This window comes from Hymenobacter sp. YC55 (assembly GCF_029433095.1).
Lineage (GTDB): Bacteria > Bacteroidota > Bacteroidia > Cytophagales > Hymenobacteraceae > Hymenobacter.
The window spans coordinates 114,786-229,843 of the sequence record NZ_JARNTX010000001.1 but is presented as its reverse complement, the minus strand read 5'-3'; the positions used below and the strand labels follow the sequence as shown (position 1 = coordinate 229,843).

The window sequence follows — 115,058 nt, the reverse complement described above, 5'->3', positions numbered from 1 at the left end:
ATGCTGCTAGAACCATTTGAAGCCGGCGCTGGCCGCAACCTGATCAGCCGGCAGGCCGGGGAGTGGTTGTGCCGCTCAGCTATCGACTACGATACCGGGGAGCTCCGCTATGAGGGAGAAAAAGCACCTCAATACGCTGATGGCACCGGCGGCCCGGCCGCTCTCTATGATCAGCAAATCACCTGCAAAAACTGCCTGCAGCGGGCCATGCTGCTACATCACCATGGCTAAAGTCAGAACCGCCGCCCGTACCGATGGCAATCACCGGCTGATCAAAAGCACCGTGATGGCCATCGGTGCCAGTGTCCTAGACACGTTTCAGATTCCGAACTGCTTTGATATGCTAGTGGGCTACAGAGGCCGGGATTTCATTTTTGAGATCAAAGATCCGGCTCAGCCCAAATCCGGCCGCAAGCTCACCGCCGGAGAAACCGCCTTTAGAGACACATGGCGGGGCTCAGAGTATCACGTCATTGAAACACCTGAGCAGGCTATCAAAGTACTCACCACCCCTCCGAAAACTCCGAAAAACTTCCCCCTTTATGAAGTCACCACTACGCGCCCTCTCTCTGGTTCAGCCTTATGCAACACTGATTACCCTCGGCTACAAGTACAACGAAACCCGCTCATTCTCAACGAAACACCGGGGGCCGCTGCTGATTCATGCTAGCGCCGGCAGCCCGCGCTGGGCTCGGGAAGTGAGTGAGCAAGATCCGATTATCCGCGGCATTCTGGAAAAGCACGGCCTCACCTTCAAAACCTTGCCCCGAGGTGTGATCATCTGCAGCTGTGAGCTCCTAGAAGTGAGCCGGATCATCGTGGATAGCCCACTGCCGCAAGCAAACGAACTGCACCCGGCTCAGCTGAGCGACACTGAGAGAGCCTGTGGCAACTATGAGCCGGGCCGCTTTGCTTGGCACTTAGCTCATGTGCAGGTGCTGCCGGAGCCACTGCCGGCTAAAGGCTCATTAGGCCTTTGGAATCCGGCCAATCAGATACCCGGGCTATGAAGATGCTAAAGCGCCTGATTGCCTCGCTCAGAAACTGGTTAAAGCCGCGGCCTCGTAAATACCCGCCTTCATTGCTCAGCTATGATGAGCATGGGTGGGATGAGGTACCAGAGCAGCCGCGGCCGGATTTGCCTTACAATTTACCTCAGTTGCGAAATGGCCACCAAACGAAAAAGCCTGACTAAAAAAGAGGCCATGCAGTACGCCCGGATTTTCGGAGCCTCAGCCCTGCTCAACATTGAGCCATCCTGGTTTGAAGTGCTCACGCCCAAAGAGGCCGGCCTGATCAGTGATGCTTTCCGGCAGTTGGCAGAAGTCCTTAACCCGGGCAAAAAGTTGAACAGCGCCACCGAAATCATGCAGCACATTCTAAGCTTACGAGAGTGAGAACGAGAAAGCAAGCCACCGATTTGCTCCCGGTAATCGATAAGCCAGAATACAAAGCCGTGCTGCTGCAGCACGGCTTTATTCCGGACACGATGCGCCGGATTGCTCATGAGCGCTGGGAATGTGACAAAGGAGATTTCCGGCGCTATGAGTGCCACCTCTCGGCAGGTGCCGGTGATGTTCATATCCGGCTTTATCTGCTGCACCGCGGCCGGGTTCAGGATGATTGGAACCGTGACTCTCTAGCCAGCCTCACCCTCGAAAGCCCCGCGGAGTTTGAAACGCTACTCTATCAGGCTAGATGGATTAAAAAGCCCGCGGCCTGATCACCATACCACCCCACTCAAAAAACACTGACAACTATGCTACAAACATTCTGCCCTCTCTCTGCTCTGCTGCCTATGCTTATGAAGCAGCAGGAGCCTCAGCAGCGCCGTGATTATACGATGCTAGATTATCAGTATATGAAAGAGCATTATCATACCGATAGCTTAGCCAGCTGTGCCGCGGCCCTGGGTCGCACGGTTGGCAGCCTCAAATCCTTCCTGCAGGATCATCCGGAACTCAAGAAACGCCCGAGGGCATAAAAAAGGCCCCTCAGCGTGAGGGGCCTTTTTAAAAGTTTGGAAGGTTGAACAAGCAAAGCACTAGTTGGCCTTCGAATCTTAGTATTTCTCTGTTTGTTTGCTGTTATACAGCTTATTAATAGAACTTATGGCCGATAAACAAACAGAGCAGTCCTATGCAGAACACCAAGACACTAGTAAGCAAGTCGGGATAGCACTGGTTTCTAACAATTTTGACAATGCGCTGGACTATGCAGAGATAGGCTTAGATGCGTTTGTTAGCGACGAGGTTTTGAAGGAGATACCTATTGTTAAAACAGTAGTAGGCGTCGTTAAATCTGGATTGAAAGTGAAGGAAATATTCTTTGCTAAGAAAATCCTAACCTTTCTGAAAGAATTTCACTCAGGGAAATTGCCTAAGGATAAGCTAGGCAAGTTCCAGGAGGAATTCACCACTGACGAAAAATATCGTGCGAAAGTGATGGAACAAATTATGGTATTCAATGATACTTTCCTTCAAATTGAAAAGTCAAAAGTCTTCGCTAACCTTTTCGCTGCCCACTTGAATGAAGCCTACGGCTGGAATGATTTCGTCAATTTGAGCTTCTGCTTAAATCAGATGAATATGTTTGGCGTAGCATTATTTGATGACATGGCACAGTTTAGAGTTCCTTTCTACGGAGCATTAGATAACGATGCCAAGCACCTCCACCCCCTTCTTAGCAATTCCGGTACAATCACCATTTGGGGTAATCATCTTGATATCACAGCGTATGGGATGTACATGTACCATTATGGTATCAAAGGGAAAGTAAACGAAGATATTAGAGTGACTTATCCTACCATATTTAAATCGAAGGAGGAAATGGCGAAGGAACGCCCGCAGGCATAAAAAAAGGCCCCTCGAATTGAGGGGCCTTTTGTTAGCTAACAGTAAAGTCGCCAATACCGCCCTCAGCATCCGGATCTGCTTTCTTTAGAACAACGGTAGCAATGGCTTGATCTAGGTACAGTTTACCCTCCAAAAAGTAACACAGGTAAGCCCATTCACCATTATTAAATAATTCTCTAACAGTCATTTTGGGACCTCCTGATTTAAGAATCACAACATCTCCGGGTTCAAAAGTAGCCATAACATTGTCAGTGTTTAAGTGAGCCCGAAACTACTCACTTACCTGCACACTATCACCAGCACAAAGCGCCTCTGTTACTCCGGTAGCAGAGGCGCTTTGTGCTATAGGCCACTTCCCAGTTTAACTATCTTTCTATTGCTCAATATGATCTGTAAAAGCAGATTTGTACTACAATAGTGCAAAAATAACTCCGTCCAAATGATAGCCGGCATTATCCTACTGATTCAGCACCTGCAGCGCCGCCGCGCCTGATGTTCTGTGCTCTATTTCTATCCCCTTCACATTGCTATGAGCCGCACTGAGCGCACTAACAAAAAGCACGAACGGATCAGACTGCTCTTTACCAAGCGCTACACCAATCAGCCGCGGGTAAACGGCGCCCGCAAGTACACTAAAGAGTACATCATTGCCGGATTGGCTGATGAGTTCTACCTCTCCATGAGGCAAATCGAAAACATCATTTATTCTAAATCAGCAGCAGCCGTAGCCACCGGGCCGGCTGCTGCTACTCCCCTTGCCGCGTGAAAAAGTCACTCAACAATGAGATCAGAGCCAACCTGCAGGCCTTTGCTGATCGGATTACACCACTTGATGCAAAGCCCGGCGCCGTTCCTGGCAAAGCCCTCACCGCTGAGGAATTGCAGCAAAAGGGTATAACCACCGACAGCCACGGCAAGCCGCTCAAACCGGGTCAGCTATACCTGGCTAAAGATTTGCCGGCCGTGAACCACTTCCGCCGGCTCTGTAAGGCGTATGAATCCGGTGGCTGGGAAAAGGTTGAGCTGTACCTGCAGCCCTACAAAACGCCGGCGGCTATTGCGCGTGATATCGTAGCCAAAGCAGAGGCCACGCCGGCGCCGGTGGTGCAGCTGGCTAGTGAGGGAGTGCCGGGCTATGAGCAGGCTCTCACCGCTCATCTGAGCCGGAATGAGAGAGTAGTGAAAGCTATCGAAACTTATCCGGCCATTTTAGCAGCTGAGCCGGCGCCGGTGAGAGAGTTCACTCGGCTTACTGAGCGTTGGGAAAAGGAGGCTGATGAGGCAGAGGCCGCCCGGGTTTGTGGTGCAGAGTGCGGTGCTGTAGTTTGTCCCTGCAGCGGTGGGTGCCATGGATAACCTGCAGCATCTACTGAGCGGCCTAAATGAGTGGTTTTGGGTTTGGGCGGTGGTAGTGGTGTTCAGCCACCGCAAATCAAGCCTCCGGACTATTGCCGTACTCGGCATGATCTACTGCCTGCTAGTCAGCTGCACTCCCCGGGGCTACTCGTTTGCAGAGGCCAGATTGGTGCAGCGCCATCATGATCATCGGGTGGCAGTCAATAAGCGCCACAGCCGCCGCACACATAGCAAGGTGATGGCCAATGCCCGGCAGCAGCAAAAGCAACGGCTGAAAGAACAACAGCAGCGGCAGCAGCAGCTGAGCCGCTTAGATGCAGTATCACATCAGAAATAGTAAAAGGCTAGATGAAGCGCCCTAAACGCCGATACTTTAAGCGAGTAAGCCGCCCGGTTAAAGTTTGGATTCATATCGATATCCGGCCATTTATCAAAGCAATGGAGGCCATCAGGCAGGCCTGCCTGCAACTAGTTCAGGCCATGGCCACGCTTGCCCGCGGGCTCAATTTTCCGCCGGCGCCTGAGTTCACAATCTAACTATCTTCTAAGCCCCGCACAGGATCTGAGCGGGGCTTTTGCTTGTTACCTTTCGATGATTTTCTAGCAATTAAATACGCTATTCCATGTTAAATGCTCTCTACCGGCAACGCTTCACGCATGATCTGAATGGATTCATGCCGGCGGCCCGGGTTGAGTCCGTTCTTGCTGCTGTTGATTATTGTGAAGTGGCCACCGGGCTCCCCTATGAAGATATTGCCCGCCCTTACTACAAGATCCTGCTCACTGGCAAGGAGCTCAAAGGAGAGCAGCTGCTACTGCTACTCGATAGCGCCCGCCGGCTCTGCCTGACTTTCGCCGTTTTCGTTGATGAGCTCCTGCTGCCCTGGGTGCTCACCGAGCATCCGCCTCTAGTTGATCAGTTTACTCAGATGTTCGCAGCAGCATGAGCTACACCTTGTACGTTCCGCTCATCGTGGCCACGGTAGCCAGTGGCGCCACGGCCGCGCTGTATCACCATCGTTTCCGGTATTGGTGCCGCCGGGCTCAGAGCCTGGAAACTCAGCAAGGCCTGCACCTACAAACCATTTTCAGCCTGCAGGATCAGCTGCAGCAGATGCCGCGGTGCACCTACTGCCGAATCAAGCGAGTGCCCTGGGCATCTACCCTCATCTGTGACACCTGCAAAGCCGCCCGCCCTCATGAGCAGCACTAACTACGTCCCAACACCTGAAAAGCTCATCAGCCTGGGCTATCATCCTGATCCGGTGCACACGCTCACCGAATGGGAGCTACTTGGCTTTAGCCGGCAGTGGCCGGCACCGTTTCATCCGTACACTGCCACCCTAGTAGTGCAGGTTAGGAGTAGTGATGGCCAGATCTTTCTGCACCGCTACTCTGAGCAGTCAAAGGATCTATGGTGCTACAAAGTGCCGACTGAGTTATTTTTTGAGCAGCTGCTGAGTGCTATCGGGTGGCCTCAGGATGCTGCCGGTGTTACCTTTATTGAGGCCTGATGGACTTACAGAGACAATTTGAGGCCGCGCTTGCTGAAGTAGCCCGGCAGGATGAAATAAAGCTCACTGAGCTTATTTTTGCAGCCATCGGTGATGCGGTGGGTAGGGTAGTTGGTGAGAGTAATTGGCGTGATTTCTTGCCCCGTATCAGTGTCCGGCAGTATCCGGATGGTGTTTTCATCCTAGCTTTGGACGCCGAACCAGAAACCGAACACCGCCGCGGCACTTATGGCCGGGTGCTGATGGGTTTCGGTGAGGCCGAATTGAAGCCAACGCCGGCCGGGTGGAAAGTGGTGAGGGATCTTTACGATGCTCAGCAGGCACTAGCGTATGAGCTCCGGCAGCAGCAGCCGGTGCAGGTGTACAAATCGGATCTGAATGCAGAGCAGAATTGGGCCCGAGATCCGCTGATCAGAGAGCGCATGCTTTATGGCAGCCCGCGGGTGCAACGTGGTGATATGCCTACGGGCTATTTTGGCTAGCAGCTGGTTATTGTCAGTGTCCAGCTGAGCCGGTGAGGGTGTATGCCCGGCGCCGGCAGGCCTGTTCCAAAGCACCGGAATAGGGAAAAGCCTCAGCAGGATCTGCTGAGGCTTTTCAATGCTAGAAATATGAAGGAATAAGCAGCACTGAGCAGTACATAAACTGTCATACAGTGACACTTTATTGCTACGATAAACTAATTTGCACCATATTCTATTTGTTGCTCTGCAGAGCATCTTAAAATCCAATGCTTGACTATTTATCTGTAATTAATTCAGATTCCATGCTATTGAAAAGAACTAAAGAAGATATATGCTTGCTTTGCCTTGATAATAAAGCCACAAAATTAAACTCACATATCCTGCCTAAGTTCTTAACCAAAGGCGTATTAAGTGGCACAGGAAATAAACATGCTTTTTTAATTGGAGCAAATAAGCGCCAAAAAGTTCAAGACACACCGAAGCAAGACTATTTATTCTGCCCTAGTTGTGAGAAGAGATTTGAAATACTAGAAACATATATTTCAAATAAATTCTTTAACAGGTTCAGAAATACAGCATTTAAGGATGAGTTTGTGATTACAAAAGAAGGTTACTCATTTATGAATGAACCTGATGTAATGCATCCTAATTCTATTGATGAAAATTTATTTCATTTATTCTTCTATTCTATTATATGGAGAGCTTCAATATCTGATCACGATGTTTATTCATCTTTTAAAATTGATCCTGATCAAGAAGAAATTTTAAGATTATCACTTAATATATTTATGAAGAATGATTTAGCTGAGCTTAAAAAATATTGCAATCACTCTCAAAGTGAAATCCATAAATTCAACTACAGTGTTACTACTTGTTTCACTAAACCTATATCTGGTTACATTGGAGTTTACAACCTTGAAAATGGAAGATATTTATTATATGCTAACAGTATTGCCGTTGTATACGATTTTAAAGAAACCCATAATGTTCCTGGCTATAATAGGCCTGGCAAAAAAATAGAAATTTTAATGATTACAGAGTCAGCATGGCAAAACCACAGACTTAGTACTATAGTCAACACTCTAATACGTTGGCGGGACGTTGAGTAAATCTATCACAAAGCGACCCTCCGGCACGGTATCTAGATCCGTTGCCTCATCGGTGCCGCCATCGTAGCCGGCGGCATCATCTAGCCGGCACTTATAGCCCTGGCTATACACCCAAAGCCCGGGCTGAGTCTGTGCTTCCTTACGCGAGTAGGTACGAACCAGAGCCCCGAAACCATCACCGGCAAAGTGCTGCAGCGCCCGGTGCATGTCGCCTAGCAGTTGCAGTTTAGCCATAGCCGCGGCCCGCTGAGCAGAGTGCTGATAGCTATCCTGCACTACCTGTATGGCCAATGTGAAGCGGATCACCGCCTCACCACGCTGCACCCCTTGCCCAAGATCCTGCCAGTCTATCTCATCGAAACTGATCAGCACTACGCCGCTATCATATGGCAGCGGGTAATCCTCTGTAGGCTGTTCTAGCTGATCCTGATCTAAGTCAATCCAGAGGCCCGGCAGCTGCTCAGCGAGTCTATCAGCTAGCTGAGGGTAAACGATGGTGAAACTATTCGTGCTTTCTGTTGCGGTGCTCATGATAGAAATGATGTAGAATTACAGCAGCAAAAAATACTCTGTTGAGCACTCTGAGCGGCTTTTGCACAAAAAAAATGCACTATTGCATCACGCTTTTCAGCGTACTTCCCGGCTGCTCAAGTTCAAGTAGGGTTTCAAGTTTCGCGGCTACAGCGCAATAGCACTCAAACCATCCTTGCCAATTGGCCGCGGCCTCATCCTTATAGCTTGCTGTACTTTTGGTGAGGAAGAATGCCACCTTTTTCTCACACCTATCCGCGTGATAGTATGCCCACTGTAGCAGCTGGGCGGTGCTCATGTCAAGCGGTGCAGTTTGGTGGCTCATCGGTTTAGTAGTTTGGTGATATCGGCTGCCGTTTTTCGGAGCACTTTTTCTCTGAATGATTTACCAGCGGTGAGGAACGGCCGCGCCGGCAGATGCTGATTACCTTCCTGCAGCGGCTCAGCATAGGGCACATCTGTACCGATGGTGATAGATGAGGCCGTGCTGCTCACGATCCGCAGGCTCCGCCGGAGCCGGCCGCTCTGCACCAATATGGCCCGGCCTTTCGGCACCCGGTAGCGCCGATCACGTTGGCCATCGTTGCGAGTGCGGCCGTGCTCTGGCTTGTTGGTCTTGCGGGGTGCCCATGGCACAAAAGCGCCGGAGTCGTTTTCGTGGCCCTGTTTGCGGAAATTATCGGAGGCCTCAACAAGCGCCATCTTGCCGATCATTTTAGGCAGCCCGCGGAGCATCTTGGTGGCCTCCTTTTGGAAGACCTTAAAATCGTTTCGTGTGGCCATGGCTAAAAAGTTAGCTGCAGCTGCTGCTCTATTTTGGTGGCCACCTTTTTCGGCACCTGGAAATAGGGGTGCTCATCGGCAAACAGTTTGCCGGTGGTGCCTACGTTGTGGCTGAACAATGCCGGCACCTCTGGCATATCCTGCAGCTGCTCAGCGGAGCTCAGCTGATGCTCATCATCAACTACCTCAACCGCATCACAACGGCAGTTCCAATCATTGGGCGGATAGTGACTTTGCCACCATGGATGTGAGGCCGGCAAGGTGATGTTATCCCACTTCCGATGTTCCGGCCGCACTAGATCATCACCTACCGTCCGATACTGCAGCACCGCGCCCTCATCGAATGATGCCCACTTTGAGGCCATCTGAGCGCCGGCCACGGCATGCTCATACTCTGTTTTGAGGTGGTGCACATTGTAGAGCTGATTCAGCTGTAGGGCATCGGCTTTAAAGTCGGCAAACGGCCGGATCTCACCGGCCTCACCATAGAGCTTGCGCGTGAGCTCCTGACAAACCCGGTAAGTTTTAAAGCCACTGAACCGCTGCACATTTTTGTACAGAAAGGCTTTGAGCTTCGGATCAGGTGCTTTCCACGCAATCTCAATAGCTGCCCCTAGCTGCTCACTGATGTACTCATAGAGCGGCAAATCCACTAGCAAGGCCTCCGGATCACCGGCGCCGGCATAGATCACGCTGATGAGCCGATCTATCAGATCCTGCAGCTTTTTCTCATCGGCAGCAGAGGCCTGCACCGCGGCCGTGCTGTGGCTACCGTTGCAGCAGCTGCCGCCATAGAGCGCCGATACATCAGCCGCCGGGCTCACCGGCAGGCCGCCGGCCGGTGAGCCCTTAGACTTTCCCGGCAGGCCGGCATCCGGTGCACCTGGGCCGCCTGAGCCATCACCATCCGGCTCCGGCTCATCGGGTGCCCCGGGCTTAGGCAGGTTGATGCTTAGGTTTGCCAGCTGCAGCGCCGCCTCCAACGGTACGCCGGCCGCGGTGGCTGCCTGCAGCACACTCAGCTGAGCCTTTAGCTTACGCTGAGCTATGGCCTCGCTTTCATCCTCTGGCTTCAAGTTCAGCTGAGCCCGGGCCTCATTCCGATTCACTACGCCGGCCTCAATATGATAGCCTAGAATCGGCTTCACCTCGGCAGCCACCGCGCCGCCGGCGGCCGTAGTACCTGGAGCATTTTCGGAGGCTTCCGGCTCCAATTCTACGCCAAATGTGGCCTCTAGCCACTTGCGGCTCACTTTATAGCCGGAGTCCGTCATGATACCTTTGGTGATATCAAACAGATCCTTTTTGCTGATTTGCTCGGCATCATCCCACACGAATGAGCAGCCCTGCAGCCGGTAGCCATGCCGGATCATCAACGGCAGCAGCTGCTCATTGATGACGTTGAGCAGCATTTCCGAATCCGCCCGGGTGTAGTTGGCTGCTACTCGCTCATGCACCTCTCCCTGAGAGCGGCTGCTGCCGCTATCGGTGGTCATGGTTTGCCCTAGAATCAGCTTGCTGAGCTCGGAGTTTGCCCGCTCAATGAACGTGTCATACAGCCGCTCGTTTGCGGTGGCCGCGCTGATAAACTCTATTTTCACATCATCCGGGAACACGCCGTAGGAAGCCTGACCCATATCCCGTATGATTTCCTCAATCCGTTCTAGTTCCTCGCCTTCCGCCTCGGTAGTCACGGCCCGGTAGGGCATGCCAAAAATCTCGGTGAAGTCAGCCCACGCCGAAACAACGTTTTTCTTATAGAGCGCCATCGGTGCCGCTTTGTTGAGCAGTCCGAGATCCGTAGGATCACCGACCTCAATCAGCCACGGCGTAAAGGCCGGATCTGTGCGGAAGTCGGTGCCGGTGATCATGCCGGGCATCGTGCGCACTATTCCGAGTTCAGGGCTCACGTACTGCCGCGGTACCAGGTCCACATTTCTAAATTCACCATCAACCGGCAGCGGGAACTCAATCAGGCTGTGGCCATAGTAGTTTTTCTCTAAAACGAAGGTGCAGAACTTCCGAAACCACGGCTTTTTAAGCAGCTTGGTGAGGTCCGGCTGCTCTACTCCGGCCGCGTTTTCTAGCTTAAACGGCCGGCTCAGCACATTGATGAGCCGGGTTTCCATCACGGAGCTCAGGTGCAGATCTAGAATCAGATCCGAGTAGATGTTGAGCAGTTCCGTGCGGTTGGGGAAATAGACGTTTTCAGCCTGATCTAAGGCAGAGCGCCACTTTCCAACGTCCTGCCGGAGCCGGTGCACCTGCACCGGATACATCCGGTTTCGGATGCTTTCTTTGCCGGCATTCTTGCCGAAACGCTTGAACGGATTGAGCTCGGCTAGTTTCTGAGGGAAATTGAAGGCCATCTTAGTAGGTATTGCGCATTTTAGGAGAGAGGGAGCCACCGCGGGGCCGGATGCTTTCTTTGTTAGGGGTGCCATCTTTGGCCACGTCCGGCAGCGCTGGCAGGCCGGCGCTGATCTTGCCCTGCCGTACTAGGTTGAGCCATGCTATAGCGGCATCATACCGATCCTGCCGTATCTGAGGCACGGCCCGCGGATTCTGCCGGCAGTGCATCAGGTACAGGGCACAATCAATCAGGTAGGTTTTGAGCAGCGCCCGCCGCGGATCTTTCAGCACCCACGCCGGCGCCGGCGCTGGTGTAGTCTGCTGCTCATCATCGTCGACAAGCGGCCCGGCCACCACCGCGGCACCTGGCAGCACCGGCGCCTCCCCGTTGCTCTGCCGGGTGGCCACGTACACGAACTGCAGGCCGGCGGCACTGGCACCATGGTGCACCACCGCGCCGGGCTCATACTGCTGCAGGGTGTTCCACGGCTGCAGATACGGAAAGCAGGCCGCTAAATCATAGCGGCCTCTCAGGTAGCCCTCAATTTCCTCCTGAGCACTGAGCTCTGCCTCTGTCCGGATGCTATCGGTGGCATCTATCACCGTGCTGAGCAGATCCTGTTTGATCTGCACACCATAATCCTGTTTAAGTAGAAACGGCATGCTAAAAACGGTTTTTAGGTGAGCGGGCCGGCCGCGCGCGGGGGGCTGCTTTCGGCGCCGGCGTATGGGGGTTTTCGCCGGCAGCCTCCTTGTTCTTGCCGGAGCCCGGCCGGCGCTTACGGTTCTTGAATTGCTTGTACTGGGTGGCAAATGCTTTGCAGTAGAAGTAATCATTTGCATCACTCGTATGGCCATAAGGCTCATAGCTGATGCCGGTGTTAGGATCTTTCACCCGGCGCTTTTCCTTGGTACCATCAGCGCCCTTTTTCACTTTCTGATAATCCTGCAGGGTATTCCGGCAGCTTTTATCATAGAGGAAAGTGAGGCCGAGAACCTTGCCGCCATGCACCTCACTGATCCAGTTGCAGCGCATGCTCACCGATGGAGCCGACGTGCCTACGCGCTTGGTAACGTGTGGCATCACGTCCAACTCATTGAGCACAATGGTAAAATCATTGTGCCCTTTCTCGGATCGGGTATCTTCCTTCTTGCCGCTCGGATCACCATACACAAACACCTCCGCCTCATGATCACCGAACTTTTCCAAGAAGATCCGGCAGGTGGCCTTTGTGGTGTTATCGGGTGATACCGGGCAAAATTCTGCCAGCTGCACCGCCTCAAAGCCCTCATCAGTCTGATAGATCTGATGCACATTCAGCGTCATGTAGGGCGCCGTATTGAAGTCTAGTGTAATGTGCAGCGGCAGTTCCGGATCATACCGATCCGCGTAGGCGCCGGAGTGCGTTTCGGTGCTGAATTGGCTGTACATCTCACCACCCGTTTTTTCAACGGCGTTCCAATCTCCCTCTAGCAAACGGGCTCTATCGTAGTCTGAGAGCCCTTCAAGGTTCTTTTTGTACTGCTTTACAAAATCTAGATCAGGGTTATCCGTAACGAGCGCTTTGATCACTTTCTGATCTGCTTTCAGCTGCACCGGGTTATCCTCATCATCATAGAAATAAGCATTTCTAATCCAGTGATAGCCCGGGTTACAGGTGATGAGCAGCTTAGGAATCAGCCCAAACTCCGGCAGCTTCCATCTGATCCGGCTCTTAGCAATCTGAGCGGCCTTTTGGGGCAAACCGTCTCCGGCTTCCTCAATCCATATATCAGTGTACTCGGAGCTACCTAAGCGCTGATAATCCGGATCTGCCGGCATCCATCCTAAGGCCTTGAACACTTCCCGGCTGCCGTTGGCAAATTGGATATAGTGATCCGTGCCATGGTATGCGTAATCCTTGCCGGCCTCCATACCCCAACGGCTCAGCACCTCAAAGTAGGTGATGAGAGTCGACTCCTTTAGATCGTTGAAAATGGTGCGCGCAGTCATGCCGCGGCTGCCTGGGTAGCGGAGCCGACGGTAAATCTTCCAACTAGCACCCAACCAACTCTTACCACCACCGGCCGCGCCACCATACACTAGTTCCTCAGTGGTGTTATCCTCTAAGGCCTGCCACGCTAAATGCTGTTTCCAAGATGGCACAAACCGGAGCTTTTTAGCGCCGGCAGGAATGGCCGCGGGGGGGGCTGCAGCTTGCTTTTTGGCCTTCTTACTCATTGCTAGGGGCCGCCGGCGCTACATACTCGAAATGGAACCCGCCGCCGCCTTTGATTTCGCCGGAATGCTTGGTTTCGCTCTTATCACTCATACCCTCAATGGCTTTTAGCCAGAGGTTAGCGGCAGCCATATCCGGCTGTACATGCATGGTGATATCATGCCGCTCCACTTCGGAGGGCTCCCCTTTACCGCCGGACACTACTAGCAGCTTTTCAGATGGGTAGGTATAGCCGCGGGCCTTTTTGTAGATGGCCATCACTACATCATGCGTCAGCTGCTGATAGATGTTGCTGCTACCGTCGCCTAGCTTGATGTGCTTTTTGTGGGCTTTTACCGTCTTATCTGAGAGGCCGGTGGCCTCACAAATTTCCTGCACCGTAGGGCTCCGGTGCTCATTCTTGATGTAATCCAGCATCACCCGCCGGATTTCGGCCCGGTTGCGGCTGGCATCTTCCCGACCGGCATACTTGCCCCGTTTGCCTTGCTTGGTTTCAATGCCTAGATAATCTAGGATGCCTTGAAACTTGGCGGCACTCTCGGCTATTTCTTCCTCCCTGGTAGGCTTGCGGCCGAAAAGCAAGGCCTTTTCCTCATCACTTAGCGGCTGTTCAGCGGCAGGCTCCGGAGCATCCTCAGCTGAGGCCTCCGATCCAGTGAAGTAGGACTCCGCCGGCGCCGCTGCCGGCACTGGCTTTTTGCGGCCTCTTTTCTGAGGCTGATCATCATCTTGGGGAGGTGTGGCCATAATGCAAAAACTGCCTCCACTGCAGCCGGAAATGCATTTCGGAGGCCTAGCAGGGGTATAAGCGGGGCGTATTAGGATAGAAAGCTACGCACACACCCTCTCAGGCTAGATTTTCAGAAAAAAGAGTGGCCGAAATTTCCCCTTTTAAGGGTGAAAAAATGCCTCATCATCTAACTGAGAAAAATGCAAGAATTACCACGGCTGTAGGTTTGGGCTGCTCTTTACGCGCAACCTGCTCACCCTATGGCCATTCCTATCATTCAGATTTACTCGCTCATCGGCACCCCAACGGAAGCCAATAAGTACGTTGGTTACTCTCAGGAGCGGTTTTCTAGTGATTTAGCCTATGCTGTGAGCTCCGGCGAAAGCTCGGCTCAGGTACGCATCAATTCAGTAGGCGGCAATTGGGTAGAGGCTCAGGGCATCTACGGCATGATCAAAGCCAGCGCCCTGAAAATCGACACTTACAACGATGGTATAGCGGCCTCATCAGCCTCTCTAGTTTTCATGGCCGGGCGGAAGCGGCTAATGAGTGCCCACGCCCGGCTCATGATTCACAATTGCTCCGGCCCGGCTCAGGGCGGCATTGCTCAATTAGAGCAGGCCATTGAAGGCCAGCGGGCCATCAATGAGAGCATGGCCACGGTGTACAGCAATGCCACCGGCATCAGCCTAGACGAGATCCGCGCCATGATGGCCGCGGAAACCTGGCTTTCAGCGGAGGAAGCGCTGAGCCTGGGTTTCGCCACTGGCATCATCAACAACGAGAAAAAGGCCTTAGCGCCGGCCGCGGAGCTCAATGCCTCCGCCGAAAATCTGCTGCAGCTGCAGGCCTATTACGCTGCCCACTTGCCCTCAAATCCTTCAACAATGAAGCACATTTTATTGCCAATTCTGCAGGCTGCTGCAGTGGCCAACATCACCGCGGAGGCTACTGATGAGCAGTGCACCGCTGCCGTAACTGCTGCTTTCGATGAGCTAAAGGAGCTCCGCGAAAAGTCAGCTCAGCAGGCTACGGCTCTCTCTGAGGCTACCGCCTCGCTCACTGAGTTGCAGGCACAGAAAGAGGAAACGGATACCAAGCTCAAAGATCTAGAGCAGAAAATGGCTGATGAGGCTGCTGCTCAGAACACGCAGAAAGTAACGGATCTGATTGCCTCTGCCGTGAATGAGGGCCGAATCCTAGCCACGCAGGTAGGCTCATTCACCGCCCTAGCTACTACAAATTTCTCGGAGACGCAGGCCGTGCTCAGCGCATTGCCGGCCCGCAAATCCCTCACTGAGCAAATCATTGCTCAAGGGCAAGATACCACCGTTACCGCCCCGCTCACCGCGGCCGGCGCCATGGCGGAAATCAAAGCCAAAACGGGCGGCAAATAGGCCGCCCGCTCCCTCAACCCCTGATTTTCCAACCATTTTTTAAATAAGCCTGAGCCATGTCTCTGACTATTTCTGATGTTTCCTATGCCGGTGAGGCCGCTTCTAATTTTATCGTTAAGTCGGTAGTTGGAAACGAGATTGTAAGTGGTGGCCATGCCTACGTAAAGGATGGCATCAAAAAGGAATTTACTATTCCCCGCTTTCAGGTGGGTGATGTAATTCAGGATCGGCAAGCCACGCCGACCTCTCCCAAAGGCGCCGCTACGGTTGACGGCCGCAAGCTGGTTCCCGCTGATTACATGCTCTACGATGAGTTTAATCCGCGTGATTTTGAGGATCACTGGTTTGCTGCTCAGTTGAATCCTACCCTGATTGATCGGCGCCTGCCGGTTACGGTTGAAAGCGTAATCATTCAGGAGTACCTGAAACAGCACAATAAATGGCTTGGTGGTGCCATCCTCCGCGGTGACACGAGCCGCACCGACAGCCTCAAGTATTTCAATGGCATCGTTACCCGGGCCATTGCTGATGCTGAGGTGCCAAAGGTGGCCTCTCCGGTGGTGCTCACTGTGAACAACATTGCGCAGGCCTTCCGCTCGACTCTCAACCGCGTGAGCGCTGATGTGCTCTATGAGCCCGGCCTGAAATTCTTCGTGAGCTACAAAACGGCTCAGCTGTGGGAAGAAGCGCAGCAGAATCCGGCCGCTTTGAAGGGCGTTGATATGACGCTAGCCGGCATCAACCGCTTTTCGGGCCGCACCATCGTGCCACTGTTCGGCATGCCAGATAACACCATCCTGCTCGGCAAAGGCTCGGCAGATATGGGCTCTAACATCTGGGTAGGCATGAACTCGGTAGATGATGCTACGGTGCAGTTCATGAAGCTACAGGCCAATTCGGAGCTCTATTTCATCAAAATGCTGATGAAAGTAGACACGAACTATGGCTACGGTCAGGAGCTCGCCCTCTACACTCTGTAAGATGCCAGCATGCCGGCCGCGGGTTCCGCGGCCGGCATTGTGCACCGGGTAAAAATCCAATCATCGACGACACGAAAAGCAGCTGCAGGCCTCGGAGCCGGCACTAATCTATCCCCATGAAAATCAACGATATCAAAGGCATTAACGAAACATTTGAGCAGGTGCCTAGCCTCGAAAAAGTACACGTTTTAGAAGATGGTCGGCACTTCTTTAATGAAGATCACGCCAAATCCGCCAACGGCTCCGAGACTTCCAAGGGCAAGGATGGCAAGCTAGTAAGCAAGCTCAAAGCCGTGAAGTACAAAACCTTGGAGAAAGGCGCCAAGGAGCTCACCGAAACCACCGCCGCCGCTTAATCAGCGGCTCATCAGTAGGTAATCATGAAAATGACTCCGGAGGGCATAGCCTTTTTAGTTCGTGAGGAAGGTTTTGTGCCGAAAAAATATCTGTGCTCTGCCGGAGTGCCGACTATTGGAATCGGGCATGTGATCCTGCCGAATGAGCAGCACTACCACACGGCCACGCTCACGCGCCTGCAGGCCATGAATCTGCTGCAGGAAGATATCAGCCTCCGCTTTGGCCCGGCGGTGCTCAAAAGCCTTACCAAGCCGGCCACGCCTAATCAGCTGGCTGCCATGATCAGCCTCTGCTTTAACATCGGCAGCGCTGGTTTTGCCCGCTCAACCGTTGCCCGGCTGCACAACGCCGGCAACGTGGATAAAGCGGCTATGACTGCAGCTTTTGCAGCCTGGAATAAAATCACCAAAAACGGCAAAAAGGTGGTGAGCCCGGGCTTAGTGGCCCGCCGCGCCCGCGAAGCCGCTTTTTACTTCTCCTGAGCATGAGCCCGGTAGCTGCAGTAAAAAATAGCGGGGTGGCTGAGTGGGTGAAGTGGGTGCTAGGTATTCTGATTTCGGCGCTCATCGTGGTGAACGGGTGGGCATTTGCCTACACCATCGGCATAGAGCACCGGGTTACGAAGGTTGAGACGGATCAGGCTGCTCACCTGATCAGCGCTGGCAACGACAAAACGGCCATCAATGCCCGCATAGATCGAACGGATGCCGCACAGGCCCAGGTGCTCACCACCATTAATGCAGTAGCGGTTGATGTGGCCCGGATTCGGGGCTACATGGAACGCCAAAAAGACGCCACAAAATGAGAAATCTGATTTTTGGCCTGATGGCCATGCTGCTGCTGCTCAGCTGCAGCCCGCTCCGCGAGCTCCGCAAAACGCCCGCCGAAAAGGTAGCCGGCTTTATTGCGGATCATCCGGAACTCGTGCGGCCGGAGACGGTGCAGGTAAAGGTGCCGTTCGTGGTGCCTCAGGTTCGCTTTGAGCGCTCCTTTCCGGTGATTGTACATGATACAATATGGCGGCAAAAAGAGGCCTCTCAGCTGGACTCGCTGATCAATCACCTCAGCATTTCCTTAGACACCGCGCAAAGAACAGCCACCAAAGCCAAGCTGCATCAGCTGCTAGATAACCGGCCGGTGTTACGTGATACACTCTGTTTTGACACCCTTGGAGTGCAGGGCCGGCTCTGGCTAAAGGATAGAGTTTATAAGCTAGAAATTATTCGTGCTGCTATCCAAGATACGGCTAAGGGGGCCGCGGTGTTGGGCAAGCTCGCTCCTTGCCCGCCACCCACGGCGCCCGGGCCGCTGGCATTTGAATGGCTGCAGCCGGCCACCTGGGCAGTGCCTTGGTGGGTATGGCTCCTACTTGGTATCTGCTTAGGAGTCTGCCTGCTGCAAGGCGCTGTAATGCTGGCTTACCGCTTTTTAACTCGGCAGCCATGAATCTGCTACAGCGCTTTAAGGCACCTACGCCGGCATTTTGGCGACAGGTGCAGGGCAGGGCCATCGTAGCCGGCCTCACGCTTGCCGGCATGATCAACAGCGGTCACATGCCGGAGCCGGTACTGCCTTGGCTGAAATACGCCGCTTTCGGCGCCGGCCTGCTAGTGCTCTTTTCACAGGCCACCATTGGCGACACCAAGCCGTCGGCCTCCCCTCCTACTGACTCAGAAACCGCTTAATAAGCTATGCTGCCAGATATCACAATCACCAAATTAAACGGGGGCTTAGGCCGCCAAAAGCCTACTGATGATGGGATTTCGGCCCTCATCACGCAGGGCGCCGCTATTGCCGGCAAGCTAGTGCTAGGGCAGATATATGAGCTCCGGAGCTTGCAGGCCGCTGAGCAGCTGGGCATCACGGCCACGGCCGCTGGCTACGCAAAGGTGCACCGGCAGATCAGCGAGTTCTACCGACTCGCGCCCGGGGCGCTGCTCATGCTGATGGTAGTGGCCACGGATATCAGCCTCACCGAAATGGCAGATCGTACCCTGCCTTACGCTAAGAAGCTGCTCACCGCCCAAAATGGCAAAGTGAAGCAGATCGGGCTCTATCTGAATCAGCCCGCCGGCTACGCACCTGTTATCACCACCGGCTTAGATGCTGATGTGCTCGGAGCGGTGCAGAAAGCGCAGGCACTCGCAGCGGAAGAATTTACGCAGCACCGCCCGGTATTCTTTGCCATCGGTGGCCACGGTCTGCAGGCTGACCTGAGCACGGCCGCGGATCTTCGCACCCTGCTCTCTGATAGCGTTTCGGTGGTAGTGGCTGCCGATCATCTGAACCTGCCCACGGAGCCCGCCCTGGGTGCCTTGCTCGGCACCATCAGCGCCGCTCAGGTGCACCTCTGCATTGGGTGGGTAGGTGGCTTTCAGCTGCAGGGTGATGGCTATTTTCTGCAGGCCGGCCTCTGCAACGGCAAGGCCAATGAGGATCTGCTGCCGGGTGATTTAGCGGCTTTAGATGGCAAAGGCTACATCGTGGCCACGCAGCACCCGGGGGCTGATGGCTTCTTTTTCGCTGACTCGCCAACCTGTGCCGCGGCTGATTCTGATTTCGCCAACATCGAAAGCACCCGCACGGTGAATAAAGCCGCCCGGCTGATCCGCACGGCGCTGCTGCCCTTCCTGAAAGGGCCGCTAAAGCTCAATGCTGACGGTACGCTGCAGGCTCAGGTGCTAGTAGAATTAGAGCAAAAGGGCCGCACGGCGCTAGAAGTCAACATGCAGCGGGCCGGTGAGCTCAGCGCTATTGATGTCTACATAGATCCTGAGCAGAAGGTGCTCAGCGGCTCGAATCTGCAAGTAAAATTTTCAGTGGTGCCCGTTGGGGTTGCCCGTCACATTGAGGCCACCATTGGCCTCGCAGCATCTATCTAAGCAATGCAGGTAGGAACCAGAGAGCAGCCAATGATCAACGGCCGGGCCTATGATTGGGCCTCTATCAAAGTGCAGCTGCTAGGGCTCACGCTGGTAGGTATTACGGCTGTGAGCTATGAGGATACGCAGGCCAAAGTAGACAACTACGGCGCCGGCACCATGGCCAGCAGCCGCGGCTACGGTAAATATGAGGCTAAGGCCTCTATCACCCTCGAGATGAAAGAGGTCGAAAGGATTCAGGCCAGCCTGCAGCCTGGGCAACGGATTCAGGATATCGGGCCTTTCAACATTGTAGTTGCTTACGTGAACGAAAGCAACCGGATGGTAACGCACACTATCCACAATGTTGAGTTCACCAACAACAAGCGGGAGCTCAAAACAGGTGATACCACGGTAGAAGTGGCCCTAGAGCTCATTACCTCACATATTACGTGGTAAGGTGATGCAGGACAATCAGCAAAATCTAACAGCGGGAGCTCCGGCCTCCGCTTCCCTGCAGCCTGCCGACTACGCACCCGCTGCAGCCGCGCCGGCCGTTGATCCGATGGCCGCCAAAATAGAGCAGTGGAAACGGCAGCACCGTGAAGTGCATCAGATTGATGTGCAGATAGCAGAGGGCGACGTGGCCACCTGCTACATCCACAATCCAAACCGGAATATTTTGGCTTACGCCCTCACGCGCACCCTCAATAAGCAGCTGCTAGAGGCCGGTGAGTTCATGCTGATGAATTGCTGGCTAGGGGGTGATGAGCGCTGCAATCCCAACAGCCCGCAGTGCTATGATCCGGCGGTTGTGGCCGCGGCAATGCATGCCGCTCAGAGCGTCGAAATGCTAGCCAGCAACTCAAAAAAGCTGTAGCCTCAGCGGCAGTAATCTCTGATAAGGATGGTGCTGATGAGTTCCAAAAAATGGCTGCCATCATCAGCCATTTTTTGCACATACCCGATCCTGAGCAGCTATCAGATGAGGCCTTTGGGGCAAAGTTTCAGCAAGCCGATTGGCTCCGCCGGAACCCTCAGCTGCTGCTATCCCACACTAAAATTTTCTGATTTAAATGGCCGCGCTGCTCAATTTTAAACTCACGCTTGAAGATCTGCTAGGGCCGAAATTGGCAAGCCTTGCAGATAAGGTGAGCAAGTTTGGCAGTGATGTAGAAAAGCCTCACAAAGTCAAAGTAGACACCTCGCAGGCTCAGAGCGGGCTCAGCGGCCTGGCATCCATGGCCGGCCGGGCATTCGCTGCAGTAGGCATCTTTGAGGCCGCTAAGGGCATTGTGAAAATGGGCTCCGACTTGGAGCAAACCCGGGTGCAGTTTGAAACCTTCACCGGCTCGGCAGAGGCCGGCAACAAGGTGATAGCCGACCTGCAGAAATTTGCGCAGATCACGCCGTTTGATGATGAGCAGGTGATCAGCGGAGGCCGGCAGCTGCTAGCATTCGGGGAGAAAGCCGAAAGCCTAAACCCGATTCTTACCAAGCTCGGCAACATCAGCAGCGCCACCGGGAAAGACTTCGGGGAGCTGATTTCGATGTACGGCAAGAATAAATTATCCGGCATCATTCAGGGAGAGGATCTGAATCAGCTGGTAGATGCCGGCATTCCGGTGATGGACTCGCTAGCGAAGCAGCTAGGCGTAACCACCGCGGAAGTGCGGAAAATGGGTGCTGATGGTAAGATCAGTTTCGGCATGCTGGATAAGGCCTTTGATGAGCTCGGAGGCGCCGGCGGCAAGTGGGGCAACCTGATGGAAAAGCAGAGCAAAACCTTTGCCGGCCGGTTGAGCTCACTGGTAGGCTTTGCGCAGAACATCGGCGGCAAGATGGGGGAAGCACTTACGCCCGGGCTCGGCAAGATCGTAGACGCCGGCGGGACGCTGCTCACCTTCATCAGCACCAAATCAACGCAGATCATTGCCATGTTCCGGCCGCTGCAGGATGCGCTGCAGCCGTTGATTGATGCCTTTGATGGCATTTATGTGCAGCTGGGCATCACCGGAGACGGGGCCGGATTCCTCACTACCGTTTTCAATGGCATGGCCACGGCCATCACCTATCTGAGCCCGGTGATCAAAGTGGCCGCCTCCGCCCTGGGTGCCATCTATACCAAGTTTGCCGGGTTACTCGGCGCTATTGTGCGGTTTGTTGAAACGAGCCCGCGCCTGCAGAAATTCTTTGCCGGCCTGCTGAGCGGGGCCACCGCGGCATTTTCGGGCATTGCCTCCGCGGCCGTGAAAGCATTCGGCGGCCTTGCTGATATCCTAGAAGGGGTATTTACAATGAATTGGGGCAAGCTAAAAACCGGTCTCAAAAACACGCTGATGGCCGTTGCCGATGGCGGGGGCATCGCTGAGCAGGCCGGGAAAGGCTTCGCTGATGGCTACAAAAAAGGGTTTAAAAAATCCACCCTATTCGATCAGGCTAAGGAGCCGGCGGCCGGCACTGATGCCGCCTCGGCATTCATGGCCGGCAACAAGAAAGGGGCCGCCGCGCCGGCATCGTTGGCTCCCTCACTCAAAGAAAAGGCCGGCAGTGCCGGCGCCGCCGGCGGCTCCAAGGTAACCAACATCACGCTTAACATTCGGGAGCTCATTGGGGTGGCTAGCATGCAGGTGGCCAGTGCTGCAGAGGGGGCTGAGAATGTAGCGCAGCAGGTGATGAAAATGATCGTTGCGGAGCTCAACGATGTGAACACTATAGCCTCAACCTGATGCGCCAACTTAATCTAAAAGCACTCACCGCTGAGGCATTTGGCTACAGCCCTTTGCAGCGGTTTCAGCAGCCGGAGCCACTAGGGCCGAAGGATCCGCCGGCCCGGGCCAATCCGCCCGGGCCGGAGCCAACCAACGCAGGCCGCGGCCTGCTAGGGCTGCCGGCGTTCTGTAAAATATCGATTCAAGGGGTGCACACCACCTCCGGCGGCTATGAGGGTATTGAGCTCATTGATCCGATTGTGACGGTGCAGCAGCCTCAGAACGTGATTAGCACCCCTATCACCGGCCGCCGGGGCTCAGTGAAAGAGTACATAAATCAGGGTGATTACGCGGTTTCGATCCGCGGCATTTTGGCCTCTGATCCTTTCTCGGAAACCCGCTTTGAGTATCCGCTGCCGCAGGTGCAGGTGCTCAGGGATCTGGTAGGCGCCGGCGTAGCGCTGCCGGTGGCCGGGTGGCTGCTAGATGTGTACGGCATTAAAAATCTAGTGGTAACAAATGCTACCTACGAAAGTCTGCCGGGCTTTGTGAACCTGCAAGCCTATGAGCTGCAGTGCCTATCTGATGAACCCATAGAGCTCACTCTCTAATCATGTTTAGCCTAAAAGACTCCCTGAAAATCGAAATCGGAGCCCTGCAGCCGATTGATTTTGTGCATGAGCTCAAAATTGTAAGCACCTGGCAGCGCTTCACCGATACCTGCACCATCACCCTGCCGCGCAAAATTCGGGTGCTGCAGGCCGGCGCCGTGAAGGATTTGCCGGATCTGCTTAGCGTTGGGGATGCTGTGAACATCAGCTACGGCTATGATGGCGTGATCCGGCCGGAGTTTTCCGGCTTTATCTCTGCCATCAAACCCGGCACTCCCTTTCAGATTGAGTGTGAGGATCAGATGTGGCAGCTAAAGCGCAAGCCACTGAGCAAGGCATGGCGGGCCGTTACGCTCCGGCAGCTGCTGCAGTACGTGCTAGACGAAAACGGGCTCAGCTATCCGATTCAGGAGCTCGGAGAGTTGGCCCTGGGTAAATACACCATCACCAAAGCCACCGGGGCGCAAGTATTCGACAGCCTGAAAACGCAGTTCGGCATCCGGTGCTTTTTCCGCGGTGGTGTTTTGGTAGCAGGTAATCCCTACCCAGCCGCCGGCAAAGCAGTGGAGCACCGCTATGGCTTCACACAGAACATCATTAGCTCGGATCTCACCTATACCCTTGCCGATGATGTAGCTATCCGCTTTCACGGCATCAGCCATCTGAAAGGAGGCAAGAAAATAGAGATTGATGAGGGTGGCAGTACCAAAACCGGCAAGGTAAAGGGCGAAACGGGTCAAGTGGTGAATGCTTTCAGCAAGGGAGTGCCAGCCGGCGAAATCCGCACCATCAACGCCGTAGGGCTCACCGAAACAGAGCTCAGAGCCTACGTGAAAGCAGAGGCCGCCCGGCTTCGCTTCGATGGCTACCGGGGCGGTTTTACCACGTTCGGCAATCCGCCGGCGGAGCACGGTGATGTAGCCGTGCTCTCTGATCCGGACTATCCAGAGCGGGCCGGTGCCTACTCGATTGATGAGGTGGTGAAAACGTTCGGGGTCGGTGGCAGCCGCCGGCAGATCAAACTAGGGCCAAAAGCAGCACTGTAATGCAGTTACGCGAGATGATTCAGCAAATCGTGAGAGAGCAGCTGCCGGTGCAGGTATTCCCGGCCACCGTGCTCAGCGTCAACAAAGCGGAGGCCATCATTGATGTGCAGCCCCTCGACAAGCAAGCGCCGGAGGTGTTTGATGTGCGGCTTAGAGCAGTCGACGATGATCTGGCCACCGGGCTCATTCTGTGGCCGGCCGTTGATTCGGTGGTGCTCATTGGGCTCATCGGCAACGATATCAATACCGCCTTTATGGTGGGCGCCTCAGAGCTCGAATCATTCACGCTCAGCACCGCTCAGGAAAGCCTGCTCACTTGGCTGCAGGACTTGGTGCAGGCAGTGCAGCAGCTAGTGCTGCTCACCAACACCGGCGCCACTACCGGCATGCTTCCAACCTCTCAGCAAGCGCTGCAGCAGCTGCTCACGCGCTTGCCCAACCTACTCACCGCCTAATCATGTCGCTACTCACTGCCCTACCCAAGCTGCAGCAAGATTTAGAGCAGATCATGGAAGATCTGAGCACCGCGGAAGATCCGGCCGCGGCCCGGCAGCTGTCTGCTCAGCGGCACGCTCAGGCAATTTATGAGTTTGTGGCCGCGGCCATGGTAACAACTACCGGCACCGCTACCAATCACACCGGCACCCTTTCCTGATCATGAAAGCATCCGATTTCCTACTAGATGCCGGCTATGATGTGGCCATAGAGAACGGTGATTTTGTGGCCGGCCTCTCCGATGAGCAGCATCAGGAGCTCCTACTGCTCACTGCTCAGGGTGAATGGCGCCAGAGCCCACTCACCGGCATCAATCTACTCCGCTACCAGTCCGGCCCGATGGATGCTCAGCGCCGCGCCGCGCTGCAGCGTGAGGGCACCCTGCAATTAGAGCGGGATGGCTACCGGGTGTACACCTTCTTAGTCTCAGCAGCAGCTGAGCTCACTCTTAACGCTGAGCGGCCGTGAAAACTACCCTGATCAGTGCCGGCCAATCCCTGCTAGATGTATGCCTGCAGGAGCTCGGCACCTTGGACGCCCTATTTGATTTAGCCGATGCCAACGGGCTCAGCTGCACCGCGGTGCTCCGGCCTGGGCAAGTGCTGCAGGTGCCGGATTCGGTGCTGAGCCGGCCGGAGGTGGTGAACTACTTCGCCGCCCGCTCCTACCGGATAAATGTGGCTGATGCCGTCCTGCCGGCCGGCATTGTAGTGCCACCTGATGAGCCCGATACAATGCAGGATTTCCTGCCTTCCGACTTCAAAAAAGCAGATTTTAAATAACTGGTTATGTACGCCGATTTAATACGTGATTCCGCCACCACCCACATCCGGAGCGGCCTATCTGATACAAGTGCCCTAGATCTGCAGGCTGTTTTCGGTGAGGTAGCCGCAGCCGTAGAAGTGTTTGAAGGCATGGCCCGCGGGGCGGTGATTCTGCACGGTAACGGGGTGCCTGATAATGGCCTGGGTACTGATATTGATGCCTACGTAGATCTGCAAACGGCAGATATGTATCTAAAGGAGGCCGGGGAGTGGCTTTTCAAGCTCACGCTCCGCGGAGCTCCTAGCGCCGTACCCGGGCCGCGGGGCTTGCCCGGCCCGGCTTCTACCGTTCCTGGCCCGGCTGGCAAATCCGCCTATGAGCTTGCGCAGGCCTCCGGCTTTGTTGGCACCTTGTCTCAGTACATGGTCAGCCTGCAGGGCCGGCCCGGTACCGATGGCACCAACGGCATCAACGGCTCACGCATTCGATGGGAAAGCTACGCGCCAACCTCGGAGGCCGGCGCCGCGGGTGATGTATGGATTCACGCCATCAGCGCCGCTAAGATTGCCATGTATGAGTGCTATGCCACGGCCGCGGCCTCGGTGCAGCTGGTAGAGGGAGAGGCCGGCAATCAGGTAGTAGGCGTGAGCACGGCATGGCGGCTCCGCTTTACCTCGCCTGATCCGACTACCACCGTAACCAACCCTAGCACCGGCGGCACCGGCACCGTGCGCTCGGTGAACGGGGTTGCACCGGATGCAAATGGCAATGTGCAGATTCAGGTAGGCAGCGGGAGCGGTGCCACCATCACGCCGGAGCAGGATCTGAGCACCAACAGCACCACGGCCGTGCCCTCGGTGGCTGCCGTGAAAACGGAAGTAGGCACCCGGGCGGATCTCACCACCGCGGCAAAGGGCTCCCTAGTGGCTGCCATCAATGAAATCAACGGCAAAGTAGGGGTGCAGCCCGGCGCCGGTACTACAATCACCTTCACGCGAGACAGAGAATACCCGGCCATTTTCAGCGGCACTTTCACTCTCGACAAAACCGGGGCGGTACTCGGCACGGTGGTAGGGGCTTACCTGGGTGTAGGGGCAAGCGCTCCGGTGATCAATCCGGCGGATTTTCAGCTGATAACCGGGGTTTTTCAATCCGGCAAGGAAAACATGTACATGTTCAAGGTGGGCGGTAACGGGAAAATACAATACACAATTTTCACTCTTGCCTAGTATTTCCCTGTAGAAATGAGCGGTTTCAGCTATTTACGCGGGTTTTTCACGGCCATGATGCGCGTGAGGCCAACTATTGAATTTACCTTTTTCAGCACTGAGCTCCGGCTTACAGTACGCACCACCACCGGGCTCACCACCACGCTGAGCACCGATGATGGCTCAGCTGATGCGTTTATAGGTGAAATCAATAAAACCTATCCGAATGCCAGCCGCCGCACCTGTGGTATTAGTATAGCGCAGCCCGAAACGGTAGATCTGCTCACTATCCGCTCCGGTGGGGTGGTTTCGCTCAATGGTGATGAGGGGATAGCGGATTTTTCAGCCTTCCGGAACCTAGTGGCCGCGGCCCTTAACGGCAGCAAGTGCACCACTTTCAAGGCCAATTTTCAGTACTCGCTCGATATTGATGGCACGGATTGCTATGATCAGATTTTAGATGTTACGGAGGTTAATGCCTCGCAGATCCGCGCCGGTAATTCCAACTGCACTAGCGTAGGGTGGCCAATCAATGCGCCCGGCCTGAGTGAAATTGTATTGAACGGCAACCGCATAGCCTACCCGCAAGTGCTGCCGCCGATGCCCTCTCTTTCGGCGCTCTACATTGCTAACAACGGGCTCACCGGCGGGGCCGGCCTGGGGCTGCTAGATCTTCGCAATGTGCCGGGCCTGCAGCGCTTAGAGGCCCGCGAAAGCCGGATAAACGATATCAAAACCGCGCCCGGCAGCAATCTCACTTTCCTCAATATCATCTACTGCAATTTTAGCCTAGCGCTCAACGGGGTGCCGGGCCGGCCCGGCAGCCTACCGGAATTGGTAGCCAACTGCCGCGGCCTGCAGCAGTTTCAAGCCTACGCCGCCGGCATCAACCGCGCCACTGCGGAGGGGATTTTTGATGTGCTGCTAGCCGATGATGCCGGCAGAGCCCGCTGCCAGTTTCTTACCGGCCTGGGCAATGTGAATGATCATTGGCTCAGCGCCGGCAGCATCACGCGCAGCGCCCGGGCTAATGAATCCATCGTAACGGCCGCGGCCCGCACAAAGCTGGATCAGATCAGGGCTCTAGGCCACTACTATGAGCAGAACCTGCCGGTTTTCAACGTGGTGATTTTATCTGATACCTCAGTTCGGATTGATCTGATTAGCTCAGACGATGATGTAACGATGTGGCAGGTGGGTGATGTGATTAACTGCCATCAATCCTTTAATCCGGATCTGATGAATCAGGGTGATCATACCGTGCTCAGCGGCTCCGGTAAGCGCTGGGTGATCAGCAACGTGAAAGGCTATGCCGGTTTTATCGGCAACACCGGATACGGCCTATTTGACCGCAAATAATTGATTTCTCTCTTTTTACCTCCTTTCTCATGCCCTTAGTTTCGCTACCTGTTACCACTATTGAGCTACCTGTATCAGACCGCCGGAGCGGGGCTACTGTAGTTAAGCAAAAGGCCCGCTACCATGGCCTGAACATCAATCAGCAAGCCGATGGCACTTGCTCGGTGCTCATGCAGCTGAGCGTGACGCAGTACGCGGCCACTGAAGCCGGTGAGTATGGTGAGCGGCTTACCTGGGAGGGCGTGAGCTCCTACCCTAAAACGCTGGTAGCCGACAATAACACGGCCGTAGATCCGCAAAGCGGAGCCATCCTGTACATCCTAGTGAGCTCGGAAACGGTGCTCGACTTTGTAAAGCAGCAGTACATCAGCATCAGTGAAAGCTCCTGGCATGATTTCCTGAACAGCCGGCCGGAGGCCTTGGCGCTGCAGGGTGATTTCTTCTGTGTGCTACGGGACACGCAGGATATCAGAATCCGCTTTCTGATTGAGCACCATATAGAGGCCGCTGACGCTATGGGGCGTTTTACCTAATGGCTTACGCGCCTGATTGGTTGGTGCCGGCTTTCGGCCTGGCATTACTAGCCGGCCTGCTCTGGCAGGTTCGGATCTACCTCAAAAAATAGCTTACCATGGCCCGCACTCAGCAGGAAATATTTGATGCCATACAGGCCAGCCGGGCGGCAGATCCGGTTTTAGCCCGGCTTAATTCAACCTCTGCCACCGCCCTACATCGGTTGTGGGCATTCATTACGGCCTTTGCCCTGCACTTGCATGAGGTGATTTTTGACCGGCATAAGGCAGATGTAGAAACAGCCCTTGCCCGGGCCAAACCCGGCACTGCAGCATGGTATGCTGATCAGGCTCTGCTGTTTCAGGCCGGTGATACGTTGGTGGCTGATGATGATGGTATTCATTACGCCGCCGGCAGCACCGGCGCGAAAATCATCACCCGGGCCGCGGCCATTGAAAACGAACTCACCGGCAAGCTCTTTATAAAGGTGGCCAAAAATGGCCCGGTAGCCGGTACCCTGGCAGCGCTCAGCAATGCAGAGCTCACGCAGGTGAGAGGCTATTTTGACCGGAAAGGATTTGCCGGCGTCCGGAAAGAAATTGTGAGCCGGGCTGCTGATAAGCTCCGAGTAGAGGCCAAAATCTACTATGATCCGCTGATTGATGTGCCGGCCCTGCAGCTGCAGGTGCAGGCCTCGCTCCGCTCCTACTTGGCAGCCTTAGAATTTAACGGCCTGATCTACCTCGCCAAAATTCAGGACTACCTGCAGGCCGTGCCCGGGGTGAAAGATGTGCAGATGGTAGCCGTAACCGCCCGGGCCGGCGCCGGCGCTCCGACTCTGATCAGCCGGGTGTACGAGACGCAAGCCGGCTACATAGTAGAGGATGATGCCGCCGGCAGCACCCTAGTAGACACGCTCACCTATCTGCCTTATGGCTCAGCTATCAATTGATGAGCAGCAGCTGCAGCAAGTGCTGCCGCTGCTGCCGCTCCGCTACCGGCTGAGCCTGCCACCGCTGCTCAAATCGTTGCTGCCTTCGATTCTTCGCCGGCCGGTGATGCTCGCCTGGGTGAGAGCCCTGCACTCGCCTCTGCTCACCACCTACCTACAGTTTGCGGAGCATGTTCGCCGGAGCCGCACGGAGCTCAGCTATAACGGGCAAACGATGCTGCTAGAAAGAGCCCTAAATGATCGGTTTGATCCGGTTTTCCGCCGAATCAGGATCATCAACTCAGATACGGAGCTCAGCCCGGTGTACCTCAATTTCGTGAGTGAGCAGCAGCCGATGCCACCCACTTACCAAACGTCTGAGGGAGAGCCGCTACTCTATATAAATCACTGGATTGAGTACGTGAGTCAAGTAGGGTTTACGGTGCAGGTGCCGCGCTCCCTGAGGCCACAAGAGGCCGCGCTGCAGGCCAGAATAAAGCAGCTGAAAATATCCATGATCCGCCACAAACTAGCATACGTCTAAAATGAAGCAATTAATTTTCTTTACCGGCGGCCGGGGCTTAGCTAACGATGATTTTGAGGTTTTGCAATCAGAGGCCTATGCTGCCATCACGGCCATCTTGCAGGGGGCGCCGCCGATGGTGCTCAGCGGCTGCACTCTGAGCAATAAGAGTCCGGATGGCCTTCGCGCTGATATACAGCCGGGGTTTGTGTGGCTCGGTGGTGAAATCCATCGGTATGATGGCGCTAGTGATGTGCCGCTGCCGCTGGAAATTGCGCTTGGAGCTATTGAGGAATCTGATGTACGCGCGTATCAGACCGGCGGCAGTAAGCCCTGTATGAGTGAGCAGTTGCTGCTCACGCAGGCCAAAGGCACGGCCGCCGCCGGCGCCGCCATCACTTACGGCACCGTTATAGGGCCGGAGCTCACCTACTGGAAATGGGTAGAAAACAACACCCGTACTATAGGAGAGGTGCAGTGGCTGACAAATCACACGGCCTCTCAGTATGATGGCACCGGCCGCGGGTGGTTGGGCCAACCTGCCGCCGGCTGGGCATTGTGCAACGGCCAGAACGGCACCGCGGATCTACGTGAACGCTTTATTGCGGGCATGAATCCGGCAAATAGTGATTATTCGCCGGGCAACACCGGCGGCTCTGCTCAGGTAACACTCACCACCAATCAGCTGCCGGCTCACGCGCACGGTATGGAATCCGCCGGCGCCCACACCCACGGCATCGGCACCCGGGGCTCGGATGGCAGTGATAACACAATCAGCCGGGGCAATGCTCCGACCTCAGACCGCACTTTGCAGACGCAATCCGCCGGCGCCCACACCCACACCATCAACGAAACCGGTGGCAATCAACCTCACGAAAACCGGCCACCATTTTACGTACTAGTAGCTCGGCAATGGGTTGGAGTATAATAAAGCAATTTATATAATAAACCTACTTATAATTTGTCAAGTTGCCTATTTGACAAATTCTAAGCAGGCTTTTGTTTTTTAGATTTTCTTGCCTTTTCAACATTTTCCTCAATAAGCTTTGGGAGAACAATTGAAAGGAAACTTTGAAATTTACTTACGCCTATAACATTTAAAAGTGCCTCGGCTAACTGATATACTTTAGTTGCTTTTACTTCAGGCAGATAATGATCTGCATTGGTGTCGGCATTCTTTGCATTAGTAATTGCATCTTGCAAATAGGGAATAAATTTATATGGATGATAACCTCCATTTTCAAATGTCGATATCTCAAATTTAAATTTACTGCAACTATCAGATGCAGAAGAAAGTATATCAGAACGCTTATGAAAATATAGCCAAACTTCAAAGCAAGGATTACTTATTACTATTTGCCAATTCGCAAATCTAGCACAATGTTCTGCAAGAACTCTGATTTGATCTACGTCCCACCTATCTGAATCAATAACAAACCACAAATAATCTTCTTCGACAAGTCCTACCCTATCTATGTATTTCATTGCTCTATCCAACACCCAATTGGGTGCTGACTTATTCTCTATATTTTCTCCATCGCTGACTACATCCTCAATAATATCAATTTTTATTCTGTCAGACATATACCTAAATACATTGAAATATTCAGGTTCCCTTTTCTGCCCTTCACATGCAATAGCAAATACTTTATAATCTCGAAGAAGTCTTGATGGAGTTTCTCGCTTATAACCTCTACTCTTACGCATGTTCGCTCCAGCTTAGATCTTGTAATGGCGCTAGAAAAGGGATAGCTCCAAATCTACCTCTAAGGTATCCTTTTCGAATATCTAAATCATATCGAGGTTTATACTCACTTAATGAGTACAATTCTGTACTGCCTTTTTCTTTATTTTTTTCAGCAAACCATATTTCATCTTGTCTAAAGATCTCTAAATCAAGAAGATTTGATTCGTGTGTAGTAAATATTAATTGGCCTTTAGTTGATTCATCAGCCATTATTTTTTTCACCATTGAATACAATAATGCTGGATGTAAACTTTGATCCATTTCGTCTATGACATAAGTTACATCCTGCCTAATTATCATATCAAGCGCAGGAATAAAATCTAACAAACGTCGGGTCCCATCAGATTCTTGATCTAATTCGAAGGATACATCATTACCATTATTATCCTTATGAATAGAATTCACATACTTAACTACTACTTCATCATTTTCCTTTAAAACATGAACAGTTCCTTTTTCAGTTGAATTTAGCATAACATGTTTACCTTCATTCACACTATCAAGTATATCAACTTTTAACTCATCCTCATCTTTTCCAATAAACTTTTCAAAATCCACTGTAACAACTTCAAGTTTATCAACCCCGGTATCGAATGTGATTAGTAGATTATTAGCAAATTCACAAAATCTTTCAGATCTGGACATCATAGGGGCGAGACCACCAAATCTACTTCCAGGATATACAATTAACAGTGAATTCACTATCCAATCTTTTGCCTTTTTTATATCAGGAATCTTTAAGCTATCATTTTTGCTTATTAATAGTTCATTTCTTTTTAATAAGCTTTCCTCCATCAACTCAACTAAATATTTTCTTTTAGCTGTTTTTGTGTAATTCCCATGTAATTTTATATGTGTTTTATTTTTATTATATTTTCTCTCAAAAATAATTTTATCTTCCGACGTTATACCAGATTCATACAACCATTCTTCAAGAATAATATCACCATTAAAACTTACACCGTAATCATATATCTTATTATCTACAAAGAATTCTATTTCAAATGAACTAGGGGACTTGCTGTTATTTCTATTGAGTCTAAATTTTTTATCTCCTATAGACTTAGCCACAGTTCCCTCTTCTACGATATCTTGTAGCGCATCTATTGCAACTATTAAATTGGATTTTCCGGCACCGTTTGCACCATAAATAGCAGCAGATTTCAGAACATCAACTTTACCAGCTTTGTACACATGATGCTTATGTGTTTTGAAGTTACCAGCTAGCATATTAAACTCTCTTTCCTCGTCAAAGGAAAGAAAGTTAGAAACAACGAATCTTATCAGCATGTCTTTAGCTTTTCACAAACATAAACGAAAAAATCTCTTTAGATCAATGTTTTAAGCTCAAATTGAGCCTAGGCTGCTGAGATTGAGTGATACTATCACTTAATTTAACGATTTACAGACTTATAACAAACCAGCATCACGCATTTCTCGCCCAATACGGCCCTCTTTTACTTTGGCATATAGTTCTTGAGTTATTCTGATAGAAGCATGGCCCAACATGGCACTAACACTCTCAAGACTAACGCCAGCGTCTAGTGCCAGCATACCAAACGTTCGGCGCCCTACGTGGCAGGTAAGCCTGAGCGGCAGGTGCAGGATGGCTGCAATTTCTCTCAGTCGCTCATTCATCTTTTGATTGCTGGGTATCGGCACCCGGCCCTCATCTTTATACTTGTTAAGTAACACTTGAGCCGCCGGCAGCAGGGGTATGATAGCCTCAACTTCCGTTTTCGTTCGGGGCCGGTGCAGCCATTGCTGCCCTTTGATATCGGTAGTCAGGTGCAGGCAGGGATCAAAGGCCCGGGCATCTACCCATGCCATACCTGTATAACACATCAATAAAAAGGCGTCCCTAGTACGCCTTAGGCCGGAGTTAGGTAGCTCCACTCGGATGATCTGCTGTAGCTGCTCAGTGGTGAGGTACACCAGCTGACTCTTTTTGACTTTGGGCAACTTCAGTTTTGTGAACGGGTGTACTGCCAGGGCGGAGCGTTCCACCGCGCAGCTGATGCACTCGCTCAGCAGCCGGGCGCACTTGTTGGCATGAGCTCCGCTTTTAACGTGACCATAGTCGGTGAGCAGCCACCGGCGAAAGTCGCGCGCTAGGGGTGCAGTCATTTCCCGACTCAGCAGGTCCGGCTGATTAATGGATTTCAACCATGCTTCGACGAGCGGCCGGCGCCGCTCCGGCACCCGGGCTGTTTCTGGTAGAATTTCGCCAGCCGCGGCCCTGAGCAGCTGCCGCTCATGCCATTTGTCCCAACTCTGCAGCAGGGTTTCATCTGCCTGGGTTTCCTCACCAGCAATCAGTTTTTTAAGCCGGTTTGGTGTAACCGGCAGCTTTGCCCGCTCTAAGTCGAAATAGTGCCGGTTGGCATCGGCTAGCAGGTCGGTGAGCCGGGCGGTGTACGCTCTCACTAAATCGGACTTGCCCCTAATTTTCTGGCCTTTGGCGTCCCAATCAGCATAGGCCACCTGTATGCCGGTGGTTTTGGTGCCTCGTTTTCCATTTACTGTGAGTCGGAGCACGATGGTACCGATAGTAGAGCGTAAGATCTGCTTACAGTCTTTAGGCTTCCTAAAAACAAAGGTGGGCTGCATTGAATAACGTAGCACGACGGTGTAACCGCCCCGAATAGGCAGTGTAACCGATGGGTGTACCGATAGTGGGATAGCCGAATAGCAATGCGTAGCCCCCGGATATGCCGGGTGGCGGCGCCGCCTTTTACCCTGATTTCGTGCTTTTTAACGTCGGCAGTAAAAAACAAAACCCCGTCCGGCGGGGCCGGACGGGGTGCTGTACAAGGGGGGATGTGGAGCTGCAGGGATTCGAACCCTGGTCCAGACAAGGAAACCATCGAGCTTTCTACGTGTGTATCTATGCTTGGATTTTCGAGGGAGCCCAGGCGCATATCAGGCCCTTGGTCTCCCCTTAGATGCAGTTGAGTTTCGCGCCGAAGTCACACCTCCTTCGGCACTATCTTCTACTTACGACGCCCCGAACTCACCCGTGTAAAAGAAGACGGATGCGGGACGATGGCAATTACTTAGTACCTAGACTAAGCAGCCATGGCGTAGCTATACTCGCCGGTTGTTTTTCGAATGATTTTTTGGCGGGAGATTCACTCAACTCCCGACACGCTTACTCGTGACCTGCACAAGCTGTCAATTCCGGTCAGCCCCAAATTAGAAAGAACGAGACCCGCCACGAATAGCGGGGTGCGAATGTACGCACATCAGTCAGAAAACGTTGCAAATAACCAAAAATGTTCCCGTTTGGGGTTTCTTAGCAGAAGGAATATGAGGTGAGTTGTCTAATGATTTTATTCAGATTCCTCGCTCTGCCCAGGATAACAATTGTAGCTGAAGGAGCTTAATACGGCAGTTTTTAGCCTTGCCTTCTGCAGTAGCGCTATTGACTAAGGCTTTGTTATTACTCAGCCGCTTTAAGGCGAGGTGCAGCAATAGCCCGGGCGGCGAGACCTGCTACCACAATTTTGGATCATTGGCTGGAGAGTTACTGGTTATGATACTCGGCAGAGGCTTCCGCAACTGGCGTAATGCGTTAACTGCGTAGTTCTAATAACTGCACTATTTTACGGCTGTTGTGAGCGGTTGGAATGCCGGCGCGCCGGTTTGCCAGAGCCCAAAGGCCAACAGGTCGGCAATGCTTTCGAACTGCTTCAGCCGGGAGTCCCCTATGCCGTGGCCAGCCTCGTAGTCGGTGAAGAAGAGCACGGGTTTACCGGAGGTATTGGCGGCTTGCAGGCGGGCGGCGAACTTAGCTGGCTGCCAAGCTATAACGCGAGGGTCATTGAAACCGGCCGTGACAAGCGTGGCAGGATATTTAGTGCCTTTCTGCAAATGCTGGTAAGCGTCCATTTCCAGCAGAGCTTTGGCTTCTTCTCGCTTTTGGATGGTGCCAAACTCCGGTACGTTTGCGGGGCCGTTGGGCGAATTTTCCATACGTACGGCGTTCAAAATCCCGACCTCTGGAATGGCCACCGCAAACAAGTCCGGCCGCTCGGTCATGGCTCGGCCAATCAGGATGCCGCCCGCGCTGCCGCCGTTGATGGCTACTTTACCGGGGCTGGTGTACTGGTTTTTCACCAGATAATCGGCGCAGGCGATGAGGTCTTTCCAGGTGTTGGGCTTGGTTGTTTTCTGGCCGGCTTTGTGCCAGGCTTCGCCTAGCTCCCCGCCCCCACGCACATGCGGACAGGCCAGAATACCACCTTGCTGTGTCCAGAGCAAGAAAGTAGGCATGAACGTAGGTTCCATTGCCCGGGAATACGCACCGTACCCCACCATAAGCGTGGGCGCGTTACCGTTGCGGGGCGTGCCTTTCTTGTACATAACAGACAGTGGCACCAGCGTACCATCGTGCGAGGGCACCATCAGTTCTTCTACTACCAAGTCGGTAAACTCCGGGTACTGCGCCTCCGACGACAGTGGTTCGGCCACAAACTTGCCGCCGGCTAGGTCGTAGCGGTAGCGCTTGCGGTCGGTGGTCCAGCCGCCCATCGTCACCCACAAATCCGACGACTTCGTGTTTTTAACTACCAATTCCAGCCGGCCCGCGGCTTGCGGCAAGGCTAGCTCACGCACCGTTTTCGAGTTCTTCGCAACGAAATACAACTTGGCTTCGACGCCGTTCTTGGTACGCACAAAATACAGCCCATCCTTGGTGGCCTTTAGTTGCTCGTCGTTGATGGCTTCGCTGGCCGACTCAGGAACCAATAGCTCGGCCGTGGCCACGTCGGGGCGGGCGACTGGCGTGCGCATAATTTTCTGACGCGGCGTGTTTTTCGAGGTCGTGAAGTAGAGGTACTGTTCGTCGGCTGCCACGTTGGTTACTTCCTGCTCGGGCCTGAACAAGGGCTTCCAGCCCAGTTGGGGCTTCTTCAACTCAGTAACTGGTGCGTAGTAGGCTTTCAGATACCGGTCCACGGTGTACAATAACCCGATTAGTAGCTTGCTCTCTTTCTCGTAGAAGGCATAAGAATACTCTTCGGGCTTGATGGCCAACTGGGGGGCTACTTTAGCGGAAAAATACCGGCTTGTCCTGGCTTTGGGACGTGCCCACGCGGTGCATAAACGACTGCGTGTTCAGACGCGCCGCGGGGTCTTTCACGTCGGCGCTATTGAGAGGCGTGTATGTGAAGCTGTTGTTGTCGGGCAGCCAGTCGCCGGCCCCGCCCAAGGATAGAGGACGGATACGCTCGGGGTACAGTTTGCGGGTTTTTACGTCCATGATGCAGCCCTCCCCTATTTCGGCTCCCTTTTCGCTGAGCGCAAAGGCTACTTTGGTCCCGTCGAAGGAAGGTGTGAAGGAGCTAATGGTATAGACTTTTCCTTTCTCGAAATTTTCGGGGTCAACCAGCAGCGTCTCGGTGCCAGCGTAGCCGTCGCGGCAGTACAGCTTGGGCTGCTGATCTTCGGGCCGCGACTTGAAGTAGAAATACCGGTCGTTGTCGGTTACGCGCAGGTCGCTTACGCGACTGGCTTTGCGCTTATCGAATTCCACCATCTGGTCGATGAGATTCTGCCGGCCCGGAATACCGTCGAGGGTTTTGCGGGCGTACTCACTCTGCGCTTTCATCCAGGCGGCCACGGCCGGATCTTGCAAGTTTTCGAGGTTGCGGTAGGGGTCGTCTACCTTCACCCCGAAGTACGTGTCGGAAGTGGGCACCGAGGGCGCAGCAGTTGGGGTAGACTGTGCTATAACAGCAGTGATCAGTAAGCTCAACAACGAGGAGAGGCAAAGTATTTTCATACAAGAGGTTGTAAACAGAAAACAAGTAAAACACCAAGGGATACAGCCAGACTGACTGCAAACACGCAAAACTGAAACTGCACCACAATCACACAAGCATGTGACTAGCAATTGGCTGCGACCAGGCTACGTGCGAGCATAGCGGACGTAGTTGTACACGGAAGGCGCTGTTGTATTGGGATGCGTATAGGATGGCTGGGTAGTTGAACGGCGAGCCTGCGTTACTTCCGATGCTAGGAGCACCAAGGTTGTGAGTACTAAGGCACTAAATAGAAGCTTAAGAAAAAAGGCAGCGGTTTTCATATTGGAACGATGAGGAAGTAGGAACAGCCAGGCAAGAATGCCTAGTGTTAGAGCAAAAATTGGTGTTGCTACACGTGCCGGAATAAGCCACGGAAGACTCCTTACATAGAGCTGTATCGATAGGAAATTGCACCTTAATTGCAAGCCGCTGCCGTTGTAAAACCAGCACTTGACAACGGCACAAAAGAAGGACATCCGCCCCCGCACAACATTCGCGCACGTTGCAAATACATCTGCGCTGGTTGCGCCCGGTCGGAAACCACGGGTTTGTGGGGTGAGCCGACGGCGTGGTTTCATCAGCAACTCGCCTTACAGCGGGGCTTGCGTATAGCAACCCAAAATGATCTGTCCGGCTGCCGCTAGGAATCAAGGGTGTTGCCTAGTATCTGCCGCCAACTGGCTTATCCTTTGTTCACTTCGCTGGGCGCATAGCCAAACAGCTTACTAAAGCTAGTGCTGAAGTGGGCGGGGCTATTGAAGCCGACTCGATAAGCTACCTCGGCCACGTTGCCAACTTGGCCTTGCAGCAGCGCATGAGCTCGTAGCAGGCGTGTGTTCCGGATAAAGTCGCTGGGAGCTTGGCCGGTGAGGGCTTTGAGCTTGCGGTGCAGCTGGGTCCGGCTCAAATTCACTTCCTGGCTGAGCGTTTCCACGCTGAACTCTCCGTCATCGAGGTGACTTTCAACAGCTTGCTCTACACGGTGCAGAAATGCTTGGTCGAGGGAAGGCAGCGCCGCCACCGCGGCAGCGTGCTGCTCCAAAGGCGAAAGCAGCACCGACGAGGCAACCACAGCCGAAGGCGCAGGACCAACTGGCCGGACCACTTCGCTGCTTGCGTCAACGGACAGAGCCGACTGACCCACGAACCGTGCCTGCAAACGCTGCTGCAGCGCCAGCAGATTACGCACCTGCGCCTGTAGCTCACGCGGGTTAAAGGGCTTGGCGACATACGCATCGGCACCGGTTTCCAAGCCCTGGAGTTTGTCGCGCGGATCGGCGCGGGCCGTGAGCAGCACCACTGGAATGTGGCTGGTGGTAGGATCGGTTTTTAGCTGTTCACACACCTGATATCCGTCGGGGCCGGGGGGCATCATAATATCAGAGAGCACCAAATCCGGTACTACTTCTCGGGCCAGAGCCACCCCGGCCGTCCCGTCAGCGGCCTCCAGCAAGTGGTAGCCGCCCGGCGCCAGCGTTTCGCAGATGAACTGCCGCATATCAACTTGGTCCTCAATAACCAGCACTACGGCAACTTCTGCCCTTGGCTCCTCTTTCGCTGGAAGCGCAGCTGTATCGGTAGTCTTCACAGCGGTTGGTAAATAACCCTCCTGAGCAACCGGCGAAGCTTCAAAGTCAGTAGCTGACAGTGGTTTGGGTGGAACCTCAGCCGCCGTAACCATCTTGGTTGCTCCTGATTCGTTTGTCGGCTCTTTCGTTGTTGCTACTGCCGCTTGCCGGGGCAGCCATACGCTAAATGTTGCTCCTTGGCCTAGCTTACTTGCCACGGTTACGGTGCCGCAATGCAGTTCCGTTAGCTCTTTTACCAGCGCCAGGCCCAAGCCTGTACCTGTTCGCGCACCACCGGTATCGGGGCCGGGAGCCTGATAAAAGCGCTCGAAAAGGCGAGGCTGATGCTCGGGGCTAATACCCGGACCAGTATCGCGAACCTCGAAGCGCACCGCCCCAAACGGTACTGCTGCGCTACTCGGTTCTTCTTTGATGATTAGCACAACCTCACCGCCAGCAGGCGTGAAGCGCAGTGCATTGGCCAGCAGGTTGGATACTATTTCCTCTAGTTTTTCGGGGTCGAAGACGAGCGGTACGGGCGTAGTGGGGGCTTGGAGGCGCAGCGTTATGTGTTGGCTACTAGCCAGCGAGGCAAACGGCGCCAGCAGCCGGCGGCCAAACAGAGTTGCGTCTCCGGGCACAGCATTGAGGTGCAGGGCGCCGGCTTCAAGCTTGCTCAAATCCAGCAACTGATTGATGAGTTGCAGCAACTTGCGGGCGTGGCGCACTATCAAGCTACCTTGCTGACGTACCTGAGTGGCATCGATCGGCGGGTCGTCGGCTAGAAGCTCGGCCGGACCCAAGATGAGGGTGAGCGGCGTCCGAAACTCGTGGCTGATATTGGCAAAGAAGTCGGACTTCATTCGATCCAATACCTGCAAATGTTCAAGAGCTTGCCGTTGCAGCTGCCTGTCGGCCCGTTCTCGCTCCCGTTGCTGCGTTACCCGCCGGACGCCGTAGAGCATGGCTCCGAATAATCCCGCGTACAGCACATAGGCCCACCATCGTGCCCACCACGGCGGCTTGATGGTTACTCGGAAGCTGGCGGGCCGCATGTTCCATACGCCGTCGTTGTTGGCCGCCCGCAGTTGAAAATCATAATCACCGGGCGGCAGGTTGGTATACGTAACGGAAGTGGTGGACACCGGGTCGGACCAGCGGGTATCGGAGCCCAGCAGCCGGTACTGATACCGCACCTTGGCGGGGTTGGTCAGGCTTACGCCTACATAGTCGAACGTAAGGTGGTTGAGGTGGTGGGGCAGCTGAAGGCCAGAACGGACGGTGGTATCCTTGAGGAAAATGCGTAAGCGGGTCAGGTAACTGCCTGGCGCCCGCGGGTTGAGTTGCACACCAGCCGGGTCGTAGTGCATCAAACCGTTGATGGTACCTATCCAGAGTTGGTTGCCGCGGGTTAGCACCACGGCGTTTTGGTTGGTTTCCTGCCCCGCAAAGCCTTCGAGCAACCCATAACTCATGGCGCGCCCCGTGCTTGGGTTAAAGCAGTCGAGCCCCAAATTGGTACCCAGCCACACTCGACCGGCGCTGTCGCACTGCACGAAGTAGGGGTTGTTGGACTGCAATCCTACTTCGAGGCCATAGCCGCGCATAGTGCGCCCGTCGTAGCGCAGCAGCCCGCTTCCAATGCTGCCCAACCATAAATTGCCGTGTTGGTCTTCGCTGATGGAGCCAATGCTAAGCCGTTTCGGCTGCCCTGGCACGCGCTGGAACTGGTCGTGGTCAGTGTCCACGCGAACTAGCCCAATGTCGTCGGTGCCGAGCCACAGCGTGCCACGCCGGTCCCGAAACACCTTCCACAAGCTGTAGGTGCCGAGGCCGCCATGCTGCGCATCGAAAGTGCGGAAACTGTCGGTAGCAGGATCGAACACGGTGGCGCCTGCCTCGCGGGTAGCTAGCCACACCCGCCCGCGGGCATCTTCCCCAATACTATACACCCGCTGCCCCGCTAAGCCCGGCACGTCGTCGAAATAAGTCCAACGCTTGGTGGCGGGGTTGTAGCGGGCAGCCCCTCCCCCGCGCGTACCAAGCCAAATCTGGCCGCGGCGGTCTTGGAACAGGCACCGCACATATTGACCGAGCGCGCCGGGCCGCAACGGCACGGGCTCAAACAACGGTCTGTTGCTGGAGCCTGGCCGAAACCGCACAATACCAAGCCGGGTCCCTATCCAATATTCGCGTGGATTTACGGCCAGAATAGCTAGCACTTGGTTGTCGGGCAAACCATCTTGGGGCGTGTACTGCGTGAAACGCTCGTCGGCGAGGTGCTGGGTTAGGCCGTTGTCGTGCACAATCCACACGTTGCCTTCTTGATCTTCCAGTAAATCGTGGGCCTGGTCGCTTATTAGGTTGTTGCGCCCCCCGAAACAGTTGAATCGACCACCCTGTACGGCCCGGCTTAGTCCGCTGGCCGTAGCGGCCCACACCCGCCCTCTTCGGTCCTGAATTACTCGCAGCACACGGGTATCACACAGTCCTTCCGTCTCACCAAAGCGCCGTACCTGCCAGAGCCGCCCCAAGCGGTTGCTTGCCCGCAGCAGCCCCGTGTTGGTAGCACACCAAAGCAGCGTGTCACATACTTTGAATACACTATTCACGCTGGCTTGCCGCAATTCCGCTGGCAACGCCGCGCCTGCACCTGCTACTCCTAGCGGCTGCTCACTATTGAACACGACCACGCCCTTAGCCGTGGCTACCCACAGCTGCCCAGCTGGCCCAGCGCCCACGTAGTTCACTGAATCAGAAGGCAGACCGTTTTTGGTGGTGTATCTGCTCACAACCGTATCGGCAGGGCTGCATTTGAGGCGGAGCAATCCATTACCGGCCGTAGCCACCCACACTATTCCGCCGCCCGCCGGATACACTTGCCGCACGGGCCCTACTGTTCCTAGGCCACGGGGTCGGCAGCGGCGGAGCTGGCCATTCCGCAAACTCGATACGCCGCCGTATTCGTGGCCGAGCCACAAGGTGCCATCCGCGGCAGCCGCCACGGCCGTTACGTGATTGTCGGATAAACCTTGCCGCACGTCGAGGGTACGAAACTGCTGCCCGTCAAACGAGCAAACGCCTCCTTGCGTACCCGCCCACAAACGGCCTTTCTCGTCCTGGCAGATAGCATAGACCACCGTTTGGGGCAAGCCGTCGGCAATGGTATAAGAGCGTGAAGCCAAGTTCTGCGCCGCGGCATAATGCACCTCTCCTACCAGCCCTACCAGACCGATGAACAAGCAACGCAGGAAAAGAGCGTACCGGTGGAACATGAGATAAAACCTATGCCGGACAGACTAGCAAGTACCCTGCCCTCTCTAGCTCCACTACCTAGCTGATACTGAAGCACGTATCTGCGACATCTATATAAACCCTAGTATTGAGAGGCTATCAACAACCTTCACAATCAACAGCATCAGAGCAATATACACATTCTCAAATACACCTGCTTTGGCAGTATGCAAATTCACCGGCGCGGCCACAGCCTAAGGTAGCTTTCCAAGGAAAGGCTTGCTTGGCGTTGACAGTAAACAGCCGCCGTCGGCCTTCCAAACCCCGGCTTTTCGGGGTATCTTTGTGGCTAGTCGTATGGAAAATTTCGTCGTTTCGGCCCGCAAATACCGTCCCGCCACGTTTAGAAGCGTGGTAGGGCAACAGCACGTCACCACCACGTTGCAAAACGCTATTTCCAGCCAGCATCTGGCGCAGGCGTTTCTGTTTTGTGGCCCACGGGGGGTGGGCAAAACCACGTGTGCCCGCATCCTAGCCAAAACCATCAACTGCGAGTTTGTAGAAGAACACGTGCGCAAAGGCCGCTCTGTATCGGAGCTACTTCAGGCCCAGCCCGACATCGTGCCCGACGCGCTGCAACAAGCTGCTGACCCCGACAATACGCCCTTCGAGTTGGAAGCCTGCGGCAAATGCTCGTCGTGCCGCGCCTTTCAGGAAAATGCCTCGTTCAACGTGCACGAGTTGGACGCCGCTTCCAACAACTCGGTGGAAGACATTCGCAGCTTGGTCGAACAGGTGCGCTACGCCCCGCAGCAGGGACGCTTCAAGGTGTACATCATCGACGAAGTGCACATGCTCTCGAATGCCGCTTTCAACGCCTTCCTAAAGACGCTGGAAGAGCCGCCGAGCTATGCCATTTTCATTCTGGCGACCACCGAGCGGCACAAGATTATCCCGACCATCCTTTCCCGTTGCCAGATCTTCGACTTCAACCGCATTCGGGTTGACGATATCCGGGGCCATCTGCGCTACGTAGCCACTCAGGAGCACATTCAGGCCGAAGACGACGCTTTGCACCTGCTGGCCCAGAAAGCCGATGGGGGTCTACGCGACGCCCTGAGCATGTTCGACCAGATGGTGACCTTTTCGGGCCACGACCTGACCTACAAGGACGTGGTGCAGAACCTGCACATTCTGGACTACGAGTACTATTTCCGGCTGGTAGATGCGCTGCTCAGTGAGAACCTATCGGCTACACTGCTGCTGCTCGATGAGGTGATGCAGAACGGTTTCGACCTGCACAACTTCGTAGTAGGCGCAGCCGAGCATTTGCGTGGCCTGCTGGTGTGCAAAGACCCCGTGACGGTACAGCTGCTGGAAGTATCCGACAACCTGCGCAACCGGTACGTGCAGCAGGCACAAGCAGCTCCGTTGTCGTTCCTGCTCTCGGCCCTGAACCTGGTTAGCCTCTGCGACCGGGAGTTTAAGCAAGCGAAAAACCAGCGCCTGCATGTGGAGCTGACGTTGATGAAGCTGGCCTACCTCAATGGCGCCGTGCAGTTTGCCCGCGACCTTGGCGCCGGCCCTGCCACGTCCAGCAACGGCAGCGCTAAGCCTTCGTCGGATAACGGCGAGGCGAAAAAAAAAAGTAGCGTAGCTCCTGCGGCGGCGCCTACACCCACAGCCGCGCCTGTAGCCTCAAACGGCCAACTCGTTGCGGATGGCACCGCCGAAGCCGCAGCTCCCTACAACTCGCCAAACGGCTCGGCCCGTCCCAGTACTGTAGCGGCGCCAACTGCTCCGGCCGTTACGGCTTCACTGCCTCTGCCCACTCGCTCCGCCCCTGCCGATCCTGAGCCCATTGTGCCCATTGAAAGCGGCGTGGAGGAACTGCACGACACGCCTAGCATCGAGGACGAGGCAGCCACCGAAGTACCCGTCACGTCTCGGCTGCGCGACACGGTGCCGCACGTTGAGATTGGGAAACCTAGTATAGCTGGTCACGAGCCGGGCCAAATGCCCGTAACGGCCGCCCCGCTGCCGCCTCGGCCCGGTATGCCGGCTATGGGCAAGCCTTTGGGGCTGACCAGCAAGCTGCCCGGCCTCGGTAGCCTGAAGGATATGAAGGCCCAGCTCATGCAGGCCGACACCCAAAAGGCAATTGTTGATACCGAGCCGACAGGTCCCGTCACCGGTTTGCAACCCATCGATGATACCTTGCTGCAACGCGTGTGGAGTGAGCTGAAAGAGGAACGGAAAGCGCACAGCATGAGCGAGTACAGCGTGCTTAACCGGCCTATTGCAGCCGACGAGCAGCACGTTATCCACCTGCGGGTTGATAACCCGGTGCAAGAAGACCAGTTCAATGAGTTCCGAGCTGGCTTCTTAGGCGAGCTGCGCCGCCGCACTGGCTACCCGCGCCTCAACGTGCAAGTGGAAGTGGCCGAGCAACAAAACACCGGCCGCAAGCTCTACACCTCCAGCGACAAGCTGGAGTACCTGAAAGAGAAGTTCCCCATGCTAGTCGAGATGCAGCAGCGCCTAGGGCTGGATGCGGACTTTTAAACCACTTTCAAAAGCAGATTTTTAGGCTACGCCTCCACTAAACACTTGATGTCAGCAAGCTCGTTTCCCTCCTCATGCAAGGAGGAAAACGAGCTTGCTGACGTTAACGGCTACCTCAACCATACCTGTGGCTTCCCCACCAAAGAGGGTCATACAATCCCCTTTAATTCAAATCAATCTGTTGCTCACATACATAAAATTTCGCACTTCGAAGCCGTGGCGGGTGGTTTAGGGCTGGATGAAGCTTTTAATTCCAGGATAGGCCGCCTATCTTTGATTCCTTTATTTCTCCGCCCTGCTTACTGCCTGCGCCAGCTGACCTGTGAAAAAACCCTTTCTGCTTCTGATTCCAGCCCTGGCGACCCTTGGTCTTACGCAATGCCAAACGAGTAAGCCTACCGCTACTACAGCCACCACGGCACCCACCACCGCCCCGGCTCCGGCACAGCAGAAAGAGTATAAGTACCAGACCGTAGAAGGCGACCCACTCAAGGCCCGCATCTACACGCTCGACAACGGCCTCACCGTTTACCTGTCTGATTACGAAGATGCACCTCGCATTCAAACGTATCTGGCGGTGCGCGCGGGCTCCAAGAACGACCCCGCTACGGCCACTGGCCTTGCGCACTACTTGGAACACATGGTGTTCAAGGGCACCTCGAAGCTCGGCAGCCAAAATTGGGCGGCCGAAAAACCTGAACTCGACAAAATCGAGGCTCTGTACGAGCAGTACCGCAGCCAGCGCAACGACCCTGCTGCCCGCAAGCGTACCTACCACCAAATCGACTCAATATCCAGCGTAGCGGCCAAGTATGCCGTAGCCAACGAGTACGACAAAGTAATGGGCGCCATTGGCGCGAAAGGCTCTAACGCCTACACGTCGGTAGAGCAAACGGTGTATCAGGAAGATATTCCGAGCAACCAGATCGAGAAGTGGGCCGCCATACAGAGCGAACGACTTGGCGAAATGGTGCCGCGCTTGTTCCATACGGAGCTAGAGGCGGTATACGAAGAGAAAAACCGTGGCCTCGACAACGACTTCTCGAAGGAATACGAAGCCCTTAACCGCAGCCTCTACCAGAAGCATCAGTACGGTACCCAAACCACCATAGGTACCATCGAGCACCTGCAAAACCCGTCTATCACGGAGATTAAGCGGTATTTCGAGAAGTACTACGTGCCCAACAATGTGGCCCTATGCTTGAGCGGCGACCTGGACTACGACCAGACCATCCGCATCATTGACCAGTACTTTGGCAAGCTGCAAAACAAGCCCGTAGCGGCTTTCACGCCCGCCCAAGAAGCGCCTCTCACGGCTCCGCTAGTGAAGGAAGTGATAGGACCTGATGCCGAAAACGTAATGATCGGCTTCCGCTTTCCGGGAACCACGTCGCGCGAGGCACTGGTGCTGCGCATGGTCGACAAAATCCTGAGCAATGGCCAGGCTGGTCTCATCGACCTCAACCTGAACCAGAAGCAGACGGTGCTGCAAGCCGCCTCGTTTACAGACATCAACAACGACTACTCCTCACATATCCTCTATGCTACGCCGCGCCAGGGGCAGAAACTAGAGCAAGTGCGCGACCTGCTGCTCGCGCAGCTGGACAAGGTGAAGAAGGGCGACTTTCCGGAGTGGCTGATTCCAGCCATCGTCAACAACGAGAAGCTGCAGCGCACCAAGAGCTACGAAAGCAACGAGGCCCGCGCCGGTGCCTTCGTGGCGGCGTTTGTAGCCCGCCAAGACTGGAAAGACTACCTCAAGCAGGTCGACGATTTTGCCACCATCAGCAAAGAAGAGGTGATGCGCGTGGCCAACCAATACTACGGCCCCGGCTACGCTGTGGTGTATAAGCGCACTGGCAAAGACCCAAACACGGTGAAGGTGGTGAAGCCGGCTATTACGCCGGTACCCGTGAACCGCGAAGTGGCCTCCGAGTTCTACAAGCAGGTGACCAGCCTTACTTCGCCGGAGTTGCAGCCGGTGTTTGTTGACTACAAGAAAGACATTCAGGAAACCAAGCTAGCGTCAGGCATTCCGGTGTTCTACACCCGCAACACCGAAAACAACCTCTTCAACCTGTATTACGTGCTCGACCTGGGCACCAACAACGACCCCAAGCTGGGCCTCGCCGCCGACTACCTCCAGTATCTGGGTACCGGCAAGTACAACGCGGCGCAGTTGCAGCAAGAGTTTTACAAGCTCGGTTGCTCATTTGCTGTAAGCAGTGGCCAGGACCGCATTTTTGTCAGCCTCAGTGGCCTCGACAGCAACATGGAGCCAGCCTTGCAACTTTTTGAAAGCTTGTTGGCCGCTCCCACTCCCGATGCGGCAGCTCTCAAGAACATGGTGGCTGGCGTACTAAAGTCACGACAGGATGCCAAGCTCAACAAGCAGGTAATTCTGAGCCAAGCTATGGTGAATTTTGCCAAGTACGGCCCCAAAAATCCCTTCACCAGCCAACTCAGCGAGAAAGAGCTAAAGGCCTTGAAGCCCGAGCAGCTCACGGCCCTCATTAAGAGCCTGCCGACCTACCAGCACCGCGTGCTCTACTATGGGCCGCGCGCAGCTGATGGCTTAACTGCTACGCTCAATACCAACCACAAGACGCCCGCCAAACTCACGCCGGTACCGGCCAATAAGGACTTTGCCGAGCAACCTATGAACTCGCGCAAGGTGTATTGGGTGGACTACAACATGGTGCAGGCGGAAATTCTGTTCCTCTCGAAAGGGCCCGTCTACGACAAGTCTATTGTGCCGACAACCAGTCTCTACAACGAGTACTTCGGTGGTAGCATGGGCAGCATCGTGTTTCAGGAGCTACGCGAGTCGAAGGCGCTGGCGTACTCGGCTTCTTCACGCTTCGCTAATGCCGACAAGGCCGGTCGTAGCAGCTACAACCTGAGCTACATCGGCACGCAGTCCGACAAGCTGCCAGAAGCCATGGCGGGCATGAACTCTCTGCTCAACGATATGCCGGTGGCCGAAGCCAACCTGCAAATCGCGAAGAACGCCATCCGCAACAGCATTGCCACGGAGCGCATCACCAAGTCCGACATCCTGTTCAGCTACGAGCGCGCCAAACGCCTCGGCCTCGACTACGACTTGCGCCGCGATGTGTATGAGCAGACCCCGAATATGAGCTTCGCCGACTTGCAGAAGTTTCAGCAGGCTCGGGTGAAAGGTCAGAACCAGACCATCCTGGTCATCGGCTCGAAAGATCGTCTCAATTTCAAGGAGCTAGCGAAATATGGCCAACTCCAGCAACTCACGCTGAAAGAGATTTTCGGCTATTAAAGCCGCTCCTCCTGGCTTTGTTTTCAACGAATCATCGGGAAGCATAGCCTTGCACAACAATCAACTACCAAAACACCAATAACCGTCAATTAAAAACTGACAATTTCCCCAATGGCAGAAAAAATCACCATCAAAAACGGCAAGCTGAATGTACCCGACCAGCCTACAATTCCTTTTATTGAAGGCGATGGTACAGGTCCAGACATCTGGGCGGCATCTGTGCGAGTATTTGACGCGGCCGTAGAAAAAGCTTACGGTGGTTCACGCAAGCTAGTGTGGAAAGAGGTGTTGGCCGGCGAGAAATCTTTCAAGCAAACCAATAACTGGCTGCCCAATGAGACCTTGGATGCTTTCCGCGAATACCTCGTGGGCATCAAAGGTCCTCTAACTACTCCCGTGGGTGGTGGTATCCGTTCTCTGAATGTGGCTCTACGCCAAGAGCTTGACCTTTACGCCTGCGTGCGCCCTGTACGGTGGTTTGAGGGGGTTCCTTCGCCAGTGAAGCAGCCGAATCTGACTGACATGGTGATCTTCCGCGAAAATACGGAGGATATCTACGCCGGTATCGAGTACATGAACGGCACCCCACAGGCGCAGAAAATGCTGGAATTCCTGCAAGACGAGATGGGCGTGAAGAAGATTCGCTTCCCCGAAACGTCTTCGTTTGGCATCAAGCCAGTATCGAAAGAGGGTACGGAGCGTCTGGTGCGCGCTGCCATACTCTATGCTATCGAGCACAAAAAGCCTTCGGTGACTTTGGTGCACAAAGGCAACATCATGAAGTTCACGGAAGGCGCCTTCAAAACCTGGGGTTATGAGCTAGCCGAACGTGAGTTTGGCGACAAAGTGTACACCTGGAGCCAGTACGACCGGGTACTTGCCAAGCAGGGCCAAGAGGTGGCGGATGCGCAGCAGAAGGCAGCGCTGGATGGCGGCAAGATCCTCATCAAAGACAGCATTGCGGATGCTTTCCTGCAGCAAATCCTGCTCCGCCCCGCCGAATACTCGGTAGTAGCTACCCTGAACCTGAACGGCGACTATATCTCCGACGCGCTGGCGGCCATTGTGGGCGGCATCGGCATTGCGCCGGGAGCCAACATCAACTACGTAACCGGCCACGCCATCTTCGAAGCCACCCACGGCACGGCACCGAAGTACGCCGGTCAGGATAAAGTAAACCCCGGTTCGGTTATCCTCTCTGGCGCCATGATGCTCGAGCACATGGGCTGGCAAGAAGCCGCCGACCTTATCTACAAAGGCCTGGAAGCAGCCATTGCCTCGAAGCGCGTCACCTACGACTTTGAGCGTTTGATGGAAGGTGCTACCCTGCTGAAATGCAGCGAGTTCGGCGACGAAGTCATCAATCGGATGTAGTAGCTTAACATTAGCCACTTAAACAACGGAACCCCGCGTTGGCTGTAAGGCTGGCGTGGGGTTCTATTTAATTTTTAGAAGCATCCATGGGTAAAAAGATAACTCTCTTTTTAATTGATGGCAGTGACAATGGTCCTCGCACAATAGAAATAGGTAACTGGTCAGGTAAAGCAATTCACACACCAAGAGCAACGTTACATAAACTTTTGACGCGCGATGAGTATAATAAACCTGGCGTTTATATTCTTAAGTCAGATCCAGCAGATGATATATATTCTGAGAGAATATATATCATCTGCTGGATCTGAAAACTTACGTGACAGATTAAAACAACATTTAAATAACCCAAACAAAGATTTTAAAGAAGTAATTATATTTATTAGCAAAGATGAACTACTTACTAAGTCTCATATAAAATACTTAGAATCAAGAATTGTTAAGATAGCGCACGAGGCAAAAAATGCCGAAATAGACAATGCAAATGTGCCAACTCAATCAAGCTTATCTGAGGCCGATGTCTCTGATATGGAATATTATCTAGATCAAGTAAAGCTGGTACTACCTACTGTCGGAATAAGCTTTTTAATTCCGACCACACAAACCAGTGGGCATGTAAACACAAATCCAATTGCGAACCCTCCTTTGACGACAAAAATCTACAAGCTAAAAGGAGATAAGTTCAAAGCCACAATGTTTGAAACTGATGAATCATTTATAGTGCAAAAAGGATCAGAGGCTAACATAAACACTTTTGATTCTATTTCTAAAGGCTGGATTAAGCAAAGAGACAAGCTAAAAGCGAATAAAATATTAGTAGAAAGTAATGGGAAATATCTTTTTACTGAAGACACTATTTTCTCAAGTCCAAGTGCTGCTTCGTCTATTATTCTTGGGAGAAATTCTCCCGGTCCATCAGTTTGGATAGATTCAAAAGGCAATTCTCTTAAGGACAACGAACTTAAATCTAATTAACGATACGTTACGGTTCGAATTGCTTCTATAAATTACTGTCTACACAGTTACAGCACAACATGAAATCATTTGGCCTTGCCGACCAGTTTGACACGTTTACTCATTTTAGCTTGGGAGCAAGGGGGTGCTAACCACCCGATTCCTGAAGCCCTAGCTGTTGTCTGTAGCCGGGGCGTCTTTTTTTACAGACGACGCGTTGGCAGGGTTACAACCGTGCGAATAAGTAAAGGCAGCAGCTCGTCATCTCAATCATGCCAGTAGCTTAAAGCAACTCTCCGTAAATTGCTTGATGCCGTTGCTGATAGCGTGCTTAGATTTTAACAACGAAGCCCTTCTAACTTTTTGGTTCCAAAAGCTTGCCTGATAATTTTTGAGGACTACCTTTGTCATTCCCAAACGCATACGGCGCGGGACTCATCTTGTAGAATGATGAAACTGGCAGACATGCCCTCCTCTCTCGGGGGTGGTGATTCGGGAAAAACTGGTCCGGCGGCCGGCTAACTACACCGTGGAGGTTCGAATCCTTCTTCTACAGCACCATCAGAAGACCGATCTAAACAAAGAGCTTTTCAGAAAGCTTTTGCTTGGATCGGTCTTTTTTGCGTTCAAGGACTTTCTGCGCCAAGGCGGCTATTGCCTAACGCTGTTTTTTCTGCGCTACGAGGGCTTGTCGCTCACTGAGGCGCAATAGCGGAAAGCAAGGGTTACCCTGGAGCAGTGGCCCGTATAAAGAAGTGAAGACGCCGTTTAGTGTCCTTACACCTGTCAACCTTCTGCTCACTACACAAGCTCAACTATGAAAAAAGTATTGTTTCTCGTGCTGGCTGCGGCCTCGTTTACTTTTGCTTCGTGTGGCGGCAATCAAGAAGGTGCTGGCGCTAGCGGCACAGAGGCCACTGGCTCGGAAGCTGGTATCGACTCCACCCGGAACAAAGCCTCAATTCCAGATGGCAATACCAACCCGGAAAGCGCAGGCGCTACCACGGCTCCTACCACCTCAGAAGGGACCACAACAGCCGGTGCCGCTTCTACTACTGGCCAATAATCTTCTCAACTAAAAAGAACACCCAAACGCCCCTCCAATTGGAGGGGCGTTTGGGTGTTCAGGACTATCTATGAAACATAGAATTACGTGTTCAAAATCTCGCCGCCGTTGGGGTGCAGGGCTTGACCAGTAATGTAAGTAGAGTCATCGGAGGCTAGGAACACGTAGCACGGGCCCACTTCCGAGGGCTGACCAGGGCGCTTCATAGTGGTGTCTTTACCAAAAGAGGCTACCTTCTCGGCTGGGAAGCTGGCCGGAATAAGCGGAGTCCAGATGGGGCCGGGTGCCACGCTGTTGACGCGGATTTTCTTTTCGGCCAGTTGCTGCGCCATGGAGCGGGTAAAGGCGGTAATAGCGCCCTTGGTGGACGTGTAATCCACGAGTTGCTGATTGCCGCGGTAGGCATTGATGGACGAGGTATTGATGATACAGTCGCCTTCTTTGAGGTGAGCCAACGCAGCGCGGGTCACGCGCACAAACGAAAAGAAATTCACTTGAAAGGTATCCTCAAACTGCTGGTCGGATACTTCCGTTAGGTCCGTACTCACAAACTGCTCGGCAGCATTGTTGACCAAGATATTCAACCCGCCTAGCTCTTGCACCACCTGGTCGACGATGGACTGGCAGAATTGGGGGTCGCGCAGGTCACCGGGCAGGGTCAGGCACCGCCGGCCCTCCTGCTCGACTAGTTGCCGGGTTTCGTAGGCATCCTGTTCTTCGGTGGGCAGGTAGGCAAACGCCACATCGGCCCCCTCGCGGGCAAAGTGCACCGCTATGGAGCGGCCAATGCCGGAGTCGCCACCAGTGATAAGCGCAACTTTGCCTTGCAGTTTGTCGCTGCCCTTATAGCCGGGGCGGATGTACTCCGGCCGGGGAGTCATTTCTTGTTCAATGCCGGGCTGCTGGTCTTGCGCTTGGGGTGGCAAAGTGGTTGGTTTCGTTTCCATAGTGCTTAGGTTGGTAAAGAGTGCGTGCCCTCTACCAACGTCCTGCACGCAACCGGGTTATGGTTGAGTTGGCCTCTTTTACCAGTTGAAGCGCTGATTATGTGCAGCTTGTAATTTAGAAAAGCTGCCTATACCGGAGCGGAAAGGCTAGCAAAATCTGCTAGCACCTTAGCCACAAATCGTTGGCTTGAATCGGAGAAGGGAGAAAGTCTCGCCAAAATTTCTCGCCACTTCTCAAGCTTTTCCGCCTCCGTTAGGTCGTAGCTCCACGTGTACTGACCGTTTTCTAACACGAGTTTGCTGCTGCTTTGGCGCCATACATAATTGAGTAGAATGTCTTCCTGTGGCAGCCGCAATACGCCGGTTCCGTCGTCACCAACCGACACATACAGGAAAGCCTCTCGGTAATAACACAATGTCCGGTAGCCTTCCTTATCGGACGAAGACAGCGCGTAATCTCCACTTTTCAAGTGCTGCAACAGTTGCTGCTGGCACTCCGCAATGGTAGCCCCTGTTGTCACGGGGCGGGGAGGCTCGTTTGAAGTTGTCTTGGCCAATGAGAAGTAGGAAAAAAGCTTCTGCAACATACTGTAGCTATGATTACTTGCGGGAGGCACAATAGGCTCACGTCGGCAGCAAGACAGAAGCCAATTGAAGCCAACTGCTATACTTATAAGTTTAGCTTTTTGCTTTCAGCTTACTCCTGCCTGCACCACGCGTGCTGTCACAAGTAATTGGCCTGTGTGGCGAGTGGTATGTTCGGCAGCGTGTACCAACAGCCCAATGACGGTGCTTGGTAGCTTAGCGCGGCCTACAGGCCGGAACTCAGAGAGGGTGGCTTCGGGCACGGTGGGCAGGTAAGCCAGCATGTGGTCTACCGTCTTTCCGAAGTGCTGCACCAAGGCGACGGTACTACCGGGCGTGGTGGGCACGTTGTTTTCGGCGGCGAGGTAAGCTAACTGGTCTTCAGACAGTGGCTGGTGCCGGGCGTAAGTCTGCATCCGGTCGAGGACGCCGGCCAGGTGGTGCAGGTGAAAGCCAACCGAAGCCACACCAGCCGGCCGGGCCGTCAGGAGCGAATCAGGGAAACTGTGGAGGGCGGTTTCCACTTCTTGGCGGGCCTGCAGCAATGCATGAGCAATAGGTTGCAGCAAAGGCGGTACCTCGGGCAGTGGGCCGCGCAACCAGAATTCCGGTTGTGGTGTAGGAGAAGTTGTCATGGATGCGTAACCGAAACGAAGAGGGCTTGTTGGTGGAAATAGCTAGCAGCTTGGACTGCTTCCTGCAGATAGTAAAGTACAACTGGTTTAATTTTTAATCTCTCATTTTTAGCTGTTTGCTATGGCTCTCGACTTAATAACCGATGCCGTTATTTCCACGGTATCGTTGCCGGCGGTACCGCTAACTGCCAGAGTGCAAGACCCTGGCATTCCTGATTCGCAAACCGTAACTGGCCTGGAAGTACGCCTGTCGCGGGTGTTTGTGAAAAACAACCGCACGGCCAAGGTGTGGCCTTTCCCGGGCTTCGCCGACGTGTACCTGCTGCTCGTTGTCTTCGACAATCTGAACCCCGAGCCCCAAACAATTACGCTTTCCGGCTTTGCGCGCATCGACGACGAGGAAGATTTGCCGGTCGATAAAACGGCGTATTACTGGAAGCAAACTGTGCCCGAAGGCCCTGTACCCTCGCAGATACATGTGCTGCTTTCGGTGCTCAAAAGCAAGCAAGGCTTGCGCGATACCGCCGCCATAATGGAGCAAGCCCGCAACTCCGACGACTACCGAAACGTGGTAACCGAAGTAGCGCGCGTAATTGCCAATGCTCCCGTACGCGCCGCCGAACTACTGCTGCAGCTTGGGAGCGTGGTGGGTGGTTTGCTAAGTGATGTGGAAGACAAACCGCTTTTCACACAGGTTATCAGTTTCACCGACATCAACGGCGACTTCGATAGCCTAGGCAAAACGCCCGTGGTAAAAATGAACGACTACGTACAAACCACGCTCACACTCATTGTCCGCGACCCGGCCCGGGAGCCTTCGGTGTAGTTTGTTGCTGTAGCGTGGAGCCTTTGCTTGGCATATCGGTGAATGACGGCGCTGCGTCGCCAAATCAACATTCCCTACTACACTAAGCAAAGGCTTTGCGCTATACTTACATCACTTTCCTTGCATAAAAGGCAAAGGTCTAGGGAGGTAGGCCTTATCTTTGGGCTTATGTTGCAAGTATCACAGCGCGGCCAGGACATTCCGGCTTCTCCGTTTCGTAAAATGACACCCTTCGCCGACGCTGCCAAGCGACGCGGTCTGACGGTGCACCACCTCAACATCGGACAGCCCGATATTGAAACGCCTCCGGCGGTAATGGCGGCGGTGCAACAAGTGGATATTCGGGTGCTGGAGTACTCGCCGAGTGCGGGCCACCTGAGCTACCGCCTGAAACTAGCCGACTATTATCAGCGGGCGGGTATCGACGTTACGGCCGACGATATATTGATAACGACTGGCGGCAGCGAGGCTATTCTGTTTGCCTTGATGTGCTGCCTCAACCCCGGCGACGAGCTAATCGTACCGGAGCCGTTTTACGGCAACTATACGGCATTTGCTGTGGCCGCCGGCATCACACTGATACCCGTTACGTCGTACATCGAGGACGGCTTTGCGCTGCCCCCACTCGCCGATTTCGAGCAGGTGATTACTCCGCGTACGCGCGCCATCATGATCTGCAACCCCAACAACCCGACCGGCTACGTGTACAGCCGCGAGGAACTAACGGGAGTGCTAGAGCTGTGCCGCAAGCACGACTTATTCCTGCTCTCCGACGAAGCCTACCGGGAGTTCTGCTACGACGCGCCCTACATCAGTGCCCTGCACCTGCCCAACGCCGACGAGCACGTGGTATTGCTAGACACTATTTCCAAGCGCTACAGTGCCTGCGGCGCTCGAATTGGGGCTTTCGTGACTAAAAACAAAGACTTGCACGAAGCAGGCTTACGCTTTGCGCAGATGCGGGTGAGCCCGCCGGGCTTGGCACAACTGCTTGCCGAAGCCGCCACCGACCTCCCCGATTCTTACTTCGATTTAACCAAAGCCGAATACCAGGCCCGCCGCGACCTGTTGGTAGCACGGCTACGCGACATGCCGGGTGTGGTGTGCCCCACTCCGGGCGGGGCGTTCTATGTACTGTGTCACCTGCCCGTCGATGACACCGACCGGTTTGCACAGTGGCTGCTGGAAGTATTTGAGTACCGAGGCGAAACGCTGATGGTGTCGCCAGCTGCAGGCTTCTACGCCACGCCAAGCCTAGGCCATCAGCAGATTCGGCTGGCTTACGTCGTGAACCAGGATATAATAAACCGAGCTATGGATTGCTTAGCTTTGGCCTTGCAGCAATATCCGGGACGGTTGCAGCCGGAAGCTTCGGTTTCCTACACCAGCGAAGCTAATTCGCCAGCGTAAGCACACAGCAGAAAGGAAAATTGCGCTGGTGTCGCCTGCTTGGTTGCTAAGTAACCTTCTTATTATAGTCTGGTGTACTGACGTGACGCTACCACAGGAACCGTCATGCTGAGCGCAGCCGAAGCATGACGGTTCCTGTGGTAACTCCTTGCCATTGCAACGTCAGCACGCGAGATGCTTCGACTCCGCTCAGCATGACAAAAGTATCACAACGTCAGCACGGTCAGCACGCGTGATGCTTCGTTACACTGCACTCAGCATGATATCCGGATTGTGGTAGCAGCAATTAGGGGATTCAAACAAGATCAGGCTGCTGCACTTGCTGAGTACTCAGGAGCTTTGCAGTATCTTTTGGGCTGATTCTTGTCTGAAGTAACGCCGATGAGATACTTTGCTCTTTTCTGCTTAGCTGGCGCTTCATTGCTAGGTGCCACACCCGCCCTGACCCAAACTGCGCCCGCCCGGCCTTTGGTGCGGGCTCTGACGCTGCGCATAAACGGGCAGGCTATCAAAACGGATACCATCAGCTCGCGCTTTTTTCTTAGCCAAGACCGTACACTTACCCTCAACGTAGTGCGAGCCGACGACCCCGACGGCGAAGGACTAACTATTCTGATCGACCGGTTTCCGCTGAAAACGGGCACGTATAGCTTTCAGGAGATTTTGAGTGGCCGTAACCGGGATGCATCTTACCGCTTCGGCAACACCGCTGCTTACTCGAAATCGTGTTCAGATAATCCGGGCTCAGTCACCATTACGGCTATCAACGCCGAGCGGCACTGGCTGGCGGGAAGCTTCCGCTGCACCGTCTGCGAGTCGGGCCGCGGCGGCAAGCGCCTGAGTATGGAGGGCACCTTTCGGTACCCGGTGGAAAATAACTAAGCAGAGCTTATGATTTTGCACAGCAAGTGGCGAGGAGAATCTAGATAAGGTTGGTACCCGATTTCTCTCGTTGCTTACGGCGCGGAATGTCGGCAGGACAGACGTAGTTTAGGGTTCTTGAATAGCTTTCCCTACTAGTCCCGCTGTATGTCCCTCCCCTACTTTCTTCGGCACCTAACCGTGGCAGCCTGGTTGCTACTAAGCGGCACTTCGGCCGCTCTGGCTCAGAGTACAACCGCTAACACCAACCGCTTCGTAACCGACAGCCTCGACAGCTACATCCGGCGCGGCATGCGCCAATGGCAGGTTCCGGGGCTAGCGTTGGTGGTGGTGAAGGACGGCAAGGTGGTGGTGCAGAAAGGCTACGGCGTGCGCGAAGTAGGCAAACCCGACCTCGTGGACGCTAATACGCTGTTCATGATAGCCTCCAACACCAAGCTCTTCACCGGCACGGCACTTGCCAAGCTCGATGGCGAGAAGAAGCTCAACCTCGACGATAAAGTCAGCAAGTACCTGCCCGATTTCCGCCTCTACGACTCCCTAGCCTCGCAGATGGTAACGGTGCGCGACCTCATGAGCCACCACTTCGGGTTCAAGACGTTTCAGGGAGACTTCTCGTTTTTTAAATCCAATATCGAGCGTCCGGAAATTGTGCGGCGCATGCGGCTGATGAAGCCCGGCGGGCAGTTCCGGCGCGACTACGGCTACAGCAACTCCGGCTTTGTGGCGGCGGGCGAGGTAGTGCCGGCCGCTACTGGCGGCACTACCTGGGAAGCCTACGTGCAGCAAAACCTGTTGCAGCCGCTCGGTATGACATCTACGTTCGCCGCCTCGGCTGGCTTTGCCCAACGGCCCAACATTGCGGCTGCTTACTCTAACACCTTCGGGCCACTAGCAAAAGTGCCGTTTGATAACTGGGACAACATGGCGCCCGCGGCCAATATGGTATCCAACGTAACGGACCTAGCAAAGTGGCTGCGCTTTCAGCTCGATAGTGGCCGCTATGAAGGCAAGCAGATAGTGCCGTGGGCGGCGTTGCGCAAAACCCGCGAGGCCAATACCATCATCAGCAGCCGCAAATCGTCGATATACCCGATGCACTTCATCACGTACGGCTTGGGGTTGGAAGCTGCCGACTATAACGGGCAGCAGATATTCTGGCACACGGGTGGCGCCTCGGGGCAGGTTAGCAACGTGTGCTTTGTGCCGGAAGCCGGCCTTGGCATTGCTGTCCTGACCAACAACGACAACCAAAGCTTCTTTGAGATGCTGCGCTACCAGTTGCTCGACAGCTGGCTCGGCGTACCGTACGTTGACCGGAGCGCCCAAGCCTTGAAGCGCAAGCAGCAATTTGAAGCCACACAAGTAGACCCCACCAAGGTCTTAGCCGAACGGGTTAGCAAAAAGAATAAGCCGGCGCTGCCCCTGAGTGCCTACACCGGCAAGTTCGAGAATAAGCTATTCGGCCCTATTTCTATCAGCCAGAAGGGCAAGCAGCTGCTAATCCAGTTCCCCACGCACCCCGGCCTCACCGCCACCCTCGACTACATGGACGGTCAGGAATTTCGCACCATCTATTCCGACCTGGTATTCGGCGTGATGCCCGCCAAGTTTGAAGTGGAAGGGGGCAAAGTGAAGAACATAGAGCTGCGCGTGAACGACTACGTCGAGTACGACCCATACGTGTTCAGCAAACTCTAACGTCGGTTAGCACCAAAAAACCGCCTGTCATCCTGAGCTGGCGAAGGACCTTATTACGCTAGCATGAGTCATCTGCCCGATGGTCGTTCTAGCATAATAAGGTCCTTCGCCAGCTCAGGATGACAGGCGGGGAATGGGTGAAATGAATGAGGTTGCTGTTCTGCCTGCGCATATCGTGCAGGCAGAACAGCAACCTCATTCATTTTATAGCGTCACTTACAGCGTGGCTAAGTCAATCACGAAGCGGTATTTCACGTCGGACTTTATCATCCGCTCGTAGGCTTCGTTGATGTAATCCATGCGAATAACTTCTACATCGGACATGACGTTGTGCTCGGCGCAGAAGTCCAGCATTTCCTGCGTTTCCTTGATGCCCCCGATCAACGAGCCGGCAATGCGACGGCGTTTGGCAATCAGGTTGAAGGCGTGCAGTTGAGGCGCTTCCGGTGGCACACCGAGTAGCACCATGGTACCGTCGAGGCGCAGGCTGCCTACGTAGGGCGTCAGGTCCATGGGGGCCGACACGGTGTTGATGATGAGGTCGAAGTAGTTGGCTACCGACTTCATGGCTTCTTGGTCTTTGGTCACAACGAATTTGTGCGCGCCGAGGGCCTTGGCATCCGCTTCTTTGTTGGCGGAGGTGCTGAGCACGGTTACTTCGCAGCCCATAGCGGCGGCAAACTTTACGGCCATGTGGCCCAAGCCGCCGAGGCCCATTACGGCCACCCGGTCGCCTTCCTTGGCGTTCCACTGCCGCAGCGGCGACCAAGTGGTGATACCAGCGCACAACAGCGGCGCCACGCGGGCCAGATCCAACTTTTCGGACACGCGCAACACGAACTTCTCGGTCACGACGATGTTGTTGGAGTAGCCGCCGTAGGTGGGCGTGCCGTCTTTTTCACGGGCGTTGTAGGTGCCTACGAAGCCATTATCGCAGTACTGCTCTAGGCCGTCGTTACACTCGGGGCAGTGCTGACACGAATCGACCATACAGCCGACGCCCGCCAGGTCGCCAGGTTTGAAATTCTTGACGTGCGCGCCTACTTCCGTTACGCGGCCCACGATTTCGTGGCCGGGAACCATGGGGAAGATGGAGCCGCCCCACTCGTCGCGCACTTGGTGTACATCGGAGTGGCAAACGCCGCAAAACAAGATTTCGATGCGTACATCGTGCGGACCTACGTCGCGGCGCTCAAACTGGAAGGGCGCGAGGGGCTCATGAACTGCCGGAGCAGCGTAACCTTTTGCTTCTATCATTGGTGAAGTTGGTTTTGGAAAAACGGGCAGAACGAGTGCGTTTTAACCTGTTTTACTAAGAAAGGTTTTACTGGAAACAGAATGAAGTTGGCAGTCTTGGCTTTCGAATCTGGGCGTGTACTGGTCGGCTTTGTACCTTTCTTTTCCTAAGTACCTTCCTATCAGCCTGCTCATGACGCCGCAAACTGCTGCACGGCGGTGGGCCGGCCGAGGAGTAAAGAGCGGCGGAGCGGAATAGCCGATGTGCTGCTATGTTGCCTTGTCTAACTGCTGCTGCGCTTGCTCGTGGGAAGACGCGGACTTGACGGGCGTTGCGTTGGCTTCATTAGGAGAGTCCCAGCCTTTTTGCAGCATTTCCTCCACCTGCGCCTTTAGCCGCTGCATCGACTGCCGGGAGAAGCGCTTTTGCAGCATCCGGCCAAATAGCTTGAAGCCGAGCCAGTAGAAAGGGTTACGAATGCGGCCCGTTTGGGAAAGTGCATGAATGCGGAAGAGCACGCGCCCCGTCGTTAGGTTTTTGTGAACAGTGAAAATGATTTCGCCGCGCTCGAAATGGCCTTCCAGCGTGCGGTAATTGTAGCCCCACACTTGTTCCTCGCCCCCCTCGGGTAGTGGCCTGTGCTCGTCGGTAACGCCGCCCACCCGTACGCCAAACCAGAACGAAAATCCCAAGAACATACCGCGCAGCACCATTACGCGCTGCTCTAAGGGCTGATCGGGCACAAAGATGCCGGTGATAAGATTGGGCGGCGGGAAAGTGTAGTTGCGTAGCACTTCCCGGGCTGCCGCCCACGAGCCGTGCGCTTCGGGTGGGCCAGGCGCTTCGGCTGGCAACTCGGTTTCGTAGTCGTCCACGTTCCAGCCGGTTTGGCGAGTGTACTCGTGGGTGCGGTTGAGGTCGAAGTTGTAGCCAGCTTTTTCGTAGGCTTCGAGGCGGGCTTTCTGCCGCTCGTCTAAGGGCTGTGACTTAGGCATCGTGGATGACCTTGGTTTCCGATTCGCTCTGCTTCACGGTTTCCACGTGCACGGGGCCTAATTGGAGGCCGCCGCTGTACGAAGCTACACGCTGGCAGAACGTTTCCCAGGTTTGCTGCTGCACCTTTTTGCCCATGCCCAACGTGTCGTAGGTGAAGGCCACTAGTCCATCGCGCGAGCGGGCCCAAGAATGAATCTCAAACCGCAGCGTATGCGGCAAGGACTCGTGCGGGCGGAGTGAGAAGCGAATACGCCCGGCTTCGGGGTGGTTTTCCAGCGTTACCAACTCGAAATAATCGAAGCCTAGCTCGGCTACGCGTACGTCGCCGTTCCAAGGTCCTAGGATCTTGATGCGGTACTCGTCATTCACTTCCAAGCAGTGCGAAGCGCCCTTCGACTTCTTGAAGTCGGCCAGCAAATCGGGCGAGAAATCGGGCAGGTTGCACTGGATATGCTGCATCAGCTCGGCGGCCGACTGGCGCGCATGCTGTACATCAACCCAGTAGCGCCGCTCGAAATGAGGACCGCTGCCGGTGTGTGCGGGTTGTTCGGATTTGGGCATAGCTAACAACAGTTTTCGGGTTGCTGGTCGCTTATACGTTATTCAACTAAAATGAATGTCATTCCGATGCAGGAGGAATCTGGTAACTCGTTGAATGACTTAATTCAGATTCCTCCTGCGCCGGAATGACAACTACTTTGCTTGCACAGCCTCCTACTGAGGCAGCGTCACTGCCTATGTAGTGGTCGTCTATTCCTGAGATGCCTGTCGCCATCGGTATCCAACCTCAAGCCTAGCTTGGCAGTACACACTACCACCCACTTATCTTCCGTCTGCTGCTCATGGCTTACTACCGCCCGCCGGGCCCACCCGCCGATCCTATCATAGTGCGCGACCTAACGCGCCTGCAAGACGAAATGCGCACCCGTGTCCGGCAGGAGCCGTTGGCCCGCGAGCCACAATTTATTGCCGGCTGCGATTCGTCGTTTCCCACGCCCGAGACTATCCTGTCGGTATTCGTGTTGTTGCGGTTTCCTTCGCTGGAAGTGGTGGAAAAGGTGTGGAGTGTGGGCCCGGTGGAAGTGCCTTACATTCCGGGGCTGCTTTCGTTCCGTGAAGCGCCCAACGTGCTTCGGACCTACGAAAAGCTTAAGCAGAAGCCCGATGTGATTATGGTAGACGGCCACGGTATTGCGCACCCACGCCGCATGGGCATTGCCGCGCACTTGGGCGTGCTACTCGATATGCCCACTTTCGGGGTGGCCAAGCAGAAGCTAACCGGCACGTTTCAAGAGCCAGCCCTAACCAAAGGCAGCATTTCGGCGCTAACTGACCGAAACGGAGAACTGCTTGGCGAAGTAATTCGCTCGAAAGACAAAGTGCAGCCCCTGTTCGTTAGTCCGGGTCACCGTTGCGACCAAGCCACGGCCACCCGCCTCACACTGGCTTGCCTGCGCGGCTACAAGCTCCCCGAGCCCACCCGCTTGGCTGACCATTGGGCCGAAGAGTTCAAGAAAGAACTGAAGTAACGCGCAACAGCGCTACTGCAACGCTGCCTGCAATGCCGCCAACGATTCGCTGGCTGCTTCCGGCAACCCGAGCAGCTGCGCTACGGCTGCATACACCACCCGCGGATGGCCCGCTTCAGCAAGAATACCGCGTTGCTGCCCTGCCTGTGTGGATTTGGAAAGCTTCTGGCCCGTAGCATCCAGTAACAACCCGTGGTGCAGAAACTGCGTGTTTTGAAACGATGTCACGCCGGGCAGCTGACCAGCCAACCAGAGTTGCGCCGCGGTACTAGGCAGTAAGTCCAGTCCACGCACAATTAGCGTCACCCCTAGCCGCACATCGTCTACTATCGAGGCGAGTTGGTAAGCGGCCGTGCTATCCTTTTTGCGCACAATAAAGTCGCCGAGGCTTTCGTCCAGCGGCACCGCTAGTTCACCTTGCCACAGGTCGGGTACCGCTACCGTGGTACCAGCCGGGACGTGGGCGCGCCAAGCGGTTTCGGGGGCATCGGGTGCTAAGGCTCTGGCGCGGCAGGTACCGGGGTAGTTGCTGCTCCGGGGCAAGGCAGCACGGGCCAGGTCGGTGCGGGAGCAGCCACAGGCGTAGAATAGCCCGGGCTGAGCGGCGCGGCCAGCTTGCAGCGTAGCCTCGTAAGCCGTCAGAAAGTGCCGTTGGGAATAGTGCAACTCGAAGTCGTCGGGGCCGCTGGGGCCGTGGTCGTAGTCGAGTCCAAGCCAGTCCAGCGTCTGGAAGATGTTGGCGAGATAGGCCGGCCGAAACCGGGCGCGGTCCAGGTCGTCGATGCGCAGGTGCAGGGTGCCGCCCGCGCGCCGGGTAAGCAGCCACGTCAGCGTGAAGTTAACGGCGTTGCCGAGGTGCAGAAAGCCGCTAGGCGTAGGCGCCAAGCGCGAAACAACGGGAGGTGATGGAAGCTGCATACACGTAAGAACCGCAAGATACTACCTCCCGAATCAGCAGGCAGAATAATAGTACCCTCACAACAAAAGGCTTAAACTTTAAAAGTCGAATATTGTCGAAGCAGCATATTAGTCTACTTTACTGCTGCATGAAACACGCTCTACCCCTACTGATATTCCTGCTTGTCCTCACAACATGGGTGGCTCGTGCCCAACAGCCCACGCTGTACTTCCCGCCGACTACCGCTGCAGGTAGCTGGGCTACTACCACTCCGCAAAGCCTCGGCTGGTGTCAGCCGCAGCTCGACTCGCTGCTAGCCTTCCTGGGGCGCAAGCAAACCAAGTCGTTCATAGTGCTCAAGGATGGCCGAATCGTGGTGGAGCGCTACTACGGCACCTACACGCAGGATTCTGTCTGGTATTGGGCCTCGGCGGGCAAGTCGCTCACGGCTACGCTGGTGGGCATTGCGCAGCAAGATAATCTGCTCCGCCTCTCCGACAGCACCTCCTATACACTAGGCCAAGGCTGGACTTCGACCCCAGCGGCCAAGGAAAAGCTGATTACGGTGCGCAGCCAGCTCACCATGACCAACGGCCTCGACGACACGCCCCCAGCCCCCTGTACCGCCGACAGCTCAACGCCCGGGTGCTTGCTCTATGTTGCCGATGCCGGTACGCGCTGGGCCTACCACAACGCTCCGTATCTTCTCTTACAGGATGTGGTGGCGGCTGCCAGCGGCCTCAGCTTCAATCAGTACACCAACCAGAAGTTGGCCTCTCGCATTGGCATGGCCGGGCGGTGGGTGCAGGGCACCTACTACAGCCGGGCCCGCGACATGGCCCGCTTCGGCTTACTAACCCTGGCGCGCGGCACCTGGAATGGCACGCCTATTCTGCGCGATACCGCCTATTTCCGCCAGATGACTACGCCCTCCCAAGCCTTCAACCGCAGCTATGGCTACCTGTGGTGGCTGAACGGCCAAACCTCCTACAAGCTACCTGGCCCCCAACAAATCACCTTTGCCGGTCCCCTCATTCCCACCGCTCCCGCCGACATGATTGCAGCCCTCGGCAAGAACGACCAGAAAATTTACGTGGTGCCTAGCCTAGGACTGGTGGTAGTGCGCCAAGGCAAAGAAGCCGGCGACGTACGCCTGGCGTTGACCTCATTTGATGCTGACCTGTGGCGCCACTTAATGGCGGCCGTGCAGTGCCGCCCATTAGCCGCCAACAAAGCCACCATAGGATCTGAAGCGCAACTCTACCCCAACCCTGCCTCCAACAGCGTCATGGCACCCGCTATATTCGGCGCACACAGCTTACGCCTGCTCGACGCTACCGGCCGTGTAGTGAAGCAGCAACCTGCTGCAACTACGGAATCGCTGGTTTCTGTGGCCAGCTTACCCGAGGGCCTCTACCTAGTGCAATGGCTGACGCTGGAAGGCAACATACTTGCTACACGCCGCCTACTGAAGCAGTGACCACAGTTAGCGCCACGCTGGTCCAGTCATAAAACTCTACGGTCACGGTAGCAGCATCGTCGAAGTCGCTGTTGGCAACGGCTGGGAAATAGGGTCGTTCTACCCGCAGCGGCCCTTGGCCGGCAAGGGCACGTCAGGACGTTGCTAAAGCTCGACGCGACGGCTGGTAAATCGAGCGTACCGTCCCGCTGGATGGTGATGCTAAGCTCGGTTTTGTTTTCGGTGGTGTTGAGCACCAGCACGAAGCTGTTCGTCACCACAAAGTTGTCGTTGTTCTGAGCTAGCCGCTATAGATTAGACTAGAGTCAGCTTACCGATTCGCACTCACAAAAAAGGCCTTCAGATACAATCTGAAGGCCTTTGCTTGCTTAGAAAGCAGTTGGTTCTAGCGGGCGCCGGGAGGGCAGTTTTCTTTTAGAAACTTTGTGTAGGTAGCTGCTAAGTGGCGGCTGGTACCTTCGCCTTCCGAAATGCTGTGGCTGCGGTTGGGGTAGGCCATCAGCTGGAAGGTTTTGTTGTGCTTCACCAGCTCGTTGATCATCTGCTCGGCGTTGTTGTAGTGCACGTTGTCGTCGCCGGTGCCGTGAACGAGGAGCAGGTTGCCGCGCAAGTTTTTGGCGTAGTTCAGCGGCGAGTTTTCCACAAAGTAGTGCTTGTCTTCAGGCAGCAGGCCCATATAGCGCTCCTGGTAGATGTTGTCGTAGTTGAGCTGATTATCAACAGCGGCAATGGAAATACCGGTTTTGTAGATCTGCGGGTATTGGAACAGTAAGTTGAGCGTAGACGAACCACCGCCGCTCCAGCCCCATACCGCCACGCGGCTGGTATCCACAAACGAGTTTTTCAGCACCTCCTTAGCGCCCATAGCCTGGTCGCGGATGTTGAGCTTACCGATGTTGTGGTAGATGGCCTTGCGGAACTCACGACCCCGCGGGGCCGGGGCGCCCCGGTTTTCCAGAGAAGCGTAGATGTAGCCGTCGTCGGCCATGCTGCCTTGGTAGAGGCGGTTGAGGCCCGTACCGAAGCGGTCCGTCACGGTTTGGCTGGCGGGTTCGCCGTACACATAGAAGACGATGGGATATTTCTTGGTGGGGTCGAAGTTGGAAGGTTTTATCATCCAGCCATCAAGAGTTACGCCATCGGCGGTTTTCACTTGGAAGAACTCCACCTTGGGCAGCTTCACGCTTTGGGCCCGCGCCGATACCTCTCCCCCGCTCAAGCGCTTGTGCTCTGGCAGTGATACCACGTCGGCTACCGGGAATGTAGTAGCGTTTGAGAACGTGTGCAGCGCCAACTTACCGTTCGGTGAGATGTCGTAGCTGTTGGAGCCGGCCAATTCTTTGGTGGTCACCCGCTCGGCCTTGCCGCCTTTCAGGGCCACTTTGTAGAGGTAAGTTTGGGTGGCGTTTTCGGGCGAAGCGGTGAAATAGATAACCCCGTTCTTCTCGTCGACTAGCTGCATGCTGATGACGTCGTAGTCGCCTTTGGTGAGCAGCTTCTGCTGACCACTGCGGGTCAGGGAATAAATGTGGCGCCAGCCGTCTTTCTCGCTGAGCCAGATAAAGCTTTTGCCGCCGTCAATCCAGTCCCAACCAATGGCTTCGGCCTTGGCATCAATCCAGGCCTTGTCGGTTTCGCTGTAGATGGTCTTCGCGTCGCCGGTGCTGGCGGTGCAAAGCATCAGCTTGCTTTCGTTTTGGCGGCGGTTGAGTTGCTGAATGATAAGCTCAGTGGAATTAGCGGCCCATTCCATGCGCGGAATGTAGTTCTGCACGGCGTCGCCGGGCACTTTCATCCAGGTAGTAGCACCACCTTGCGCGGGCACCACACCCACGCGGCAACGGCTCGGGTCTTCGCCCACCACTGGGTACTCCACGGGAATGGTGAAGGGATACAGCTGATCCGTGGTGTTGAGCATCAGGTAGTTCTTGGTTTTGGCCGCGTCGAGCTGCCAGTAGGCAATGCTCTGCCCGTTGGGCGACCAGCGGAAACCGTCGCGGCAGTCCAGTTCTTCCTCGTACACCCAATCGAAGGTGCCGTTGATCATGGACACGGTGCCATCGGTGGTCAGGGGCTTGATGGCGGAAGAAGCTAGATCTTCTACATAAATGTTGTGCTCACTCACGTACGCCACGCGCGTGCCGTCGGGCGAGAATTTGGCGAACATCAACGACGATTCGGGCCGACCCTTACCGAGTTGCTTTAGCGAGTTGGCTTTCAGGTCGGCCACCCAATAGTCGCCGCGGGTGTCGTAGCGCCACACTTTCTTGGTATTAGTGTGGATAAGCACTTTTTGGCCGTCGTCGGAGAAGGCGAAGCGCCGCACTTCAATAGGAGCCGACTGGCCTTGGGGTGTCAAGAGGCTTTTGCCAACCAGCACTGTACGCTTGGTTTTGTCGCGGGCATCGAGCTGGACAATTTCCCCGTTTTCGGCATTCATGTAGCTATAGCCGTCCTTGGTCCACTGTGTGCCAGGCCCGAATTGCGCCTGCGCTTGAGTTATCAGAAGCAGCTGAAAAAAACATATCACTGCGACCATCCGCCGCGTGCAAATTCTAAGCATGTGGAAAGCTTTAATCGGTAAAGGTTGAAAGGTGGGTGAAATTACACAATGCGTGCTCGTCTTGCTTGGTCTGACTACAGGCGAGTAGCCTAGTGGTAGCAAGCACAACGCCGTACTTGTGGTACTCTAGACCCCACTCTTCGGCTTTCGTTGCACTTAAGCACAAGTCAGGGAAATAATTTTTATAACAATATATAGGCTGTAAATGAACTTTCTCAGCTGATTGATGTATGTACATATATTCCGTATCTTTGACAGGAAATCCACTAGGCTTAGAATCTAGATCATGCAAACGCTCCTCCACACCGCCGATTCGCGCGGCCATGCCAGCCACGGTTGGCTCAACTCATATCATACGTTCAGCTTTGCGGGCTACAACAATCCGCAACGCCTGCACTTCGGCGTTTTGCGCGTCCTCAACGACGACACCGTAGCGGCTGGCATGGGCTTCGGCACCCATCCGCACGACAACATGGAAATCATCAGCATTCCGCTTTCCGGCACCCTCGAGCACAAGGATAGCGCCGGCAACCACGGCATTATCCAGAGCGGCGACGTGCAGGTGATGAGTGCGGGCACAGGCATTGCGCACAGCGAGAAAAACCACAGCAAAAGCGAGGAAGTGAAGTTTTTGCAGATCTGGCTGTTCCCCAACAAGCGCAACGTGCCTTCCCGCTACGACCAGCAAGCTTTCCGGGCTGAAGACCGCCACAATCAGTTCCAGCAAATTCTGTCGCCCAACCCCGACGATGCCGGCGTCTGGATTCATCAGAATGCCTGGTTTCACCTGGCTGATTTCGATGCCAACTTCTCGGCCGACTATGCAGTGAAGCGCCCCGGCAACGGCGTATATGTGTTCGTGCTGGAAGGCGACGCCACCGTGGCCGGTCAAACCTTGCACCGCCGCGACGGATTCGGCGTATGGAATACCGATTCGTTCACCATCAAGGCCGACAGCAACACGCGGCTGTTGTTGATGGACGTACCGATGGACTTGTAGTACCTACTATTCCTACCAACAGCAGAAGCCACGCTAAACCATTGTGTGAAGCTTGGCTTTCTCCTACTGGTCGGGATAAAGAATAGCTACTATATCCTCTTACCTCAGTGCAATAACCGCTTCATGAAACTCGCCACCACCACATACCCTGTTCTGGAAACCATTCGCAAACGGTGGAGCCCTCGCTCTTTTGCCAGCTACCCCGTTGCGCCCGAAACGCTGAACCAAGTATTTGAAGCCGCTTCTTGGGCCGCCAGCGCCATGAACGAGCAGCCCTGGCGCTACATCTACGCCCACCACGCCGACCAAGAAACCTTCCAGAAACTGGTGGACTGCCTGATGTCTGGCAACAAGCCTTGGGCCAAAAACGCCCCCGTTCTGATTCTGGCGCTGGCCAAAACGCAGTACGACAACGGTACACCCAACGGCGCCGCCATGCACGACTTAGGCATGGCCAACGCCAACTTGTCGTTGGAAGCCACTGCCCTGGGCTTACATACTCACTTTATGGGCGGCTTCGACCGGGACCGTGCCAAGGAGCTATTCGAGTTGCCCGACACGTTGCAACCCGCCGTGATTATTGCACTAGGCTATCTAGGTGAGGCTGAGCTACTGGAAGAGCCGTTTCTGAGCCGCGAGAAAGCCCCCCGTCAGCGCAAGCCGGTCAGCGAAATTGCTTTCCAAGGACAATTGAAATAGGCGCTAGTTAAAGGCCTGCGTTTGGCGCCTTACTGCTCAGCTTACATCTGAGCGTTGCCTTGCTCACGCGCCAAGCCCGGGGTTTCTTTCACAATTAGTGCGTCGCTCACTACTGCATTTACCTTATTCACCTATTCACCCCACCATGCCACACACCATAATCCGCGCTGCCGACCGAGGCCTGAAAGACATTGGCTGGCTGCAAAGCAATTTCTCGCTCAGCTTCGGACCGTATGCCAACCCTGTCCGCAGTGGCTTCGGCTTGTTGCGCGTGTTCAACGACGACTTCGTGAAGCCCGGCAACGGCTTTGGCTTGCACGCCCACGCCAACATGGAAATTATTTCGGTGATGCTGGCGGGCCGCATGAACCACATCGATTCGTTGGGCTTCAAGGAGGAGGTTTCCACCGACTGGGTGCAGATTATGAGTGCGGGCACCGGCCTGCGCCACGAGGAACACAACATTGGCGACGACGAGGTAAATTTCCTGCAAATTTGGATTGAGCCGAAGCTGCAAAACGTGACGCCCCGCTACCAGCGCCGCCACTTTCCCGCCGAGAAGCGCCGCAACCAGCTCACCACCGTCGTCAGCAACGAGGAAGGCACGGCGCACTGCTGGATCAACCAGAACGCCAAACTCTCGCTCGGCTACTTCGACGCCGGTCAAACGATATCCTACAGCCTGAATCCGCTCAACAAAGGCGTGTTTATTTTCTTGATGGAAGGCGCGCTGACCGTAAACGGAGAGGCCGTAGCGCAGCGGGAAAGTATTGGCTTGTGGGAAACGGGTACGGTGAACATAGAGTGCACCGCCGAGAGTAAGTTTATTGTTATTGAAGCACCCATAAACCACTAAAAGGCAGAATGCTTGTCGTGCAAAGCTCCGGCTTTGCGTATCGTTGCTGAAGGCCAAGCCGTAACAATGGCTGCCGCTCAGTACCGCTACGCGAAGTCGGAGCTTCGCGCTTTACGCTGATCCACTTTTATTCTGCTTTATGAAGATTAAGCGCCGTGTACTTTTAGGAATAGTGGCGCTGCTGGTTTTGCTGGCAAGTGGGGCCTTTCTGATTGGCTGTTCTATTTCGGCGCCGCGCTACCAAGGGCCGATCAGTGCGCATTTCGACGGCAAGCAGTTCAAGAATGCCGGTGGCGTTCATGCCCAAGAAGGCCTCGGCCCCATGCTGAGGTGGCAGTTGCACAGCAACAAAGGCAACTTTCCTGAGCAGCCAGATTTACCATACGGCCCAAAACCGCCCGCTCGGGTCGGGCTAGGTAAGTTGCGCGTCACGTTTATCAATCACGGCACGTTTTTGCTTCAGTTCGACAGCCTGAATGTGCTGACCGACCCGATTTGGAGCGAGCGGACCAGCCCCTTCCAGTGGATCGGGCCGAAGCGGCTGCGGCCCCCGGGCATACGGTTCGAGGACTTGCCCAAAATCGACGCCGTTCTCATCAGCCACAATCACTACGACCACCTCGACCTGAACACGTTGCGCCGCCTGGCCGCCCGCGACTAGCCGCGCATCTTCGCGGGCTTAGGGGTACGCGCCTTTCTGGAAGAAGAACACATTGCTAATGCTACCGACTTAGATTGGTGGCAGCAGCAACCCCTGAGTTCTAAAGTTCAGCTAGTAAGCGTACCGGCGCAGCACTTCTCGGGCCGTGGCCTCCGCGACCGGGACGCGACCCTCTGGACAGGTTTTGTGCTTCGTACCACCGCCGGTCCGCTCTACTACGCCGGCGACACCGGCTACGGGCCACATTTCAGTGAAATCGGGCGCCGCGAGGGTCCTATTCGGTTGGCTATCCTGCCAATTGGAGCTTATCAGCCCATTTGGTTTATGCAGCCTATCCATACTGCGCCGGCCGAGGCAGTGCAAGCTCATCTTGACTTAAAAACGCCTCGGAGCATTGCCACCCATTTTGGTACTTTTCAGTTGGCCGATGATGGCTTAACGGAGCCTGTAACTGATTTGCGGAAAGCTTTGCTCGCCAAACAGATTCCTGACAGCACTTTTTTGGTGCTAAAAGAAGGCGTAGGATGGCAGTTGCGCTAGCAACTTGCTTTCGTGTTTCACCTAGCAAAAGATTGATATAAGGTCAATAAGAGGCATACTGGAAAATTACATATTTAACAACGACAATTTTATCGTTGAAAAATCCTTACGTTGCCATAAACCAGTAAGTAATAATGGGATATTACTAAAATCACGGAATTTTTTTCCGACTTTTGTATCGGAATTATCCGAATTACCTGCTGTATGAAACAACGTTTACTCGTGCTTGCTCTGAGCGTACTTAGTGTTGCGAGCTGGGCGCAAGTTTTACCTAACCAAGGCCCTCCCAAGGCCATTACTTCGCTGGCTGAAGTTACGCCAATGCCTAAGGTGAGTATTTCACCTAATGGTGAATGGCGGCTCGTACTAGATGTGCAAGAAGTAGCATTTACGCCTGACCTGATGCAGACAGAACTCCGGCTGGGAGGACTGCGCATCAACCCGCGCACGAACGGCCAGAGCCGAGTGAGCTATGCAACTAACTTGCGCCTCAAGCAGCTACCTACTGGCAAAGAACTGCTGGTGCAAGGCTTACCCGCAAATGCGCGTATCAGCGAAGTCACTTGGTCGCCAGACAATACCAAAATTGCCTTTACCCATACTACCAGCAACCACATCGAGTTGTGGATAGTCGATGTCGAGTCGGCTTCGGCCCGGATGGCACCCAACATCTTCCTGAACGGTGTGTTTGGATCGTCTTACGAGTGGGTATCGGACAGCAAAACGCTGTTGGTGCGCGCTATTGTGGGTGGCCGCGGCGAAGCGCCCGTGGTGCCAGCTAAGCCAGCAGCACAGCCAAACGCCCAAACTGGCACGCAAGGCTGGGTGAAAAACTCTACCGACGAGCTCCTTTTCAATTACTATGCGTTGTCGCAGGTGGTGAAGCTGAGCATTGATGGGCGCATGCAGCCTATGGGCTCACCGGGCATTATTCAGCAAGCCTCCCCTTCTCCTAACGGCCTGTTTGCTTTAATCAAAACCCGGCACCGTCCTTTTTCGCACACGCTGCCCGTTAGCTTTTTCCCGCTGCGGGTAGAGATACTGAATATGGAAGGACTGGTGGTGAAAGAGTTGGCAGAGTTGCCAATCATTAACACCCTGCCTACCAGCCCCGATGCCGTGCCCGCTGGCCCACGTAGCCATAACTGGCGGGAAGACGCACCTGCTACTCTGTACTGGGTGGAAGCACAAGATGGTGGCAATCCCCAAACAGCCTCTGCTACTCGCGACAAAATACTGGCTATGCCAGCCCCCTTCGACAGCAAACCGCTGGAAATAGCCGTTTTACCGTTGCGCTTTTCCAACATCTACTGGGGCACCGATAATCTGGCTATCGTGCAAGGTCAGCGTTGGGCCGACCATCACCAAACCACTTGGACGCTGGATTTAGCTACCAAAACCTCGCTTACTGTTCTCTTCGACCGCTCGACGGAGGATACCTATACCGACCCGGGCACACCATACCTTAGACGCAACGAATTAGGCCGGCCGGTGCTAGCAACGAGCCCGAAGGGCGACATTGTGTACTTGTTTGGCAATGGCGCCTCTCCCGAAGGCGACCGTCCGTTTGTGGATGAACTGAACGTGCGGACCAAAAAGAGTGTGCGCTGGTGGCGCGCTGAAGGAAACTATTACGAAGTACCCGTTGCTATTCTGGATGCCAACAGACGCCAGTTGGTTACACGCCGCGAATCCGTAACGGAAACGCCAAACTACTTTCTACGGGAATCGCGCTCCGGCCGTCTTACGCCGATAACTACTTTTGTTAACCCTAGCTCCAGCTTGAGCGGCTTTAAAAAGCAGGTAATTCGGTACAAGGTTAGGCTATCTGATAGCGTAGAGCTGACGGCCAACATGTACCTGCCAGCCACCTACAAGAAAGAAGACGGGCCGCTACCTACTTTGTTGGAGGCTTATCCGGTGCCACAAAAAGCGAAAGGCCAAGTGAAAGGCTCGCCCTACATGTTCTCGCGTTTGGGTTGGGGCTCACCTGTGTTCTGGGTGACGCAAGGTTACGCGGTACTTCAGGGAGCGAGTATGCCCATGATGCGTGAAGGCATGCAGGAGCCCGATGAAGCGTATACCAAGCAGCTCGTGGCCTCAGCTAAAGCAGCCATTGATGAAGGACAGCGGCTCGGCATAGTTGACTCCAAGCGTGTAGTGGTTATGGGCCACAAATACGGAGCAGGCATCACCGCTAACTTACTGGCCTATTCCACCTTGTTCCGGGCGGGCATCATGCGCAACGACAATTACGACCATCTGCTGGCCCCATTTGGCTACCAAGGCGAGGACCTGCCTAGCAGCAGCCAAGCCCCTGAGGTATACAAAACTATGCTGCCTTTCAGCTCGGTTAGCGAAGTTAAAGCTCCCCTGTTGATCTTGAATGGTGACGTTGACAGCCAAGCTGGTGCTGAACCCAGCGAGTTGGAGCGGTTCTACAAATCAGTGAAAGACCAAGGTACTGTAGCGCAATATGGCCTATTACCAGTTGAGTCGCGGGGCTATGCAACCCGGGAGGCTGCTGCTTATGTGTTTCGCGAAATAACTAGCTGGCTGGACACGCATATGGCAAATACACCGGATGCTAATACCCCTGCTGATCCGGATGCTACGGCAGCCCCTACTGCTGACCAAGCCGAAACGGTAGCCAAGTAATTACTGCTGTTCTATCATATGAATAATGACCCTAGGCCTTCTGCCTGGGGTTATTTTTTTGTGAATAGCATAGATACTTTAAGAATAGCTACGAGCTTACCTCGCTACTCTAATAGCAATATTCTACTTATTTTCTGTACAATACTCTACCATTATTACAACCTGATTTCCTGTATTTGCGTTCTAAGGCTACAGTTCAGTTTCAAACTTCTGTCCTTAAAATTCGCCACCATGAAGACGTTCAAGATATATGTAGCTATGTTGTCGGCTGTGCTGATGCTAGGCAGTACAGTTGCCACCCCTGAAGCCGCAGCGCAAACCACCAAAAAAGGTTGGAGCAAGAAAGGCAAAGGTGCCGCCATTGGTGCTGGTACAGGTGCGGTAGCCGGTGCCGTAATTGCCGGTAAAGGCGACCGGGCAACCGGCGCCGTAGTAGGCGGCGCTGCCGGCGCAGTTGGCGGAGCCCTTATTGGCCGCAAAAAAGACAAGAAAAAAGACCCTGTACGCTACCAGCAGTACTCCAAAAAAGACTAACAAACAATCTGTTATGCTTCACAAAAGCCCCGCGCCGATTGGTACGGGGCTTTTTGTTGTTCGCTAAGCGACGTTGCGGCAACTGCTACCGTGCAACCTTGCCACCTCGTTGGGTAGTATGTGCGGTATGCACTTATTCATTTATACCACGCTCAACGACAACGCCCGCCGCCTGCTACTCACGCAGCTGCCCGCTCACACCAACACCGTTTTTCGCCAAGACCTCGAGAAAGACAAGCAGGCCGCTGCTTTCGAGCAAGCCGAAGTGTTGTTCGGAAACCCACCGGCCGAGTGGTTTACTGCTACTCCGCCGCAGGCCCTCCGCTTCTGGCAGATAGATTCGGCCGGTATCGATAGGTACAAGCAAGTGCAAACGCAGGCGCAAGTAGCCAACGTAGGCGACTATTTTGCTTGGCCCTGCGCCGAGACAATGGTAGCGGGCATTCTGGGCTGGTACCGGCACATTCCGGAACTGGCGGTGCTGCAAGTCGAAAAGAATTGGGTGGGTGCCCCTATTCGCGAGCGGCTAGGGCTGCTACGAGGAAAGCGCGTTGTTGTGCTGGGCAGTGGTGCCATTGGGCAAGCTGTAGCGAAACAACTGACTGGCTTCGATTGCGCCGTGCAGTTTTTGGCCCGCACCGACCCTCAGGCGCAGTTGCACACCAAAGAAGATTTGCTAGCTGCCCTACCCAACACTGACATCGTAGTGAATTGCCTGCCTGGCAGCGCCGATAATTTTTTCTCGGCTGAGTTGGTGCAGGCCATGACGCCGAGCAGCCTCTACGCCAGCGTTGGACGCGGCAACACCACCGACGAGCCTGCCCTGATAGCCGCCCTGCAAGCGGGCCGTATTGCCGGAGCTATTCTCGATGTAACGAATCAGGAGCCGTTGCCTCTCGACAGTCCACTTTGGCAGCTACCCAACGTGCTGCTCACGCAGCACAGCGGAGGCGGCCAACCCAACGAGGACGAAGGCAAAGTGGAAGTTTTGCTACGCAACCTGCGCCTCTTCGAGCAAGGTGAGCCATTAGAAAACCAGGTGGACTTGAGCAGGGGCTATTAGGGCAGCAGGAAATAGTGGGCTAACTATGAAGCTTAACAACCAAGAGTAACTAACAGCAGCGTTAGTATTCTATGGAAGTCACTTCTACTACCTCTTCCTTTGGGCCTAGCTGTAATGTTACGGCGGCTCCCAAGCGCGCCCCTACCACTGCCCGCGCTATGGGTGCTACGAAGGCTACCTTGCCTTCTGCCACCGATGCTTCGTCTACGCCTACGATGGTGAAGCGCCGCACTTGGCCGGCCTTGCCGCCGCTACGCGTGTGCAACGTGACCGTGGCCCCGAATCGAACTTCGTCAACTGGTTGGTTGGCAGGGTCTACCACTTTGGCTGTGGCAATTCGTTGGTTGAGGGCTCCGAGCTGCGCATTCAGCACAGTTAATTGCCGGGTACGATCCGCTTCGTTTTCGCGGTTTGCCTCAACTTGCGTGCGTTGCGCTTCTAGGGTTGCCAACTCCGCGCGTAGTTGCTCCAAGCCTTGCGGTGTCACGTAGTTGGGAGTGCCGGGCGGCAATGCAGCTCGGGGCGGAATGATGGGGGCTTCTAACGAATCGTCTTCTTTGGTAAATGCGCGGCTCATGCTATTTGCTAACGCAGCGTTTCACCGGAGGTTATCATTGTAGCCTGGCTGCTGCCGCGGTGCAAAGCTTGGCAACAGGTAAGTCACTTAGCATTTACCAACTCTAGCATCTGGCGGGCGTTGCCGATAGCGGAAGCGTCGATGTCGTTGTTGAAGTACAGATACACTTCCTGAACCTGATGGGTGGCTTCTATTTGCGCAGCCACTTGCCGCAAGTACTCCTCGCTGTAAGGCGACTTGTAGAGTTCGGGCACTCCGTGAAAACGGTAGTACAGCACGCTGGCATTGGCTACCACTTCGTCGGGAAGTTGTGGGTGGCTTTGGCCACAGAAAGCTACGCCGCGCCGGGCTAGCTCCTGGTACACATGCCCTTCCCACCAGCTTGGATGCCGAAACTCCAACACGTTGTGAAACGCCGAATCCAAGCTGTCGAGGATGCGCTGCAACCGGTCGTCGGAGTACGCCATGCGGGGCGGTAGCTGAAACAGAACCGGGCCTAGCTTTTCGGCCAGCCCTTCCTGCACCGTGCCGTAGAAATCGGCGAGGAGTTGGGCGGAATCGTTGAACTGCTTGTAGTGGGTGATTAGGCGCGGCGCTTTCACCGAAAACTTGAAGTCGTCGGGGCTGATTTGGTGCCAGTTTTCCAGAAACGACAACTGCGGAAACCGGTAGAAAGTCACGTTCAGCTCCAGCGTGCGGAAGTGCTGGCTGTAATATTCGAACCACAGACGCTGCGGCAGCTTATCGGGATAGAAAGCGCCTTTCCAGTGGCGGTAATGATAGCCAGAACAGCCAACGTGCCAGATGGGCATAGCGCAGATGATAAGGTGAAACGGGTACAGCTTAGCGTTTGTGCCCAAGGCTTACCTCAGCCGCTTGTTGTTCCGACGCCAGGGGAATCTGAGTGTAATCGTTTAGCAGCTTTGAGTCAGATTCCTCCTACGTCGGAACAACAATTGAAGAGGAACGAGCTGTTATCTATACTCCCCCACCATGCTTCGGCTGGCAGTATCGTGGCGGCCAGCTCTGATGAGCGACCAGCCGCTCAGCAACAGTAGCAAGCCAAACCCGAGGAAAGCGAGGTCCCAGGGCAGCTTGTTGGTAGCGTATTCCTGCACGTGGTGAAGCCCCAGCAACTGGTGGTCGATGATGCCTTCTATTACGTTGAACAAGCCCCAGCCCAGCAGCAAGGCTCCCATAAACGTGCGCCCCGACCACGGTACGTCGCGCCGGCTGCCCACCGACCACAGCATCCGCAGGCCAATGGCCGTCATAATCCACACGGCGGCATGAAACACCCCGTCCCAGTACATATTCACCTTGGCTGCTACCAACGTGTCGGGCGGGAGCCGGTTGGACAGCATATTGTGCCACTGCAACATCTGGTGCAGCACAATGCCATCAACGAAGCCGCCGAGGCCCGCCCCCATCAACACGCCAGCAGAAATCAAAGGAGAACGGTGGAGTTGATTAGTCATGCAGGGAAGGTGAAGTGAAACGACGAGTCAGGGTATCGGCAAAAAACAGTCCTACCCCTAGCAGCACCAGCAAGCCAACCGGCAGCAGAATCAGCAGAAGATTTTGGCCGTAATCGGGGGCGTGGATGGTGGCTTGCACGCGCGGGCGGCATACCCGGCAGGCCAAGGCCGACGTACTTAGCCAGCACAGCAGCCAGCTGGCTAGCACGGCCGCGAGGCGCGGCGCACTTATTTTGCGGATGGTCATGTCCTTAGCACCTACGCAGTGCTAGGGGCATGGGGTTATGGTCGAGTTTGGTGGTTTCCTTGTTGGGTTGTGTGCTTTCGTGCGGGCAAAGCCTAAGGCTAATTCAGTGCGTTTTGCAACCTAGCCCCGTTGGGCAAGTACATAGAGTTGTAACGCGCTTCTTGCAGGGCACTTAAACTTAGCCTCTCTATATGGCTCAAATCGTCACGCTTACCCTCAACCCAACGGTCGATAAAAGCACTTCGGTTGACAAGATTGTACCCGAGCATAAGCTCCGGTGTGCCCCGCCCAAATTCGAGCCGGGTGGCGGCGGCATCAACGTGTCGAGGGCGCTCAAGCGCCTAGGCACCGAGTCGTTGGCTATCTTCCCGTCGAGCGGACCAGCGGGGACGCTGTTGCAGCACTTGCTCACGCAGGAAGGCATTGCGCAGCAGCCCATTACCACCATCAACTGGACCCGCGAGAACTTTATCGTTGTGGATACTTCCACCAACCAGCAGTACCGCTTTGGTATGCCGGGCCGGGAAATTTCCACCGATGAGCAGCACGTAATTCTAGAAACCCTGCAAGCCCTTGATCCGGCGCCCGAATATCTGGTAATCAGCGGCAGCCTGCCGCCCGGCATAGAGCCCGATTTTCTGGCCCACGTGGTGCGTCAAGCCCACGCTGCCGGCACCAAAGTCATCGTCGACACATCGGGACCGGCTCTGGAACGGGTCCTCGACGAAGGTGTATTCTTAATCAAGCCCAACGTAGGCGAGCTGAGCCGCATGGCGGGCGTAGACGAACTCGACAGCCGGGCCGTAGGAGAAGCTGCCAAAGCCATCATTCGAGAAGGTAAATGCCAGATTATCGTGGTGTCGTTAGGGCCGATGGGCGCCTGCATCGTCACCGACGACCTGATAGACCACGTTCCGGCGCCCGCCGTGAAAAAGCGCAGCACCGTAGGCGCCGGCGACAGTATGGTAGCGGGCATGCTGTGCGCCCTGACCGATGGCAAGTCGATACGCGAAGTGGTGCGCATGGGCGTGGCTTGCGGCACAGCAGCCACTATGAATCCGGGCACCGAGCTTTTCAAAAAAGAAGACGCCGAGCGGCTTTATAACTGGCTACTCGAAACCATGCCCGAAATGAAGCCAGTGAGCTAGGTACTGATTACAGTTACTTATAACTCGAACGTCATGCTGAGCTTGTCGAAGCATCTCGCGTGCTGATGTTGCCATTGCTAATTCCAACTGGAACGTCATGCTGAGCGCAGCCGAAGCATCTCGCGTGCTGACGCAGAATTAGTAATCTGACATCAGCACGCGAGATGCTTCGACTGCGCTCAGCATGACGTTTTAGAAACTATTCTCTCCGTAGTAGATACGCCTCGGCTTGTTACTTCAATCTACCACTTTGCCGCTACGGCCGTGGCTGTGAAGTCGGAGAAGACGCCATCCAAGCCCAGGTTGTAAAACTTCTTGTATTCCGCTTTTGGATCGTTGTTATAGGCTGGCAACAGGTGCTGCGCTTCGTCGCGGAAGGTGTAGGCGTGGACGAAAAGACCGCGCTGGTGGGCCCGCTCTATGAGCGTGGTAGCCGGCAGAATGGCTTTGGTGGTGGAGTTGTACGGTTGAATGAACGGCTTCCAGGGGCCAATACCGTTGGCGTACGTTTTCACGAAATCCAAGCCGGCATCGGTGGCTAGGTCGTTGTAAGTACGCTTGTCTCCCGCCACCACGAAATCGTAGGGTTGGCCGTTGGGTGCCTGCATGACCATGTTGCCGTTTTCATCCACATCATACGCATCATACAGCTGCACAAGTTTTACCGTGGACTTGTATTGGTCGCGGATGGCGCGCAGGTTGCTTACCTCAAACGACTGCACGAATACGGGGGCATCTTTGCTGTTCCAGCCGGCGGCGGTCAGCGCGTCCATCAGCTTTTTGGTCAGCGGTAGCCCTTGGCTTTCGTGGAAGGTGGGGTGCTTGGTCTCGGGGTAGATGCCAATAGTCCGGCCCGTAATAGCAGATTGCGCTTTTGCCAAGTCAATTACTTCCTGAAACGTCGGAATGGAATAGCGGCCGTTGAACTCCTGCGAGCGGTAAGGCATGGCCTGCTTGGCCCGGAGCGTTTTGATTTCGGCCAAGGTGAAGTCGCTGGCAAACCAATCGTTGACGGGCACACCGTCGAGCATTTTGGTGGTTTTGCGGCTCGCAAATTGGGGCAGGTCCGCTACGTTGGTAGTGCCCGACAAAAACGGCTCGTGTCGGCAAACCAGCACTTGGTCTTTGGTAAGCACCAAATCCTGCTCGATGAAATCGGCACCTTGCGCAATGGCCAGCGAGTACGCTTCCAGCGTGTGCTCGGGCAAGAGGCCGGAAGCCCCGCGGTGCGCAATAACCAGGGGCTCACGGCCGTCGAGGGTATTGTAGCGGGTGGTGTTGTTATCGTCGTCTTGGCAGGCACTAAGTCCTAGCATACACGCAGCGGAAAGGAGTAGTATGTTTTTCATGGCTAGTTGGACAGTTCATTACAAAAATTGACTTCCAACATCACCTCCTGATTACGCCTAGATTACGAAATCACTCTCACTTCCTTGTACTAGTATAGAAGTAGCCGAAAACTTCGGCCTCTCTTCCACGCCGCAGGATATACCAGCGTTGTTGCGTATCATGGCCTCCAGTTTAAGGGGGCAACGCTTTTTTGACTGATTTCATGGAGTACCAGGGGGTTGATTGAAACCCAAAATCACTGAAAACATCAACTTGAAGCAGCCTTATCCTTTCAAACCAGACTTTAGCTTACTGTATTCGCTTTCCAACTCCACTGCGTGACCGAACAAGACGTAACTCGCCTCCTGGCCAAGCTGCCACCGCTACGCGAAGAAATTGCCAAAGTAATTGTTGGGCAGCACGAGGTGTTAGACGAGGTGCTAGTCGCCTTATTAGCCGGGGGCCATGCGCTCCTCGAAGGCGTACCGGGTCTAGCTAAAACCCTGCTCGTGCGCACCTTGGCTTCCGCTACCGACCTACCTTTCCGCCGCATCCAGTTCACGCCCGACCTGATGCCAACCGACATTCTCGGCACTGAAATCTTGGAGGAAGACCACGGCACCGGCCATCGGTCCTTTAAGTTCAACGAAGGTCCCATCTTCGCCAGCTTGGTCTTGGCCGACGAAATCAACCGGACGCCGCCCAAAACGCAGGCGGCTCTGCTCGAAGCCATGCAGGAAGGCCACGTAACCTACGCCGGCCAAGAACATGCGCTACCCAAGCCGTTTTTCCTGCTGGCCACCCAGAACCCCATCGAGCAGTCGGGTACGTACCCATTGCCCGAAGCGCAGCTCGACCGTTTTCTGTTGTATATCCGCATCGGCTACCCCACCGAGCAAGAGGAACTGGCCGTGCTCAGCGGCACCACTGGTACGGCCCGCCCCGAAGTGCGCCCTGTGCTCAGCGGTGCCGATGTGCGGCAATTGCAGCAATTGGTTCGGCAGGTCAGCTTGAGCAACGAGTTGCTGGCATTTGTCAACCGTTTGGTGCGGGCCACGCGCCCGGCTACGTCGGAGGTGAAGTTCATTCGGGACTACGGGCGTTGGGGCGCTGGTCCGCGCGCCGGTCAGGCCCTGATATTGTGCGCCAAAGCTCGCGCCTTGCTGCAAGGCCGCTTTGCGGCCACGCTAGACGACATTCGCGCCTTGGCCCCGGCTGTTTTGCGCCACCGGGTGCTGCTCAACTTCAACGCCGAAGCCGAGAACCTGACGGCCGATGATGCTGTGCGGGAGTTGCTGAAGGGAGTTGCGGTGTAAAGCTGTGTTTCTTGTTAAACAAGAAACGACCACGCGTAAACCCTTACCGGCAAGCAAAATCGAGCAACGAAAACCAATCTTATGCTGACGCCTGAAATCCTCCATGCGCTGCGCAACCTGCCGCTAGCTGCCAAACAGGCGGCGGAAGGCTTCCTGCACGGCCAGCACCAAAGCCGGCGGCACGGCACGGGCATGGAGTTCAGCCAGTACCGGCCCTACCAGCCCGGCGACGACCTGCGCCGCCTCGACTGGCGCCTAGCTGCCCGCTCCGACCGGTACTACCTGCGCGAGTCGGAGGTCGATACCAGCTTAACGGTGCACCTGCTGCTGGACGCTACGGCCAGCATGAACCACCGCGACGATAACGGCCTGCGCAAGCTCGATTATGCGCGCCTGCTCCTAGCGGCCTTAGCATACATTGCCACTCAGCAAGGCGACGCGGTTGGGCTCACCATTCTACATCCGACGGGCTTGCAGCATTTGCCGCCCCGCGCCGACGCTCGCCAACTGGCCCGCCTCTACCACGCCCTCGAAACCACCGAAGCCACTGGTACTTTCCCCGATGCGGGCACGCTGGCCCCACTTACAGCCCGCCGCCAACGTGCGCTTACTGTGTGCGTGAGTGACTTGTACGAGCAGGAATCCGAAATCGAAAGCTTGCTGAAACGCCTACGCACCACTTCCGGCGAGGTACTGCTGCTGCATGTGCTAGCCCGCAACGAGCTGGAATTCACTTTCCGTGGGGCCATTACCTTTGAAGACCTAGAAACTGGCCAGCGCCTACAGCTCGACGCCGACCAACAGCGCGCCACCTGGCAGCAGCAGCTACAAGCGTGGCTGGAAACCACTGCGCAACAAGCTCGCCGTCGCGGCTTCGACTACCATCAGCTGAGCACCGCCGACCCGCTCGACCGAGCCATGCGCGAGTTTATGCGCAGAAGAATGCTCTTGTCCTGATTGCTCCTCCCTCCTACCCCACAACCAACTCACCTTCTCTACTCAGCTGCTTTGGCTTCGTTTACCTCTTATAGCCTCCACGATGCAATGGCCGGGCTGCTAGCCCTGTTGGCGCTGGCAATACCACTCGCTATTCACCTCTGGAACCGCCGTCCGGGCCGGACGGTGCAAGTAGGGAGTGTGCGTTGGCTGGCGGCAGCGGCCAATCGGCGGCTTCGCAACCTGCGGCTCGAACAGGTGTGGCTGCTGTTGCTGCGCGCCGCGGTGGTAGCATTGCTGGCGCTGGCCGTAGCGCAGCCGGTTTGGCTGCGGAGCTTGGCGCAGCCGCCCGTACGCGGCCAAGTGCTGCTTTCGCCAGAAGTATTGCGCCCCGACGTATTGCCCGCTTTGCGCCCTAGTGTCGATTCGTTGCGCCGCCGTGGGTTTGCGCTGCGACTTTTTGCACCTCATTTTCAAGCAATTTCAACGCAGGCTTGGGCCAGCCCTGACTCACTGGCTAAGCTGTCGGCGCCGCTGGGGGCCACGGCGCTAGCGGCTGGAGCACCCTCGGTTTCGGGTTCGGCTACGCTGCCCGATGACTACTGGGCCCGGGCGCAACAAGCCACCGACTCATTCCCTGACCAGCCACTACGCATCGTATCGGGAGCAACACGCAAGCACTTCACTGGCCCGCGCCCCGTTCTGCCAACTCGCCTAACGTGGCAGACGGTGCCGCTACCCGACTCGGCGGTGTGGCTAGCCGACGCGGCCGTAGCAAAGCCCGGTACTCTACGCTTGCTGGTTGGGCGCAGCACCGAAGATGCTACTACATTTCGGGTGGTGCAGCAACCAGTACCCGGCGCAGCAGCACCGCTGACCGTGGCTGGTTTGCCTGAACTGCATTACCAACCTGCCCAGGCCGGGCACTCCGCCACCATCGAGCAGCCCAACCGCCCACCGGTATCGGTAGCTGCCAATCCGTTGCGGGTAGTGCTCTACGCCGATGCGGGGCATACCGAGTCGGCGCGCTACGTGCGGGCGGCCCTGGAAGCTGCCGGTATTGGCTTGGCACAGCGCCTGGAAATAACTCCTGGCTCCCCCACGGCGGCCTTCGCGGAAGCTACCGCGCCCGATTGGCTTTTCTGGCTGAGTGATAAGCCCGCGCCGGCTAGTTGGCTGACGCAGGTTGAGCGGGGGGCGCAGCTCTGGCAAGAAGCTGCTGGCGCCGGCAAGAAGGTTGAAACCGAGCTGAACCTAACCGGCCTGGCCACTGCTCCCCCCGTTGCCATCAGCCGCCTCGATACCACCATCAAGGCCGGTACTACCAAGCTGGTGCTGTGGCAAGATGGCACCGGCCGGCCCGTGCTTACCCACCAAACGAACGGGGCAGGTGGCATCTACCAGTTAGCAACCCGCCTGCAGCCCACGTGGAGCGGCCTCCCCGACAGCCCCGCGCTACCCGAGCTATTCCTGCAATTGCTGCGCCCGGCTGCTTCGCCCGATGCGTACGCCACCTCCGACGACCTGCGTCAGATAGACGCCCGCCAGCTTTCCGCCCCGGTTTCCTTGGTATCGGGAGTTAGTTCTTCTGCTCCTCAACAACCCTTGGAATTGGAAGCGCCAGTTGCCAACAACCTTGTTTTGGAAAGCTCTGATTTACGGCCGTGGGCAGTACTGGCCGCGTTGGTGCTGTTTGCAATAGAGCGGTGGCTAGCGGCCCGGCGCACTTCGGTTACTTCCACGACGTCTTCTCTATGAGTGTTGTTGCTACATCTTCTGTCTCTGGCCGAGAGCTGCTGCGTGAAATCAGCCGGCGCGAGGCCAATCGGCGCACCATAGCCCTGCTACTGCCCTTGGCAGCGGCTGTACTTGCGCTCGGCGCGTGGGCTCGGCACTGGCCGGCGGGCCCCTTCATTTTGGGCGGCGGGCTAGCAGTACTACTGCTTGGAGCCGGCTATTGGCTCTATCAGCTGCGTCAGCCTCGGCTACTGGCACTAACCCAACGCCTCGACCGGCTGCACCCCGAACTAGAAGACAGCACGGGCCTGCTGCTGCGCGATGAAAGTCAAAACTCCCTGAATCTGCTAGAGCAGTTGCAGCAGCAGCGCATCACAACCCGGCTGGCAACTCTTCAAGCGGAAACGCCCTACTTACTACCCTTTTCGTGGCGGCCCACGATGCTGGTTGCCGGCGTTTTGTTGTTGTTAATGGCGACTGGTATGTGGTGGCATCGGCCTACTAGTTCGATAGCACAAAATGCGTTGCCGGTGCATTTTCCGGCCGCCGAAACACCGACGCGACCGGGTCAGCCGGTGCCGGCCAAGCTGCTCGATACCCGCCTGCTGGTGCAACCGCCCACTTATACTCGCCGCGCCGCCTTCACTCCTACCAGTCTTTCGTTTAGCTGCCCGAGCGGCTCGCGGGTTCGCTGGACAGTGCGCGTAAACCAAGCCACCAGAACTGCGCCAGTGCTAGAGCTAGGCTCCAAACGCATAGTCTTCCGGGGCTTAGCGGGCCGCCCTACCGAGTTTGTGGCTGATGTTCCGGTAACCACCTCGACGCTGTACCGCCTCCGTTTCGCTGGGCAAGTTTCCGACGACTACGCCCTCGATGTAGTGCCTGACCAAGCACCGAGCCTCAAAATTCAAACGCCCAAACCGTACACCCTTATTGAGTTTGGCCAGAGTTCGACGGTACCGGTGCGCGTGGACGTGCGCGACGATTACGGCCTCAGCGAAGCGCAACTGGTAGCAACAGTAGCGCAAGGGCAGGGCGAAGCCGTGAAGTTCAAGGAAGTGGTTACCAATCTTAGCGGTCAATTGCGCGGTCAGCCCCGCCAGGCTACGCTAGCTACCAGCTTGCGCCTACCAGTCCTCGGCCTCACTTACGGCGACGAGGTGTACTTCTATGTTAGGGCCCGCGACAATGCCCGCCACCTCACCCGCTCCGACACCTACCTCGTGCAGTGGGAAGATACTACTGTGCAAGATGGCCTCACCGATATGTCGATGAGTGTGAACGTGGTGCCGGCTTACTTCCGCAGTCAGCGCCAAATCATCATCGACACCGAAAAGCTGATGGCTGAGCGTGCTAGTTTGCCCGCCGCCGCGTTTGCCGAGCGCGCCAACAATCTAGGCTTCGACCAGAAGATGCTACGGTTGCGCTACGGCAAATTTCTGGGCGAAGAGTCGGAAAGTGGCTCGGGTGCGGCGGCCCCACAACCGCCCGCAAGTGCCGACACCAGCCACGAAGACCACGCGGGGGAGAAAGGCGCAGAAGCTGGCCACACTGACGGCGACGATCACGACCACGCGGCCGAAGCGCCAGCCGGGGGCGGAGCCGCCAACAACACCGCCGAGCTGATGGAGCCCTACATGCACCGCCACGACGACGCCGAAACCGCCGATTTTCTGGAGCCCGCCGTGAAAGCCAAGCTACGCGGCGTGCTGAACCAGATGTGGGAAGCCGAACTACGCTTACGCCTGGCCAAACCGGCTGAAGCTCGCCCCTACGAATACCGCGCGTTGCGCCTACTGAAACAAGTGCAGCAGCAAACCCGCGCCTACGTCCGCAAATCAGGTTTCGAGGCACCGGTGCTGCCCGAAGCTACTGCCCGCCTCTCCGGCGACCTGGCCGGGGCTGCTACGCCGCACTTGCAACAACAAACCACCCGGCCAGCTACCCAGCCCGAAATCCGGGACGCGCTACGCTTGCTGGCTGCCTTGCGCGCCGGCCAGCCCCCCCGCCCCGCCGACGCTGTTACGCTCGAGCGAGCCGGCCAAGCCGTAGCGCAAGCCGCCCTGCAACGCCCAGGAGCCTACCTAACCGCCGTGCGCGCCTTGCGCCAACTGGCTACGGACGCTCGCGCCAGCCGCCCGGCCTGTAGTACCTGCTTTACTCCCGCTGAATCGGCCCTTACTGCCCTACTTCCTGCGCCCCCGGAAGCTCCCATCCGCACCAGCAGCGGTGGCTCCTTGAGTCAGCGCTACTTTCAGAATTTGAACTCCCGTTAGCAACCCTCCCCCGCCGCCTAGCCCAGCAGGAGTGGCAGTCGGTAGATAGAGTTTTTGATGTCAACATCAGTTATGTCAGATCAGTCCATTTATTACGTCTTGCTCGTGGGGTGCCTGCTACTAGCTGTGGGCGTGTCGGTAGCCGCTTGGCGCCGGCCCGACACCCGGCGGCGCGCTGCCCGACTGCTGGCAGGTTTGCTGGCCGTGGCAGGACTATGGCTGATGGCTTACCCGCCGCAACGTACCGTAGCCGAACCGCAAGCCGAAGCTATTCTACTCACCGACGGCTACCAACCCGATACGTTGCGCGCGCTGCTTGGTCGTTTCGGCGCCCGCACTCGCGTGTGGCGCTTCAGCTTAAGCAGCTCGCAGCCAACTTCCGCCGACACGCCTACCGTAAGCAGCCTAACCACCGTGCGCGAGCAAATGCCCACGCTACGTCGCCTGCACCTGTTGGGCCGGGGGTTGCCCTCGGCGGTCCTGCCGGCGCTAGGTGCCGTGCGGCTGGTTCAACATGGTTCTTCCCCCTACGTTGGCTTCCGAAATACCCACTGGAACCGCACTCTGGAAGTAGGGCAGCCGCTCTTGCTGGAAGGCTACTTCGCGTCTTTGGCGGCTCGCAAACCAGGCCCTACGTGGGTACGCCTGCAAGTAGCCGGCGCCACCCGCGACTCGGTGCGGCTGCCCGCGGGGCATGGAGCATTCCGGTTGCGCTACGTACCCAAAACGGCGGGGCGAATGGTGGCTACCGTGTCGGCGGGGCCCAGTCGCCAGTTGCTGGCAAAGGAGCCCGTGCCGGTAGAAGTGGTACCAACGCGCCCCTTGCGGGTGTTGCTGCTAGCTGTTACGCCTTCCTTCGAGCTTAAATTCCTGAAAAACCACTTGGCGGCCCGGCAGCATGCTGTAGCGTGGCGGGCAGGTATCAGCCGCGGCCTCACCCAAACCGAGTTCAGCAACCAGCCCACCACCGACCTGAGCAGACTAACCCCTACCCTGCTGGCTCGCTATGACGTGCTGGTTACGGAAGCTAGCGCGCTAGCCGCTTTGCCCGCCGCCGAAGCCCAAACCCTACGAGCCGCGCAGCGCACGGCTGGTTTAGGAATAGTGGTGTTGGCGGAATCTGCGGCGCTGCCGGCCGTCGTACCGGGGCGAACAGAAATGCGCTTGGTTGTGCAGAATAGCTCTCTCAACCGGCCCCAACGCATCAACTGGCCCGATGCGCCCCCGGCCAGCACCCTGGTTCCCGGCACCCTTACGCTAGCCGGAGTAGCGCGTCCCTTGGTCACGCTGGCGAGTTCAGGGGCTGCGGTAGTGGCCAGCCAGCGCATAGGCTTGGGCAACGTGGTGATTTCCACGCTGCCTGAAACTTACGCTTGGCTGCTGCAAAATGCTTCGAGCACTTATGAAAGCTACTGGAGCCGGGTGCTGAGTGCTGCTGCTCGTCCGGCTGCTCCTACCACTCGCTGGACCTTGGTTGACCCATGGCCCCGCCCCCAGTTGCCGTTGCCACTCCGCCTATCGGGTTCCTTCCCAACGCAGCAGCCCGTGGTAGCCGGGGCTACCAATGCGCCGCTGGCTCGGCTGCCGTTGCAGCAAGACCCCGCCCTGCCGGAGTGGAGCACCACTACGTATTGGCCCACCGCGCCCGGCTGGCACCAACTTCAGCTGTCGGGGCAGCCAACGCAGTGGTTTTACGTGTTTGCGGCTTCCGACTGGCAAGGGCCTGAACTGCAGCGGCGCAGTCAGAGCGCTATTCCGTGGCTTACTACGGCGGCAGAACCTCTCCCGGCATTGGAGCGCACCGAACCGTGGCCTGTCGGGTGGTTTTTCGCTTTGTTTGTGTTGGCAGCGGGTTTCCTCTGGCTCGAAGAGAAACTGTAGCTCTGCTTCCGAGGCTTCAGCCCAAGAGCACCACAGCTTTACAAACGCTAATAGCGTATATCGGGGTGGCCACCTAAGCAAGGGTATGTGTCTCCGGCAAGGCCTATGTGGTAGCCACCTACCAGCAAACCTGCTGCCGTAGGGGTTAGTTGTTCGGCAGCATGATCAGCAAGCAAAGCGTTTCCAGCTAGCTGTACTTTCTTACGTTTCCCTACTTTACGAAGACAAGTACCCGTGCTTTCCGACATGTTTGATGACTCTATAAATGGTTGTAAGGCATTGTTGAAGCTCAACAGTTGCAATAGTGTATATAAATTTCGTTATTTTTTAATATTCGTTGATTTATTTTACACTTACCAAGAAGCTCAACACTAATTTTCAAAGTTGCTCATAAGGCGTTTACCGCCAGAACCAGAAAAACAAAGCCCGAACTCAGGGGAGTTCGGGCTTTGCAGCAATTTGACTGTCAATTGCTTGACAGAAGGCTTACTTTATTTGGTTGCAGTTGAGTCGGTAGTTGCGGGAGCAGCCGTAGCTGAAGAATCGCTGGCCATAGCAGACGAATCGGCAGAAGCAGGAGCCGTAGTTTCGGTGGTAGTCGTAGTTTCGGCGCCAGCTTCAGCGGCAGGCTTCGACTCGCAAGAGGCGAGGGCTACAGCGAAAAACAGAGCGGATACTTTCAGCAGGTTGTTCATTTGGTTGTAGGTTTGAAAAATTTTGTCTGAAAAACACGCTTAATACTCGACCATTAGAAAGGTAACCCAACAGTAAAATTTGTTTTTCAAACGGGTTACCGTGCATCCTTCATTGTATTAACAACTAAAGTGAATGGCGAAGGCCACTGCTTCTTATTCTTACACCGACGACGAGTTTGTAGCGGCTATCCGCTGCGGCGACGACCGGGCCCTGGCGCAGCTCTACCGACTGCACCTCCCTATGATTTCGCACTACGTGCTGCAAAACAGCGGCACCGAAGACGAAGCCAAGGATGTGTATCAGGAAGGGATAATGGTATTCTATGAGAAGGTACGCGACGGCTCGCTCGAGCTAAGCTGCCAGATCAAGACCTACCTCTACGCCGTGTGTCGCCGGCTCTGGCTGAAGCGGCTCACCGAGAAAACCCGCTTTGGCGGCCACCTCGATGACCACGAACCCTACCTCGAAACCGGGGCGGAAGCGGATTTGGTGGAGGCAGAAGAGCGGGACCGGCGTTTTGCAACAATGAGCGAAGCCTTGGACCTAATTGGCGAGCCTTGTCGTTCACTTTTAGAAGGCTTTTACCTGCTCGACAAGTCGATGCAGCAACTCACGGCGGAGTTCGGCTACACCAACGCCGACAACGCCAAAAACCAGAAGTACAAGTGCCTGGTACGCTTGAAAAAATTGTTTTTCACGAATTATCAGGAGTCGGAACCTTAGAAGAATATGTGAGAGATGAGCGTAGTGAAGCGAGTGGTTTGCGGCACTATTCTCCCCTCTAAGCCCTACTAATACCTGCGGACCTCAACCACCCGCACTAATGCTATGATGACCGAAGCTGACTATTACGCTTTATTTGACGCCTACCGACAAGGTGAGCTGGAAATGCCAGCCCGCCTGAATCTGGAGCGCCGCCTCGCCGCCGACCCGGTGCTGGCGCAGCGCTTTGCCGAATTCGAAGACGTAACCAGCACCTTGAGCGGCTACGGCCATCGGCTGAACACGCGCCGTAAGCTACGGGCCATTCAAGCCGAGATTGATGCCGAGCAGGCCGTGAAGCTTCACTCCGACGAAGAGGTGCTGGAAACGGGCCACCCCACTATGCCTACGCTGCATATTTCGCGCACCGAGCAAAAGTTGCGCGAGTTCTGGCAGAGCCACCGCGCTACCATGATGGTAGCGGCGTCGGTGGCGGTAATGGCCGTGTTTACCACGCTGCTCGGTATCGAGTGGTGGCGCGCTTCGCAAAAGCCTTCTCTCTACGGCTACACCGTGTTGCGCCGCGAGGTAGAGCGCATCAAGCGCACGCAACGCGCCATGAACCGCGCCATTCAGGGCCAAGGCGATACGCCCGAAGCCGCTAAGGAAGGCAAGTTTAGCGGTACGGGCTTTGCCCTCACCTCCGACGGCTACCTCGTAACCAGCTACCACGTCATTCAGGGAGCCGACTCGCTGCTCATTGAAGGCCGCGACCAGCAGCGCTTCCGCGCCGAGCCCGTGTTCACCGACGTGGCGCACGATTTGGCCATTCTGCGCATCAAAGACAAGTCTTTTCGCAGCTTTGGCCGCCTGCCCTACTCGTTTAAGCGCGGTACCGCCGACCTAGGCGAGAAAGTATACACGCTGGGTTATCCGCGCGAAGACTTGGTTTTCAACGATGGTTCGCTGAGCGCCCGCTCGGGCTTTGAAGGCGATTCGGCCTTCTACCAAATCAGCATTCCGGTGAACCCTGGCAACTCGGGCGGGCCGCTGCTCGACGAGCGGGGCAACCTGATTGGCATAATCAGTGGCCGGCAGATGGACGTGCAAAGCGCCGCTTTTGCCACCAAGTCGTCGTACCTGATGCGCTTGGTCGATTCGTTGTCGGCGGCTGGTGCCGGGCATCCATACACGTTGCCGCGCGGCAACCAGTTGGCGGGCAGTTCCCGTCCGAACCAGATTCGTAAGCTCCAGGACTACGTGTTCGTGGTGAAGGTCTACGAATAACTGAAAGAGTAGCTTAGCAGAGGTTCTTGGTGACAAGACCTCTTACCCTACCTAGCGTCTGATAGCAACAAGCCCCGCCGTTTTTCGGTGGGGCTTTTTTGTTGTGGCAGGTTTCTGCTGCTTAGCCAGCTGCAGTGGGTAGTGTTTTGGTGAGAGAGTGAACGTTGTAAGGTAGCCTTCATTAAACTTTCACTATTTTAATAACTCATTAGAAGATAGCTTGCTACTGGTCCGAGCAATGCTTTATTTCAGCTCTTTCCTGCCACTCTCACCACACTGCCTATGAACCGTAGAGCTTTCCTCAACAAACCAGCTACCACCTTAGCGGCCCCGATAACGGCGGTGCTGGCGCGCCCAGCCATAGGCATTGATGATCCGCCCGCCGACGACGAAACCATCAGCCGCTTCGCCAACACCAGCTTGCCCACCGAGCCACGTTCCTTGGCGGGCATTTCCCTCTACACTGGCTCTTGGGGCTATGCGCAAGCGGCTCACCTATTGCGGCGCTGCCTGTTTGGGCCAACCCGTGCCGAAATCAATACGGCTGCCAGCCAGACGCTGGCAGAAGTGGTGGACAGGCTACTTACTGCTCCCGCTGCGCCTGCTCCGCCTCTCAACGTATCGGCTACGGATACGAGCGTGCCGCAGGGCCAGACCTGGGTAACCGAACCTTTCAACCAGACTTTCGAGGGTGCCCGGCGCTCGTCGTTACGGGCCTGGTGGATGGGTCAGCTAGTGGGGCAAGGTACCTCGCTGAGCGAGAAGATGACGCTATTTTGGCACAACCACTTCGTGATTGAGCTTGGCGACATCAACGACGCCCGCTACGGCTACCAGTATTGCGCGCTGCTTCGGCAACACGCCCTTGGCAACATCCGGCAGCTGACCGAGGAAGTGACCGTGGCCCCGGCCATGCTCCGCTACCTCAACGGCAACCAAAGCACGGCCAACGCTCCCAACGAAAACTATGGCCGCGAGCTGCTGGAGCTGTTTACGGTAGGCAAAGGCCCTCTGATTGGCCCCGTCAACTACACCAACTATACTGAGGCCGACGTGCAGGCCGCCGCTAAGGTGCTTACCGGCTGGCGCGACAATACCACCACTATTGCGGGCTACTACACCGCTTCTCGCCATAATACCACCACTAAGCAGTTCAGCGCCGCCTTCCAGAATGCTACCATCGCCAACCTCGGCGACCAGGAATACAAGGCACTAATTGCCTTGATATTTGCACAGCAGGAAACCGCCAAGTTTCTGTGCCGCAAGCTCTACCGCTGGTTTGTGTACTACGTCATTGACGCTACCACCGAGGCGGAAGTAATTGAGCCGCTGGCGCGGCTGCTCGTTGCCAACAACTACAACGTGGCACCCGTGCTGCGGACCTTGCTGTCGAGCGAGCATTTCTATGATGCCGTGAATATGGGCTGCGTGATTAAAAGCCCGCTGGATTTCACGGTGGGTACCTGCCGGCAGTTGCAGATGGTGTTTCCGGCGGCCAGCAACCTAGTAGCACAATACGGCATGTGGGACTACCTCAACAGCTCGACCAACGTGCAGCAGCAGTACCTCGGCGACCCGCCGAACGTAGCGGGCTGGCCCGCCTACTGGCAAACCCCGCAGTACTACGAAATGTGGATCAACGCTGTGACGCTGCCCCGCCGCAACCAGCTCACCGACCTGTTCATTAGCACCAACGGCTACTCCCGCAACGGCGCCAACATCAAGATCAACGTCATCGACTTGGTGCTTTCGCTGCCGCCGGCCACCGCCGCCGACCCCAACCTGCTGATTGCGGAACTGGCCCAGCTGCTGCTGCCCATCACCCTAACGGCTAACCAGCTCACGTATCTCAACGACACGCTGCTACCGGGCTTACCCGACTTTGAATGGACCGTGGAATGGCAACAATACCTGGCGGCTCCTACCAATACCACCCGAAAAGCGGCCGTCGAAACCAAGCTTCGGGCTCTGCTGCGCACCATGATGGGGCTGGCTGAATATCATCTTAGCTGAAGAGTAACTGTGCCTTTGAGCTACCGAGCGGTGCTAGTGGAAAGCACTGTTCTGCTACTCAGCCTCTCTACTCAGTTACTTTCTCACGCAGTTACCAGACCACGTATGAAACGCAGACATTTCCTCCAGACCACGGCTGCCGCTACGGTGCTGCCCACGCTGCTCGGTGGCTTGCCCATTGGGGCCTACGGGTTTTCGCCCGAGTTATTCGACATAACAGGCGGGGCCACGCAAACCGACCGGGTGCTTGTGCTTATTCAGCTTAACGGCGGCAACGACGGGCTGAACATGATAATCCCCACCGACCAGTATTCGGCCCTGATGAACGCGCGGGCCGACATTGCCATTCCGCAAAACCAGGTGCTGCCGCTTAGCGTCAACACGGGCATTCACCCAGCCATGGCTGGCATAAAAAACCTGTACGAGAATGGCCAGATTGGGGTGGTGCAAGCCGTAGGCTACCCCAATGCCAACTACTCGCACTTCCGGGCCACCGACATCTGGACCTCGGGCTCCGATTCCAACGTAACCATCACTTCGGGTTGGGCCGGGCGCTACCTCAACGGCGAATACGCCGACTACCCGAACGGCTACCCCAGCACCGCCAACCCCGACCCGCTGGCCATCAGTATCGGGTCGGTGGTAAGCAACTGCGTGCAGGGGCCGAGCGTGAACATGGGTATGGCCATTGCCAGTACTTCGTCGTTCTACCAGCTGCTTTCGGGCGGCGTCGATGCTGCCCCGAACACGCCAGCCGGTCACGAGCTAACTTTTATTCGGCAAGTAATTGCCCAGACGCAGGTATATACCACGGCCATCCAAACCGCGGCCCGGCGGGCTACCAACCTCTCGCCCCTCTACCCTACTGCGGGTCAAAACGCACTGGCCGACCAGCTCAAGATTGTGGCGCAACTGGTGGCGGGCGGCTTGCAAACCCGCATCTACGTTTGCAACCTTGGCGGCTTCGATACACACTCGGCGCAGGTGCCAACTACGGGCAGCACCACCACCGGTACGCACGCTACCTTGCTCGGCAAGATTTCCCAAGCCTTGGAGGTCTTCCAGGACGATGTGCGCCGCCTGAACGTGCAAGACCGGGTGGTGGGTATGACGTTCTCGGAGTTTGGCCGCCGGATTAAAGCCAATTCCTCGAAGGGCACCGACCACGGTGCGGCGGCTCCGCTCATCGTGTTTGGCACGAGCGTCAACCCGGTTTTGCACGGCACCAACCCCGTGCTGCCCGCCAACGCTGGCGTGAACGACCAAGTACCCATGCAATTCGATTTCCGGGCCATCTACGCCAGCATCCTCAAAGACTGGTTCAAAGTCACCCAAACGACGATCAACGAATTGCTACCTTCTTCCACCAGTCCGTTCCCGTATGTGCCGGTGATTCGGCCAGGGGTGGTGAATGGCACGGCTTCGGCTGCCAAAACCAACGTGGCGGGCTTCAGCGTGTACCCTAACCCCGTTCGGGACCGAGCCACGGTGGAATTCACGGGTGAGGGCGGCCACGTGCAAGTGCTGGTGTATGATGCAGTAGGCCGCGAAGTAGTTCGCCTCCTGGACCGCACTTTATCCCGCGGGCCGCACAAGATTCCGCTCGATGTCTCGCAGCTTGCAGCCGGCTCTTACTACTGCCACGTGCAGGAAGGGCCACGCGTTAGCTCGCGGCTACTGGTGGTGTTATAGCCCGGTTTTACCGCTGGGCTCTGCACCGCTGCTATTTTGCAAATCCGCTCGATTAAGAGAGTTTTTACTGGTGAAACACCGGTTGAATTTGCGCCTGTATTACCTGGTTGAGCTTGATTTTTCTTTATTCTTTCCTGTAAAAATCCTGGCATTGAGGCAGCCCGAAGCTAGCTTTTTGCGTACACGCCCTCCAGTGGCCTAGCCACTTGCAGTGCTCACTCGTACAACCGCTACCACAACGCCACAAATGGAACAGTTACAGAAGAAAATCGACCCAATCGCACCAGAAGATATTTCTCGCACGCTGGAAAGCGCTTACCACGTCATCTTCCAGGGCGACCATGACAAAATCGACGATTTGCTGCGGCACGGCGGCACGCTGATTCGCAAAGCTGCTCAGCGCTTCACCACCACCCAGCTGATTCTTGGTATTGCCGGTGTGGCTGCTGCCGCAGTGGTAGTAATAGCCCGGATTGAAAGCCAGCAGAACGACACGGAAGGCGAAGGTGAAGCCCACGACGTATCGAATTCGGAAACTGACAACAAGCCGAAAGCTAAGCCTAGCAAAGCACCGACCCCAACGCCTACTCCAGCCGCATAAGCTGCGACGGTAATACACCGAAAAGCCCTCCCCGAAGTAATTTGGGGAGGGCTTTTTCATTATTAGTTTATTCAATAAGCCCAGGGAGCTTCAACACTCCACAGGCGCTTAGGCTGCTTCCAGCACGCTGGCATCGTTGTTAGCAGGCGAGTTTACGCGGGTGGTAATCGTGTATTCGCGCATCAGCTCGGCCGGGTATGGCTGCAACAGCGCCTGATGATCGGCTAGGCTAACGGCATCATCAAGCCAAGCCAATTCCGCGTCGCGGCCTTGCAGCATAACGGGCATACGGTTGTGAATGGGGGCCATCAGCTCGTTGGGGTCGGTGGTGATGATAGTGAACGTGGGGCGCACCTCGCCAGTGGCTTTGTCGATCCACTCATCCCAAAGGCCCGCAAAGGCAAAAGGCTCCTCGTTGCGCAGCAAAATGCGGTGCGGCACCTTGCCTTGCGCCGTTACCTGCCATTCGTAAAAGCTGTCGGCGGGCACGAGGCAGCGGCGGCGCTGCAATAACTGCCGGAACGACGGCTTTTCGGGTAGCGTCTCGGCGCGGGCATTGATGGGTTTGGGAGCCGCTTTTAGGTCTTTTACCCAACCCGGAATCAGGCCCCACTGCAACAGCTGGATCTGGCCGGGCTCGGTGTTGAGAATCACGGGCAGGCGCTGTGAAGGAGAGGCGTTGTAATTAGGGTCGGCTTCCGCTTTAAACGAAGCATCAAAGCGTTTTTCGAGAACTGGTTTCGGAGCAAGGGTGGTGTAGCGGCCGCACATAAGGAGGATGGGAAAGAGTGGAACAGCGCATCAGCGAGACACTTATTCTTAACGCTTGAGGTGGAACGAGGGTTCTTTGGAAGCGGCCTAATACTCGTATTTGAAGCATTCCACCCCCGGCCCACCTCGCCTCATGCGCAACATCCCCCGGGAAAGGAGTACCAGACGCCAGGTAGTACCAGAACGCACCCCTTTGGCGACGTGGCCAAGACTTTGCCTATTCCAAAACCGTTTCGGGTAGGGAGCTAGTTACTTCTACAACAGAAACTCACCCCAGCAATTCATTATGACCTCCTCTCCTCAAAAACCTGAACTTCCGGCCTGGGTGTTTCTGCTGCTACGCTTGGCATCGGTAGCCTTGGTAGCAGCGGTGGCTTGGTTTGCAGTTAGATGCTCGTAAATGCTTGGCGAGGGTTGAGGTTGAAGGCTTCAGCAGATGGTGCAGTAAGCCCTCTGTATTAAAGCTCGGCCATAACCCAGGGTACGGAATCCGCGCTACACCTAGCCTCACCCACCGATCCTCTCCCCATGGCAACTTCCAAGCTGCGCGGCAACGACCTACGCAAAATCGGCTATCCTGAAGGCCGGGCAATCAACCTGGCGCTCGATATTTTAGAAGACCGGCAACTCAAAAAGTTAGACAAAGGCAGTGCCCTGGCTACGCTCCAAAAAATCAAGGAGGACCCCTATGCCTACCTCCGCGACTCGCTGTGGCGGGAACTGGCCAAGGAATTTGTGCCCGACCCTAGCCGCGACGTCAGCCTGAACCCGGAAATAAAAGACTACCGCCGCTACGGCGACGCCTTTATCGAGGACGGCGCCCGCAAGCAGATGGACACGGCCATGAAGCTGCCCGTAACGCTGGATGGCGCCCTCATGCCCGATGCGCACCAAGGCTATGGCTTGCCCATTGGGGGCGTGCTGGCCGTCGATAATGCCGTGATTCCCTACGGCGTGGGCATGGATATCGGCTGCCGCATGGCGTTGTCGGTGTTTGATTTGCCAGCGCATTATCTGGAGCAGCGCACCCAGGAGCTGAAAAAGCTGCTGCACAACCACACCCGCTTCGGCAACAAAGAAGTGTTTAAGAACCCGGCCAACGACCCGGTACTGGACCGTCCGGAATTCAAGGAAATACCGGTGGTGAAAGGCAAGCGCGAAGCCGCCATCAACCAGCTTGGTTCCTCGGGGTCGGGCAACCACTTTGTGGAGTGGGGCATAGTGGACATCACGACCGAAGACAACGACCTGGACCTACCGCTCGGGCAGTACCTCGGGTTGCTTTCCCACAGCGGGTCACGCGGTTTGGGAGCCGCCATTGCGCAGCACTATACCAAAATAGCCATGAGCAAGTGCCCATTGCCGCCCGAGGCGCGCTACTTGGCCTGGCTCGACCTCGATACCCAGGAAGGACAGGAGTATTGGCGCGCCATGAACCTGGCCGGCGACTACGCCTCCGCCTGCCACCACGACATTCACCGCCGCCTAAGTTTGGCCTTGGGTGCAAAACCTGTAGCGAAGGTGGAAAACCACCACAACTTTGCCTGGAAAGAAACCCTGCCCGACGGCCGCGAGGCCATCGTGCACCGCAAAGGCGCTACGCCCGCCGGCCAAGGAGTGCTCGGAGTCATTCCGGGTTCCATGACCGCGCCCGGCTTTATCGTGCGGGGTCGGGGCGAGCAGGACTCCATTCAATCGGCCTCGCACGGGGCCGGCCGCAGAATGTCGCGCACTCAAGCCAAGCAGAATATTTCGGAGGGCGACTTGCGCCGCCACCTCCGCGACCAAGGCATTGAGCTGATTGGCGGCGGCCTCGATGAAGCTCCTATGGCTTACAAGGATATCCACCAAGTTATGGCCCACCAGCGCGACCTAGTCGATGTGTTAGGCTCGTTCACGCCGCGCATTGTGCGCATGGATGCGGGCGGTGGCGGCAAAAGCAAGTACGGCGGCGAATAACTGGCTGTTACCGGCACAGCACCTATGCTATTGCGCAAGGGAGGCAACCAGCTTGGTGTCGGTCCACTGCCAGGCTTGGTCTAGCTCACGCTTGGTTTGCTGCGCTTTCATGGTGTTGCCGGTGCCCAAATACGCCTGATGCAAGCCCGACAAGGCCCAGCCGTTGTGCGGAAGCCGTTTTAAATCCTGCTGATAGACGTCAATGGCTTCATCGTATTTCTTGGCAGCAAGCAGCACCGCTCCCAGCTGGTGCCGCACCGAGAAAAACCAATCTGGTGGCTCGTTGTACTTGAGTTGATCTTCCAAAGCCACCGCTTCCCGAAGCACGGCAATGCTTTGTGCGTCTTTGCCTTCTTGATGCAGAATGGCACCTTCCAGTTCGCGTTGCGCTATTTCAGTTAGGGCGCGCATAGAGTTGATGCCAAACAGAATGGCCTTTAAGGCAGTGTCTTGGCCAGCCACGCGCAGTTTAACAAGCTCCCGCTTTGCGTTAGCGGTGTTTTGCTTGCCCACCCAAGCCATGCCGCGGGCGTAGTGTTGAATGGCGCACGGATAAACTAAGGTGGTATCGAAGTTCTGCATAGCCAGCACGTCATCCCAGCGGCCAAATTTTACGGCCACGTTGTAGGGCGTGGTGTAAAAATGCTGCAGTGACGGCCCTACCATTGGGTCTTTCATGAGGGGCTTGCTGACGTAGGCTGCTAGTTTGGTAGCGCCTTGCAAGGCTAGTTGGCGGTTGCCTTCAAGCGTGGCCGTGGCCGTTAGGAAATGGTAGTTGTGTGGATAATAGCCTAGCGGATATGCTCCTTGCGCATGGCAAGCAGCCGTGTAGCTGCTATCGGCCTGCAGGGCTTCCAGGTTGGCCAGCGTGCCTTGGTGGTAGGCCCCGGTCCGGATGTACGTATGAGAAGGCATGTGCAGCAAATGCCCCGCGCCCGGCACCAAGTCAGTTAAGAGCTGTGCACTATGATTAGCTGCTTCGGGGTGAGCGGAGGCCTCAGTAGCATGAATGTAGAAATGGTTGGCGCCCGCATGGTTTGGCGAATGGCGCAATACTTTAGTCAAGGCTTCTACGATTTCAAGCGTCCAGGGCTGAGGGCTGCCATTTTTCTGCCAGATGTCCCAGGGATGCAGATCCATCAGGGCCTCGGCATACATCGCCCCGATGTCGGGGTCGGTGGGAAACTGCTGATACACGTTTTTCAGGGCCGCAGCATACGCTTGGTCAAACTTCGACCGATCAGCAACTGGTGTAGGTGGGTAACGCTCGGCTAGGGCCGCAATTAGCGCTTGCTCTTTGGGCGTGGCACGAACAGCAAGGCGCCGAGCTTGCTGTATTGCTTTATACGCTCGGGCGAAATTGTCGGGCTCCATGCCCGCGTTGTAGTTTGGGCCCAGCACATAGCTGTAACCCCAGTAGCCCATGGCGCAGGTGGAATCTTGCCGCGTTACTTCGTAAAACGAGCGGGCAGCTTCGGCATGGTTGAACCCGTAGGCCAGCATCAGGCCCTGCCTGAAGTAGGCTAGGGCTTCGGAGCTCTTAGTAGAAATAGAAAAGGCAATGCCCGTTAAGCCCGGCAGTATAGGCGCTTTCTTTCCCGAAGCATACCAGGCCGTATCCGCTACAACCGGTGCGGCACACATGGTAACACTTTGCGGCGATGCCGCCGATGCCACTGCCCGACCAGCATTCTGCTTTTTGGTGGAACAGGCAGTTAAGCATCCCAGCAGTATCAAGCAGAGGCACTTGCTATGCCATTTCATAACATCACCATCTGAAACAAGGAAACATAATTCAGCATCTGCGGCGACACCTGCGGTGCAAGCTTTCGGGCTTTGCCTTCGCTACTGCACTCCTACCCCCTCACCTATGCAGACCAGCACCCGCAGGAAACTTTTTATATAGTTAATAATTAATACACCAATCTGCAACGCTAATTGTCAGTTAGTTAAGCACTGGTTACAAAGCCAAGACGTACCGACTGTAGGCTTAGCCTTCGGTACTAAACTCAGGTGCTGGTGCCGCCCCTAGCAACTGTTGTAGCTGCCGAGCATTCACCACACCGGCCCCGCCAATACCGTTGTTGAAGTACACATATGCTTCGTTCAGGCTAGGCTCCGCCTGAATGTCGTGCGCTACCCGCGCCAGAAATTCCTCGCTGTAAGCTGATGTGTACAATACGGGCACGCCGTGAAAGCGATAATAGAGTTGCGGCGTGTTCACCACTACCTCGTCGGGGAGGGCGGCGGGGTAGCTCTGCCCAACAAAGCTGATGCCGTGCCGCCCTAGCTCGCGCATAATCTCGCCTTCCCACCAGCTAGGGTGCCGAAATTCGAGCACGTTGTGAAAACTAGGATCGAGGTGCTCCAGGATGCGGCCGAGTAGCTCTTCGGTGTATGCGGCTTTGGGTGGAAGCTGAAACAAGATGGGGCCGAGCTTCTCGCGCAAGCCCTCCCGCACTACGCCATAGAAATCAGCTAGTACTGGCCCGGCTTCGGCGTTGAATTTCTTGTAGTGCGTCACGATGCGCGGCGCTTTCACCGCAAACCGGAAGTCGGCGGGGCTTTGTGTGTACCACGTCTCGAACACCTTCAGCTCCGGCATGCGGTAGAAAGTCACATTCACTTCCAGCGTATTGAACTGCGTGCAGTAGTAAGCAAACCACTTGCGCGGCGGCAACCCCTCCGGGTACAGAATGCCTTTCCAGTCGCGGTAAGAAAAGCCTGAGCAACCAATGTAGATAGTAGGCATAGCAAGGAGCAGGATGTAGTGCTTTTACGCAATTCCTGTATTGAGCCGCCGAAAGCCCAGTTCTCTTACCGTGCTAGTACGCTGCCAACGGCCTCCATCCACCCGTAGGGCGGTCAGCAGCGGGGGTCACTTTATTTCTGTGTTAGAGAATAAGCTGCCTGTTTATCAGTATATTATATATACAATCTTCCTATCCACCCTAACCCCTACCGCTATGAACGACCAAACCGCCCTTATCACCGGTGCCTCCAGTGGCATTGGCTTCGAGTTGGCCCGCTGCTTTGCCCGCGACGACTACCGGGTTGTGCTTGTGGCCCGCCACCTCGACGAATTGAAGGAAGCTGCCCGCCTACTCCACCAAGAATTCAGGAGTGTCGACATTGTGCTGCTGCCCTTCGACCTTAGCCACCCCGAATCGGCCGACCAGATTTATGCGGAAACCAATCAGCGGGGGTTCCAAGTCGATGCATTAGTCAACGATGCCGGGTTTGGTGAAACCGGCTACTTCACGAACACCGATATGCAGACCGAGCTCGACATGATTCAAGTAAACGCAGCCTCGCTCGTTCACCTAACCAAACTGTATTTGCGCGACATGGTGGAGCGCAACTCGGGGCGCATTTTGCAGCTTGGCTCTATTGCCTCGTTTTCGCCTAGCCCTTGCCAGGCGGTCTATGCCGCTACTAAGGCGTTTGTCCTCAGCTTCACCGAAGCCGTGCAGCACGAGCTAAAGCAACAGAAATCGGCCGTGACCATGACCATCCTGTGTCCGCCGCCTACTGATACCAACTTCTTCCAGGTTGCGCACGCCGAAAATACCCGCGCGGCCCAGCACCCTGCCTCTGCCCGCGACGTAGCTCAGGAAGGCTATGATGCCCTGATGGACGGCGCTGCCCGCTCGCTGCCTACTATCAGTGCCAAGTTCAACTTCTTCTCCAGCCTAGTTCTCCCCGATTCCATGCTGGCCACGCTCATGAACACGCAGCTACACGCAGCCCATAAATAAGCAATTAGCAACGCACGGCTACCAACGCCTCCTCGCTATTCGTGGCCGGGAGGCGCTGTTGCTTTTAGTGCCAGCTGCCTGGTACTCAACTCATGACTTCGTTTCCGGCCGCGTCAAGCCCAGGCGTTCTACAGTCTCGCCTTCAAAGTCGAACTGAATGAGGATGGCGGGCTCCTCGCCGACCACCCAGCCGTCGTGGCCGGGCGCAATGGCTACTACCTGCGGTGCCACATATTCTTCTAGAGCACCATCGGCATACTCGATGGTGAGGCGGCCAGCAGCCAGAAACCCGACGTGAGCATGTTGGCACAGCTCGGTGCCAATCACTGGCTTTATGTCCTTCGACCATCGAAACCCCACCGGATACACCACCCGCTTAACGCGTGAGTTACCGGTGCGCACTACATCAACTTGCACGCCGCCGATTTCGCGACTTGTGGCATCCTTTAGTGGGCCTAGAAGAGTATCGGTATTCATGGCTGCGGGCAGGAATAAAGGATGGAAAATCAGGAACCTACCTGAATATAGCACATCGAGCGTACACTTTCGTTTGGGTGCTGCCTGGCTTGTATAGGGGTACCTATCTGTTATTTCCTAGCAAGCAGCGCAGGTGAAGCAATCCGCGCGTTCCGCACTGGGCTAGCTGATGTGGGCTATTAAGCGAGAAATCTTACTTTTGCTCCTACACACAGTAAGCACCGGTTTATGTAATAGCTGATTTCTTTCAACAATCGAGTAGCCGACCCACCTTTTGGGCTGCCTATATCCAATTGCTATTCTAGAAAGAAAACATGCTACTTCTACAAAACCTCGGGTACACGCACCCTAATAAAGACGTGTTGTTCAACGGCCTGAATCTGGTCGTTAACAAGCAGCAGAAAATTGCGCTTATCGGCAACAATGGTGCAGGCAAGTCTACCTTGCTTCAACTGATTGCGGGCATTTTGCCGCCATCTAGTGGGCTCGTGAGTGCCAGCTCCGTCCCGTACTATATTCCGCAGCACTTCGGGCAATTCGACGATCTGACGGTGGCACAGGCGCTGCACATCGAAGGCAAGATGACGGCCTTGCGGGAAATTCTGGATGGCAGGGCCACTGACGCCCATATGGCCGCGCTAGACGACGATTGGACCATTGAGGAAAGAAGCCAGGAAGCCTTGCTTTACTGGGGGCTGGCTGGGTTGTGCTTCACGCAACCGATGGCCAGCCTCAGCGGCGGCCAGAAAACCAAGGTTTTTCTGGCGGGCATTGCCATTCATCAGCCAGACCTGGTATTGCTGGACGAGCCTAGCAACCATCTGGATACCGCCGGCCGGCAGCTGCTCTACCACTTTATCAAGACGAGCCCGAGTACGCTGCTGGTCGTGAGCCACGACCGAAACCTGCTGAATTTACTGGATTCGGTTTGTGAATTGAGCAAGCGGGTGCTTTCGATGTACGGTGGGAATTATGAATTCTATGCCGAGCAGAAGCAGGTGGAAAGCAATGCCCTGAGCCAGGACGTGAAGAGCCGGGAAAAAGCCCTGCGCAAAGCCCGGGAAGTGGAGCGTGAGGCCGTGGAACGCAAGCAAAAGCTGGACGCCCGCGGCAAGAAAAACCAGGATAAAGCCGGTCTGCCCACCGTCATGCTCAACATGATGCGCAACAACGCCGAAAATAGTTCTGCCCGCCTCAAAGGCATTCATGCCGAGAAAGTGGGTGCTATTTCGCAAGAGCTAAACGAGCTGCGCAAGGAACTGCCCGATACCGAAAAAATGAAGTTCGGTTTCGACAGCTCCACCCTGCATAAAGGCAAAATACTGCTCACCGCCAAAGACCTGAACTACAGCTATGGCCCCCGGCCGCTGTGGCGCGAGGCGCTGAATTTTCAGATTCAAAGCGGCGAGCGGCTGGCATTGCGCGGGCTCAATGGCTCCGGCAAAACCACGCTAATCAAGCTCCTGCTAGGCGAGCTGCAACCTACGCTCGGCACGATGACCCGGGCCGAGAATAAAGCGGTGTTCATCGACCAAGATTATTCGCTGCTTGACAACCAGCTTGCGGTGTACGAGCAGGCGCAGCAGTTCAATGCGTCGGGGTTGCAGGAGCACGAAGTTAAGATCCGCCTGGCTCGGTTCCTGTTCTCGAAAGCGTATTGGGACAAACCGTGCGGCACGCTGAGCGGCGGCGAGAAAATGCGGCTGCTCCTGTGCTGCCTGATGATTAGCAACCACGCCCCGGATATGATCATTCTGGATGAGCCCACCAACAACCTGGACATTCAGAATCTGGAAATCCTGACGGCCGCCCTCAACGACTACCACGGCACGCTCATCGTGGTATCGCACGACGAGTATTTCCTGAAGCAGATGCAGGTGGAACGGACGATGCGGCTGGAGTAGGCACTAACTAGCTCGCTAAACAAACCACACAAAATTCATCTGGATCTGCTTGCATACTTTGAAAAACAAAGTACTTTTGAATGCGTACTCAAGAGAGTAAGTTATTGCAGAGTCAGCCATACTTTCCCCATGATCAGCACCGTAAGGACAAAAAGCGGGAAGAACCGAAAGCGCCGAATCCTGGCAGGCATTGCGGTACTTCTCGTGGTGGCTGCCCTGTTGGTTGTGCCTAAGTGGAAGGTGGCCATCAACAACGGCGGCCAATTGCCTCGACAACCGTTTCGCATTGCGGGTAACCTCTACTACGTTGGCTCCCGCGACGTAACGTGCTTTCTGCTCACCGGCCCCGAGGGCCACGTGCTGATTGATGGGGGCTACCCCGGAACCGCCCCGATGATCCTAAAGAACATTGCTACCCTCGGATTTCGCATCACCGACGTAAAAATCCTCCTTAACTCACATGCGCATTTCGACCATGCCGGTGGCCTCGCGGCGCTGCAGCAAGCCTCCGGTGCGCAGTTGTGGGTAAGCGAAGCAGATGCCGCCATGATTTCGTCGGGAGGGATTAGTTACCGGAACATGGCTCCGGTGAACTGGCTGATCTACAGCGGCCTCATGCGCTACCCCGCGCCCCAAATCGACCACCAGTTCAAAGATGGGGCGCAGATTAGTTTAGGGCCTATCCGCCTTACGGCGCACGTAACGGCGGGCCACACGCCGGGTTGCACCACCTGGGCGTTTCCGGTCCAGGATGGCAAACGGGAGTTGCTGGCGGTTAGCATTGGGAGTTTATCGTTGCCGATGCCCACCTCCCTGTTCAATTGGAAATACGATGCAACGCTACGGCACGAGCTAGAGCGCAGCTTTGTAACGCTCCGGAGCCTTCCCGCCGACATCTACCTTTCCTCTCATGCCCGACCGTTCAGCCTGAAGCGCAAGTTCGAGGAGCGCACTGCAGCAAAAGACCCAGTAACCCCATTTATTGACCGGAAAGGATATCTGGAAGACATCAAGAAAGCGGAAGCGCAGTTTTGCAAAACACTCGAGGAACAGCAGTGAGCCCGCTTATCGCCTGCTGGTAGCGAGGCCACCTTAAGCGCAACAACTCACCTGACTGTAACGCACAAATTCAATAGCTATACAAAATGAAAGGCGACGTCCTAAACAACCTAGATAATCCCCGCCAGCTTGAAAAGCTATACCGGGAAAACAAGGTGGGTTTCAAAAGAGAGTTCAACTTGGTTTATCCTGAAATCAAGGAAAATACGGTTGCTCAATTCTGGAACGAAAGGCTCAATTTCGAAAACGGAGGAATTTCTTGGGGCAGCAAAGATGAGTTATTATTTGTCGTAATAGCGTCATGTATTGCGGGGCTTATTGCGAAGTTTCCACAATTCTTGAATATCAATGAAGAGTATTTTTACCCAAGAAATATTGCGTTTATATTTTTCCCCTTGCTTGTAGCGTACTTCAATTGGAAGCGCAAAGTTCAGACGAATAAAGTTATAATTACTTCACTTGCCATTTTAGCTTCTGTCGTCTACATCAATTTATTACCAAGCAATGACAAAAGCGACACCCTGATCTTGGCTTGTATTCACTTGCCTTTGCTCCTATGGGCGATTTTGGGTTTCTCTTATGTAGGCGGCGACCTAACTAGCTCCCAAAGACGTCTGGATTTCCTGAGATATAATGGCGACTTGGTAGTAATGACCACCATTATATTGATTGCTGGTGGTTTGATGAGCGCTATTACGATGAGCCTATTTCAGCTTATTGGCCTTCGGATAGAACAATTTTATATCGAATACATTGTGGTATGGGGCCTTACCGCCGCCCCAATTGTAGGCACTTATCTGGTGCAGACAAACCCCCAACTAGTAAGCAAAGTCTCGCCGGTAATTGCAAAGGTATTTACCCCCTTAGTGTTAACGATGCTGGTGATTTATTTGGCGACTGTAGTGTATACAGGCAAAGACCCTTATAACGACAGAGAATTTCTATTAATTTTTAATGCGCTTTTGATTGGCGTAATGGCAATTATATTGTTCTCAATTGTTGAAACATCAAAAACTTCTAATAATAAGATTGAGGCCCTGATGTTACTAGGCCTTTCAATCGTTACGATAGTTATAAACACTATCGCACTTTCAGCTATTTTATTCAGGATTTCAGAATGGGGAATCACACCAAATAGGCTTGCAGTATTAGGCGGCAATATTCTTATTTTAACGAACCTGTTACTCGTAACTTACAGATTGTTTAAAACGGTAAAAAACCGAAACGAGATTGACAACGTTGAAATTAGCATAGTTTCCTTCTTGCCTATTTATGCTTTATGGACCACCTTGGTAATATTTGTTTTTCCCTTGCTATTTGCTTTCAAATAGTACAGCCTCAGTAATACGTTCTGATAACGTGTTTCCTTGAAGGCCTGGCAGTATTATTTGCTAGTCGTACTGGATAGAACAGAACTAGTACTAAAGAACAGCAAGAGTCTTATAAAGAGCTTGGCACCTGTAAGTCAGTTAGCAGCACTACTGGAAACACAGCAGATTCCTTTAAGCCAAGACAACTGACAACACAGGCTTAGTATACAAGGTCAACCCTAACGGCTAGGCAGTGTTAGTTACCAGCGCGAGCTGTCAGAGCAACTTTACCCGCACAAACCAGCCGGCAGGCGTAGCCTTCATACTCTGCTTGCTAAACAGCTATTAGTAAGAATGTTAACGCACCAAAATAAACAACGTACATTAACTTTGAAATACAAAGTTCTTTTACATCCTTTGTATTAATTGCTCTCTTAGGCAAGCCGCCAACGCCAGAAGGCCGTCCCGAATCTGACTTACCAACTGTGGGCTAGACTACGGTAGTCACTAGAGCCCTTGTCTCCTGCCACTATCTGTTCTGATACGTTTTTCTTCACTCTTGACCCCAAAACTTTACCGTCATGACCCTCAACAAAAGCATTCTTCGCCTGACGCTTGCCATAGCGTTTCTCCTACTTATTCCCTTAGTGGCCATGCAATTCAACACCGGATTCGACTGGAGCGTGTCTGATTTTGTCATTGCCGGCATCCTACTGTTTGGCACGGGGCTAGCGTATCTGCTGATAGCGAGTAAGACACGCAATGGCGCGTACAAATTGGCCGTCGGCGTGGCGGTAGGGGCGGCCCTGCTGCTCGTATGGGGCAACTTGGCCGTAGGGTTTATTGGCAACGAGGAAAATCCGGCCAACCTGCTGTATGGTGGGGTGCTGGCCGTCGGCGCCATCGGGGCCATTGTAGCGCAGCTCCGGCCACTCGGGATGGCACGCGCCATGTTTGCGGCGGCGCTTACGCAGTTCGCCGTTCCGTTTGTTGCGATGCTGATCTGGCGGCCTGAGCTAAACCGAGGGGTGGTATTGGTGATTGTGCTTAACACCATCTTCGCCGGGCTATGGGTTGCATCAGCGCTGCTATTCCGCCGCGCCAGTACCGCTAGCCCAACTGTAGGCTAATAGTCGGCCTGACGGTGTAGAAAGCTAAACTGACATACTTTAAAGATACCCTTGAAAATCAAGCGAAAACGCCCCGCAACCTGAGTGGTTGTGGGGCGTTTCTATTCGCTAGTACTGACGCTTAGCTATATAAGATAGTGCTTACTATTATACCACGATAAGTTTTGCTTAGGGTGTATGGACAGCAAATAAAAAGAACGTCATGCTGAGCGGAGTCGAAGCATCTCGCGTGCTGAAGTTGTGGCACTAAATTCAACGATGCGAGCGAGATGCTTCGACTCCGCTCAGCATGACAGCTAGTTTGGTAACATCAGCACGCGAGATGCTTCGACTTCGCTCAGCATGACAATCCTGTTTTGATTAGAAACCCTTAGTATTTAAACACCCTAAAACAGCTTTCGAAGTAATACACCAGTCCGCTCTAATTTGAATCATCACTAGTATACAAATCCAACTAACAGTAGTGAGTAGGCACCAAGCAATACGAATTCTAGTAGGCCGTTCCCGATAGATACACAGGCAGTTTTCTACCAACTCTGGAGCATGAAGTTTTCACTTGCCATTTTGCTGCTGGCTACCATTGCAGCAAAGTCTGATTATCAACGAGAAAGTGCTGAAGCAAGTAAAGTGGTGTATCAATCAGATGACTTAACCATCGTGCAAGTCTCGAAGAACACCTTTGTTCATACTTCGTTTTTGAGTACCGAGAGTTTCGGTAAGGTTTCATGTAATGGCCTAATCGTGAAAAACGGAAAAGAAACCGTCGTCTTCGATACTCCCACCCATGATAAAGAGTCGAAAGAACTGATTACCTGGATAAAAGGGGATCTTAACTGTAAGGTAAAAGCAGTAATTCCTACGCATTTTCACGACGACTGCGTTGGCGGGTTAAAGGAATTTCAACGAAGCAAAATTCCGTCCTATGCCAACGAGAAGACTATTGCATACGCCAAGCAGAAAGGGTTCAATGTTCCTGAGCACGCATTTACCAATAGCCTAGCTTTAACTATCGGAGCCACTAAAGTTTACGCTGCTTTTTGGGGAGAGGGCCACACGAGAGATAATGTTGTGGGGTATTTTCCAGATGATGAAGTCATGTTTGGCGGCTGCTTAATCAAGGAGCTTCAGGCTGAAAAAGGCAACCTAGCCGATGCTAATGTGCAAGCCTGGCCTGCCACGGTGGAAAAACTAAAAAGAGAGTACCCTAACGTGAAGGTGGTGGTTCCGGGGCATGGCAAAGTAGGCGACCAAAGCCTACTCGACTATACGATTCGTTTGTTTCAGCAACCGTAGTCTGTTAGTTCTTGGAATTGAAACACCGCATGCAGCTCGCTTGCTGCAGATAATGTCCAAAAGCAAAACAATCCTGATGGGCGAGCGGTATTAGAGCGAATCGCTGCACCACATAGCGGTTCACATAGTACTCGCTCACCTTACTTGCTTATGAACATTGGAATCATTGGGGCCGGCCACATTGGCAGCGCCCTGGCCGTGCGGCTCACCAGCCTCGGCCACTCGGTTTATATCGCCAACTCGCGCGGCCCCGAAACGCTGACGGACCTAGCCGAAAAAACTGGTGCTACTCCCGTTACGGCCAAAGAAGCGGCCCGCCACGGCGAAATCATTGTGGTAACCATTCCACTGAAAAAAATCCCCGACCTGCCCAAAGACTTGTTCGAGGGCGTACCTGCCAGCGTCCCAGTCATTGACACCAGCAATTACTACCCCTTGCTGCGCGACGGCCAAATTCCGGAGCTGGAAAGCGGCGAGCTAACCGAAAGCGAATGGGTGCAGCAGCACCTGGGCCGCGCGGTACTGAAGGTATTCAACAACATCTTCGCCGCGAACCTCGAAAACAACGGCCAGCCTGCCGGCACGCCCGGCCGCATTGCGCTAGCAATAGCCGGCGACGATGCCGCCGCTAAGCAGCAAGCAATGGCCCTCGTTGAGGAACTAGGCTTCGACGCCGTGGATGGCGGCAGCCTGCACGAGTCGTGGCGGCAGCAGCCAGGCTCGCCACTGTACTGCACCGATTTACCGGCTGCCGAAGTACAGCAGCATTTAGCTAGCCTCGGCACTGTATACACACCCGAGCAGCACGCCCAATTTGCGGCCAACCAAGCTGCGTCAGAAAAACAACTAGAGGCGCAAGGCGTCAAGCTGTAAGAATTAGCTTCCTAAGATAACCATAGCAACTTAACAATTAGCTGGTTGCCATAATAAAAGAGCCCTAGCATTTGCTAGGGCTCTTTTATTATGCTTGTTTGACAACAAGATGTTGTCAATTGCCTAAGACATTTCGATTGATACGTGAGCGAAAGAGTTTTAGCTTAGCGTCAGTGGTTTAGATATAAAAGGCGCTACTAAATCTTCTGTTGATAAAGCAGCTTTCCTTAATCGCCACTATGTCGCCCACTATAGTAGCATCCAATGAATACGGTTATTACAAGAAAATTAGTGTAGCGATGAAGGGTAGTTAGATACTAATTATGGAAAGAGCGCAGTTATATTATGTGAAGCTTACTCTCATGCTAGATAAGCACTATAGTATACCTTGTCATTCATCAGAGACAAATTTTACTTGACATTTTTCCGATGCTTTTTCAAACAAAGCCCACTTGCTTTATTATTTCCCTACTGTGGACATTAACGTTCTTAACTACTCATCCAGTCTTGGCGCTTACTTGGAAGGAACCATGGCATGAACAGGTAGTACAAAAGGCTGATTACTTTGTTATTGCTAAGGTCATTTCCAGTGACCCTGAAAAAGGAGTTACTGCCACTGTTATTCGCACTCTAGGAGGAAACGAGTTAACAGGAAACATTAAAATAAATGATTTTTATCTACTTGATATTTGTAGTCGCTCAGGTGGGCACGGCCCAGAGTTTCACCTAGACAAGGCTGATACTTGTTATTTCTTTTTAAAACAAAACACAAGTGGAGGCTACAGTATTGCAACTCCTACCACTGGTTTTGCAACCGTTTTTGGCAAGAAAGTGCGAGCTACTTATCGACATAGCTACCACCAAGCTAGAGTATCGCAAGAGGTGTATGAGCCTACTATGACAGCTATATTTCGTAAATATCACAACCTAGATTATGACAAGATATTCGTTAACAATTTTCTCTCACGATACTTACGTCTACCTCCAGCAAAGATTAATGAAGATCAAATGGAAACTTTCTTTCTTCAGCATGCTGCTTTGGAAACAATGTATCATTTAGGACTAAATAATAATTATACGCTCATTTTACCATTTCTACATGATTCAAAAAATTTTCATTTACAAATTAGTGCTGCTCGTGCCCTGTCTGGAATTAATACTGCCGATTCAAAAAAGCACTTAATAGATTTATTAAGTGACAAAGAGACTGAAAACTTTCCCAAAACTGTTGCAGTGTGGACACTTGCCTCATATAACCCGAAGGAATTGAAAGACTTACTACGAAAGCTTGCATCAAAGGCTTCTGAGGAAGAAACTGGTTTTGGAGGGAATATTATGGATCCTAGGATCTGTACCAGGATACCAAGTGTGAAAGTTGCATTAACCGAGTTGTCGGAACAACTTTAAAGATTATATACACATTGCCTTTTTCTATTGAACGGCTGTGTGATAGTCTATAACGCAAGCGCCTATTGCCATAAAGTCACTTACTAGAATAAAATATCATTTTTTATTGGACAAAAAGTCAGTAAAATCTCTTCTGCACCCCATTTGCTAGGCACTCGTAGAACTTCCTAACCCGAAGCACCTACCTAGATCTTAGCAGCCATGAACTTTAATAACTATACCATCAAGGCACAGGAGGCCGTGCAGAAGGCCACTGAAATTGCCGGGGGCAATCAGCAGCAGGCCATTGATACGGGCCACCTGCTAAAGGGCCTCTTCCAGAGCGACGAGAATGTGCTGTCGTTTCTGGCTAAGAAGCTGGGTGTGAACCTAAATATCCTCACGCCCCGCCTCGATACTATTGTAGCCGGCTATCCGAAAGTAAGCGGCGGTTCGCCGTACCTCTCCAACGAAGCGGCCGCCGCTCTGCAGCGCGCTACCCGCTTCCTGAAGGAGTTTGACGATGAATATGTGTCGGTAGAACACCTGCTACTGGGTCTGCTAGGCGGCAAAGACGCCGTGGCTACCCTGATGAAGGACGCCGGCTTCAATGAGAAAGACCTGAAAGCGGCCATTAAGGAGCTGCGCGGGGGCCGCAAGGTGACCAGCCAGACAGCCGAAGACCAATACCAGAGCCTCAACCGCTACGCCCGCAACCTCAACGAGCAGGTGCGGACCGGCAAGATGGACCCGGTAATCGGCCGCGACGAAGAAATCCGCCGCGTACTGCAGATTCTGAGCCGCCGCACCAAGAATAATCCCGTCCTGCTCGGGGAGCCAGGCGTTGGTAAAACCGCCATTGTGGAGGGCCTAGCCCAACGCATCGTGGCCGGCGACGTGCCTGAGAACCTGAAAGACAAAGTCATTATGTCGCTGGACATGGGCTTGCTCATTGCCGGTGCCAAATACAAAGGCGAGTTTGAGGAGCGCCTCAAGTCCGTCATCAAAGAAGTAACCGACTCGGAAGGCCAGATCATTCTGTTCATCGACGAGATGCACACGCTGATTGGCGCTGGTGCGGGAGGCGAGGGCGCTATGGACGCGGCCAACCTGCTCAAGCCCGCTTTGGCCCGCGGCGAACTGCACTCCATTGGCGCTACTACCCTTAAGGAGTACCAGAAGTACATCGAGAAGGACAAGGCGCTGGAGCGCCGTTTCCAGGCGGTGATGGTAGATGAGCCGACCATTGAAGACGCCATTAGCATTATGCGCGGCATTAAGGAAAAGTACGAGCTGCACCACGGCGTCCGGATTACTGACGACGCTGTAATTGCCGCCGTAGAGCTCAGTTCGCGCTACATCACCGACCGATTCCTGCCCGACAAGGCCATCGACTTGATGGACGAAGCCGCCGCTAAGCTGCGCATCGAGCTGAACTCTATGCCCGTGGAGCTCGACGAAGTACAGCGCCGCATCATGCAGCTGGAAATCGAGCGTGAAGCCATCCGCCGCGAGGAAAACGTGGACCGGGAGAACGTGCTCAACAAGGACATTGCCGACCTCTCCAGCCAGCGCGACGCCTTGAAGGCGCAGTGGGAAAACGAGAAGTCGGTGCTGACCAACATCCAGGAGCAGAAAGAGGCCATTGAGCGCTTCAAGGTGGAAGCCGAGCAAGCCGAACGCCAGGGCGACTACGGCCGCGTGGCGGAGCTGCGCTACGGCAAGATCCAGGAAGCCGAAGCCAAACTGAAAACCCTGCAGGACGAAGCCAACGCCAACAAAGACGGCGGCCACATGCTGCAGGAGGTAGTGACCCACGAGGACATTGCCGAGGTAGTGGCCAAGTGGACCGGCATTCCGGTAAGCAAAATGCTGCAATCGGACCGCGAAAAGCTGTTGAACCTGGAAACCGAGCTCGGCAAGCGAGTAGCTGGCCAGAGCGAAGCCATTGGGGCTATTTCGGATGCTGTACGCCGTTCGCGGGCTGGTTTGCAAGACCCTAAGCGCCCAATTGGCTCGTTTATCTTCCTGGGTACAACCGGCGTAGGTAAAACAGAGCTGGCCAAGGCTTTGGCCGAGTACTTGTTCAACGATGAAAACAGCATGGTTCGCATCGATATGAGCGAGTACCAGGAGCGCCACGCCGTATCGCGCCTGATTGGAGCGCCTCCGGGCTACGTGGGTTACGACGAAGGCGGTCAGCTGACCGAGGCCGTACGCCGCAAGCCGTACTCGGTGATTCTGCTCGACGAAATCGAGAAGGCTCACCCCGATGTATTCAACATCTTGCTGCAAGTGCTCGATGATGGCCGCCTCACCGACAACAAAGGCCGGGTGGCAAACTTCAAGAACACCATCATCATCATGACCTCCAACACGGGTGCCGACATCATTCAGCGCAATTTCAAAGAGCTGAACGAGTACAACCACGACGAAGTGGTGGACCGCACCCGCGAGGAAGTAGTAGAGCGCCTGAAAGGCCACATGCGCCCCGAGTTCCTGAACCGCATCGACGAAATTGTGATGTTCCAGCCGCTCAAGCGCAAGGAAATCCGCCGTATCGTGGACATCCAGTTCCGACAGATTCAGCAGCGCCTAGAAGAAGCCGGCATCCGTCTGGAAGCCACCGACGAGGTACTCGACTTCCTCGGCGAGCAAGGCTTCGATCCGCAGTTCGGTGCTCGCCCCTTGAAGCGTGTATTGCAGCGCTTGGTACTCAACGAGCTGTCGAAGGACATCTTGTCGGGCCGCGTGAGCAAAGACGCCGTGGTGGAAGCCGTGCTCGAAGACGGCCAGATCCGCTTCCTGAACGTGGACGTGGAAATTCCGGGTGTGTAATTCGGTTTATCACGCACATAAAGCATTCTAAATCTAAAAGCCCCGCCATCCCACCCTGGCGGGGCTTTTTTCTTTTCTACCTACTACAACCACTTATGAAAGACTTTAAACAGTTCCTCCGAATGGTAGGCTTGGTGGCCATGCTGTTGCTAGCTGCGGCGGGTGTTGGGCTTACCGGAGCCGCTCCTATCCATCAGAAGCGCGAGCGGTTCATTGATACCGAACCCAAAACCGAGCAGGTAGATGAGAAGAAGCAGGAAGACAAACAACAGTTGCCGCAGGAGTAGTCGGGCCTGATTAAGCTAAACCAGAATGCATAAAAAAGCCCCACCGACTTTATGCCAGTGGGGCTTTTGGTACGACAGCATGTGTTATTTCGTTTTACGAGCGGCCCGCTGCTGTTCCTTGAGCTTCATCATGTGCAATTGCTGCATGATGGTAACGCGCATAATAGCCGCGTTTGCAAAATACACGGGCTTCAGCTTACGCCGCCATTTAGCTGGAATGGGCTTACCAGCCTCGTAATTGCGCTGGATCTGCTCGAGATTGTCGCGGCTGTAGGTGGACAAACGAACAACCATCCCGCTTATACCACCTATCATCAAAGGTATTCCTACTGCGTATTGCCAGGAATCGGGTGGTATATCCCGGGTTTTGATGCCGTTGACAGCTTCCTCTCCAGGCTGCACAAATGCTAACCCTAGCGGCGCAACGGGCAACCACCACCACGTGTTGGATCGTTTTTTGGCAAACAGGCAAACCAGCGCGCCTGTAGTATCGGCTACCGTTGCGCTAGGCTCGTAGTGCGACAGGTACCACTTACCAAACTTGGTCGGAATGGAATCGGGTGCTGCGGATTGTGAGACAATGGGAGCCGGCGCAATGTTTTGCCCTAGCACCGGAATAGCCAGCAGGGCCAGTGTACTCGCAACAAGTATACGTTTGAACATTAGAAGGACAGCTTACGGTAATACTTTTAAAAATCTTGAAGAAGTGTACCTGGCACTTGATAAGTAACCACCGATTCAGAACCTATAAGGAAGTAGATGGGAGTATAAGGGCAACATGGTGTTGCATTGCTGAGGCAGGGTCCGCTTCACTTAAAATTTCTCTTGCCGAGGAACGCCCTACTGGCTTAGCGCTAGTAGGGCGTTTTACTTACTGAAGGCGTCTTACAGCACGAAGTATTTCCTTTTTAGTCGACGGCTGACGTAAGGAGGTAGCAGTTTGCCCTGCTCGTATACACTTAGCGCAGCTGTTTCTTTCTCGTGATTGAAACGCACTAGTTTACTGATACCAATAGCAGTGGGCACCCCACCAACCACACCTACACTCATAACCTTACCTGCGGTGTTTCCGCCCGTATCACTGTCGGCCGACGCTGCGCCAACGCGCACAATTGAAAGG

General features: G+C 55.0%; 110 protein-coding genes, 1 other RNA gene and 1 pseudogene (2 of these 112 cut by a window edge). 77 read left to right on the top strand and 35 right to left on the bottom strand.

Features of this window, described 5'->3' with window-relative positions:
• From P1X16_RS01070 to P1X16_RS01045, 6 genes are all read left to right on the top strand, one after another.
• Positions 1-231: the final stretch of a hypothetical protein gene (locus P1X16_RS01070; RefSeq protein ID WP_277225592.1), read on the top strand. 234 nt of this gene lie to the left of the window's left edge; the window shows 231 of its 465 coding nt (coding positions 235-465); its start codon lies off the left edge, out of view; its stop codon occupies positions 229-231.
• A 311-nt stretch (positions 232-542) separates the two neighbouring features.
• Positions 543-1,010 (top strand): hypothetical protein, encoded by a 468-nt coding sequence (locus tag P1X16_RS01065; RefSeq protein ID WP_277225590.1) that lies wholly within the window; start codon positions 543-545, stop codon positions 1,008-1,010.
• A 156-nt stretch (positions 1,011-1,166) separates the two neighbouring features.
• A complete protein-coding gene (locus P1X16_RS01060) occupies positions 1,167-1,397 on the top strand; it encodes a hypothetical protein (protein ID WP_277225587.1) in 231 nt (76 codons plus the stop codon).
• Entirely contained in the window at positions 1,394-1,723 is a 330-nt protein-coding gene (locus tag P1X16_RS01055) for a hypothetical protein (protein ID WP_277225586.1), read from the top strand. The genes P1X16_RS01060 and P1X16_RS01055 overlap by 4 nt, the downstream gene beginning before the upstream one ends.
• Before the next feature lie 81 nt (positions 1,724-1,804).
• The gene (locus tag P1X16_RS01050; RefSeq protein ID WP_277225585.1) at positions 1,805-1,984 is read left to right on the top strand and encodes a hypothetical protein; all 180 of its coding nucleotides are present in this window, start codon (positions 1,805-1,807) and stop codon (positions 1,982-1,984) included.
• A gap of 127 nt (positions 1,985-2,111) precedes the next feature.
• Positions 2,112-2,855, top strand: coding sequence for a hypothetical protein (locus tag P1X16_RS01045; protein WP_277225583.1), 744 nt, complete (start codon positions 2,112-2,114; stop codon positions 2,853-2,855).
• Positions 2,856-2,886: 31 nt separating this feature from the next.
• Here the strand turns inward: P1X16_RS01045 and P1X16_RS01040 are convergent, their stop codons facing one another.
• Positions 2,887-3,096, bottom strand: coding sequence for a DUF2158 domain-containing protein (locus P1X16_RS01040; RefSeq protein WP_277225580.1), 210 nt, complete (start codon positions 3,094-3,096; stop codon positions 2,887-2,889).
• Between the two features lie 288 nt (positions 3,097-3,384).
• Between P1X16_RS01040 and P1X16_RS01035 the strand changes: the two genes are divergently transcribed.
• The 8 genes from P1X16_RS01035 to P1X16_RS01000 all read left to right on the top strand — a co-directional run bounded on the left by P1X16_RS01035 (position 3,385) and on the right by P1X16_RS01000 (position 7,298).
• Positions 3,385-3,621 (top strand): hypothetical protein, encoded by a 237-nt coding sequence (locus P1X16_RS01035; RefSeq protein ID WP_277225578.1) that lies wholly within the window; start codon positions 3,385-3,387, stop codon positions 3,619-3,621.
• Complete coding sequence (locus P1X16_RS01030) at positions 3,618-4,211, top strand: hypothetical protein (protein ID WP_277225577.1); 594 nt, start codon at positions 3,618-3,620, stop codon at positions 4,209-4,211. The genes P1X16_RS01035 and P1X16_RS01030 overlap by 4 nt, the downstream gene beginning before the upstream one ends.
• Complete coding sequence (locus P1X16_RS01025; protein WP_277225575.1) at positions 4,204-4,548, top strand: hypothetical protein; 345 nt, start codon at positions 4,204-4,206, stop codon at positions 4,546-4,548. The genes P1X16_RS01030 and P1X16_RS01025 overlap by 8 nt, the downstream gene beginning before the upstream one ends.
• Positions 4,549-4,834: 286 nt before the next feature.
• Entirely contained in the window at positions 4,835-5,158 is a 324-nt protein-coding gene (locus P1X16_RS01020; protein ID WP_277225573.1) for a hypothetical protein, read from the top strand.
• On the top strand, positions 5,155-5,424 hold the full coding sequence (locus P1X16_RS01015) for a hypothetical protein (protein WP_277225571.1): 270 nt from the start codon (positions 5,155-5,157) through the stop codon (positions 5,422-5,424). The genes P1X16_RS01020 and P1X16_RS01015 overlap by 4 nt, the downstream gene beginning before the upstream one ends.
• Entirely contained in the window at positions 5,411-5,725 is a 315-nt protein-coding gene (locus P1X16_RS01010; protein ID WP_277225569.1) for a hypothetical protein, read from the top strand. Before P1X16_RS01015 ends, P1X16_RS01010 begins: the two co-directional genes overlap by 14 nt.
• Positions 5,725-6,207: a hypothetical protein gene (locus P1X16_RS01005; protein WP_277225567.1), complete on the top strand. Its 483-nt coding sequence runs from the start codon at positions 5,725-5,727 to the stop codon at positions 6,205-6,207. Before P1X16_RS01010 ends, P1X16_RS01005 begins: the two co-directional genes overlap by 1 nt.
• 248 nt (positions 6,208-6,455) lie before the next feature.
• Entirely contained in the window at positions 6,456-7,298 is an 843-nt protein-coding gene (locus tag P1X16_RS01000; protein WP_277225565.1) for a hypothetical protein, read from the top strand.
• Here P1X16_RS01000 and P1X16_RS00995 read toward each other — a convergent pair.
• The 7 genes from P1X16_RS00995 to P1X16_RS00965 all read right to left on the bottom strand — a co-directional run bounded on the left by P1X16_RS00995 (position 7,272) and on the right by P1X16_RS00965 (position 13,930).
• Positions 7,272-7,829: a hypothetical protein gene (locus tag P1X16_RS00995; RefSeq protein ID WP_277225562.1), complete on the bottom strand. Its 558-nt coding sequence runs from the start codon at positions 7,827-7,829 to the stop codon at positions 7,272-7,274. The genes P1X16_RS01000 and P1X16_RS00995 overlap by 27 nt on opposite strands.
• 79 nt (positions 7,830-7,908) lie before the next feature.
• Positions 7,909-8,154 carry a hypothetical protein gene (locus tag P1X16_RS00990; protein WP_277225559.1) on the bottom strand — a complete coding sequence of 82 codons (246 nt, stop codon included), beginning with the start codon at positions 8,152-8,154 and terminating at the stop codon, positions 7,909-7,911.
• The gene (locus P1X16_RS00985) at positions 8,151-8,612 is read right to left on the bottom strand and encodes a phage virion morphogenesis protein (RefSeq protein ID WP_277225556.1); all 462 of its coding nucleotides are present in this window, start codon (positions 8,610-8,612) and stop codon (positions 8,151-8,153) included. Before P1X16_RS00985 ends, P1X16_RS00990 begins: the two co-directional genes overlap by 4 nt.
• A gap of 2 nt (positions 8,613-8,614) precedes the next feature.
• Positions 8,615-10,981: a DUF935 family protein gene (locus P1X16_RS00980; RefSeq protein WP_277225554.1), complete on the bottom strand. Its 2,367-nt coding sequence runs from the start codon at positions 10,979-10,981 to the stop codon at positions 8,615-8,617.
• Position 10,982: 1 nt separating this feature from the next.
• Complete coding sequence (locus P1X16_RS00975) at positions 10,983-11,627, bottom strand: phage protein Gp36 family protein (RefSeq protein ID WP_277225552.1); 645 nt, start codon at positions 11,625-11,627, stop codon at positions 10,983-10,985.
• A gap of 1 nt (position 11,628) precedes the next feature.
• A complete protein-coding gene (locus P1X16_RS00970) occupies positions 11,629-13,185 on the bottom strand; it encodes a hypothetical protein (protein WP_277225549.1) in 1,557 nt (518 codons plus the stop codon).
• On the bottom strand, positions 13,178-13,930 hold the full coding sequence (locus P1X16_RS00965; protein WP_277225547.1) for a hypothetical protein: 753 nt from the start codon (positions 13,928-13,930) through the stop codon (positions 13,178-13,180). The genes P1X16_RS00970 and P1X16_RS00965 overlap by 8 nt, the downstream gene beginning before the upstream one ends.
• Before the next feature lie 243 nt (positions 13,931-14,173).
• Between P1X16_RS00965 and P1X16_RS00960 the strand changes: the two genes are divergently transcribed.
• From P1X16_RS00960 to P1X16_RS00850, 23 genes are all read left to right on the top strand, one after another.
• Positions 14,174-15,310 (top strand): head maturation protease, ClpP-related, encoded by a 1,137-nt coding sequence (locus P1X16_RS00960; RefSeq protein WP_277225545.1) that lies wholly within the window; start codon positions 14,174-14,176, stop codon positions 15,308-15,310.
• A gap of 56 nt (positions 15,311-15,366) precedes the next feature.
• On the top strand, positions 15,367-16,290 hold the full coding sequence (locus P1X16_RS00955) for a hypothetical protein (RefSeq protein WP_277225542.1): 924 nt from the start codon (positions 15,367-15,369) through the stop codon (positions 16,288-16,290).
• 116 nt (positions 16,291-16,406) lie between these two features.
• Entirely contained in the window at positions 16,407-16,646 is a 240-nt protein-coding gene (locus P1X16_RS00950) for a hypothetical protein (RefSeq protein ID WP_277225540.1), read from the top strand.
• 24 nt (positions 16,647-16,670) lie between these two features.
• A complete protein-coding gene (locus P1X16_RS00945; RefSeq protein ID WP_277225538.1) occupies positions 16,671-17,129 on the top strand; it encodes a lysozyme in 459 nt (152 codons plus the stop codon).
• Between the two features lie 2 nt (positions 17,130-17,131).
• The gene (locus P1X16_RS00940; protein WP_277225535.1) at positions 17,132-17,452 is read left to right on the top strand and encodes a hypothetical protein; all 321 of its coding nucleotides are present in this window, start codon (positions 17,132-17,134) and stop codon (positions 17,450-17,452) included.
• Positions 17,449-18,093: a hypothetical protein gene (locus P1X16_RS00935; RefSeq protein WP_277225533.1), complete on the top strand. Its 645-nt coding sequence runs from the start codon at positions 17,449-17,451 to the stop codon at positions 18,091-18,093. The genes P1X16_RS00940 and P1X16_RS00935 overlap by 4 nt, the downstream gene beginning before the upstream one ends.
• Positions 18,090-18,332: a hypothetical protein gene (locus P1X16_RS00930; protein ID WP_277225530.1), complete on the top strand. Its 243-nt coding sequence runs from the start codon at positions 18,090-18,092 to the stop codon at positions 18,330-18,332. Before P1X16_RS00935 ends, P1X16_RS00930 begins: the two co-directional genes overlap by 4 nt.
• A gap of 6 nt (positions 18,333-18,338) precedes the next feature.
• Positions 18,339-19,529: a DUF2586 family protein gene (locus P1X16_RS00925; protein WP_277225527.1), complete on the top strand. Its 1,191-nt coding sequence runs from the start codon at positions 18,339-18,341 to the stop codon at positions 19,527-19,529.
• 3 nt (positions 19,530-19,532) lie between these two features.
• Positions 19,533-19,967, top strand: a complete 435-nt coding sequence (locus tag P1X16_RS00920) for a hypothetical protein (protein ID WP_277225525.1) — start codon at positions 19,533-19,535, stop codon at positions 19,965-19,967.
• Position 19,968: 1 nt separating this feature from the next.
• A complete protein-coding gene (locus tag P1X16_RS00915; RefSeq protein WP_277225523.1) occupies positions 19,969-20,388 on the top strand; it encodes a hypothetical protein in 420 nt (139 codons plus the stop codon).
• A gap of 250 nt (positions 20,389-20,638) precedes the next feature.
• The gene (locus tag P1X16_RS00910) at positions 20,639-22,237 is read left to right on the top strand and encodes a tape measure protein (RefSeq protein ID WP_277225521.1); all 1,599 of its coding nucleotides are present in this window, start codon (positions 20,639-20,641) and stop codon (positions 22,235-22,237) included.
• Positions 22,237-22,830 carry a DUF6046 domain-containing protein gene (locus tag P1X16_RS00905; RefSeq protein ID WP_277225518.1) on the top strand — a complete coding sequence of 198 codons (594 nt, stop codon included), beginning with the start codon at positions 22,237-22,239 and terminating at the stop codon, positions 22,828-22,830. Before P1X16_RS00910 ends, P1X16_RS00905 begins: the two co-directional genes overlap by 1 nt.
• 2 nt (positions 22,831-22,832) lie before the next feature.
• Entirely contained in the window at positions 22,833-23,876 is a 1,044-nt protein-coding gene (locus tag P1X16_RS00900) for a hypothetical protein (protein WP_277225516.1), read from the top strand.
• Positions 23,876-24,331, top strand: coding sequence for a hypothetical protein (locus P1X16_RS00895; protein ID WP_277225515.1), 456 nt, complete (start codon positions 23,876-23,878; stop codon positions 24,329-24,331). Before P1X16_RS00900 ends, P1X16_RS00895 begins: the two co-directional genes overlap by 1 nt.
• A gap of 2 nt (positions 24,332-24,333) precedes the next feature.
• A complete protein-coding gene (locus P1X16_RS00890) occupies positions 24,334-24,531 on the top strand; it encodes a hypothetical protein (RefSeq protein ID WP_277225512.1) in 198 nt (65 codons plus the stop codon).
• A 2-nt stretch (positions 24,532-24,533) separates the two neighbouring features.
• Positions 24,534-24,839, top strand: coding sequence for a hypothetical protein (locus P1X16_RS00885; protein ID WP_277225510.1), 306 nt, complete (start codon positions 24,534-24,536; stop codon positions 24,837-24,839).
• Entirely contained in the window at positions 24,836-25,153 is a 318-nt protein-coding gene (locus P1X16_RS00880; RefSeq protein WP_277225509.1) for a LysM peptidoglycan-binding domain-containing protein, read from the top strand. The genes P1X16_RS00885 and P1X16_RS00880 overlap by 4 nt, the downstream gene beginning before the upstream one ends.
• Positions 25,154-25,159: 6 nt before the next feature.
• Complete coding sequence (locus P1X16_RS00875; protein WP_277225506.1) at positions 25,160-26,365, top strand: hypothetical protein; 1,206 nt, start codon at positions 25,160-25,162, stop codon at positions 26,363-26,365.
• 15 nt (positions 26,366-26,380) lie between these two features.
• Positions 26,381-27,703: a hypothetical protein gene (locus P1X16_RS00870; protein WP_277225504.1), complete on the top strand. Its 1,323-nt coding sequence runs from the start codon at positions 26,381-26,383 to the stop codon at positions 27,701-27,703.
• Positions 27,704-27,732: 29 nt separating this feature from the next.
• Positions 27,733-28,236, top strand: a complete 504-nt coding sequence (locus tag P1X16_RS00865; RefSeq protein ID WP_277225502.1) for a hypothetical protein — start codon at positions 27,733-27,735, stop codon at positions 28,234-28,236.
• A 98-nt stretch (positions 28,237-28,334) separates the two neighbouring features.
• A complete protein-coding gene (locus P1X16_RS00860) occupies positions 28,335-29,168 on the top strand; it encodes a hypothetical protein (protein WP_277225501.1) in 834 nt (277 codons plus the stop codon).
• Positions 29,149-29,691: a hypothetical protein gene (locus P1X16_RS00855; RefSeq protein WP_277225498.1), complete on the top strand. Its 543-nt coding sequence runs from the start codon at positions 29,149-29,151 to the stop codon at positions 29,689-29,691. The genes P1X16_RS00860 and P1X16_RS00855 overlap by 20 nt, the downstream gene beginning before the upstream one ends.
• Before the next feature lies 1 nt (position 29,692).
• Positions 29,693-30,598, top strand: coding sequence for a hypothetical protein (locus P1X16_RS00850; protein WP_277225496.1), 906 nt, complete (start codon positions 29,693-29,695; stop codon positions 30,596-30,598).
• Positions 30,599-30,657: 59 nt separating this feature from the next.
• Here P1X16_RS00850 and P1X16_RS00845 read toward each other — a convergent pair whose 3' ends face one another.
• From P1X16_RS00845 to P1X16_RS00815, 7 genes are all read right to left on the bottom strand, one after another.
• Entirely contained in the window at positions 30,658-31,377 is a 720-nt protein-coding gene (locus tag P1X16_RS00845; protein WP_277225493.1) for an RloB family protein, read from the bottom strand.
• On the bottom strand, positions 31,370-32,707 hold the full coding sequence (locus P1X16_RS00840) for an ATP-binding protein (RefSeq protein ID WP_277225490.1): 1,338 nt from the start codon (positions 32,705-32,707) through the stop codon (positions 31,370-31,372). Before P1X16_RS00840 ends, P1X16_RS00845 begins: the two co-directional genes overlap by 8 nt.
• A gap of 120 nt (positions 32,708-32,827) precedes the next feature.
• A complete protein-coding gene (locus P1X16_RS00835; protein ID WP_277225487.1) occupies positions 32,828-33,955 on the bottom strand; it encodes a site-specific integrase in 1,128 nt (375 codons plus the stop codon).
• Positions 33,956-34,237: 282 nt separating this feature from the next.
• Positions 34,238-34,609, bottom strand: a transfer-messenger RNA (tmRNA) gene (ssrA, locus tag P1X16_RS00830).
• Positions 34,610-35,017: 408 nt separating this feature from the next.
• Positions 35,018-36,454, bottom strand: coding sequence for a prolyl oligopeptidase family serine peptidase (locus P1X16_RS00825; protein ID WP_277225485.1), 1,437 nt, complete (start codon positions 36,452-36,454; stop codon positions 35,018-35,020).
• A 13-nt stretch (positions 36,455-36,467) separates the two neighbouring features.
• The gene (locus P1X16_RS00820; RefSeq protein WP_277225484.1) at positions 36,468-37,202 is read right to left on the bottom strand and encodes a hypothetical protein; all 735 of its coding nucleotides are present in this window, start codon (positions 37,200-37,202) and stop codon (positions 36,468-36,470) included.
• Between the two features lie 704 nt (positions 37,203-37,906).
• Positions 37,907-42,067 (bottom strand): two-component regulator propeller domain-containing protein, encoded by a 4,161-nt coding sequence (locus tag P1X16_RS00815; RefSeq protein ID WP_277225482.1) that lies wholly within the window; start codon positions 42,065-42,067, stop codon positions 37,907-37,909.
• A gap of 316 nt (positions 42,068-42,383) precedes the next feature.
• On the opposite strand from P1X16_RS00815, the gene dnaX reads away from it, so the two are divergent.
• The 5 genes from dnaX (at position 42,384) to P1X16_RS00790 (ending at position 51,277) form a co-directional block, all read left to right on the top strand.
• Positions 42,384-44,591 (top strand): DNA polymerase III subunit gamma/tau, encoded by a 2,208-nt coding sequence (dnaX, locus tag P1X16_RS00810; protein WP_277225478.1) that lies wholly within the window; start codon positions 42,384-42,386, stop codon positions 44,589-44,591.
• Positions 44,592-44,913: 322 nt separating this feature from the next.
• Entirely contained in the window at positions 44,914-47,886 is a 2,973-nt protein-coding gene (locus tag P1X16_RS00805; protein ID WP_277225476.1) for a M16 family metallopeptidase, read from the top strand.
• 111 nt (positions 47,887-47,997) lie between these two features.
• A complete protein-coding gene (gene icd / locus P1X16_RS00800) occupies positions 47,998-49,260 on the top strand; it encodes an NADP-dependent isocitrate dehydrogenase (RefSeq protein ID WP_277225474.1) in 1,263 nt (420 codons plus the stop codon).
• Between the two features lie 264 nt (positions 49,261-49,524).
• On the top strand, positions 49,525-50,232 hold the full coding sequence (locus P1X16_RS00795; RefSeq protein WP_277225471.1) for a GIY-YIG nuclease family protein: 708 nt from the start codon (positions 49,525-49,527) through the stop codon (positions 50,230-50,232).
• 796 nt (positions 50,233-51,028) lie between these two features.
• Positions 51,029-51,277: a hypothetical protein gene (locus P1X16_RS00790; protein ID WP_277225469.1), complete on the top strand. Its 249-nt coding sequence runs from the start codon at positions 51,029-51,031 to the stop codon at positions 51,275-51,277.
• An 83-nt stretch (positions 51,278-51,360) separates the two neighbouring features.
• Here the strand turns inward: P1X16_RS00790 and P1X16_RS00785 are convergent, their stop codons facing one another.
• The 3 genes from P1X16_RS00785 to P1X16_RS00775 form a co-directional block, all read right to left on the bottom strand.
• Positions 51,361-52,224 carry an SDR family oxidoreductase gene (locus P1X16_RS00785; RefSeq protein WP_277225467.1) on the bottom strand — a complete coding sequence of 288 codons (864 nt, stop codon included), beginning with the start codon at positions 52,222-52,224 and terminating at the stop codon, positions 51,361-51,363.
• Positions 52,225-52,352: 128 nt separating this feature from the next.
• Positions 52,353-52,811 carry a hypothetical protein gene (locus P1X16_RS00780; RefSeq protein WP_277225465.1) on the bottom strand — a complete coding sequence of 153 codons (459 nt, stop codon included), beginning with the start codon at positions 52,809-52,811 and terminating at the stop codon, positions 52,353-52,355.
• A gap of 105 nt (positions 52,812-52,916) precedes the next feature.
• The gene (locus P1X16_RS00775) at positions 52,917-53,444 is read right to left on the bottom strand and encodes a DinB family protein (protein ID WP_277225463.1); all 528 of its coding nucleotides are present in this window, start codon (positions 53,442-53,444) and stop codon (positions 52,917-52,919) included.
• A gap of 121 nt (positions 53,445-53,565) precedes the next feature.
• On the opposite strand from P1X16_RS00775, the gene P1X16_RS00770 reads away from it, so the two are divergent.
• The 4 genes from P1X16_RS00770 (at position 53,566) to P1X16_RS00755 (ending at position 58,263) form a co-directional block, all read left to right on the top strand.
• On the top strand, positions 53,566-54,270 hold the full coding sequence (locus P1X16_RS00770; RefSeq protein WP_277225461.1) for a hypothetical protein: 705 nt from the start codon (positions 53,566-53,568) through the stop codon (positions 54,268-54,270).
• A gap of 168 nt (positions 54,271-54,438) precedes the next feature.
• Positions 54,439-55,680, top strand: a complete 1,242-nt coding sequence (locus P1X16_RS00765) for a pyridoxal phosphate-dependent aminotransferase (protein ID WP_277225460.1) — start codon at positions 54,439-54,441, stop codon at positions 55,678-55,680.
• 381 nt (positions 55,681-56,061) lie between these two features.
• Positions 56,062-56,562: a hypothetical protein gene (locus tag P1X16_RS00760; RefSeq protein ID WP_277225458.1), complete on the top strand. Its 501-nt coding sequence runs from the start codon at positions 56,062-56,064 to the stop codon at positions 56,560-56,562.
• A 147-nt stretch (positions 56,563-56,709) separates the two neighbouring features.
• Complete coding sequence (locus P1X16_RS00755; protein ID WP_277225456.1) at positions 56,710-58,263, top strand: serine hydrolase; 1,554 nt, start codon at positions 56,710-56,712, stop codon at positions 58,261-58,263.
• 216 nt (positions 58,264-58,479) lie between these two features.
• Here P1X16_RS00755 and P1X16_RS00750 read toward each other — a convergent pair whose 3' ends face one another.
• From P1X16_RS00750 to P1X16_RS00740, 3 genes are all read right to left on the bottom strand, one after another.
• A complete protein-coding gene (locus P1X16_RS00750; protein WP_277225454.1) occupies positions 58,480-59,520 on the bottom strand; it encodes an NAD(P)-dependent alcohol dehydrogenase in 1,041 nt (346 codons plus the stop codon).
• 249 nt (positions 59,521-59,769) lie between these two features.
• A complete protein-coding gene (locus tag P1X16_RS00745) occupies positions 59,770-60,495 on the bottom strand; it encodes a DUF1990 domain-containing protein (RefSeq protein ID WP_277225453.1) in 726 nt (241 codons plus the stop codon).
• Entirely contained in the window at positions 60,488-61,057 is a 570-nt protein-coding gene (locus tag P1X16_RS00740) for a DUF1990 family protein (RefSeq protein ID WP_277225450.1), read from the bottom strand. Before P1X16_RS00740 ends, P1X16_RS00745 begins: the two co-directional genes overlap by 8 nt.
• A gap of 281 nt (positions 61,058-61,338) precedes the next feature.
• On the opposite strand from P1X16_RS00740, the gene nfi reads away from it, so the two are divergent.
• Entirely contained in the window at positions 61,339-62,025 is a 687-nt protein-coding gene (gene nfi, locus P1X16_RS00735; protein WP_277225447.1) for a deoxyribonuclease V, read from the top strand.
• 12 nt (positions 62,026-62,037) lie between these two features.
• Here nfi and P1X16_RS00730 read toward each other — a convergent pair whose 3' ends face one another.
• A complete protein-coding gene (locus P1X16_RS00730; protein ID WP_277225445.1) occupies positions 62,038-62,943 on the bottom strand; it encodes a glutamate--tRNA ligase family protein in 906 nt (301 codons plus the stop codon).
• Positions 62,944-63,071: 128 nt separating this feature from the next.
• Between P1X16_RS00730 and P1X16_RS00725 the strand changes: the two genes are divergently transcribed.
• Positions 63,072-64,403: a serine hydrolase gene (locus tag P1X16_RS00725; RefSeq protein WP_277225443.1), complete on the top strand. Its 1,332-nt coding sequence runs from the start codon at positions 63,072-63,074 to the stop codon at positions 64,401-64,403.
• A gap of 385 nt (positions 64,404-64,788) precedes the next feature.
• Here the strand turns inward: P1X16_RS00725 and P1X16_RS00720 are convergent, their stop codons facing one another.
• Positions 64,789-66,966 carry a S9 family peptidase gene (locus P1X16_RS00720; RefSeq protein WP_277225440.1) on the bottom strand — a complete coding sequence of 726 codons (2,178 nt, stop codon included), beginning with the start codon at positions 66,964-66,966 and terminating at the stop codon, positions 64,789-64,791.
• Positions 66,967-67,252: 286 nt separating this feature from the next.
• On the opposite strand from P1X16_RS00720, the gene P1X16_RS00715 reads away from it, so the two are divergent.
• The 7 genes and pseudogenes from P1X16_RS00715 (at position 67,253) to P1X16_RS00685 (ending at position 74,977) form a co-directional block, all read left to right on the top strand.
• Complete coding sequence (locus tag P1X16_RS00715) at positions 67,253-67,966, top strand: pirin family protein (RefSeq protein ID WP_277225437.1); 714 nt, start codon at positions 67,253-67,255, stop codon at positions 67,964-67,966.
• Positions 67,967-68,089: 123 nt separating this feature from the next.
• Positions 68,090-68,665, top strand: coding sequence for a nitroreductase family protein (locus P1X16_RS00710; protein WP_277225434.1), 576 nt, complete (start codon positions 68,090-68,092; stop codon positions 68,663-68,665).
• Positions 68,666-68,810: 145 nt separating this feature from the next.
• Positions 68,811-69,521 carry a pirin family protein gene (locus tag P1X16_RS00705; RefSeq protein WP_277225432.1) on the top strand — a complete coding sequence of 237 codons (711 nt, stop codon included), beginning with the start codon at positions 68,811-68,813 and terminating at the stop codon, positions 69,519-69,521.
• 139 nt (positions 69,522-69,660) lie between these two features.
• A pseudogene (locus P1X16_RS00700) lies at positions 69,661-70,722 on the top strand (MBL fold metallo-hydrolase).
• 204 nt (positions 70,723-70,926) lie between these two features.
• Positions 70,927-73,380: a prolyl oligopeptidase family serine peptidase gene (locus P1X16_RS00695; RefSeq protein WP_277225429.1), complete on the top strand. Its 2,454-nt coding sequence runs from the start codon at positions 70,927-70,929 to the stop codon at positions 73,378-73,380.
• Between the two features lie 231 nt (positions 73,381-73,611).
• Entirely contained in the window at positions 73,612-73,914 is a 303-nt protein-coding gene (locus P1X16_RS00690) for a glycine zipper domain-containing protein (RefSeq protein WP_277225427.1), read from the top strand.
• A gap of 127 nt (positions 73,915-74,041) precedes the next feature.
• Positions 74,042-74,977, top strand: coding sequence for a D-2-hydroxyacid dehydrogenase (locus tag P1X16_RS00685; protein WP_277225425.1), 936 nt, complete (start codon positions 74,042-74,044; stop codon positions 74,975-74,977).
• Positions 74,978-75,038: 61 nt separating this feature from the next.
• Here the strand turns inward: P1X16_RS00685 and P1X16_RS00680 are convergent, their stop codons facing one another.
• The 4 genes from P1X16_RS00680 to P1X16_RS00665 form a co-directional block, all read right to left on the bottom strand.
• Positions 75,039-75,554 (bottom strand): GreA/GreB family elongation factor, encoded by a 516-nt coding sequence (locus tag P1X16_RS00680; RefSeq protein WP_277225423.1) that lies wholly within the window; start codon positions 75,552-75,554, stop codon positions 75,039-75,041.
• 83 nt (positions 75,555-75,637) lie between these two features.
• A complete protein-coding gene (locus P1X16_RS00675) occupies positions 75,638-76,366 on the bottom strand; it encodes a DUF72 domain-containing protein (protein ID WP_277225420.1) in 729 nt (242 codons plus the stop codon).
• Positions 76,367-76,528: 162 nt separating this feature from the next.
• Positions 76,529-77,032, bottom strand: coding sequence for a DUF2243 domain-containing protein (locus P1X16_RS00670; protein ID WP_277225418.1), 504 nt, complete (start codon positions 77,030-77,032; stop codon positions 76,529-76,531).
• Complete coding sequence (locus P1X16_RS00665; RefSeq protein ID WP_277225415.1) at positions 77,025-77,279, bottom strand: hypothetical protein; 255 nt, start codon at positions 77,277-77,279, stop codon at positions 77,025-77,027. The genes P1X16_RS00670 and P1X16_RS00665 overlap by 8 nt, the downstream gene beginning before the upstream one ends.
• Before the next feature lie 191 nt (positions 77,280-77,470).
• On the opposite strand from P1X16_RS00665, the gene P1X16_RS00660 reads away from it, so the two are divergent.
• Positions 77,471-78,427 (top strand): 1-phosphofructokinase family hexose kinase, encoded by a 957-nt coding sequence (locus tag P1X16_RS00660; protein WP_277225412.1) that lies wholly within the window; start codon positions 77,471-77,473, stop codon positions 78,425-78,427.
• Between the two features lie 242 nt (positions 78,428-78,669).
• Here the strand turns inward: P1X16_RS00660 and P1X16_RS00655 are convergent, their stop codons facing one another.
• The gene (locus P1X16_RS00655; protein ID WP_277225410.1) at positions 78,670-79,776 is read right to left on the bottom strand and encodes a glycerophosphodiester phosphodiesterase; all 1,107 of its coding nucleotides are present in this window, start codon (positions 79,774-79,776) and stop codon (positions 78,670-78,672) included.
• A 318-nt stretch (positions 79,777-80,094) separates the two neighbouring features.
• Between P1X16_RS00655 and P1X16_RS00650 the strand changes: the two genes are divergently transcribed.
• The 5 genes from P1X16_RS00650 (at position 80,095) to P1X16_RS00630 (ending at position 87,902) form a co-directional block, all read left to right on the top strand.
• Positions 80,095-81,072, top strand: a complete 978-nt coding sequence (locus tag P1X16_RS00650; protein ID WP_277225407.1) for a MoxR family ATPase — start codon at positions 80,095-80,097, stop codon at positions 81,070-81,072.
• A gap of 81 nt (positions 81,073-81,153) precedes the next feature.
• Complete coding sequence (locus tag P1X16_RS00645; RefSeq protein ID WP_277225404.1) at positions 81,154-82,029, top strand: DUF58 domain-containing protein; 876 nt, start codon at positions 81,154-81,156, stop codon at positions 82,027-82,029.
• Between the two features lie 51 nt (positions 82,030-82,080).
• Positions 82,081-83,766, top strand: a complete 1,686-nt coding sequence (locus P1X16_RS00640; RefSeq protein ID WP_277225401.1) for a BatA domain-containing protein — start codon at positions 82,081-82,083, stop codon at positions 83,764-83,766.
• Positions 83,763-86,021, top strand: a complete 2,259-nt coding sequence (locus P1X16_RS00635; protein ID WP_277225399.1) for a hypothetical protein — start codon at positions 83,763-83,765, stop codon at positions 86,019-86,021. The genes P1X16_RS00640 and P1X16_RS00635 overlap by 4 nt, the downstream gene beginning before the upstream one ends.
• Positions 86,022-86,093: 72 nt before the next feature.
• The gene (locus P1X16_RS00630; RefSeq protein ID WP_277225397.1) at positions 86,094-87,902 is read left to right on the top strand and encodes a hypothetical protein; all 1,809 of its coding nucleotides are present in this window, start codon (positions 86,094-86,096) and stop codon (positions 87,900-87,902) included.
• 491 nt (positions 87,903-88,393) lie between these two features.
• On the opposite strand, the gene P1X16_RS00625 is transcribed toward P1X16_RS00630, so the two are convergent.
• Positions 88,394-88,597, bottom strand: coding sequence for a hypothetical protein (locus tag P1X16_RS00625; RefSeq protein ID WP_277225395.1), 204 nt, complete (start codon positions 88,595-88,597; stop codon positions 88,394-88,396).
• Between the two features lie 133 nt (positions 88,598-88,730).
• On the opposite strand from P1X16_RS00625, the gene P1X16_RS00620 reads away from it, so the two are divergent.
• From P1X16_RS00620 to P1X16_RS00600, 5 genes are all read left to right on the top strand, one after another.
• A complete protein-coding gene (locus P1X16_RS00620; RefSeq protein ID WP_277225393.1) occupies positions 88,731-89,321 on the top strand; it encodes a sigma-70 family RNA polymerase sigma factor in 591 nt (196 codons plus the stop codon).
• A 105-nt stretch (positions 89,322-89,426) separates the two neighbouring features.
• Positions 89,427-90,587 carry a serine protease gene (locus P1X16_RS00615; RefSeq protein WP_277225391.1) on the top strand — a complete coding sequence of 387 codons (1,161 nt, stop codon included), beginning with the start codon at positions 89,427-89,429 and terminating at the stop codon, positions 90,585-90,587.
• 282 nt (positions 90,588-90,869) lie between these two features.
• Entirely contained in the window at positions 90,870-92,600 is a 1,731-nt protein-coding gene (locus P1X16_RS00610; RefSeq protein ID WP_277225389.1) for a DUF1800 domain-containing protein, read from the top strand.
• A 105-nt stretch (positions 92,601-92,705) separates the two neighbouring features.
• Positions 92,706-94,292: a DUF1501 domain-containing protein gene (locus P1X16_RS00605; RefSeq protein WP_277225386.1), complete on the top strand. Its 1,587-nt coding sequence runs from the start codon at positions 92,706-92,708 to the stop codon at positions 94,290-94,292.
• A gap of 247 nt (positions 94,293-94,539) precedes the next feature.
• Positions 94,540-94,893 carry a hypothetical protein gene (locus tag P1X16_RS00600; protein ID WP_277225384.1) on the top strand — a complete coding sequence of 118 codons (354 nt, stop codon included), beginning with the start codon at positions 94,540-94,542 and terminating at the stop codon, positions 94,891-94,893.
• Positions 94,894-95,001: 108 nt separating this feature from the next.
• On the opposite strand, the gene P1X16_RS00595 is transcribed toward P1X16_RS00600, so the two are convergent.
• On the bottom strand, positions 95,002-95,664 hold the full coding sequence (locus P1X16_RS00595; RefSeq protein ID WP_277225381.1) for an SOS response-associated peptidase: 663 nt from the start codon (positions 95,662-95,664) through the stop codon (positions 95,002-95,004).
• 528 nt (positions 95,665-96,192) lie between these two features.
• Here P1X16_RS00595 and P1X16_RS00590 point away from each other — a divergent pair.
• Positions 96,193-97,623, top strand: coding sequence for an RtcB family protein (locus tag P1X16_RS00590; protein ID WP_277225379.1), 1,431 nt, complete (start codon positions 96,193-96,195; stop codon positions 97,621-97,623).
• 27 nt (positions 97,624-97,650) lie between these two features.
• Here P1X16_RS00590 and P1X16_RS00585 read toward each other — a convergent pair whose 3' ends face one another.
• On the bottom strand, positions 97,651-99,267 hold the full coding sequence (locus P1X16_RS00585) for a tetratricopeptide repeat protein (RefSeq protein ID WP_277225376.1): 1,617 nt from the start codon (positions 99,265-99,267) through the stop codon (positions 97,651-97,653).
• 346 nt (positions 99,268-99,613) lie between these two features.
• Complete coding sequence (locus P1X16_RS00580) at positions 99,614-100,375, bottom strand: DUF72 domain-containing protein (RefSeq protein WP_277225373.1); 762 nt, start codon at positions 100,373-100,375, stop codon at positions 99,614-99,616.
• Between the two features lie 214 nt (positions 100,376-100,589).
• Here P1X16_RS00580 and P1X16_RS00575 point away from each other — a divergent pair, with 214 nt between their 5' ends.
• Positions 100,590-101,381: an SDR family oxidoreductase gene (locus P1X16_RS00575; protein ID WP_277225370.1), complete on the top strand. Its 792-nt coding sequence runs from the start codon at positions 100,590-100,592 to the stop codon at positions 101,379-101,381.
• 90 nt (positions 101,382-101,471) lie between these two features.
• Here the strand turns inward: P1X16_RS00575 and P1X16_RS00570 are convergent, their stop codons facing one another.
• Positions 101,472-101,858 (bottom strand): hypothetical protein, encoded by a 387-nt coding sequence (locus P1X16_RS00570; RefSeq protein ID WP_277225367.1) that lies wholly within the window; start codon positions 101,856-101,858, stop codon positions 101,472-101,474.
• 314 nt (positions 101,859-102,172) lie between these two features.
• Between P1X16_RS00570 and P1X16_RS00565 the strand changes: the two genes are divergently transcribed.
• From P1X16_RS00565 to P1X16_RS00525, 9 genes are all read left to right on the top strand, one after another.
• A complete protein-coding gene (locus tag P1X16_RS00565; protein WP_277225364.1) occupies positions 102,173-103,762 on the top strand; it encodes an ABC-F family ATP-binding cassette domain-containing protein in 1,590 nt (529 codons plus the stop codon).
• 129 nt (positions 103,763-103,891) lie between these two features.
• Complete coding sequence (bla, locus tag P1X16_RS00560; RefSeq protein WP_277225362.1) at positions 103,892-104,821, top strand: subclass B3 metallo-beta-lactamase; 930 nt, start codon at positions 103,892-103,894, stop codon at positions 104,819-104,821.
• 86 nt (positions 104,822-104,907) lie between these two features.
• Positions 104,908-106,152, top strand: a complete 1,245-nt coding sequence (locus tag P1X16_RS00555; RefSeq protein ID WP_277225359.1) for a hypothetical protein — start codon at positions 104,908-104,910, stop codon at positions 106,150-106,152.
• 560 nt (positions 106,153-106,712) lie between these two features.
• Positions 106,713-107,261: a hypothetical protein gene (locus P1X16_RS00550; RefSeq protein WP_277225356.1), complete on the top strand. Its 549-nt coding sequence runs from the start codon at positions 106,713-106,715 to the stop codon at positions 107,259-107,261.
• Positions 107,262-107,804: 543 nt separating this feature from the next.
• The gene (gene bla / locus P1X16_RS00545; RefSeq protein ID WP_277225353.1) at positions 107,805-108,554 is read left to right on the top strand and encodes a subclass B1 metallo-beta-lactamase; all 750 of its coding nucleotides are present in this window, start codon (positions 107,805-107,807) and stop codon (positions 108,552-108,554) included.
• A 150-nt stretch (positions 108,555-108,704) separates the two neighbouring features.
• Positions 108,705-109,427, top strand: a complete 723-nt coding sequence (locus P1X16_RS00540) for an NAD(P)-binding domain-containing protein (protein ID WP_277225350.1) — start codon at positions 108,705-108,707, stop codon at positions 109,425-109,427.
• A gap of 507 nt (positions 109,428-109,934) precedes the next feature.
• Positions 109,935-110,834 (top strand): HEAT repeat domain-containing protein, encoded by a 900-nt coding sequence (locus P1X16_RS00535; RefSeq protein ID WP_277225347.1) that lies wholly within the window; start codon positions 109,935-109,937, stop codon positions 110,832-110,834.
• A gap of 201 nt (positions 110,835-111,035) precedes the next feature.
• A complete protein-coding gene (gene clpB / locus P1X16_RS00530; RefSeq protein WP_277225345.1) occupies positions 111,036-113,651 on the top strand; it encodes an ATP-dependent chaperone ClpB in 2,616 nt (871 codons plus the stop codon).
• Positions 113,652-113,746: 95 nt separating this feature from the next.
• Positions 113,747-113,938, top strand: a complete 192-nt coding sequence (locus tag P1X16_RS00525; RefSeq protein WP_277225343.1) for a hypothetical protein — start codon at positions 113,747-113,749, stop codon at positions 113,936-113,938.
• 84 nt (positions 113,939-114,022) lie between these two features.
• On the opposite strand, the gene P1X16_RS00520 is transcribed toward P1X16_RS00525, so the two are convergent.
• Complete coding sequence (locus tag P1X16_RS00520) at positions 114,023-114,601, bottom strand: hypothetical protein (RefSeq protein ID WP_277225341.1); 579 nt, start codon at positions 114,599-114,601, stop codon at positions 114,023-114,025.
• Between the two features lie 222 nt (positions 114,602-114,823).
• A protein-coding gene (locus P1X16_RS00515) for a hypothetical protein (protein ID WP_277225340.1) crosses the window boundary here: on the bottom strand, positions 114,824-115,058 show its 3' portion. It continues 197 nt past the right edge of the window; only the last 235 of its 432 coding nucleotides appear in the window; its start codon lies off the right edge, out of view; the stop codon is at positions 114,824-114,826.

Excerpts from the sequence above, each read along its gene's own strand:
- P1X16_RS00675 (WP_277225420.1), bottom strand. The coding sequence starts at position 76,366 with ATGCCCATCTGGCACGTTGGCTGTTCTGGCTATCATTACCGCCACTGG.
- P1X16_RS00540 (WP_277225350.1), top strand. The coding sequence starts at position 108,705 with ATGAACATTGGAATCATTGGGGCCGGCCACATTGGCAGCGCCCTGGCC.
- P1X16_RS01035 (WP_277225578.1), top strand. The coding sequence starts at position 3,385 with ATGAGCCGCACTGAGCGCACTAACAAAAAGCACGAACGGATCAGACTG.
- P1X16_RS00980 (WP_277225554.1), bottom strand. The coding sequence starts at position 10,981 with ATGGCCTTCAATTTCCCTCAGAAACTAGCCGAGCTCAATCCGTTCAAG.
- P1X16_RS00930 (WP_277225530.1), top strand. The coding sequence starts at position 18,090 with ATGAATCTGCTACAGCGCTTTAAGGCACCTACGCCGGCATTTTGGCGA.
- P1X16_RS01060 (WP_277225587.1), top strand. The coding sequence starts at position 1,167 with ATGGCCACCAAACGAAAAAGCCTGACTAAAAAAGAGGCCATGCAGTAC.
- dnaX (WP_277225478.1), top strand. The coding sequence starts at position 42,384 with ATGGAAAATTTCGTCGTTTCGGCCCGCAAATACCGTCCCGCCACGTTT.
- P1X16_RS00660 (WP_277225412.1), top strand. The coding sequence starts at position 77,471 with ATGGCTCAAATCGTCACGCTTACCCTCAACCCAACGGTCGATAAAAGC.
- P1X16_RS00755 (WP_277225456.1), top strand. The coding sequence starts at position 56,710 with ATGTCCCTCCCCTACTTTCTTCGGCACCTAACCGTGGCAGCCTGGTTG.
- P1X16_RS01025 (WP_277225575.1), top strand. The coding sequence starts at position 4,204 with ATGGATAACCTGCAGCATCTACTGAGCGGCCTAAATGAGTGGTTTTGG.
- P1X16_RS00985 (WP_277225556.1), bottom strand. The coding sequence starts at position 8,612 with ATGGCCACACGAAACGATTTTAAGGTCTTCCAAAAGGAGGCCACCAAG.
- P1X16_RS00870 (WP_277225504.1), top strand. The coding sequence starts at position 26,381 with ATGAGCGGTTTCAGCTATTTACGCGGGTTTTTCACGGCCATGATGCGC.
- P1X16_RS01040 (WP_277225580.1), bottom strand. The coding sequence starts at position 3,096 with ATGGCTACTTTTGAACCCGGAGATGTTGTGATTCTTAAATCAGGAGGT.
- P1X16_RS00900 (WP_277225516.1), top strand. The coding sequence starts at position 22,833 with ATGTTTAGCCTAAAAGACTCCCTGAAAATCGAAATCGGAGCCCTGCAG.
- P1X16_RS00960 (WP_277225545.1), top strand. The coding sequence starts at position 14,174 with ATGGCCATTCCTATCATTCAGATTTACTCGCTCATCGGCACCCCAACG.
- P1X16_RS00565 (WP_277225364.1), top strand. The coding sequence starts at position 102,173 with ATGCTACTTCTACAAAACCTCGGGTACACGCACCCTAATAAAGACGTG.
- P1X16_RS00575 (WP_277225370.1), top strand. The coding sequence starts at position 100,590 with ATGAACGACCAAACCGCCCTTATCACCGGTGCCTCCAGTGGCATTGGC.
- P1X16_RS00570 (WP_277225367.1), bottom strand. The coding sequence starts at position 101,858 with ATGAATACCGATACTCTTCTAGGCCCACTAAAGGATGCCACAAGTCGC.
- P1X16_RS00840 (WP_277225490.1), bottom strand. The coding sequence starts at position 32,707 with ATGCTGATAAGATTCGTTGTTTCTAACTTTCTTTCCTTTGACGAGGAA.
- clpB (WP_277225345.1), top strand. The coding sequence starts at position 111,036 with ATGAACTTTAATAACTATACCATCAAGGCACAGGAGGCCGTGCAGAAG.
- P1X16_RS00785 (WP_277225467.1), bottom strand. The coding sequence starts at position 52,224 with ATGGAAACGAAACCAACCACTTTGCCACCCCAAGCGCAAGACCAGCAG.
- P1X16_RS00795 (WP_277225471.1), top strand. The coding sequence starts at position 49,525 with ATGATATATATTCTGAGAGAATATATATCATCTGCTGGATCTGAAAAC.
- P1X16_RS00955 (WP_277225542.1), top strand. The coding sequence starts at position 15,367 with ATGTCTCTGACTATTTCTGATGTTTCCTATGCCGGTGAGGCCGCTTCT.
- P1X16_RS00670 (WP_277225418.1), bottom strand. The coding sequence starts at position 77,032 with ATGACTAATCAACTCCACCGTTCTCCTTTGATTTCTGCTGGCGTGTTG.
- P1X16_RS00720 (WP_277225440.1), bottom strand. The coding sequence starts at position 66,966 with ATGCTTAGAATTTGCACGCGGCGGATGGTCGCAGTGATATGTTTTTTT.
- icd (WP_277225474.1), top strand. The coding sequence starts at position 47,998 with ATGGCAGAAAAAATCACCATCAAAAACGGCAAGCTGAATGTACCCGAC.
- P1X16_RS00780 (WP_277225465.1), bottom strand. The coding sequence starts at position 52,811 with ATGTTGCAGAAGCTTTTTTCCTACTTCTCATTGGCCAAGACAACTTCA.
- P1X16_RS00975 (WP_277225552.1), bottom strand. The coding sequence starts at position 11,627 with ATGCCGTTTCTACTTAAACAGGATTATGGTGTGCAGATCAAACAGGAT.
- P1X16_RS00865 (WP_277225502.1), top strand. The coding sequence starts at position 27,733 with ATGCCCTTAGTTTCGCTACCTGTTACCACTATTGAGCTACCTGTATCA.
- P1X16_RS00550 (WP_277225356.1), top strand. The coding sequence starts at position 106,713 with ATGACCCTCAACAAAAGCATTCTTCGCCTGACGCTTGCCATAGCGTTT.
- P1X16_RS00875 (WP_277225506.1), top strand. The coding sequence starts at position 25,160 with ATGTACGCCGATTTAATACGTGATTCCGCCACCACCCACATCCGGAGC.
- P1X16_RS00590 (WP_277225379.1), top strand. The coding sequence starts at position 96,193 with ATGGCAACTTCCAAGCTGCGCGGCAACGACCTACGCAAAATCGGCTAT.
- P1X16_RS00820 (WP_277225484.1), bottom strand. The coding sequence starts at position 37,202 with ATGAAAATACTTTGCCTCTCCTCGTTGTTGAGCTTACTGATCACTGCT.
- P1X16_RS01005 (WP_277225567.1), top strand. The coding sequence starts at position 5,725 with ATGGACTTACAGAGACAATTTGAGGCCGCGCTTGCTGAAGTAGCCCGG.
- P1X16_RS00760 (WP_277225458.1), top strand. The coding sequence starts at position 56,062 with ATGAGATACTTTGCTCTTTTCTGCTTAGCTGGCGCTTCATTGCTAGGT.
- bla (WP_277225362.1), top strand. The coding sequence starts at position 103,892 with ATGATCAGCACCGTAAGGACAAAAAGCGGGAAGAACCGAAAGCGCCGA.
- P1X16_RS00520 (WP_277225341.1), bottom strand. The coding sequence starts at position 114,601 with ATGTTCAAACGTATACTTGTTGCGAGTACACTGGCCCTGCTGGCTATT.
- P1X16_RS00950 (WP_277225540.1), top strand. The coding sequence starts at position 16,407 with ATGAAAATCAACGATATCAAAGGCATTAACGAAACATTTGAGCAGGTG.
- P1X16_RS00730 (WP_277225445.1), bottom strand. The coding sequence starts at position 62,943 with ATGCAGCTTCCATCACCTCCCGTTGTTTCGCGCTTGGCGCCTACGCCT.
- P1X16_RS00940 (WP_277225535.1), top strand. The coding sequence starts at position 17,132 with ATGAGCCCGGTAGCTGCAGTAAAAAATAGCGGGGTGGCTGAGTGGGTG.
- P1X16_RS00765 (WP_277225460.1), top strand. The coding sequence starts at position 54,439 with ATGTTGCAAGTATCACAGCGCGGCCAGGACATTCCGGCTTCTCCGTTT.
- P1X16_RS00995 (WP_277225562.1), bottom strand. The coding sequence starts at position 7,829 with ATGAGCACCGCAACAGAAAGCACGAATAGTTTCACCATCGTTTACCCT.
- P1X16_RS00970 (WP_277225549.1), bottom strand. The coding sequence starts at position 13,185 with ATGAGTAAGAAGGCCAAAAAGCAAGCTGCAGCCCCCCCCGCGGCCATT.
- P1X16_RS00860 (WP_277225501.1), top strand. The coding sequence starts at position 28,335 with ATGGCCCGCACTCAGCAGGAAATATTTGATGCCATACAGGCCAGCCGG.
- P1X16_RS00850 (WP_277225496.1), top strand. The coding sequence starts at position 29,693 with ATGAAGCAATTAATTTTCTTTACCGGCGGCCGGGGCTTAGCTAACGAT.
- P1X16_RS00635 (WP_277225399.1), top strand. The coding sequence starts at position 83,763 with ATGAGTGTTGTTGCTACATCTTCTGTCTCTGGCCGAGAGCTGCTGCGT.
- P1X16_RS00710 (WP_277225434.1), top strand. The coding sequence starts at position 68,090 with ATGAAACTCGCCACCACCACATACCCTGTTCTGGAAACCATTCGCAAA.
- P1X16_RS00610 (WP_277225389.1), top strand. The coding sequence starts at position 90,870 with ATGAACCGTAGAGCTTTCCTCAACAAACCAGCTACCACCTTAGCGGCC.
- P1X16_RS00725 (WP_277225443.1), top strand. The coding sequence starts at position 63,072 with ATGAAACACGCTCTACCCCTACTGATATTCCTGCTTGTCCTCACAACA.
- P1X16_RS00600 (WP_277225384.1), top strand. The coding sequence starts at position 94,540 with ATGGAACAGTTACAGAAGAAAATCGACCCAATCGCACCAGAAGATATT.
- P1X16_RS00905 (WP_277225518.1), top strand. The coding sequence starts at position 22,237 with ATGCGCCAACTTAATCTAAAAGCACTCACCGCTGAGGCATTTGGCTAC.
- P1X16_RS00750 (WP_277225454.1), bottom strand. The coding sequence starts at position 59,520 with ATGATAGAAGCAAAAGGTTACGCTGCTCCGGCAGTTCATGAGCCCCTC.
- P1X16_RS00620 (WP_277225393.1), top strand. The coding sequence starts at position 88,731 with ATGGCGAAGGCCACTGCTTCTTATTCTTACACCGACGACGAGTTTGTA.
- P1X16_RS00625 (WP_277225395.1), bottom strand. The coding sequence starts at position 88,597 with ATGAACAACCTGCTGAAAGTATCCGCTCTGTTTTTCGCTGTAGCCCTC.
- P1X16_RS01020 (WP_277225573.1), top strand. The coding sequence starts at position 4,835 with ATGTTAAATGCTCTCTACCGGCAACGCTTCACGCATGATCTGAATGGA.
- P1X16_RS01050 (WP_277225585.1), top strand. The coding sequence starts at position 1,805 with ATGAAGCAGCAGGAGCCTCAGCAGCGCCGTGATTATACGATGCTAGAT.
- P1X16_RS00945 (WP_277225538.1), top strand. The coding sequence starts at position 16,671 with ATGAAAATGACTCCGGAGGGCATAGCCTTTTTAGTTCGTGAGGAAGGT.
- P1X16_RS00935 (WP_277225533.1), top strand. The coding sequence starts at position 17,449 with ATGAGAAATCTGATTTTTGGCCTGATGGCCATGCTGCTGCTGCTCAGC.
- P1X16_RS00775 (WP_277225463.1), bottom strand. The coding sequence starts at position 53,444 with ATGACAACTTCTCCTACACCACAACCGGAATTCTGGTTGCGCGGCCCA.
- P1X16_RS00630 (WP_277225397.1), top strand. The coding sequence starts at position 86,094 with ATGTCAGATCAGTCCATTTATTACGTCTTGCTCGTGGGGTGCCTGCTA.
- P1X16_RS00645 (WP_277225404.1), top strand. The coding sequence starts at position 81,154 with ATGCTGACGCCTGAAATCCTCCATGCGCTGCGCAACCTGCCGCTAGCT.
- P1X16_RS00990 (WP_277225559.1), bottom strand. The coding sequence starts at position 8,154 with ATGAGCCACCAAACTGCACCGCTTGACATGAGCACCGCCCAGCTGCTA.
- P1X16_RS00690 (WP_277225427.1), top strand. The coding sequence starts at position 73,612 with ATGAAGACGTTCAAGATATATGTAGCTATGTTGTCGGCTGTGCTGATG.
- P1X16_RS00770 (WP_277225461.1), top strand. The coding sequence starts at position 53,566 with ATGGCTCTCGACTTAATAACCGATGCCGTTATTTCCACGGTATCGTTG.
- P1X16_RS00595 (WP_277225381.1), bottom strand. The coding sequence starts at position 95,664 with ATGTGCGGCCGCTACACCACCCTTGCTCCGAAACCAGTTCTCGAAAAA.
- P1X16_RS00555 (WP_277225359.1), top strand. The coding sequence starts at position 104,908 with ATGAAAGGCGACGTCCTAAACAACCTAGATAATCCCCGCCAGCTTGAA.
- P1X16_RS00855 (WP_277225498.1), top strand. The coding sequence starts at position 29,149 with ATGGCTCAGCTATCAATTGATGAGCAGCAGCTGCAGCAAGTGCTGCCG.
- P1X16_RS00655 (WP_277225410.1), bottom strand. The coding sequence starts at position 79,776 with ATGAAAAACATACTACTCCTTTCCGCTGCGTGTATGCTAGGACTTAGT.
- P1X16_RS00965 (WP_277225547.1), bottom strand. The coding sequence starts at position 13,930 with ATGGCCACACCTCCCCAAGATGATGATCAGCCTCAGAAAAGAGGCCGC.
- P1X16_RS00665 (WP_277225415.1), bottom strand. The coding sequence starts at position 77,279 with ATGACCATCCGCAAAATAAGTGCGCCGCGCCTCGCGGCCGTGCTAGCC.
- P1X16_RS00790 (WP_277225469.1), top strand. The coding sequence starts at position 51,029 with ATGAAAAAAGTATTGTTTCTCGTGCTGGCTGCGGCCTCGTTTACTTTT.
- P1X16_RS01010 (WP_277225569.1), top strand. The coding sequence starts at position 5,411 with ATGAGCAGCACTAACTACGTCCCAACACCTGAAAAGCTCATCAGCCTG.
- P1X16_RS00525 (WP_277225343.1), top strand. The coding sequence starts at position 113,747 with ATGAAAGACTTTAAACAGTTCCTCCGAATGGTAGGCTTGGTGGCCATG.
- P1X16_RS00845 (WP_277225493.1), bottom strand. The coding sequence starts at position 31,377 with ATGCGTAAGAGTAGAGGTTATAAGCGAGAAACTCCATCAAGACTTCTT.
- P1X16_RS00685 (WP_277225425.1), top strand. The coding sequence starts at position 74,042 with ATGCACTTATTCATTTATACCACGCTCAACGACAACGCCCGCCGCCTG.
- bla (WP_277225353.1), top strand. The coding sequence starts at position 107,805 with ATGAAGTTTTCACTTGCCATTTTGCTGCTGGCTACCATTGCAGCAAAG.
- P1X16_RS00705 (WP_277225432.1), top strand. The coding sequence starts at position 68,811 with ATGCCACACACCATAATCCGCGCTGCCGACCGAGGCCTGAAAGACATT.
- P1X16_RS01065 (WP_277225590.1), top strand. The coding sequence starts at position 543 with ATGAAGTCACCACTACGCGCCCTCTCTCTGGTTCAGCCTTATGCAACA.
- P1X16_RS00715 (WP_277225437.1), top strand. The coding sequence starts at position 67,253 with ATGCAAACGCTCCTCCACACCGCCGATTCGCGCGGCCATGCCAGCCAC.
- P1X16_RS00585 (WP_277225376.1), bottom strand. The coding sequence starts at position 99,267 with ATGTGTGCCGCACCGGTTGTAGCGGATACGGCCTGGTATGCTTCGGGA.
- P1X16_RS00680 (WP_277225423.1), bottom strand. The coding sequence starts at position 75,554 with ATGAGCCGCGCATTTACCAAAGAAGACGATTCGTTAGAAGCCCCCATC.
- P1X16_RS00740 (WP_277225450.1), bottom strand. The coding sequence starts at position 61,057 with ATGCCCAAATCCGAACAACCCGCACACACCGGCAGCGGTCCTCATTTC.
- P1X16_RS00895 (WP_277225515.1), top strand. The coding sequence starts at position 23,876 with ATGCAGTTACGCGAGATGATTCAGCAAATCGTGAGAGAGCAGCTGCCG.
- P1X16_RS00885 (WP_277225510.1), top strand. The coding sequence starts at position 24,534 with ATGAAAGCATCCGATTTCCTACTAGATGCCGGCTATGATGTGGCCATA.
- P1X16_RS00815 (WP_277225482.1), bottom strand. The coding sequence starts at position 42,067 with ATGTTCCACCGGTACGCTCTTTTCCTGCGTTGCTTGTTCATCGGTCTG.
- P1X16_RS01015 (WP_277225571.1), top strand. The coding sequence starts at position 5,155 with ATGAGCTACACCTTGTACGTTCCGCTCATCGTGGCCACGGTAGCCAGT.
- P1X16_RS00745 (WP_277225453.1), bottom strand. The coding sequence starts at position 60,495 with ATGCCTAAGTCACAGCCCTTAGACGAGCGGCAGAAAGCCCGCCTCGAA.
- P1X16_RS00695 (WP_277225429.1), top strand. The coding sequence starts at position 70,927 with ATGAAACAACGTTTACTCGTGCTTGCTCTGAGCGTACTTAGTGTTGCG.
- P1X16_RS00920 (WP_277225525.1), top strand. The coding sequence starts at position 19,533 with ATGCAGGTAGGAACCAGAGAGCAGCCAATGATCAACGGCCGGGCCTAT.
- nfi (WP_277225447.1), top strand. The coding sequence starts at position 61,339 with ATGGCTTACTACCGCCCGCCGGGCCCACCCGCCGATCCTATCATAGTG.
- P1X16_RS01045 (WP_277225583.1), top strand. The coding sequence starts at position 2,112 with ATGGCCGATAAACAAACAGAGCAGTCCTATGCAGAACACCAAGACACT.
- P1X16_RS00890 (WP_277225512.1), top strand. The coding sequence starts at position 24,334 with ATGTCGCTACTCACTGCCCTACCCAAGCTGCAGCAAGATTTAGAGCAG.
- P1X16_RS00615 (WP_277225391.1), top strand. The coding sequence starts at position 89,427 with ATGATGACCGAAGCTGACTATTACGCTTTATTTGACGCCTACCGACAA.
- P1X16_RS00925 (WP_277225527.1), top strand. The coding sequence starts at position 18,339 with ATGCTGCCAGATATCACAATCACCAAATTAAACGGGGGCTTAGGCCGC.
- P1X16_RS00605 (WP_277225386.1), top strand. The coding sequence starts at position 92,706 with ATGAAACGCAGACATTTCCTCCAGACCACGGCTGCCGCTACGGTGCTG.
- P1X16_RS00580 (WP_277225373.1), bottom strand. The coding sequence starts at position 100,375 with ATGCCTACTATCTACATTGGTTGCTCAGGCTTTTCTTACCGCGACTGG.
- P1X16_RS01000 (WP_277225565.1), top strand. The coding sequence starts at position 6,456 with ATGCTTGACTATTTATCTGTAATTAATTCAGATTCCATGCTATTGAAA.